Genomic DNA, 115,343 nt, shown 5'->3' with positions numbered 1-115,343 from the left:
CAGCGCGGCCACCACGGCCATCCCGCAGGAGCCGCCGACCAGCAGGCCCTCCTCGCGGGCGAGCCGGCGGGTCATCTGGAAGGAGTCCTTGTCGGAGACCGCGATGATCTCGTCGGCCACCGTGCGGTCGTAGGCGGTCGGCCAGAAGTCCTCACCGACGCCTTCGACCAGGTACGGGCGGCCGGTGCCGCCGGAGTAGACCGAGCCCTCCGGGTCGGCGCCGATGACCTGCACCGTGCCGCCCGAGGAGTCCTTCAGGAAACGGCCGGTGCCGGAGATGGTGCCGCCGGTGCCGACGCCCGCCACGAAGTGGGTGATCTTGCCGTCGGTCTGCTCCCAGAGCTCGGGACCGGTGGTGGCGTAGTGCGCGGCCGGGTTCTCCGGGTTGGAGTACTGGTCCGGCTTCCAGGCGTTCGGTGTCTCCTTCACCAGGCGGTCGGAGACGTTGTAGTACGAGTCCGGGTGCTCGGGGGCGACCGCGGTCGGGCAGACCACGACCTCGGCACCGTAGGCCCGCAGGGTGTTGATCTTGTCGGTGGAGACCTTGTCCGGGCAGACGAAGATGCAGCGGTAGCCCTTCTGCTGCGCCACAATGGCCAGGCCCACTCCAGTGTTACCCGAGGTCGGCTCGACGATGGTGCCGCCAGGCTTGAGGGCACCGGAAGCCTCGGCGGCCTCGATCATCCGCATCGCGATGCGGTCCTTGGCCGAGCCACCGGGGTTGAAGTACTCAACCTTGGCCAGCACCGTGGCGGTGATCCCTTCGGTGACCTTGTTGAGCTTCACCAGCGGGGTGTTGCCGACCAGGTCGATGATCGAATTTTGGTACCGCACGGGGGTCCTCCCGGTCTGTGGCTTTGCATGGCTTTTCAGAGGGTCATGCCTTCGGTAAGTCAAGCCTATGGCTCCGGATGGCCGATGCATCCCGATAGCGTGAAGGCGTCAACGGGTATGTGCAGAGAGAGACGGCACCCGCGCGGCGCGGGCGGCCGGACGGCTACGAAGGGGGTTGCCGGATGCCAGGGGCGCAGCATTCGAGGGCGCGGGTCGCCCGACGGATCGCCACGGCGGCGGCGTACGGCGGCGGCGGACTCGGCCTGCTGGGGGTGGGCCTCGCGGGGGTGCTGATCACCGAGAGCCGGCTGGCGATCCGCGCGGTCGGCATCCTGGAGGGCAATCCACCGCGCTCGGACGGCGTGTACGGGGAGGAGTTCGCCGATCCGGCGGCGGACCACGAGCCCCTGGTGCTGGCCTTCCTGGGCGACTCGACGGCGGCCGGGCTCGGCGTGCGGCGGACCCGCGAGACCCCGGGGGCGCTGCTCGCCGCAGGCCTGGCCTCGGTCGCCGAGCGGCGCGTGAGGCTCGTCAACGTCGCACTGTCCGGGGCTCGTTCGGACGATCTTGAGCGACAGGTGAAGCTCGCCCTGAAGGCCCGCCCCGAGGTCGCCGTGATCATGATCGGGGCCAACGACGTCACCCGGCACAGCCCGGCCGCCCAGTCGGTGCGCCAGCTCGGCGAGGCGGTCCGGGAGCTGCGGGCGATCGGCTGCGAGGTGGTGGTCGGCACCTGCCCAGATCTGGGGACCATCAAGCCGGTGCGGCCGCCGCTGCGCTGGGTGGCCCGCCGGGTCAGCCGGCAGCTGGCCGCCGCGCAGACCATCGCGACCGTGGAGGCCGGCGGCCGGACGGTCTCGCTGGGCTCGCTGCTCGGTCCTGAGTTCGCCGCGCGGCCGGAGATGTTCGCCTCCGACCGCTTCCACCCCTCCGCCCAGGGCTATGCCACGGCGGCGATGGCCATGCTGCCCTCGCTCTGCGCCGCGCTCGACCTCTGGCCGGAGGAGACCCGGGAGGCCGCGCCGACCCAGCGCGAGGCGGTGCTGCCGATGGCGATGGCGGCCGCCCGCGCCGCCGGGCAGTCCGGCACCGAGGTGGCCTCGGCCACGCCCGGTGGGACCGGGCGCTGGGCGCTGGTCAAGCACCGGCTGCGCCTCGCCCTGCCCTCGACCGAGAGCCCCGCCGAAGCCACTGCCAAAGCCGCTGCCGATCCCGCTCCTGAGCCCACTGCTGAGCCCGCGTCGGCGAACTCACACACGGCGCCGGATGACGCGCGGGCTACTTGGGAGTAACTTTCCTCTCCGTAGCAGCCGTACTCACCTCCAGGGAGCCGTCATGCCCGAAGCCGTTATCGTCAGCGCCGCCCGTTCGCCGATCGGCCGGGCCTTCAAGGGCTCGCTGAAGGACGTCCGCCCGGACGACCTGACCGCCCACATCATCGCCACCGCGCTCGCCAAGGTGCCGCAGCTCGACCCGCGCGACATCGACGACCTGATGCTGGGCTGCGGCCTGCCGGGCGGCGAGCAGGGCCACAACCTGGCCCGGATCATCGCCGTCCAGATGGGCTTCGACCACCTGCCGGGCTGCACGATCACCCGCTACTGCTCGTCCTCGCTGCAGACCACGCGGATGGCGCTGCACGCGATCAAGGCGGGCGAGGGCGACGTCTTCATCTCGGCCGGCGTCGAGACCGTGTCGCGCTCGATCAACGGCAGCTCGGACGGCCTGCCGGGCACCCAGAACCCGCTCTTCGCCGACGCGGTGGCCCGCACCGCCCAGCGTGCCGAGCAGGGCGGCGGGGAGTGGCACGACCCGCGCGCCGACGGTCTGATCCCGGACGCGTACATCGCGATGGGCCAGACCGCGGAGAACCTGGCCGCGCTCAAGGGCATCACCCGGGCCGACCAGGACGCATTCGGCGTGCGCTCGCAGAACCTGGCCGAGGCGGCCATCAAGTCCGGCTTCTGGGCCCGCGAGATCACCCCGGTCACCACCCCCGACGGCACGGTGGTCTCCACCGACGACGGCCCGCGCGCCGGCGTGACCCTGGAGGCCGTCTCGGGCCTCAAGCCGGTCTTCCGCCCGGACGGCACCGTCACCGCGGGCAACTGCTGCCCGCTGAACGACGGCGCGGCCGCCCTGGTGATCATGTCCGACACCAAGGCCCGCGAGCTGGGTATCACGCCGCTGGCCCGGGTGGTCTCCACCGGCGTCTCCGGCCTCTCCCCCGAGATCATGGGCTACGGCCCGGTCGAGGCCTCCCGCCAGGCGCTCAAGCGGGCCGGGCTGACCATCGACGACATCGACCTGGTCGAGATCAACGAGGCCTTCGCTGCCCAGGTCATCCCGTCCTACCGCGACCTGGGCATCGACCTGGACAAGCTGAACGTCAACGGCGGCGCGATCGCGGTCGGCCACCCCTTCGGCATGACCGGCGCGCGGCTCACCACCACGCTGATCAACTCGCTGCAGTGGCACGACAAGCAGTTCGGTCTGGAGACCATGTGCGTCGGCGGCGGCCAGGGCATGGCGATGGTCATCGAGCGACTGAGCTGAGCCGAACCGCGCTGAGCTGAGACGTAGCGGAGCCAGTTGAACACAGCGCGTCGAACTCCCGCCGTAGAGCCACCCGTTCGGCGTGACGCAGGGTAAATGAGGGCCGGATCACACCTCTTGGGCGATCCGGCCCTCATTTCGTCTCTCCGGGGCCCTTTTCTCGACGCCCCGAAGTCGGTCAACTGCGCAGCGTATAACGGTGTAGGCCTGAGATTTTTGGACAATGACCAACGTCACGGACATTTCGGACATCTTCCACTGCAGCCACAGCCCACCATGCGGCAGGGTGGAGACGTTCCCCTGTTCCACTCCGCGCAAGGAGTACGTTCCGTGAGCGCCGTGTACATCGCCCTGCTGCTGGTCCTGATCGCCGTGTCGTCAGCCGTTCTCCTCCATGTACGCGGCCTCTCCCGCCGGTTCGACGAACTCCGCGCCGCCGCCTCCACCGACGCGCCCGCGTCCGCCCCGGTGGACGAGGCGGCAATACGCCGCGCCGTCACCGACGCGCTGGCCGCCGACCGTGAGCGCGAGATCAACGAGGCGCGGGCGTTCTGGGCCGAGCAGGAGGCCCGCGCGGCCGAGGACGAGCCGCTGCTGGACACGCCGTTCACCGGCGCCGGCGGGGAGCCCGGCATCGGCCTGAGCGGCCTCGGCAGCCTGCACGGGCTCGGCCCGGCGGAGAGCTGGCCGGTCTTCTTCCCGCGGCCGATCGGCCCGCAGGACGCGGCGGACAGCGCCGGCACGATGGACCCGGAGTTCGGCGAGGCGCTGCGCTCGGCGCTGGAGGACCTGATCAACGACAGCGGCTCGCTGCCCTCCACCGGCCCTGGCGGCCTGGGCGGTCCCGGCGGCCACCCCTCGGCGGCGCCGACCGGCGGACTGCCGGGCGACGGCACCGGTGGCCCGGGCGGCACCGGCGGGACCGGCGAGGCGCGCGCCCGGCGTGAGGCCGACCTGCTGGCCACCGGTCTGGACGCAGGCCTGCTGGACGTGGACCCGGCCGTGGAGGCCGAACCGGTCGCCGCCCCCGACCCGCGCCGCCACCCCTCGCACCCCGACTTCGTGCCGAGCCAGACCCCGTCCCGCGAGTGGACCGACACCAAGCTGACCAGCCTGGCCGAGGACGGTGTCGCGCTCACCGACGTCCGCCCGGGCCCGCTGGGCACCCTGGACGTCTACGCCTTCGCCGACGGCACCACGCTCTGCGTGGCCCCCGGCGACCGCGAGGCGGCCTACCGGCTGATCGACGCGGTCCGCGCGGGCGAGGACGTCCGACTGCTGGGCGGCTCGCGCTTCTCCGGCTCGTACTCGCTGACCTTCTCCACCGACGAGGAGGCCGTCTACGTGCTGGCCGACCGCGTGGTGGCCAGCATCTGACGCCAGCTCAGCTGCACAACTCCCCGACGGCGCCCACCGCCGCGACCGCTCCCGCCAGGAGTCCGGCCGCGGTGGACCGGACGCCGTCCGTCGTCGGCACCACCGCGTCGGCCGGCCGGTCACCCAGCGCGGCGACCAGGTCGTGGCCGGCCACCGCGAGCTGATCGCCGACCGCGAAGGCGCCGGCGGACGGCAGCGGGCGCAGCGCGGCGTCCGCCCCCTCCTCCAGCAGCTGGGCGGCGGCGGCCAGTTCGCTGGCCAGCGCCAGCCCGGCGGCGGCCCGCGACGGGTGTCCGGGGACGGCGCCGAGCAGCTGGCTCTGCGGCATCGAGCGGAAACGATCCGCCAGGCGGTCGACGGCTTCCAGCAGGGTGGTGGCTTCGGGCATACCGCGAGGGTATCCAAAACGCCGAAGGGCCCCCGGAACGCTTCAGTCGTCGCCCCGCAGGATCGCGATCAGCCGCAGCATCTCCAGGTAGATCCAGACCAGCGACAGCGTGAGCCCAAACGCCGCCCGCCAGGACTCGCGCTGCGGGGCGCCGCCGCGGATCGCCTCCTCGATCGAGGCGAAGTCGAGCGACAGGAAGAACGCGCCGAGACCCACCCCCAGGACGCCGACCAGGATGCCCAGCGGGCCCGAGTTCAGCCCCAGCGAGGCGCCGAACAGCGAGGCCACCACGTTGACCAGCATCAGCAGCAGGAAGCCGACAGCCACCGCCAGGCCGATCCGGGTGTAGCGGGCGGTCACCTTGATCCGCCCCGAGCGGTAGGCGATCAGCATCCCGGCGAAGACCGCGGCGGTGCCGAGCACCGCCTGGATCGCGATGCCCGGCCAGACCGTGTTGAAGACCCGGGTGATCGCGCCGAGGAAGAAGCCCTCCAAGCCCGCGTAGAGCAGGATCAGCGGCGGGCTGACGCTCCGTTTGAAGCTGATCACCAGGCCGACCACGAAGGCCAGCAGGGCAGCCCCCGCAGCCACACCGTAGTTGGCGCTCGGCAGGGCGAACCACGCGACCGCGCCGGTGGCCACCAGCGTCAGCAGGGTCAGCCCGGTGCGGGCGACCACGTCGTCCATGGTCATCCGACCGGTCGCCAGCGGACCGGCCGCGGGGGCCCGGTAGAGCTCCTCCAACTGCTCAGCGCTGCCCGGCGACCTGCCGAAGTCCGCATAGCCGGTCTGCCGGCTGTCACGGGCCCCGCGGGTGAACGAACCGTCCCGCGAGAAGACCGGGTTGCTGCTCCTCATGACTCTTTCCTCCCAGGGCGGCACGTCACCACCACGGCCCAACAGTAATGTGTTGGCAAAGGAAAGCCCGTACGCCGCAGGGATGATCCGCCCGGGATGCCTTACGGAGTACCCAGCCTGCCGATGGTGGCGAGCATCCGAAAGCGGCTCAGCGACTGGCGCTCCGGGCAGCTGCCGGTCATCCGGTAGTCGGGGCCTGCGCAGACCTGTGGGAGAGTCAGAACACCAACTCGCCTATGAGGCGGCCCCCGTGGAGTGGCACAGCTACGGGCGCCGATCGCCGGAGGGATTGACCTGCCGTGCAGGTCAGGCGCCCTGCACGGCTAAGTGCCCGGAGCCGGACTCGAACCGGCACGGCCTCGCGGCCAAGCAGTTTTAAGCTGCCCGTGTCTGCGTTCCACCATCCGGGCGTGAACCGCTCCGCCCCTGTGCGGGCTACCCCTGAGCCTAGTCGTCCCGATCCCTCTTGCGCATGCTCCCAGGGCGGGAAGTTGTCATGTTTCCCTGACATCTGACGAACTGTCTGTCATTCGGCCAGCTCAACCGCGCTATCCAGCCATCGGACGGGCCGACCGTCAGAAGCGGGCACCGGGCGCTCGGCTGACGTCCACTCACAAGCAAGGGGCCCCGGGCCCGATGGGAGAACCATCGGGCCCGGGGCCCCTTTCCTGCACTGCTTGCTGTACTCCGCCCGGTCATACGGCCGGCTGAGCACCACGGAGGTCGTGGTCCGGCGACATTGCCGGGCGGAGAGCCTCCGACTCACACCCCGGCGATCGGCGCCGGGGTCAGTCGCGTTACTTGCTGGTGGCGAGCTCCTTGTCCGCGGCGGCGGAACCGGCGGCGGCAGCGGGCTTGGCCTCGACCGGCTTCGGGGCGGGGGCCGCAGCCTCCTGGAAGGCGCCGAACGGCTTCTCCATCTCCGACAGGCCGACGATCTCGCGCTTGAGGAACATCGCGAGCGTCCAGTCGGTGAAGACCCGGACCTTGCGGTTCATGGTCGGCACCCGGCTGCCGTGGTACAGGCGGTGGAACCACCAGGCCGGACGGCCCTTCAGCTTGTACTTGCCGAAGAGGATCGCCACACCCTTGTGCAGGCCCAGACCGGCCACCGCACCGAGGTTCTTGTGCTTGTACTCCTTCTGCGGGAAGCCCCGCATACCGGAGATCACGTTGTCGGCGAGCTGCACCGCCTGACGCACCGCGTGCTGCGCGTTCGGCGGGCACCAGGCGCCCTCGCCGACGGCGAGGTCCGGCACCTGGGCGTTGTCGCCGGCCGACCAGACGTTGTCGAAGCCCTGGACCTGGAGGGTCGGGGCGGTGTCGACGTGGCCACGCGGACCCAGCGGCAGACCGAAGTTCGACAGCACCGGGTTGGGCTTGACGCCGGCCGTCCACACGATGGTGGCGGCGTCGGCCTCGATGCCGTTCTTCAGCACGACGTGCTGGTCGACGCAGGAGTCCATCGAGGTCTCGATGTAGATCTCGATGTTGCGCTCTTCGAGCTTCTCCTTGGTCCACAGACCGAGGTCCGGGCCCATCTCCGGGAGGATCCGGTTGGCCGCCTCGACCAGGATGAACCGCATGTCATCCCGGCTGACGGTCTTGTAGATCTTCGCGGCGTCGCGCGCCATGTCCTCGACCTCGGCGATGGTCTCGACGCCGGCGAAGCCGCCGCCGATGACCACGAAGGTGAGGGCCTTGCGGCGGACGTCCTGGTCCGCCGTGGACTCGGCCTTGTCCAGCTGCGCCATGACGTGGTTGCGGAGGCTGATGGCCTCTTCCACGGTCTTCATGCCGATGCCGTGCTCCGCCAGACCCGGGATCGGGAAGGTGCGGGAGACCGAGCCGGTCGCGACGACGAGGTAGTCGAAGGGCAGCTCGTAGGAGTCGCCGGCCAGCGGCGCGATGGTGGCGACCTTGCGGGCGTGGTCCACGCCGGTCACGTGACCGGTGAGCACCTCCGCCTTCTTCAGGGCGCTGCGCAGCGGTGCGACGAGGTTGCGAGGCGCGACGTTGCCGCCGGCCGCCTCGGGAAGGAAGGGCAGGTACGTCATGTACGACCGCGGGTCGACGACCGTGACGGTCGCCTCCCCGTAGCGCATCTTCTTGAGGATGCGCATCGCGGCATACAGGCCGACGTAACCACCGCCGACAATAAGGATGCGAGGACGCTCCGTGGTGCTCATGTCGGAAAGTATCCAGCACCGTTCGCAGCACCCTGCGTGAGGCCCGTCACAGAACTCTGGACACCTCGTGCTACACTACGCGGCCCCGAATCCGGGCACCGCGCCGCACCCTCGGGCGGATCAAGGACCGGCTCGGACGTTTGGACGACGACGCCCCTGCTGATCAGCAACGATCCGGGTGGCAGCCGGGTTCCCGCGCGCCATTTCGATTCCATCGGCCAAGTCGGAGGTCGGCCTGGGATCCATCGCCTGCGCCCCGGCGGCGGCCTTCGGTCCCGCAATCCGGACGGACCGGACAGCCGACTGCGACAAAAGGCCGGTTCGCCATGTGAAGAAATTCACGAACTTTCTCGCGGCGGCTGTCGCGCCGACTGCCCGGACGGGGCTTCAAGGCGGCTTCGAGGCCACTTGGAGGCCGCTTCGAGGGGCCTGGCGAGGGCCCCTCGAAGCGGTCGGGCGAGGCACGGCGGGGGCCGGCTCAGCCGACGATGCTCCAGGCGATGCCGTCGAGGATGTCGTGCTCGCTGACGAGCACCTCGGCGGCGCCCGTCCGCTCCATGATCGAGAGCAGCACCAGCGAACCGGCCGCGATCACGTCCACCCGCCCCGGGTGCATCACCGGGATCGCCGCCCGCTCGGCGTGCGTGGAGCTGAGCAGCCGGCCGGTGACCTCGCGGACCTGCTGCAGGCTGATCCGCGCGTGGTGGACGGCCTCGGAGTCGTACGCGGGCAGCTCCAGCGCGATGGCGGCCACCGTGGTGACCGTCCCGGCCAGGCCGACCAGCGAGGCGGCCCCGGTCAGCGGAACCACCTCGGCGGCCTGCTCCAGCGCCGCCTTGATGTCGGCCTTGGCCGCCGAGATCTGACCGAGCGTCGGGATCTCGGACCCGGCGAAGTGCCGCTCGGTCAGCCGGACGCAGCCGATGTCCACCGAACGGGCGGCCTGCACGTGCTCCGTACCGAGCACGAACTCGGTCGAGCCGCCGCCGAGGTCGAAGACCAGGTACGGCGCGCCGACCGGTCCGCCGGCCAACTCCCGGGTGGCGCCGGTGAAGGAGAGCTCGGCCTCCCGGTCGCCGCTGACCACCTCGGGCATGACGCCGAGGATCTCGTGGACTCCCTGGGCGAACTCGTCGCTGTTCTCCGCGTCCCGCGAGGCGCTGGTGGCCACGAAGCGGGTCAGCTCCGGGCCGATGCCGTGCCCGGCGATGATCGCGGCGTACTCGCGGCAGGCCGCGAAGGTCCGCTCGAGCGCCTCGGGGGCGAGCCGGCCGGTGCGGTCGACGTCCTGGCCGAGCCGGACGATCAGCATCCGGCGGTCCAGGTCGGTGATCGCGCCGGTGGACGGGTCCAGCTCGGCGATCAGCAGGCGGATCGAGTTGGTGCCGCAGTCGATTGCGGCCACCTTGCTGGTCGTCACTTCTGCTCCTCCTGGCCGGCCTGCTGGGCCGCTCGCTGGGCTGCCCGCCTGGCGGCCCGCTCGGCCGCCTTCCGCTGCTTGGCGGCGATCACCGCGTCGGGGTCCTCGCCCTCGGTGCGCTCCCTGTGCAGCGCCTCGACTCCGGCCTCGATGGCCTCCTCGCTCACGCAACTGCCCTTGCGCCACCACTCCGGCAGCATCGCCAGCGCCTCGTCACCCAGCGGGTTGACGCCGGGCCCGGCGGCCAGCGAGTGGCCGACCAGCACGTGCAGGCACTTCACCCGGTCCGGCATCCCGCCGGCCGACGGGAAACCCTCCAGCACCTCGATGGCGTCCCGGCGGGCGATGTAGTCCTCGTGCGCCTTCTGGTACGCGGCGGCGAGCTCCGGATCGGTGGCCAGCCGGGCCGTCTGATCCTTCATCACGCCGTCCGCCTCCAGGGTGCCGATCAGCGAGGCGGCCTTGGGGCAGGTCAGGTAGTAGAGCGTCGGGAACGGGGTGCCGTCGGGCAGCCGCGGCGCGGTCTCGACGACGTCCGGGTTGCCGCAGGGGCAGCGGTGGCCGACGGCCCGGGTGCCGCGCGGGACGCGGCCGAGCTGGGCCGCGACGGCGGCGAGGTCGCGGTCGGCGACCGGCGGGGTGGGGTCAGAGGTCATGGGGGTGCAGTCTTCTCACGGAGCGGGGGCGGGAGCGGGGGCAGGGGCTGCGGCAGGGGCTGCTTCAGGGGGGCTGGTGTCGGCCGCGTCGACGGAGTCCCAGACCACGGAGTACCAGGGCTTGGCCGCCTTGGGCTGCGAGGATCCGGGCGCCGCGAGGGGCTTGCCACCGGGCGACAGGGCGGGGTCGGCGGAGACGAACGGCGTCTCGCCGGGGAGCGCGTAGTGCAGGCGCTCGCGGGCCTGTGCCTTCACGTACTCCGGATCCTGCCAGCGGGCCCGTTCCCTGGTCAGCGTGTCGACCTGCTGGCGGGCCTGCTCGGCCTTGACGCGCTGGTCGGCGATCTCGGAGCGCTGCGAGAGGAACTGACGGGTCGGGTAGGCGAGGATCGCCACCAGCGAGCAGAGCACCAGGACGAGGACGGTGGCCCGGCTGGTGAAGCGCGGCCGCACCGTCAGGCCCGGGAACTTCCAGCCTGCCATCTGTCTGGTACCCCTCCGGTCGGCCGTACTGGACGGGGCCGCGGTCCGGCGCGGTGCGCCGGTGCCCCGGCGTCCACCCTACGGGGTGGGCGGCGGGGCACCGGTCAGGCGGAGCGCAGGAGGGGTCAGCCCTCGTGGCGGAAGCGCGGGAAGGCCGCGCGGCCCGCGTACTCGGCGGCGTCGTCGAGGATCTCCTCGATGCGCAGCAGCTGGTTGTACTTGGCGGTGCGGTCGGTGCGGGCCGGCGCACCGGCCTTGATCTGGCCGCAGTTGGTGGCGACGGCGAGGTCGGCGATGGTGACGTCCTCGGTCTCGCCGGAGCGGTGCGACATCATGCAGCGGAAGCCGTTGCGCTGGGCCAGCTCGACGGCGTCCAGGGTCTCGGTCAGCGAACCGATCTGGTTCACCTTCACCAGCAGCGCGTTGGCGGTGCCGGTCTCGATGCCCTTGGCGAGGCGGACCGGGTTGGTGACGAACAGGTCGTCGCCGACCAGCTGGACCTTGTCGCCCAGCTCGTCCGTCATGGCCTTCCAGCCGTCCCAGTCCTGCTCGTCCAGCGGGTCCTCGATGGAGACCAGCGGGTACGAGGCGACCAGGTCGGCGTAGTACGCGATCAGCTCGGCCGAGGAGAGCGCCTTGCCCTCGAACTGGTAGGCGCCGTCCTTGTAGAACTCCGAGGCGGCGACGTCGAGCGCGAGCGCGACGTCCTTGCCCGGGGTGTAGCCGGCCTTCTTGATGGCCTCGACGATGAGGTCGAGCGCCTCGCGGTTGCTGTCCAGGTTCGGGGCGAAGCCGCCCTCGTCGCCCAGGCCGGTGGAGAGGCCGCGCTCCTTCAGCACGCCCTTGAGCGTGTGGTAGACCTCAGCGCCGCAGCGGACGGCCTCGGAGAAGGACTCCGCGCCGATCGGGGCGATCATGAACTCCTGGATGTCGACGTTGGAGTCCGCGTGCGACCCACCGTTGAGGATGTTCATCATCGGGACGGGCAGCACGTGCGCGTTCGGGCCGCCGAGGTAGCGGAACAGCGGCAGGTCGCTGGCCTCGGAGGCGGCGTGCGCGACGGCGAGCGAGACGCCGAGGATCGCGTTGGCGCCCAGCGAGGACTTGTCCGGGGTCGCGTCCAGGTCCAGCATCGCCTGGTCGATCAGGCGCTGCTCGGTCGCGTCGTAGCCGATCAGCTCCGGGCCGATCTGCTCGATGACGGCGAGGACGGCCTTCTCGACGCCCTTGCCGAAGTAGCGGCTCTTGTCACCGTCGCGCAGCTCCAGCGCCTCGAAGGCACCGGTGGAGGCTCCGGACGGAACGGCGGCACGGCCGGTGCTGCCGTCGTCGAGGCCGACCTCGACCTCGACCGTGGGGTTGCCACGAGAGTCGAGGATCTCGCGGGCTACGACGACATCAATGGACGGCACGAGGCATCTCCTATGCGGAAGCGGTCCTGCGGGAAACGGGTTCGTTACGACCTGAGCCTAGCCGCACCCCAGGTCCGGGCCACCCGGACCTGGGGTGCGTCTCAACACGTGGCGTCGTACTCACCGGTAGTTCACCGAGTGGTGCGTCAGCGTGCGGTGCGTCAGCGGAGGTGGAGCACCTCGCCCGGCAGGATCAGGTTCGGGTCCGCGCCGACGACCCCGTGGTTGCCCTGGTAGAGCGCCTGCCAGCCGCCGTCGACGTGCTGGGTCTGGGCGATCGTGGACAGCGTGTCGCCGGCCCGGACGGTGTACGGCTGACCGGAGTTGGCCGGGGCGGCGGGAGCGGTCGGCGACGCCGCAGCCGGGGCCGCGGTCCGGGTGCTCTGCTTCGACGTGGCCCCGGGCTTGGCGGCGGACTTCACGGCGTCGGAGCCGGCGGAGGTGTCGACCGCGGCGGGCGCGCCCCCGGAGGTCAGCCCGGCCTTGACCGAGCAGACCGGCCAGGCGCCGGGCCCCTGCGCGGCCAACACCCGCTCGGCGACCGAGATCTGCTGCGCCCGGGTGGCCTGGTTCGCCTGCCCGGCGTACTGGGTGCCGCCGTAGGCCGCCCAGGTCGAGGGGGTGAACTGCAGGCCTCCGTAGAAGCCGTTGCCGGTGTTGATGGACCAGTTGCCGGTGCTCTCGCAGTCGGCCACCTTGTCCCAGGTGGTCACCGGGGCGGCGTGCGCCCCGGTGGCGGTGAGCAGTGGGAGCGCCAGACCGGCACCGGCCACGCCGGCCACGGCGATGACCTTCTCGGTCTGGGTACGACGACGGTGACGGCCAGTTCCTGCAAACAGCATGAAGGTGTCCCTCTCCGCACGCCTGCGAGGTGAGCTGTCGGGTTCGGACCGGGAGGTGGCCCGGCCGCGCTGGGCGCGGCTTCACCCCGAGCCGTAGGGGAAACGGCAGAAAATCCTGGGTCCCCCGCCCCTGCCCAGGGGGTTGTGTCGGTGTCCCGAAGCGCGGCGGGCAGGATTTGGCGTTCCGCGCACGGGGTTCGCAACCGCGAACTCCAGGGAGAGTAGGCAGATAGCAACAACAATCACAAGCTCATATCGCGTACATCACACGAGAATTACGGATCGTCATGGATCGCCTACCAACGGAGGCGATATGTCGGAGTTGATGGACATTCATCCCGACCGTGGAGCAGCGTTTCGACACGCCGTCAGAGCTTTCCTGACGACTCCTCCGGAGTGAAGGTGACCGGGAGTTCCCGCAGGCCACGCATGATCAGGCCGCCGCGCCAGCGCAATTCCCCGGCGTCGGCGGAGAGCTGAAGGTCCGGCAATCGGGTGAGCAGCGTGGCGAGTGCCGCCTGCCCCTCCAACCGGGCCAGTGGGGCGCCGATGCAGTAGTGGATCCCGTGACCGAAACCGAGATGCGGATTGTCCGCGCGGGCCAGGTCCAGGGTGTTCTCGGCGGCGAACCTGGCCGGATCCCGGTCGGCCGCGGCCAGCACCACGAGCACCGGATCGCCGACCGGGATGTCCACCCCGCCGATCCGCAGCGGAGCCACCGCGAACCGCCAGGTGGCCAGCTCCACCGGACCGTCGTAGCGCAGCAGTTCCTCGACGGCGGTAGCCAGCAGCCCGCTCTCGCCGCGACTCAGCGACTCCTGCAGCAGGGCGCGCTGCTCGGGGTGGCGCAGCAGCGCGTACATGCCGTTGCCGATCAGGTTGACCGTGGTCTCAAAACCGGCGAAAAGGAGGATGAACGCCATCGCGGCGGCCTCGTTCTCGGTGAGGTGCTCGCCGTGGTCGCTGGCCCGGATCAGACCGGAGATCAGGTCGTCGCCCAGGTCCGCCCGCTTGCGGTGGATCAGCTCCGCCAGGTACGTGCGCATCCGCTTCACCGCGCGCGCCACGCCGCCGCGCGGGCCGCCGCCGTGGCGGATCATCATGCCCGCCCAGTCCCGGAAGTCGTCCTGGTCCTCGGGCGGCACGCCGAGCAGGTCGCAGATCGCGTAGATCGGCAGCGGGAAGGCGAACTCGTGGATCAGGTCGGCCGAACCGCGCTCGGCGAAGTCGGAGATCAGCCGGTCGGTCAGCTGCTGCACCCGCGGCTGGAACTCGGCCACCCGGCCCGGCGTGAAGGCCTTGGAGACCAGTCGGCGCAGCCGGGTGTGGTCCGGCGGGTCGATGTTCAGCAGATGCGTCATCAGGTCGGCGCTGCGCTCGCCGGGGATTCCCACCCGGCCGGTGCGGTGGGCCTGAGCGCTGTGGTGCGACGGGTTCTTGGAGAGCCGGCTGTCGGCCAGCGCCTGGCGCGCGTCGGCGTACCGGGTCACCAACCAGGCCTCCACTCCGCTCGGGAGCGTGGTGCGGTGCACCGGGGCGTGCTCCCGCAACCAGGCGTACGCGGGGTAGGGGTCGGTGGCGAACTCCCAGGTGAAGAGGTCGGGCCTGGGAGGCTGCTGAGGCATCGGGGAGGGCTGGTCCGGCATGTCCTGACCGTATCCGGTCCGTACCAGGCGTGAGTCTGGTCACCTGACGGGTAATCCCTGTTGCGGAGGGTCGCGACCGCCTACGATCCTCCGATACGCGGACGCCGTGCGGTGGCGTGCGCAGGGAGGAGCAGGCCATGCGAGTAGCCGGGGCAGTGGTGGTCATCGCGGTACTGGCCGGCGGCGACGGGACGGGTCCGGCGCGCCGGTTCACCGCCGCGGGCGCCGCCGGATTGCTGGTCGCCGACCCGCGCCCGGGGGTGGCCGAGGACCTCGCGACCGCCCTGGACCGTCCCGGCTGCCCGGTGATCGGCGTGAGCAGCGACATCCACCAGCCCAGCGACATCGCCGCGCTGGTGGACACCGCCGAGAAGCACCTCGGGGCGATCGACCTGTTCTGCGTGGCCGGCCCGGACGGCGAGCGGATCGTCGCGCTCGCCGAGCTGCCCGGCAAGCTGCACCGGCTGGCCGAACTGCTCGACCCGCTCAGCCAGGCGATCGGCGAGGTCGTCCCGCAGCAGCGCGGCGCGACGCACGCCGAGCAGCGCAGAGCCTCCTAGCCACCTGGGCCCTAGGGCCTGTCCGGCCCTAGCCGGCGTGACCCTCTGCCGCGCGGACGGCGTCGCGGTAGCCGCGGGCCGCCGCGCGCAGCGCCGCGTCCGGGTCCACCCCCGCGTCGTGCGCGCGCTGCACCACGGCCAGCAGCAGCCGGCCCGCGGAGGCCTCGTCCAGCTCGGCCGGCAGCGCGTACGGGGCGTCCGGTACGCCCTCGAAGCCCGCCCGCCGCACCCGCGAGACCAGCTTGGCCGCGTACGCCAGCGCCGGCAGCCCGGCCGGCACGCCGTCCAGGACGGAGTCCCGGTCGCCCTTCTCGGCGGCCTTCAGCGCCTCCCAGTTGGCCTCGACCTCTGCTGTCGTATCCGCCTCGCTGTCGCCGAAGACGTGCGGGTGGCGGTACATCAGCTTCTCCACGATGTCCCCCGCCACTTCGTCGATGGAGAACGGGTCCTCGGGGTGCTCCTCGGCGATCCGGGAGTGGAAGAAGACCTGCAGCAGCACGTCGCCGAGCTCCTCGCGCAGCGTCGGCCGGTCGCCCTCCTCGATCGCCTCGACCAGCTCGAAGGCCTCCTCGACCAGGTACTTCACCAGCGAGGCGTGGGTCTGCTCAGCGTCCCAGGGGCAGCCGCCGGGCGAGCGCAGCCGGTCCATCACCGACACCAGGTCGAGCAGCCGGGCACCGGGCAGGTCGTAGGAGCCGGGCAGCAGCTCGATCTCGGGGACGGCACCGGCCTGCTCCACCGCCAGCCGGGCCAGCGCGTCGGTCAGGCCCGGGTCGCCGTCCGGGCTGCCCAGCCAGAGCACTGGCGCACGCTCGACCAGCAGCCGGGCCAGCGCCGGGGCGGTGCCGCGCTCGACCAGCTGCACGACCACCCCCGCCTGCGCCAGTGCGGGCAGCTGCGGGTGCCCGGGGTCGCCGGCGAGCACCAGCGGCGCGCCGTGCAGCGCCTCCCAGGCCGGCCAGCTCAGCAGGCCGGGGGCGACGCGGTGGGTGGTGGTGAGCAGGGTCAGCTTCGAGATCTCCACAGCACCGAACCTACCGCCCCGCCGGGGTGCTCTCAGGCCGCGGTCGGGGGCTGCGGCAGCCAGGCGGCGCTCGGGGCGTCCAGCGACACCTGCTGGTCGTCCCAACTGCCGTAACGCGGGTTGACGGTCACCTTCAGGTCGGCGGCGGACTGGGCCAGCAGCTGCTGCACCGCCGCGTTGCCGGCGGCGGTGCCGACCTGCTGGCCGGAGAGCGCAGCCAGCTTCTGATAGCCGACCGACTCCCGGAAGAACGCGTCGATCTGGTCCGTCGGCACCGCCTGCTTCACCAGCAGCAGCTGGTCAAGCGTGGCCTCCCCGCCCACGTTCTGGGCCAGTTGCTGCCGGGCCTGGAGGACCTCGGTGTCGGAGACCGTCAGGTTGTGCGTCGCCAACGCGTGGGCCACCACCGGGATCCGCACCAGCTGGCCGACGGTGGCCTGCACCAGGTCGGCGGGCTCCTGGTAGCCGGCGGGCTCGGCGGCCGCCTCGTCGCGCACCTCGGCGACCCTGGCCTGCACGGTCGCGATGCTGATCCGCTCCGAGCCGACCACGGCCGCGGCACCCGGGTGCGCGACCCCGCCGCAGGCGCTCAGGGCCGCGGCGGCCAGCAGGGCGCCGACGGCGGGGACGGTACGACGCAGGACGGAGCTGGTGCGGATCACGCGGGGCCTCCCGGGCACGGAAACGGGGCTGCTGTGACGACTGGTCGCTCTGGGTGTCTCCTGACGGACCTGAGAATAGGGAGGCCGACGGCCGTTGCCCAGACCTTGAGCAGTACGGGTCACCCGGACGGACCACAGCGGCGGCGGATCAGCGCCCGGCGCGGTATGGACTCCCGGTCGCCGGGCGGTGGGGCGGCCAGCTGCCGGTGCGCGGGTCCAGCGGCTGCGGGCCGGTCCCGCGGTGGTGCTGCAACTGGTCCAGGTGCTGGCGCAGCCGGACCACGTCGGGGTGGTGCGGGCCGAGCCGGGGCTCGCGGTCGAAGAGCAGCGCCAGCAGCCACTGCCAGGCCCCCTCGGTGTCCCCGGCGCCGGCCAGCAGCACCCCGATCCGCTCGCGCAGGTCGAAGCAGCGGACCGGATCGGTGTCCTGGCCGGACTCCAGCCGGGCGGTGTGGGCGGCCAGCAGCGCCCGGTACTCGGCCAGCGCCTCCGGGGCGCGGCCCAGTTGCTCCAGGCAACCGGCCGCCTTGCGGCGGTGGTCCAGTGCCTGCGGGTCGCCCTCGGCGGCGGCCGCCGCGGCGAGCAGCTGGTACTCGGGCAGCGCCGAGCGGTACTGGCGCTCCTGGAGCAGGGTGCGGGCGTAGATGGTGCGCAGGGTGCGGACCAGCGGCGCCTGGTCGCCGTACTCGACCCGGGCACGCGGCAGCAGCCGGGCGGCGAGGTCGAGCACCTCGGCGTAGCGGTGCGCGGCGAGCAGGTCGGAGACCGCGCCGCAGGCCGCCGCGAGGTCACCGCCCGGCGCGCCGACCGGCCCGGCGGGCGGCGCCGGGGCCGGGTGCGCCGAGCCCGGGTGCACCGGCGGTGGCGCAGCGGGCGGGAGCGGCGGCGCGAAGCCGGGCAGCGGGGCGGGGAGCGCCGCCGGGGCGGGCAGCGGGTGGTGCGGGTGGCGCAGCGGCAGCGTCGGGTCGGGCAGCGGGCCGAAGCGGGCCGGCGCCGAGCCGCTCGGCGCGGGCAGCAGCGGCAGCAGGCGGCGGTGCACCTGCTGGGCGTCGGCGGGCCGGCCGGCCGGCGGCTTGGCCAGCAGGTCGAGCACCAGCGCCTCCAGCGCGGCCGGCACCTCGGGCCGCAACCGGCGCAGCGGCACCGGCGGTTCGTCCACCTGGCGGCGCAGCACGCCGAGCGCGGTGGGCGCCCGGAACGGCTCCTCGCCGGCCAGCATCTCGTGCAGCAGGCAGCCGAGCGCGTAGAGGTCGGTGCGCGGGTCGACGACGCCGGACAGCGCCTGCTCGGGCGCCATGTACGACGGGCTGCCGATCGGCACGCCGGTCAGCGTCAACCGGGTGTGGTCGCGGTCCAGGGCGGTGGCGATGCCGAGGTCGAGGAGGACCACCCGGCCGTCCTCACGGACCATCACATTGCTGGGCTTCAGATCGCGGTGGACCACCGGGACGGCGTGCACCGCCGAGAGCGCGGCGCAGATCTGCGCGGCCACCGCGACCGCCCAGTCGATCGGGAACGGGCTCTGCTCGGCGATCAGGTCGCCCAGGCCGATCCCGGGCACCCGCTGCATCACGAGGTAGAGCTCGCCTGCGTCCTCGCCCGCGTCGAACACGGTGACCAGGCCCGGGTGGTCGAGCGCGGCGGTGATCCGGCACTCGCGCAGGAAGCGGCTGCGCAGGCTGTCCTCCTGCGGGCCTGCGGAGTGCGAGCCGCCGCCGGGCCGGGAGTCGACCGGCAGCAGGTCGCCGCGCAGCAGCTTGACGGCGACCCGGCGGTCGAGCCGTTCGTCGTAGCCGGCCCAGACCTGGCCCATGCCGCCGTGCCCGATCTTCTCGGTCAGCCGGTAGCGCCCGTCGATCACGCGGGCCGCGGTCATCGGCCGCCGCCGCCCTCGGCCTGCCGGCGCAGCAGCTCGCCGAGCTGCTGGAGGTCGTCGGCGGGCGGCTCGCCCTGGTAGACCGGGTACGGCTGCTGAAAGGAGACGGCGGCGGGTCCGGGAACGGGTCCAGGGACGGGGACGGGTGGGCCGAAGGCGAACGGCGGCGGCGGGGCGGGCTGCCAGCGCGACCGACGGTGCATCAGCAGGAAGTGCGCGGGCGGGGTGAAGATCAGCACGATCATCGCGGCCATGCCCAGGCCGTTGGCCACCACATGCTTGCCGTCCGGGCCCGCGATCCCCGCGCAGACCACCATCAGCACAAAGAGCGCGCCGAAGAGCGCCGCGCCCGCCACGTCCGCCGGCCGCCTGCGGCGCACCGCCAGGGCCAGCGACGGGACGAAGCCGAGGAGCCCGATCGACAGCACCGGGAGCACGCAGCAGAGCACCTTGGCAGCGGTGCCGAACGGCCCCGTCCGCCGTGGTGGCCGGGGCGGCCCGAACTGGTCCGGGTAGTGGCCTGCCATGGCGGTGCGCTCCCGTGCGACAAGAAGTGGTCGGGCCGGTCCGGCGGTTGCCGCGGCCCGACCGCCACCGTACCGCCACCGGGCGGGGGTTCGGACGGGGGTTGCGACGAAAGCCGCCGGACCGTGACTGCGGCCCATCGCGGCTCGGCGCTGGTCAACGCGGCGTCAGTTCACCTTCGGCCAGGCCGTCGGTCAGCCCCTGGGCCAGTCGGCGGCCCAACTCGCCGGCCCGGCGCAGCTCCGCCTCGAAGGCGGCGACCTGTCGGAACGCCTCCCCCAGTGCCTGCTGGCGCTCGATCGGCAGGCGGGGCAGCTGCACCCGGCGGACGTCGAGCCGGGTGGTGGTGGAGGCGTGGCTGCTGGCCCGCCGGCTGCCGGCGCTGGAGCGCAGCCGGCCGGCCACGAACTCCGGGTCCAGCACGGCGGGATCGGGTCGCAGCAGGTGCAGCTGGCGGCCCAGTGCCGCGCCGTCCATCCGGTCGCCGGCCCGGACCACCACGGCCACCGCCGTGCCGAACGGGCCGGCGCCCAGCGCCGGGGTCAGCACGTCGCCGGGGCGGGCCAGGACGGCGTCGGCCGGGTCGCCGTACAGCACCTGGCCGGGCTGCTGACCGGACATCAGATCCTGCTCGGTCAGCACCGGTACGCCCGGCACACCGGCGCCGGCCGGCCGGGTGATCGGCCCCTGCCCGGAGGACTGCACCTCCAGCGCGCCCGCCCGGACCAGCTCGCCGATGGTGATCATCGGCGTGGCGGCGGGCTCGGCGGGCTCGGCGACCTGGGGCAGCGTCCGGTCCAGGCCGGCCAGCCCGGTGAGCACCTCGACCAGCCGACCGCGCAGGTGCTCCAGTGCGGCCGTGCCGCCGACCGGCGCGGCGGGCGGCAGGTGGCGGGCCGGGGAGAGGTCGGTCTCGTCGTCGAGCAGGTCGATGGCGTCGAGCACCCGGTGCACGCCGGGCCGGTCGGCCGGGGCCGGGCCGCCGTCGCGGGAGGCCTCGTCGAAGGCGCGCCAGGTGTCCAGCACGGTGCGGCGCAGCTCGGGCCAGCCGATCCGGTCGCGCCCGCCCGCCTGGCCGGACGCGGGCTGGGTGGCGGTGGCGTCCAGCAGCAGCAGGCGGCGCCGGGCGGCCTGGTCCTGCGGGTCGGGGCGGCGCAGCAGCCACAGGTGCAGCGGCACGCCGTACGGCGGCGCGGCGCCGGCCGGCAGCGCGATCACGGCGCGCAGCGCGCCGGAGCGCAGCAGCTCGGCGCGCAGCCGCCGGCCGGCCCGCCGGGAGGCCACCGTGGGCGGCAGCAGCAGGGCGGTCAGGCCGCCGGGGCGGGTGTGCGCCAGGCAGTGCAGCAGCCAGGCCAGTTCGGACTCCGCGCGGGGCGGCACCTGGTCGAAGAGCCAGCGCGAGTCGTAGCGCAACTCCTCGTGGCCCCAGTCGCGTTCGTTGTACGGGGGCTGGCAGAGCACCGCGTCGGCGAGCAGGCCGGGGTGGGCGTCGGCACGCAGGCTGTCGCCGGCGCCCAGCCGCAGCGGGAGCGGGCCGGGGGCGGTGGCCGGGCTGTGCAGGGCCAGTCGGAGCAGGGCCACCGCGGCGAGCACCTGGTCCAGCTCCTGCCCCCAGCGCAGGGTGGCGGCGGGCAGCGGGAGCAGCAGGGCGCCCAGGCCGCAGGCGGGGTCGAGGACGCTGCGCGGATCGCCGTGCAGGTGCGGTTCGGCGCTCACCAGGGCCGCCAGCAGGGCGGCGGCCTCGGGCGGGGTCGGGCTGACCTGGCGGGAGTTGGCCTCGGCGTAGCGGGTCAGCAGTTGTTCACAGGCGGCCACCGGGCCGTGCTCGGCGGCCAGTCGGGCGAGCAGCCGGGCCAGCTCCAGCTGGGTGCTGCCGTAGAGCGTCGGCAGTCGCAGCAGCTCGGCGCCGGGCGGGCCCAGCACGTCGGTCGACAGCTCGGCCAGCGCGCGGGGCAGCGCGAGCGCGAGCCGGGTGTCGGCCTCGCGCTCCAGGGCGGCCCAGCGCTCGGGCGCGCGGTGCAGCAGCAGCAGGAAGGCGGCGGCGGGCACCAGCAGCGCGGCCGGGTGGCCGGCCGGGTCGCGCAGCGCCTCCAGCTGCTGCCAGACCCTTTCCAGCAGTGGGAGTTCGGCGATCTTTCCCTGCTCGCGCAGCCAGTTCTCGACCCGGTCGAGCGGGAAGGTGGGGCTGGCCTCGGTGCCGCCGACCGGCTGCGGGAAGTCGGGGTGACGGCGGCGCCAGTTGCTGACCGCCGCCCGTCCGACTCCGGCAAGCCTGGCGATCTCGACGGCGGTCACCTCGGGGCTCTCCGGCATGGACGACTCCTCTGCGAACGGTCTGTGACCGCACAGCATAGCCGTGGACCTCACCATCAGGCGTTCACACGTGAACAGAGACGTTTCGCATTTTGCCGTTGACAGCGTTCACAGCTCCTGATGTGATGAACCCATCGCACCGGACGGCAGCAGTCGGCCCGGGAAGCGCCTGAGAGCAAGGGATTTCGCCATGCGCATCACCACCACCCGCCGCCGCACCTCCGCGACCCTGCTGGCCGGCGCCGTACTGATCGCCCTGGCCACCACGGCGTGCGGGCCGACCACCGGCGCCTCGGTCTCCACCCAGCCGAAGAAGTCGGCCGCGGCCGGCGCCCCGAGCAGCGCGAAGCCGGCCGGCGCCGCCAAGGCTCCGACCGTCGCGAAGGTGGGCGACACCATCGCCCTCAAGGGCACGGACAAGGGCGCCTCGGCCGACATCACCGTGGTCAAGGTGGTCGACAACGCCCAGAGCTCGGACGACTACAACAAGCCGGCCGACGGCAAGCGCTGGATCGCCGTCCAGCTGCGGATCAAGAACACCGGCACCGCCGCCTACAACGACGACCCGGAGAACGGCACCACCCTGCTGGACGACCAGAGCCAGTCCTACAACCCGACGGTTGCCGACATCACGGCCGGCCAGAGCTTCCCCACGCCGCTCGCCATCGCCCCCGGGGACAGCGCGCTGGGCTTCATCACCTTCGAGGTCCCCGTCGCCACCAAGCTCGTCAAGGCGCAGTTCGCCCTCGACAGCGGATTCGCCGACCAGAGCGGCCAGTGGCAGCTCTCCTGACCAGGTGGTCCCGGGGAAGCTCCGGGACCACCGATCAACAGCCGTGCTACTTCTTCGCCCCCGCCAGGTCCTCGAACATGGTGGAGAGGAACGTCCCGCACCAGGCCAGCAGTTCACGCCCGACCACCGGCTTGCCGCCGATCCGGGCGGTCGACGGACGGGGCACCAGCACCTGCTGGGTGGCACCCTTCACCTGGCTGCGCGGGTAGAGCCGGTTCAGGCGCAGCTGCTGCGACTCCCGCAGGTCGACCGGCCCGAAGCGGACGTTGGCACCCGCCAGGGTGATGTCCGCGACCCCGCACCGGCGGGCGAAGAGCCGTAGCGCCGCGACCATCAGCAGGTTCTCCACCGGGTCGGGCAACTTCCCGTAGCGGTCCGCCAGTTCGGCACGGACCTGCTCGATGTCCGACTCCGAGTTGACCGCCGCGATCGAGCGGTAGGCCTGCAGCCGCAGCCGCTCCCCCGGCGCGTAGTCGTGCGGCACGTGGGCGTCCACCGGGAGCTCGATCTTGACCTCCAGCGGCTCCTCCTCCGGCTCCCCGCCGCCGGACAGCGACTCCCGGAACTCGGCCACCGCCTCGCCGACCATCCGCATGTAGAGGTCGAAGCCGACGCCCGCGATGTGCCCGGACTGCTCGCCCCCCAGCAGGTTGCCCGCGCCGCGGATCTCCAGGTCCTTCATCGCCACGTACATGCCCGCACCCATCTCGGTGTGCTGCGCGATGGTGGCCAGCCGCTCGTGGGCGGTCTCGGTGAGCGGCTTCTCCGGCGGGTACAGCATGTAGGCGTACCCGCGCTCCCGGCCACGGCCCACCCGGCCCCGCAGCTGGTGCAGTTGGGAGAGGCCGAAGGTGTCACCGCGCTCGACGATGAGCGTGTTGGCGTTGGAGATGTCGATGCCCGACTCGACGATGGTGGTGGAGACCAGGACGTCGAACTCCTTCTCCCAGAAGTCGACCACCACCTTCTCCAGCAGGTTCTCGCCCATCTGCCCGTGCGCGGTGGCGATCCGGGCCTCGGGGACCAGCGCCTTGAGCCGGGCGGCCGCCCGGTCGATCGACTCGACCCGGTTGTGGATGTAGAACACCTGGCCCTCGCGCAGGAGTTCACGCCGGATCGCGGCCGAGATCTGCTTCTCGTCGTACGGGCCGACGAAGGTCAGCACCGGGTGCCGCTCCTCCGGCGGGGTGGTGATGGTGGACATCTCCCGGATGCCGGTGACCGCCATCTCCAGGGTGCGCGGGATCGGGGTCGCGGACATCGTCAGCACGTCCACATTGGCGCGCAGCTTCTTCAGCTGCTCCTTGTGCTCGACGCCGAAGCGCTGCTCCTCGTCGACGATGACCAGGCCCAGATCCTTGAACCTGGTCTCGGACGAGAACAGCCGGTGGGTGCCGATCACCACGTCCACCGAGCCGTCCCGCAGCCCCTCCAGGACGGCCTTCGCCTCGCTGTCGCTCTGGAACCGGGACAGCGCCTTCACCACCACGGGGAAGTTGGCGTACCGCTCGGCGAAGGTCGAGAAGTGCTGCTGCACCAGCAGCGTGGTGGGCACCAGCACGGCCACCTGCTTGCCGTCCTGCACCGCCTTGAAGGCCGCCCGGACCGCGATCTCGGTCTTGCCGTAGCCGACGTCACCGCAGATCAGCCGGTCCATCGGGACCGACTTCTCCATGTCGGACTTGACCTCGGCGATGGTGGTCAGCTGGTCGGGCGTCTCCGCGTACGGGAACGCGTCCTCCAGCTCGCGCTGCCACGGGGTGTCCGGGCCGAAGGTGTGCCCGGGGGCCGCCATCCGCGCCGAGTAGAGCTTGATCAGGTCGGCGGCGATCTCGCGGACCGCCTTCTTGGCGCGCTGCTTGGTCTTCGCCCAGTCCGCGCCGCCGAGCCGGTGCAGCGTCGGGGCCTCGCCGCCGACGTACTTGGTCACCTGGTCCAGCTGGTCGGTCGGCACGAACAGCCGGTCGCCGGGGTGCCCCTTCTTGGCGGGCGCGTACTCCAGCACCAGGTACTCGCGGGTCGCGCCCTGCACGGTGCGCTGCACCATCTCGACGTAGCGGCCCACGCCGTGCGCCTCGTGCACGACGAAGTCACCGGTCGCCAGCGCCAGCGGGTCGATCGCCTTGCGGCGGCGCGAGGGCATCCGGCGCATGTCCTTGGTGGAGGACCGCTGACCGGACAGGTCGGTCTCGGTGATCACCGTCAGCAGGTTCACCTCGTCGACGAACCCGTACTCGATCGAGCCGCAGGAGACGTAGACCACGTCCCGGGTGGGCGGCTCGGTCAGGTCGGTGGCCAGCCGGGCCGGGATGCCCTCGTTGCCGAGCATCTCGGCCAGCCGGGAGGCGGGCCCCTGGCCCTCCGTCACCATGACGACCCGCCAGTCGGCGGCCAGCCGCTCCTTGGCGTCGGCGATCGCCCGCGCGGTGTCGCCGCGGTAGGCCTCCACCGCGCGCATCCCCAGCGTCAGCGTGTTGGCGTCGAACTCCAGCACCGAGGTGACTTCGGAGTCGCTGGTGGCGAACGGGCTCACCGACCACCAGGGCAGTCCGATGCCCTGCGCGTGCTCGCGGATGTCGGCCAGCGACCAGAGCGAGGCGGCCGAGACGTCGATCTGCTCGACGTCGATCGGACGGTCTCCACCGGAGGCCGCCGCGACCCAGGAGGCGTGCAGGAACTCCTGGCTGGTCGCCACCAGGTCGGCGGCCCGGGTGCGGACCCGCTCGGGGTCGCAGACCACCGCGATGCTCCCCGAGGGCAGCACGTCGAGCAGCAGTTCCATGTCGTCCACCAGGACCGGTGCCAGCGACTCCATCCCCTCGACCGCGATGCCCTGCGCGATCTTGTCCAGGATCTCGGCCAACTCGGGGTGGGCCGCCGAGAGTTCGGCGGCGCGGGCCTTCACCTGGTCGGTCAGCAGCAGCTCCCGGCAGGGCGGCGCCCAGAGCCCGTGCTCGGCGATCTCCAGCGAGCGCTGGTCGGCCACCTTGAAGTAGCGGATCTCCTCGATCTCGTCGCCCCAGAACTCCACCCGCAGCGGGTGCTCCTCAGTCGGCGGGAAGACGTCCAGGATGCCGCCGCGGACGGCGAACTCGCCGCGCTTCTCGACCAGTTCGACCCGCGAGTAGGCGGCCGCGGCGAGCCGGCGGGCCACCGACTCCAGGTCGTGCGTCTCACCGTGCAGCAGCTGCACCGGCTCCAGCTCGGCCAGCCCCTTGACCTGCGGCTGCAGCACCGAGCGCACCGGCGCCACGATCACCTGGATCGGCCCGGCCGCCACATCTCCCCCAGACCCCTCGGGGGTCTGGGAGGTGCCCCCTTCCCTCGGGTGGACGATCCGGCGCAGCACCGCGAGCCGGCGGCCCACCGTGTCCGAGCGCGGCGAGAGCCGCTCGTGCGGCAGGGTCTCCCAGGCCGGGAACTCGGCGACGGCGTCCGGCGCCAGCAGCGAGCGCAGCGAGGCGGCCAGATCCTCGGCCTCCCGCCCGGTGGCGGTCACGGCCAGCACGGGCCGGCCGCGCTCGGCGCCGACCACCGCCAGCGAGCGGGCCAGCGCGGCGATGACGAACGGCCGGGCCGCGGGCGGCCCGACCAGGTCGAGGTGCGGACGGTGGCCGGTCGCCGCCGCCTCGATCGCCTCGGCGAGGGCGGCGTCCCGTGCGACGACATCGAGCAGTCCGGTCAGGCTCATGGAGTCTTCTTCGTCCCGTTGCTTCCAGGCGGAGCCCCCGGCACCGGTGGGTCGTGCAGCGGCCGGGCAGCATGATGGGCCCGGCACGCGGTGCGAGGGGCCGGGTCAAGGTCCCAGCGTACGCCGAGCGGGCGGGCCGCACGCGGCCAGCCACGGCCGCGCCCCCCACCAGGGACGGGAAGGGTGGCGTGCGGAAGATCGATCGTCAAGAAGTGGACATACTCCTGTCACTGCACGTCCATGGACGGCGCGCACCATGGTTCTTGTGCACGCCGCTCCAACCGTGGGGGATGGGTGTGGTGTGCCGAACGTGCTCCGATGGGGGTCGGAGCGCGAGGCCGGGCGACCCTGGGTGGGGGCGCCCGCCCAAGTGTCGGGAGTCGTGGCGCCCTTCCTGGAGGGCGCCACGAGTCCTGGCGTACTCAGAGCGACCGTGCCCGTTCCGGTCGAGCCCGCCCGAAATCCCGTCACGAGTAAGAACACCGGTGACGCCCGCTACGTGCGCGACTGCCGCCACCGGCTGACCGGGGCGGCAGTCGAGGTGCTGCAGTCACTTACGTGCGGCGGCGGCCGACCGTGTTGGGGAGGCTGTCCAGCTCGGTGCCGTCGTCGATGATCACGATCTTCGGGATGATCGCGGTCGCGTCCTCGGCGGCCGACGGGCGCGGGGCGTCCTGCGGCGGCGCGTCCTGCGGTGGGGCAGGCGGCGGGGTGGCCGGCCTGGGCGGCAGGTTCAGCAGAGCGGTCCGCGGATCGGCGGCGGTGGGCGGGGTCGGGGTCGCGGTGGCCGGACGGGCGTCCCGGACCGCCTGCGCAGCCGCCGCCTCCCGCAGCTCGACCGGAAGCCGCAGCACGGTGGTCGGCGCGTCCTGCGGCAGCACCAGCGCGGGCGCCGGGACGGGCGCCGGGACCGGGACCTCGCCGGTGTCCGCCTCCGAGGCGGCCACCACCGGCGGCGCCGCCTGCGCGGGCTGCAGGGGCTGGGGCTGGGGCTGCGCGGGCTGCTGGGGCTGCTGGCCCGGCTCGATCATCCCGACGGCCTTGCCGGTCAGCGAGGCCAGCGTGCCCTTGATGTGGTCCAGGTGGGTCTGCACCGTCTCCTGGCGCTTTTCGAACTCGACCCGCTCGCCGGCGAGCGTCGCGTTGACCTGTTCGGCCTCCCGGCGGGCCCGCTCGAGCAGCTGGTCGGCCTTGGCCTGGGCATCCGTGTCGGTCTGCTTGATCTGTCCCAGCACGGTCTCCCGGTGCTGCTCGGCCTCCCGCAGCCGGCGCTCGGCGGCCTCCGCGACCTCGGCGTCGGCGGCCGCGGCGGCCGACTCCTCGACGGCGAAGAGCTCGTCGGCCTCGCGGCGCATCTCGGCCAGCCGCACCTCGGCGCGCTCACCGGCCTCGGCGGCCTCCACCCGGGTCTTGGCGGCCTCGCCGGTGGCGGCGTCGCGCAGGGCGCGGGCCTCGCGGTTGGCCTCGCCGCGCAGCTTCTCGGCCTCGGCGCGGGTGCGCTCCTCGGTCCGGCGGGCGGCCAGGTCGGCCTCGGTGCGGGTGGTCTCGGCGTACTCCGCGGCGGCCTTGGTCAGCTCCTGCCCGGCGTCGTAGACACTGTCGCGGGTGTCCTCGGCGAAGCGCTCCGCCTTGTCGCGGATGGCCTGCGCCTCGTTCTCGGCCATCGCCATCAGGGCGAGCGCCTGCTCACTGAGCAGCGCGTAGTCGGGATCCGGCGCGTCGGCGGCGGCCTGCGCGACCTCGGCGAGCTGGGTCTCCAGCGCGCGGATGTGGGCGCCCAGCATGCTCAAACGCTGCCACGCCTCGTCGCGCTGCGCGGTCAGCGCATGCAGAGTGTGCTCGACCTGCTCGGGCGCGTACCCGCGCCGGGCAGCGGTGAAGCCGTACGACGGGACGGCGTCGCTCATGGGCTGTTTTTCCCCTCAGTGGCTGGGCGGCTGACTCGGGCGGTGCTGGTCCTCTTGACCTATTTTGCGCAGATCAGCCGGAAAGCCCAAGGAAGCGACACCGCCCGACGCCCCCGGCGGGACCGCGCCCTGCGGCGCGATCCCGCCGACATGGTGGCATCGGCTACAGCAGGCCGTCCCAGAACTGCTCCAGGAGGACCGCCCACCAGGTGTCGGGTGCCTGGAGGGCAGCCGGGTCGAGCGCGGCCAGCTCGGCCTGGAAGTCGGTGGTCCAACGCCCGGCCTGATCCGGGGTCAGTCCGTAGCGCAGCGGCCACATCCGACCGAGCAGGGCGAGCGACCGGACGAACTCCGGCACACCACTGTTGACGAAGCGGGGCTGCTCCCCGGTTCCGTCGAGATCCACCGCGACCACGGCGGCTGTGCCGTACTGCACACAGAGCTGGCGGCCGTAGTCGTTGCCGAGCACCAGATAGCCGCCGGCGTCCGGGCCGGCCGGCAGGCCGCGCTCGGCGGCCAGCTCGGCCAGCGTCGGAATCGGGCGGCCGTCCTGGGCGTGCGCCCAGAAGAACGGCCCGAAGCTGACCGGCAGGCCCGCCCAGACCAGGGTCTGCGCCACCACCTCCGGCACCCCCTGGCGGGAGACCGCGCGCTGCTCGTAGCGGAACACCGCCGGTCCGAAGAACTGCGCCAGCTCGGCCCCGAGCTGCTGCGGCGGGACGGCCGGACGCTGCGCCACCGCGCCCGGCGGCGGCAGCGGCGCCCGCACCGGCCGGGGGCGCTGCGGGCCGGCGGCCAGCTGGTGCAGCTCGTCCAGGTGGTTCAGCAGATGGGCCATGCCCGCCTGCCGCGCCGGGTGCTCACGACCGTAGGAGGCCGTGTGGGTGATCCGGACGTTCGGCCAGGAGGCCCGCACCAGGCGCGCGCAGTAGCCGCCCGGGACGTCGCAGCTCTCCAGCTCGGTGTGCAGCTCCAGGACCTGCTCGGGGGGCACGCCGAGCCGGCGCAGCTCCTGCAGGATCTTCCACTCCGGGTGCGGCGTGCCGGGCTCGCTGCGCTGCATCACCTTCTGCTCGGAGCCGTCCGGTGCGCGGTAGCTGAGCACCGCGAGGTAGCCGGGGCCGACGGTCGGCACGCCCGGCGGGACAGGCGCGCCCTGCGGCGGCAGGCCGGGGACGGGCGCGGCGGCGCCGGGCAGGCCGGGGGCCGCCGCGCCGGGCGGGACGGCCGAGGCGAGCTGGGTCGCCGCCTGCGCCACGCCGGGGTCGGCCGACGGGGTCGGGCGGGGGAGGACGGCCTTGCTGGTGGCGGCGTCGGCCAGGTCGGCAGCGCCCGGGCCGGGCGGAGCCACGGCCGGGGTGCCGCGCAGGCCGGCCGGCGGCGGGGGCGGCGGAGCGCTGCCGGCGCTGCGGCCCAGACCGACGCCGTGAGACGGACCGTCCTGGCCGCCGGGCGCGTGCAGCAGACCGCCCGGCGGCGGGGGCGGCGGGGCACTGCCGGCGCTGCGGCCCAGACCGACGCCGTGCGACGGACCGTCCTGGCCACCGGGCGCCAGCAGACCACCTGGCGGGGGCGGTGGCGGGGCGCTGCCCGCGCTGCGGCCCAGGCCCACCCCGGGGCCGGGCGTGGCCGGGGTCGCCGGGGCGCCTGCCAGGCCCTGCAGGCCGGGGACGCCGTCGGGGGAGGCCAGCATGGTCGGCGCGTAGTCCATCGACGGCGCGGGCGGTGCGGGCGGCGCGGGCGCGGGGGGCAGGTCTGCGGGCACGGCGAGCACGGTGGGCGCGGGCGCCGCCACGGGCGCAGGCGTAGGCACCGGCGCGGGCGCGGGCGCGGGCGCGGGCGCGGGCGGCGCGGCGTCGACGTAGTCGTAGCCCTCGGGGAGCGGCACCGCGGCGCCCTCCGGGAACACCGCGGGCGGCGTCTGCGCGGCCGGGGGCTCCGGCGGCGACCACGGCAGCGAGGACGGCGGCGCGAGCATGGTCGGCGCGTCCCCGGCCGGCCGGTCCGAGACCGGCGGCTCCGACAGGACGGCCGGTGCGGGCACCGGCACGGGCATGGGCGCGGCGACCGGGGCCAGGGCCGGAGCGGGGGCAGGCGCCGGAGCCGGAGCAGGCGCCTGCGGCGGCGGGCCCAGCCGGGCCGCCTCGGCGGCGATCGCCGCCTCCCCCGCCTCCTGCAGCCACTGCGGCGGGCTGAGCAGGAACGAGGTCGCCTCCACCGGCGCGGGCTTGGCCGCCGCGGCGGCCGGCGGCGGCCCGTACTCCAGCTGGTAGCCGCGGATCACGTCCTCGACCGCCAGCGCCGGCCAGAGCGTGCTCGCCCCGCTGTCCCGGGCGATCACCAGCCTGGCCGCGCCACCGTCCGAGGACGGCCCACCGGCCCGGTCCTCCGCCCAGCAGACGAACCCGAGCTCGAACTCCCGTACCCGTACCTCGCGCTGCTGGAACGGCGGCACGCCACCGTTGATCCAGTCCTCGGCGAGGTCCTGTGCCTGCGCGTACGTCACCATGCCCGGCCCGCCTCCACCGTTGTGCCGTCCTGTGTGCCCATTCCGCTGCCCATTCCGCTGCCCCTCACGCGCCGCTGCCGCCCGTCACGGCGCCGGCACCGGGACCGCGCGGGCGAACCCGCCGTCCACCATCAGCTCGGCCACCGTCTCCAGCTCCGGCGGGCTGCCGGCCAGCCGGAGCAGGAAGTCGTCGAAGGTGTCCCCGCACCGCAGCAGCAGCCGCTGCACCCGGTCCGCGGGCTCCTCGGGCGCGCCGGTGTCCCGGGCGTCGTCGTACAGGCAGAACCAGACCGAACCAAGCTCCGCGCCCCGCACCTTGAGCGCGACGATGCCGCCCTGCGCGTACGCGATGCCCAGGTAGTCCTTGGTCAGGTGGTCGCGCAGGCACTTGTTGGCGTAGACGAGGTCGTCGACCCCGTACTCCTCGCCGACCGTCAGGAACGGCTGGTCGAGCAGCAGTCCGAGCTCGGTGTCGAGCGCGACGCCGATCGGGCCGCGCCCGCCGGCCAGCTTGAGGAACGACCGGTACGGACCGGGCAGCCGGTAGCCCAGCCGCTCCTCGGCGCCCTGCAGCAGCTCCTCGCCGACGCTGAGCGGCTCGGCGCCCTCCTTGGAGAGCGAGAAGTGCACCGCCCGCCGCTCCTGCAGCGGGCGGGTGCCGCGGCGGCCGTGGTCGGCGCTGGAGCAGGCCAGTCCGCCGTGGTGCCGCAGCAGCGCCTTGACCTCGACGGGCACCAGCTCCATCCGGCGCCAGCCGGGCGCCGCACCGCCGACCGCGTGGTGCCAGGTCCAGCCGGGCGGGGTGGCGACCGGGGACTCCAGGTCGGCCCAGAGCTCGTGCCCCTGGCTGAACAGCGCGGCGTTGGCCGAGACGTAGTCGGTCAGCCGCAGCTCGTCCACGCCGAAGCCGGCGGGCGGGTCGGCGACCTCGGCCGCGGCCCGGGCGTAGGGGCCGAAGTCCGGGTGGCCCTGACCGTCCACCCGGACACCCGCCGGATACTTCGCCGCGCGCACCGGGTCGGGGAACTGCACCACCTGACCCGCGTAGGCCGCGTTGGGCGCGGCAGCGGCGCCGGGCCGACCTGTCGTCATCTGGGAGCCCCCTGGCTGAAACGGAATTGCCGGACACCAGGGTATGTGGTCGCGCACCCGCGCGGACCGGCGGATCCCCGGGCACCGAGAGCTAGCGGCACGGAAGCTTAAGTAACGATCCTGCAGGCGCAGTTGTGAACGTACTGTGCGCTCGGCGACCCCGTCCGGCACCCCCGGGTACCCCGATTCGTCAGTTGTCGGAGTCGTTTGGCAGGCTGACCCCGGACCAGGAAATGTCCCTTGGACGCGAACCCCGAGACCAAAGGAGCAGCACAGTGGCCGCACCCGTCTCCGCACCGCCGGCCGCCGCCCCGCTGCTGCGCCACCACCGGGACAGCCTGCTGCCCGCGGTGGCGGCCGCGCTCTCGCTGCGCGGCGGGGACGTGCAGACCCTGGCCGGCCGCAAGACCGACGAGCAGCCCGAGTTGCACCCGCTGATAGCCGAGTTCCACGCGCGGCTGCCGGTCGAGCAGCGCGAACGCTTCACCGGCCGCTGCCCGGAGGCCGTCCTGCTCTCCAAGTACCTGACGGCGCTGGACGCCGGCCGCTCCAAGCGCGCCGCCAAGAAGCCGCTCACCCTGCACGAGGCCCGCAAGGCGCTCAAGGGCGCCAAGCTGACGACCGTGCGAATCCGCGAGGAGGACGACCCGGCGCACGGGACGCACGCGCCGCCGTGCCGCTCCTGCGTCCCGCTGCTCGACCACCTCAGCGTGCAGAGCGTCACAGTCGCCCACACGTCCTGACCGCACACGTCCTGACCGCTGCTGCCGCACCCGTCCCGTCCACCGAGCCCGGAGTACGTCCTGAACCCGTCCGCCACCTCGGCTCCCACCCGCTCGCAGCCCCGGTTCTCCGCCGACGTCGCGGCCGCGCTCAAGCAGGCCGGCTGGCACCCCGGCCGCTGGGAGATCCGCCGAGCCGAGGAGTGGGCCGACCAGCTGCTCGCGCAGGGCTCGCCGACCGGCGTCCCGCACACGGTCTTCCCCGCGGCCGTGGAGGCCTGGGCCGAGTTCGGCGGGCTCTCCTTCGACCTGTCCGGCGCCGGCCGCCAGGTGGCCCGCACGCCGTTCCTGCTCGACCCGCTCTGCGGACTGCACCAGCCGCGCACCCTGGCCGACCTGGGCCGGGCGCTGGACAGCCGGGTCGCCCCGCTGGGCGAGGAGCTGTACGGACAGGCGCTGCTCGCCATCGACGAGGCGGGCCGGGTCTTCAGCCTGGACCACACCGGCGAGTGGTTCCTCGGCGCGGACCTCGACCAGGCGGTCAGCACGCTGGTGCTCGGCACCCTGCCCGAGCGGCTGCTGACCATCACCGACCTGCTCTGACCCACCGACCTGCTCTGACCGCCCGCCGGGCCGGTCGGCCTTAGACCGACCGGTCTTAGTTCAGCCGATCCACCCGGACCGCCAGCCTGGACGGCAGCATCGCCTCCACCCGGTAGCCGCCGTCCTGCTCGGGCCCGGCCAGGAAGCTGCCACCCAGCGCGAGGACCCGCTCGCGCATCCCCACCAGCCCGTTGCCGCCGCTGGGCAGCCGCACCTGCTCCGCCAGGACCGGGCAGTCGTTCAGCACCGCCACCCGCACGCCGTTGGGCAGATACGCCAGCAGCACCGAGACCCGCGCGCCGCCGGCATGCTTGTGCGCGTTGGTCAGCCCCTCCTGGACCACCCGGTACGCGGTCTGCTCGGCCTCCCCGCTGTACGGCTGCCGGGAGCCGCTGACGGTGAGCGAGACGGTCATCCCGGCGGCCTTGGACTGGTCGACCAGCCGGGGCAGCTCGGCCAGCACGGGCGGCACCTCGGCGGCCCGGTCCTCGTTCATCCGCAGCACCCCGAGGATCTCGCGCAGCTCGTTGAGCGCCTGCCGCCCGGTGTCGGCCATCAGCTTGGCGCTCTGCGCCGCCTTCTCCGGGTCCTTGGCGACGATCCGCTCCAGCGCTCCGGCGTGCACCACCATCAGGCTCACCCGGTGCGCCACCACGTCGTGCATCTCCCGGGCGATCCGGGTGCGCTCCTCGAGCCGGGCCCGCCGGGCGCGCTCGCGGGCCTGCTCGGCGAGCAGGCCGAGCTCGGCCTCCAGGCCGTGCGCCCGGTCCTTCAGCGACTCCACCAGCCGGCGCCGGGCGCCGATGTAGAGGCCGGTGACCACCGGCGGCACGGTGAGGCCCACCGACACCAGCACCGAGATCAGGACGGTGACCCAGGTCGGCGGCAGCACCTCGCCGGGTTGCGGGTCGGCGCTGAGGAAGAGGAAGAGCACCATCCCGAGCGTCTCCGCGAAGACCACCGAGGAGAGCGCCAGCACCCGCCGCCGCCGGGACGGCCAGGTCCAGGTGGACGCCAGGGTGTACAGCGAGACCATCAGCAGCACGACGCCGAAGAGCGCGGGCACCAGGATCATCGACACCAGCACCGGCGCGGCCGGCCAGCGCCGCCGCACCAGCAGGGTGGCCCCGCCCAGCGCGCCGATCACCGCTGCCGGCACCGCGAGGACCAGGCCCAGGTGCAGCCGGTCGCCGACGAAGCCGAAGCCGCCGACCGCGCACTCCAGCGCGGCCAGTGCGGCCAGGATTCCGTCCAGAAGCGCGCCTCGCCGCCGCTCCCACCACCACAAGCCGCGGGCCGACGCGCCCTCCCCAGGCGACATGCTCATAGCGCACAGCCTAAGCGAGCCGCCCGGCCCGCCCCACCGGGTTACCGGGTTACCGGGAGGTCTTCGACAGGCTCCCGGGCCCGGCTGTCCGCCATCCGGCCACTGCCACGGTCCAGACCACCGCTCGACCTATATTGGTCCGGTCGGACAGCGCGGTCCGTCGTTGCCGAACCCCACCTTCCCAGGGAGCCAGCCGTGACCGCTCAGGTCCCCACTTCGGCCGACCAGCCGAGTGCCGATCCGGCCGCCGACAATGCCGCCCTGCGCGCCGACATCCGCAGACTCGGCGACCTGCTCGGCGAGACGCTGGTCCGCCAGGAGGGGCAGGAGCTCCTCGACCTGGTCGAACAGGTCCGCCGGCTCACCCGCACGGACGGAGAGGCCGCCGCCCAGCTGCTCTCGGAGATCGACCTGGAGACCGCGGCCAAGCTGGTCCGCGCCTTCTCCACCTACTTCCACCTCGCCAACGTCACCGAGCAGGTGCACCGCGGCCGGGAGTTCGCCACCCGCCGGGCGCGCGAGGGCTCGCTGCTCGCGCAGACCGCCGACCAGCTGGCCGACGCGGACCCCAAGCACCTCGCGAACACCCTGGCCCACCTGGCCGTCCGCCCGGTCTTCACCGCGCACCCCACCGAGGCGGCCCGCCGCAGCGTGCTCAACAAGCTGCGCCGGATCGGCGAGCTGCTGGAGCGCATCCACCGCGAGCACGTGGCCTCCGGCCTCGCTGCCTCCGACCCGGTGCGGCACTCCTCGGCCAAGCGCTCCGCCGACCGCCGGCTTGCCGAGGTGATCGACCTGCTCTGGCAGACCGACGAGCTGCGGATCGCCCGTCCCGAGCCCACCGACGAGGCCCGCAACGCCGTCTACTACCTGGACGAGCTCTACCGCGAGGCCGTCCCCGAGGTGCTGGAGGAGCTGCACGAGGAGCTGGCCCGGGTCGGCCTGGCGCTGCCCGAGGGCGTCCGCCCGCTGACCTTCGGCAGCTGGATCGGCGGCGACCGGGACGGCAATCCCAACGTCACCCCGCAGGTCACCTGGGACGTCCTCAACCTGCAGCACGAGTACGGCATCAAGGACGCCCTGGACGCCGTCGACGACCTGCGCAACTCGCTCTCCACCTCGGTCCGCCTCGCCGGCGCCTCCGCCGAGCTGCTCGACTCGCTCGACGCCGACCTCGCGGCGCTCCCCGAGCTGAGCCCGCGCTACAAGCGGATGAACGCCGAGGAGCCCTACCGGCTCAAGGCCACCTGCGTCCGGCTCAAGCTGGAGAACACCCGCGAGCGGCTGGCCCACGGCACCCCGCACGTGCCCGGCCGCGACTACCTGGGCACCCGCGGGTTGATCTCCGACCTCAAGCTCATCCAGGAGTCGCTGCGCTGCCACCGCGGCGAGCTGATCGCCGACGGCCGGCTCGCCCGGGCGATCCGCACCGTCGAGGCGTTCGGCCTGCAGCTGGCCACCATGGACGTCCGCGAGCACGCCGAGGCGCACCACCACGCGCTCGGCCAGCTCTTCGACCGGCTCGGCGAGGAGGCCTGGCGCTACGCCGACATGCCGCGCGAGTACCGCCAGAAGCTGCTGGCCAAGGAACTGCGCTCGCGCCGCCCGCTGGCCCCCTCCCCCGCGCCGCTGGACGCCGCCGGCACCAAGACACTCGGCGTCTTCAACACCATCCGCGAGGGCTTCGAGCGGTTCGGCGACGAGATCGTCGAGAGCTACATCATCTCGATGTGCCAGGGCGCGGACGACATCTTCGCCGCCACCGTGCTGGCCCGCGAGGCGGGCCTGATCGACCTGCACGCCGGGATCGCCACCATCGGCATCGTGCCGCTGCTGGAGACCACCGACGAGCTGCAGCAGGCCGACCGGATCCTCGACGAGATGCTCTGCGACCCGTCCTACCGCCTGCTGGTCTCGCTGCGCGGGGACGTCCAGGAGGTCATGCTCGGCTACTCGGACTCCTCCAAGTTCGGCGGCATCACCACCTCGCAGTGGGAGATCCACCGCGCCCAGCGCCGGCTGCGCGACGTCGCCCACCGCTACGGCATCCGGCTGCGGCTCTTCCACGGCCGCGGCGGCACGGTCGGCCGCGGCGGCGGCCCCTCGCACGAGGCGATCCTCGCGCAGCCGTGGGGCACCCTGGAGGGCGAGATCAAGGTGACCGAGCAGGGCGAGGTGATCTCCGACAAGTACCTGCTGCCCTCGCTGGCCCGGGAGAACCTGGAGCTGACCCTCTCGGCCACGCTGGCCGCCTCCGCGCTGCACACCTCGCCGCGCCAGGCGCCCGAGGAGCTGGCCCGCTGGGACGCCGCGATGGACCAGGTCTCCGAGGCCGCGCACACCTCCTACCGGGCCCTGGTCGAGCAGGAGGACCTGCCGAAGTACTTCTTCGCGGCCACCCCGGTCGACCAGCTGGCCTCGCTGCACCTGGGCTCGCGCCCGTCCCGCCGCCCGGACTCCGGCGCGGGCCTGGACGGCCTGCGGGCCATCCCGTGGGTCTTCGGCTGGACCCAGTCGCGGCAGATCGTCCCCGGTTGGTACGGCGTCGGCTCCGGCCTGGCCGCCGCCCGTGAGGCGGGGCTCGGCGATGTGCTGGCCGAGATGCACGGCTCCTGGCACTTCTTCCAGAACTTCCTGTCCAATGTCGCGATGACGCTGGCCAAGACCGATCTGCGGATCGCCCGCCACTACGTCGAGACCCTGGTGCCGACCGAGTTGCGCTATGTCTTCGACCAGATCACGGCCGAGCACGACCTCACCCTCAAGGAGGTGCTCCGCCTCACCGGTGAGAGCGAACTCCTGGAGTCCAACGAGGTGTTGAAGCAGACCTTCACGGTCCGCGACGCCTACCTCGACCCGATCTCCTACCTCCAGGTGTCGCTGCTCAGGCGTCAGCGCGAGGACGTCGCCGCCGGTCTCCCGGAGGACCCACTGCGCGCCCGCGCCCTGCTGCTGACCGTCAACGGGATCGCCGCGGGCCTGCGCAACACCGGCTGACACAGCCGCAAAGACACAGTGGGGACGGCCCGTTCGGGCCGTCCCCACTGTGCGTCCTACTACTCCCTGCTACTCCGTGGGCTTGGCGCTGCGCCGGCGCTTGAGCCAGACCACGCCGCCGCCCCCGGCGACCACCAGGCCGCCGCCGACCGCGACCAGGCCCGCGTCACTGCCGACGCTGCCGATGAAGCTGCCGGCCAGCGCGGTGGCGGCGGGTCCCGCGGGCGAGGCCGAGGGCGACTCCTGCGGCGCGTCGGCCAGTTGGGCGTTGACATCGCTCGACGCCCGCAGCGACTGGTGTCGAGCGCCGCCGTGCCCGCCGCCGCCGTAGTTCGCGACCCGGGTGGTGCTGGCGGAGGCCGAGGGGCTCGGCAGCGCGGGGCAGCCGCTGGGGCGCGGCTCGGCGGGCGGCGGCGAGACGGGCGCGCCGGAGCGGGTCGCCGAAGCGGAGGCGGAGGCGGAGGCCGTCCCGGTCGGCGAGCCGCTCGGCGCCGGCGGGCAACTCGGGGAGGCCGAAGCGGAGGCGGACGGCGGCGCGGAGATCGGCGGCGAAGCCCCGGCGCCCGGCGCGCCGGACACCGGGTTGCTCGCGGCGGCGGAGGCCGGCGGCGCGGCGGCCGAGGCCGAGGGCGGGCCGGCCGGGCCGCTCTCCAGGAGGCTCACCAACGGCGCGGGATCGGCCTGCGCGAGCGGCGCACTCACCGTCAGCATCCCACCGACCGTCAGCAGGCCGCCCGCGACCGCCCATGCCGTACGCAACCGCAACTGCCCTGCGCCCACACGCGCCCCAATCTCCCAAAGTCCGGGTTGACCGTATCCGATCCGACCAGGCCCCCGGTCCCCGGAACGGGGGCTGCGGAGAAGAGTTGTACGACTGTTGCCCCACCCGTCACACGCGCCCCGGACGGTGCCGGTCGGTCTCAGGAGTTGTAGGTGCCCTGGGCGCGTTCCAGCCCCTCGGTCAGCAGTGCCTCGACCGCGTCGGCCGACCGGTCCACGAACCAGTCCAGCTCCTTGCGCTCGGCGGAGGAGAAGTCCTTGAGGACGAAGTCCGCGACCTCCATCCGCCCCGGCGGACGTCCCACCCCGCAGCGCACCCGGTAGTAGTCGGGGCCGAGCGACTTGGTGATCGACTTCAGCCCGTTGTGGCCGTTGTCGCCGCCGCCCAGCTTGAGCCGCAGCGCGGCGTAGTCGATGTCCAGCTCGTCGTGGACCGCCACGATCGCGGAGGTCGGCGCCTTGTAGAAGTCGCGCAGCGCGGTCACCGGTCCGCCGGAGAGGTTCATGAAGGTCATCGGCTTGGCCAGCACCACCCGCTGCCCGGCCAGCCGGCCCTCGGCGACCTGGGCGCGGCTCTTGTGCGCCTTGAACTTCGCGCCGATCCGCGTCGCCAGCAGGTCCACGACCATGAACCCGATGTTGTGCCGGTTGCGGGCGTAGCCCTCCCCCGGATTGCCCAGTCCGGCGATCAGCCAGGGCCCTGTGTACTCGTCGCTCATCCGCGTTCCTCCTCGTCAACCGACATCATCCCGGACGCGACGCTGCCCCGGCTCCCCACCGAAAGGGGGAGCCGGGGCAGCGCGCGAGGTCTTCAGGCGAAGACCCTGCGGGATCAGGCGTTGGCAGCGGCCTCGTCGGCGGCCTCGGCGTCCGCGTCGGCCTGCGAGGCCTGCGCACCGATGACCTGCAGCACGACGGTGTCGGCCTCGACGGCCAGCGTGGTGCCCTTGGGGAGCGTGATGTCGCCGGCCAGGATCGAGGCGCCGGCCTCCAGGCCCTGGACCGAGACGGTGACCGACTCGGGCAGGTGGGTGGCCTCGGCCTCGACCGGCAGGTTGTTCAGGACGTGCTCGAGCAGGTTGCCGCCCGGGGCCAGCTCGCCCTCGGTCAGCACCGGGATCTCGACGGTGACCTTCTCGCCGCGCTTCACCAGCAGCAGGTCGACGTGCTCGATCGAGCGCTTGATGGCCTCGCGCTGGACGGCCTTCGGCAGGACGAACTCGTCCTTGCCCTCGATCGGGACGACCAGCAGGGCGTTCGGGGTCTTGAGCGCCATCATCAGGGCGTGGCTCGGCAGGTTCAGGTGAACCGGAGCGTGGCCGTGACCGTAGACGACACCGGGAACGAAGCCGGCGCGGCGGGCGCGGCGAGCGGCACCCTTGCCGAACTCGTTGCGGGGCTCGGCGGCAAGGCGGATCTCGGACACGACTGCACTCCTCGGGACTGACGCGGGGGTGCAGGCGACACTCGTACGGTGGTCATACGAGGCCCGGAAAGCCAGAAGCCGCCGGGACCACACCCTCAAGAATGTTGGGGGGATCACTCGGCGGCGGACCACTCTGCCGACCACCGGAAATCCGGCCGCGGCAGCGCGTCGATCACGGATGCGGGCACCCCTACGGGCACACGGCTTCCCTCGCCGAGCAGTCTCACGAGTCTAACCGCACCCGCCGTCAACCGTGAAATCGGCCCCGCTCCACACCCCCGAACAGGGGGCGCGAAGGGGGGCCGATCTGACGACCGATCAGAGATCAGTGCACACCCTCGAAGAGGCTGGTCACCGAGCCCTCCTCGAAGACCTCGCGGATCGCGGCGGCGATCGACGGGGCGATGGAGAGCGTGGTGACCTTGTCGAGCTGGAGCTCGGCGGGGGTCGGCAGGGTGTTGGTGAAGACGAACTCGCTGACCCGGGAGTTCTTCAGGCGGTCCGCGGCGGGGCCCGAGAGCACGCCGTGGGTGGCGGCCACGATGACGTCCGCGGCGCCGTTCTCGAAGAGCGCGTCGGCGGCGGCGCAGATCGTGCCGGCCGTGTCGATCATGTCGTCGACCAGGACGCAGACCCGGCCCTTGACGTCACCGACCACCTCGGCGGACAGGATGGTGTTGGCCTGGCTCATGTCGCGGCGCTTGTGGATGATCGCCAGCGGGGCGTCCAGCCGGTCGCACCACTGGTCGGCCACCTTCACCCGACCGGCGTCCGGCGAGACGATGGTGAGCTTGCTGCGGTCGACCTTGCCGCCCACGTAGTCGCAGAGCAGCGGCAGCGCGAACAGGTGGTCCACCGGGCCGGAGAAGAAGCCCTGGATCTGCGCGGTGTGCAGGTCCACGGCCATGATCCGGTCGGCGCCCGCGGCGGCCAGCAGGTCGGCGATCAACCGGGCCGAGATGGGCTCGCGGCCGAGGTGCTTCTTGTCCTGCCGGGCGTAGCCGTAGAAGGGCAGGATCGCGGTGATGCTCCGGGCGGAGGCCCGCTTCAGAGCGTCGATCATGATCAACTGCTCCATGATCCACTGGTTGATGGGAGCCGTGTGGCTCTGCATCACGAAACAGTCCGCCCCGCGGGCGGAGTCCAGGAAGCGGACGTAGATCTCGCCGTTGGCGAAGTCCAGCGCCTTGGTCGGGACCAGATCGGTGCCCAGCGCCTCGGCCACCTCCCTCGCCAGCTCGGGGTGGGCACGGCCGGAGAAGAGCTTCAGTTTCTTCTCACCCGACGTCGTGATCCCGCTCACTGCACCGTCTCCTCGTATTTACTGCCGCACGGTCCCGGCGCGCCGCACCCGGGCGGCTGAGCCGCCCGGGCCGGTGGTCGACAGGATTGGGGGTACGCCTCGACACGGGCTACAGCCCCACGGCGCACGTATGTACTCCAGGTTACGCGCCCGCTCGGAAAGCGGGCCTCCCGGGACCGCTGCTCGGGTGCCCCGCCCGTCGGCTCAGGCCTCCGCAGCCCCATCGAGCGCATCGGCCGCGGCCTGCGCGGACGCGGTACCGGGGCGCTTGCGGGCCACGTACCCCTCGACATTGCGCTGCTGTGCGCGGCCCACGCCGAGTGCGCCGGGGGGCACGTCCTGGCTGATCACCGAGCCGCCGGCGGTGTAAGCGCCGTCACCCACGGTGACCGGTGCGATCAGCATGGTGTCGACGCCGATCCGGGTGTGCGCCCCGATGACCGTGCGGTTCTTGTTCACACCGTCCCAGTTGGCGGTGACCGAGGCGGCGCCGATGTTGGCACCCTCGCCGATCGTCGCGTCGCCCATGTACGACAGGTGCGGCACCTTGGCGCCCGCGCCGATCTGGGACTTCTTGATCTCCACGAAGGTACCGACCTTCGCCTTCACGCCGACCTGCACGCCGCCGCGCAGGTACGCGTACGGGCCGACGGTGGCACCCTCGGCGATCTCCGCGCGGTCCGCCGTGGTGTTCGTCACATGAGCGCCGGCGCCCACCGCGGTGTCGGTCAGCGTGCAGTTCGGGCCCACCTCGCAGCCCTCGCCCAGATGGGTGGCACCGTGCAGCTGGGTGTTCGGCAGCACCACCGCGTCCAGCTGGTAGGTCACCTCGACGTCGAACCAGGTGGTCGCCGGGTCCACCACGGTGACGCCCGCGCGCATCGCGCGCTCCACCAGGCGGGCGTTCAGCAGCCGGCGGGCCTCCGCCAGCTGGACCCGGTCGTTGATGCCCAGGATGTCCCGGTAGTCCTCGGCGACCACGGCACCGACCCGGTGGCCGGAGGTCCGCAGGATCTCCAGGGTGTCGGTGAGGTACTCCTCGCCCTGCGCGTTGTCGGTGCCGATCCGGCCGAGCGCCTCGGCCAGCAGCTTGCCCTCGAAGGCGTACACGCCCGAGTTGATCTCGGTGATCGCGCGCTGCGCCTCGGTGGCGTCCTTGTGCTCGACGATCGCGGTGACGCAGTCCAGCTCGGCGTCGCGCAGGATCCGGCCGTAGCCGGTCGGGTCGGGCACCCGCGCGGTCAGCACGGTGACCCCGTTGCCCTCCACGGCGTGCCGCTCGGCCAGCGCCCGCAGGGTCGCGCCGGTCAGCAGCGGGGTGTCCCCGCTGGTGACGATCACCGTGCCGTCCAGCGCGGCGCCGTCGGCGACCAGCGCCTCCAGCGCGGCGCGGGCGGCGTGCCCGGTGCCGTTCTGCTGCTGCTGCACCGCGGCCAGCACGCCCGGGTACGCCCCCTCCAGGTGGCCCTCCACCAGTTCCCGGCGGTGGCCGACCACGACCACCAGGCGCCGGGGCGTCAGCTCCTGGGCGGCGGTGACCACATGGCCCAGCAGGCTCCGGCCGCAGACCGGGTGCAGCACCTTCGGCAGCGCCTTCGACTTCATCCGGGAGCCCTCACCAGCGGCGAGCACGACAACGGCGGCGGGGGAGTTGACACTCACGCGGGAGGCTCCTTGGGGGTGGCCGAACGGCGGGGGAAGTCCGGTGCGCAGCTCCGCACGCCCGCACACGGACCAGTTCAGAGAATAACCGCGACGCACCTGGGAGATCGCTGGATGCCATCGGCCGCAGAGCGGTGCCGGGCAGCGGGCGGCGCGGGCGGCGGGACCGAATCGCCCGGACGGGCCCTGGCCGTGGAAGCCGGGACGCGGACGTCCCCGGCCCCCACGGAACACGCTCCGCCGGTTGGATTCGAACCAACACTGCAAGGCTTCAAAGGCCTGCGGGCTGCCGATTACCCCACGGCGGATAGCTGCTCAGACCATACCGGAGTCGCACCCCCACTGGGTATTGACTCCCCACCCCCGCACGGCACCCGGGACCGGTGAACAGGGCACACAGGGCCGGTGAACGCGACCGCGCCGCACTTCCCTTTCGGGTTGCGCAGTACCTACGATGCCGTAGGTTACGCAGTCGTAGGCTCCGCCCGCTCTGTCCAGTTTCCTCCCTCAAGGGACCCTTATGACCATGCAGGCCAGCGAAGCGCGTCCCGACGCCGCCGCCGTACCCGCCTCACAGATCTCCGCCACCCGCGGCGGTGAGAAGCAGGGTCCCGCCGAGCGGATCGCCCTCGGCATCTTCATCGCCGTACCGTTCCTGGCCCTGATCGCGGCCGTCCCGGTGGCCTGGGGCTGGGGGCTCGGCTGGACCGACCTCGCGATCGCCACGGTGATGTACTTCGTCGCCTGCCACGGCATCACCGTCGGCTACCACCGCTTCTTCACCCACCGCTCCTTCAAGGCCAACCGCGCCCTGAAGATCGCCGTCGCGGTGGCCGGCAGCCTGGCCATCGAGGGCCCGGTGGTGCGCTGGGTGGCCGACCACCGCAAGCACCACAAGTTCTCCGACAAGGAGGGCGACCCGCACTCGCCGTGGCGCTACGGCGAGACGCTGCCCGCCCTGCTCAAGGGCCTGTGGTGGGCGCACATGGGCTGGCTCTTCGACGAGGAGCAGACCCCGCAGCACATCTACGCCCCCGACCTGGTGAAGGACCCCGACATCCGGGCGGTCTCCCGGCTGTTCTGGCTCTGGACGACGATCTCGATGCTGCTGCCGCCGCTGGTCGGCGGTCTGGTCACGATGTCCTGGCAGGGCGCGCTGACCGCCTTCTTCTGGGGCTCGCTGGTGCGGGTCGCCCTGCTGCACCACGTCACCTGGTCGATCAACTCGATCTGCCACGCGGTGGGCGCACGGCCGTTCAAGTCCCGCGACCGCTCGGGCAACGTGTGGTGGCTGGCGGTGCTCTCCTGCGGCGAGTCCTGGCACAACCTGCACCACGCCGATCCGACCTCGGCGCGGCACGGCGTGCTCCGGGGCCAGATCGACTCCTCGGCCCGGCTGATCCGCTGGTTCGAGCAGGCCGGCTGGGCGCGCGACGTCCGTTGGCCCGACGCCGAGCGCATCGACGCCCGCCGCACCGCATGACCCGGCGACTACAGCATGATGGAGGGGTGAACGGGAGCAACGGAGACACCGCAGACGGCCATCGCCCGCCCCCACGTGCCGGGGCGGGTCCGACCGCTGGCCGCACCGGCTCCGCCACCCCGGCCCGCGGGCGCAGCGGCCGGGTCCGGATGACGGGCAAGCAGCGCCGGGAGCAGCTGCTGGACATCGGGCGCTCGGTCTTCGCCGAGCGCGGCTACGACGGCACCTCGGTGGAGGAGATCGCCGAGCGGGCCGGCGTCTCCAAGCCGGTGGTCTACGAGCACTTCGGCGGCAAGGAGGGCCTCTACGCGGTGGTGGTCGACCGCGAGATGCAGCTGCTGCTCGACATGGTCACCGGCGCGCTCACCGGCGGGCACTCCCGGGAGCTGCTGGAGCAGGCCGCCTTCGCGCTGATGGACTACATCGACACCTCGACCGACGGCTTCAAGATCCTGGTCCGCGACTCTCCGGTCGCCCAGTCCACCGGCACCTTCGCCTCGCTGATCAGCGACATCGCCACTCAGGTCGAGGACATCCTCGGCCTGGAGTTCAAGGCCCGCGGCTTCGACGCGCGGCTCGCGCCGATGTACTCGCAGATGCTGGTCGGCATGGTGGCGCTGACCGGTCAGTGGTGGCTCGAGGTGCGCAAGCCGCAGAAGTCCGAGGTGGCGGCCCACCTGGTGAACCTGGCCTGGCACGGCCTGGAGGGCATGGAGCGCCACCCCAAACTGGTCGGCGAGCGCAAGACCTGAACCGACCGATCAGCGGGTCGTTAGTCGGGTCGTCCGTTGGGTCGTTCGTCGGCGAGAGTTTTCTCGATGTCAAGAGGCTTCATATCGACAGAACCACCGATACACTGATCGACATGGAGGACGAGGTCGACCGCCTGGTCGCAGCATGGCGCCGAGAGCGCCCCGACCTCGACGTGCAACCACTCCAGGTGCTCAGCCGGGTCAGCCGGCTCGCCCGCCACCTGGACCGGGCCCGCCGCACCGCGTTCGCCGAGCACGGCCTGGAGCCCTGGGAGTTCGACGTCCTGACGGCGCTTCGGCGGGCCGGCGAGCCCTACCAGCTCTCCCCCGGGCAGCTGCTCACCCAGACCCTGGTCACCTCCGGCACGATGACCAACCGGATCGACCGGCTGGCGGGCAAGGACCTGGTCCTGCGGCTGCCCGACCCGGACGACCGGCGCGGCGTCCTGGTGCGCCTCACCGCGACCGGCCAGGAACGGGCCGACCAAGCGCTCGCCGGGCTGCTCGCGCACGAGCGGGAGCTGCTCGCCCAGCTCAGCGGCGGCCAGCAGGCCGAGCTCGCGGGGCTGCTGCGCCAGCTGGTCGCCCCGTTCGACAACATCCCCGGCTGAGCCCATTCCCGGCTGAGAACTCGTCTTTCTAGCCGATCTGCGGCTCCTGCGGGGTGGGCACGGCGCCCGCGTCGCCCGGGCCGATCCCGGCCCGGCGGGCCAGCGCGACGGCGGCCAGCGTGGAGTGCACCCCCAACTTGCCGAGCACGTTCTGCATATGGGTCCGCACGGTGTGCGGCGAGAGGTAGAGCCGCTCCGCCACCGCCTGCCGTCCCAGGCCCGCGACCATGCAGCGCAGCACCTGCTTCTCGCGCGGGGTGAGTGTCTCCACCAGCCGCTCGCTCTCCGTCCGATCGCGCCGCGCGGTGGTCAACTCCCGCACCACGCCGGTGAGCAGCGCCGGCGGCAGATGGGTCTCGCCGCGCAGCACGCCGCGCAGCACGGCCAGCAGGCGGGTCAGCGAGCTCTCCTTGGCCACCCACCCCGCCGCTCCCGCGTAGAGGGCCCGTACGGCCTGCCGGGGGTCGTCCTCGGCGGCCAGCACCACCGCGCGCAGCCCCGGGTAGGCGTGGCAGGCGCGGCCGAGCAGCGCGATGCCGTCCATCGGCTGCGGGTCGCCGGCGGTCCTGGCCGGGCGGGCGGGTTGCGGCCCGGCCGGCTGCGGGACCGCCGGCGTGCTCGCGGCCGGCGGCCGCTGCGGCGCCAGCACGCTGCCGGGCCGGCGCGGCGCCGGGACCACCCCGGAGCTGCGCCGCAGCACGGCCGGAGCGGGCTCGGCCTCGACGACCGGGCGGGGACGGCGCGGCGGGCCGACCGCCGGGCCGGCCGTGCCCAGGTCGGCGTCGACCAGCAGGACGTCGAAGGGCCGCCCCTCCGCGAGCGCGCGGTCCAGGGCGAGTTCGGCGGCTGAGGCGCTCCCGGCCGCACCGACCTCGATCTCCGACTCGGCGGAGAGCGCCGTGGCGAGCGCCTCGGCGAAGATCCGGTGATCGTCGACCACCAGGACGCGGATCCGGCCCATCTCGGTATCCCCCCTGCTCCGGCTCAGGCCCCCACCGTTACCCCGGTCAGCGTACGGGGGCGGCGGGCGGCGGTGCGGGAGTTTGCCGAAGTTGGACCCGGTGGCGCCGCGCTCCGCCGGGACGGTGATCAGCGCAGCCGGCGCGGCTCAGCGCAGTCGGCGCGACCCCGCGGAGGCCGTGGCGGTGAAGCTGACCGGCGCGTGGTAGCCGGCCGCAGCGAAGGCGGCCTCCACCGCGGTGGCCACCTGGACGGTCCGCTCCCGGGCGACCAGCGCGATGATCGAGCCGCCGAAGCCGCCACCGGTCATCCGCGCGCCCAGTGCCCCGGCATCGAGGGCCACCGCGACCGCGAGGTCGGTCTCGGGGCAGGAGACCCCGTAGTCGTCGCGCAGCGAGGCGTGGCCGGCGGTCAGGATCGGGCCGAGCGCGGCGAAGTCCGCCGCGTCCAGCAGCGCCACCGCCTGCAGCACCCGGGCGTTCTCGGTGACCACATGCCGTACCAGCGGGGCGAGTTCGGCCGGCAGCCGGTCCAGCGCGGCGGGCAGCGCGGCAGCCGTCAGCTCGCGCAGGGCGGGCAGCTCCAGCAGGGCGGCAGCCCGTTCGCAGCCGGCCCGCAGCGCGGCGTAGGCGCCGTCCCCGAGGTCGTGCTTGACCCGGGTGTCGATCACCAGCAGCTCCAGGCCGTGCGACGCCAGGTCGAACGGCACCTGGCGCTGCGCCAGGTCCCTGGTGTCCAGGAAGAGCGCGGCGCCCGCGGTGCAGGAGGACGAGGCCATCTGGTCCATCACGCCGCACGGGACGCCGACGAACTCGTTCTCCGCGTGCTGGGCGATCAGCGCCGAGCGCTGGCGCCCCAGTTCGAGGCCGTACAGATCGCGGTAGACCGCGGCCACCACGCACTCCAGCGCGGCCGAGGAGGAGAGGCCGCCGCCGGTGGGCACGTCGCTGTCGAAGTACAGGTCGGCGCCGCCGACCTGGTAGCCGTACTCGTTCAACGCCCAGACCACGCCCGCCGGGTAGGCCGCCCAGCCGGCCACCGCGCCGGGCTTGAGCTCGTCCACCACCAGGTCGGTGACCCGCCCGTCGCCCTGCGCGCTGTAGAGCCGCAGCCGACCGTCCGTACGGCGCGCGGCAGTTGCCCGCACCACCTGCGGGATGGCGATCGGCAGCACGAACCCGTCGTTGTAGTCGGTGTGCTCGCCGATCAGGTTGACCCGGCCGGGCGCCGCCCACTCCCCGGTCGGGGCGGCGCCGAAGACCTGCTCGAACTCGGTTGTCACGTGGTCCTCTTCACAGTCGGTTGGTCAGTCCTTCGTCGTCGCGAAGGCCCAGGCGTCCGCCACGATGGCGTCCAGGTCGGGGCGCTTGGGCGTCCAGCCCAGTGCGCGGTGGGCGCGCTCGGCGGAGGCGACCAGCACCGCCGGGTCCCCCGGGCGGCGCTCGGCGAAGACCACTGGGATCTCCCGGCCGGTCACCCGCTTGACCGACTCGATCACCTCGCGGACCGAGAAGCCGCTGCCGTTGCCCAGGTTGCAGATCAGGTGCTCGCCGGACTGCGCGGCGTCCAGCGCCAGCAGGTGGGCCTCGGCGAGGTCGGCGACGTGGATGTAGTCGCGGATGCAGGTGCCGTCGGGGGTCGGGTAGTCGTCCCCGAAGACCGAGATGTGCGGGCGCTGTCCGAGCGCGGCCTGGAAGACCAGCGGGATCAGGTGCGACTCGGGGTCGTGCCGCTCGCCGTAGACGCCGTAGGCGCCCGCGACGTTGAAGTAGCGCAGGCTGACCGCGGCCAGGCCGTGCGCGATCGCCTCACTGGTGATCAGGTGGTCGACGGCCAGCTTGGTGGCGCCGTAGGTGTTGGTGGGCGAGGTGCGCGCGGTCTCCGCGATCGGCACCGACTCCGGCTCGCCGTAGACGGCGGCGGTGGAGGAGAAGACCAGCTTGCGCACGCCGGCCTTGCGCATCGCGCTGATCAGCTCCAGCGAACCGGCCACGTTGTTGCGCCAGTACTTCTCCGGGTCGGCGACCGACTCACCGACCTGCGAGGAGGCGGCGAAGTGCAGCACCCCGTCGAAGGAGGAGTCCAGCACGTCCGCGGCGTCCTGGATCCGGCCGCGGACGAACTCCGCACCGGCCGGGACACCCTCACGGAAGCCCGTGCAGAGGTCGTCCAGCACGGTGACCTGGTGCCCGGCCTCCAGCAGGTGGGCGGCGACGACGCTGCCGACATAACCGGCTCCGCCGGTGACCAGGTACTTGCTCATGGTGCAACCTCCCGCAGGCGCTGCGCCGCCGCTTCGGGCGACACATCGTTGACGAACGCGTCCATGCCGGACTCGACGCCGGCCAGGAACTTCAGCTTGCCTACGGTACGACGGATCGAGAACAGCTCCAGATGCAGTGCCAGCTCCTCCCCACCCGGCCGGGGAGCCTGGTGCCAGGCCGCGATGTACGGGGTCGGCGGGGCCTGGTCGCCGAAGAGCCGGTCGAAGCGGCCCAGCAGATCCAGGTAGATCCGCGGGAACTCGGCGCGCTCGGCCTCGGTCAGCGCGGTCAGGTCGGCCACCCGGCGGTTGGGGTAGAGGTGCACCTCGTACGGCCAGCGGGCGGCGTACGGCACGAACGCCGTCCAGTACTCGCCGGCGGCCACCACCCGTACGGGGTCGACCGCCTCGGCGGCGAGCAGGTCCTCGAAGAGGTTGCGGCCGGTGTTCGCGCGGTGCTCGGCGGCGGTGGCCAGCATCTTGGTGGTGCGCGGGGTGACGAAGGGGAAGGCGTAGATCTGACCGTGCGGGTGAGCCAGCGTCACCCCGATCTCGATGCCGCGGTTCTCGAAGCAGAAGACCTGCTGGACGCCCGGGAGGGCCGACAACTCGGCCGTCCTGTCCGTCCAGGCGTCCAGCACCAGGCGGGCCTTGGCCTCGGTCAGGTTCTTGAACGAGGCGTCGTGGTCCGAGGTGTAGCAGACCACCTCGCAGCGGCCGACGCCCGGACGGCCCAGGTGCAGCGGCTCGTCCAGGCCCGGCACATGGGCGGCCGCGTCGGTGGCCAGCGACGGGAAGCGGTTCTCGAAGACCACCACGTCGTAGTCGGCGGCCGGGATCTCGCTGAGCCGGCCGTCCTGGGAGGGACAGAGCGGGCACTCGTCGGCAGGGGGGTGGTAGATCCGGCCCTGCCGGTGGGCCGCCACGGTGACCCAGTCACCGAGCACCGGGTCACGGCGGATCTCGGCAAGGCTCGTGGCCTGGCCCAGGGGACGCCGGTCCGGGGCATCCCGCAGGACGGCCTCGTCCCTGTCGTAGTAGATCAGCTCGCGACCGTCCGCCAGCTTGGTCGTGGTCTTCCGCACAGTCTCCGCCTCCGGTGAAACCGTCCGCCGTCCGCCGTTGCTGTTCGTCGGGGGCAGCTTCCGACATAATCGAACATTACTCACCAGCAGTCAACAGTTTGGCACGTTCATGGGCAGCAGAGTGGGCAGCAGAAAGGGCGGGTGCGCCCACGCACCCGCCCAGCTACTGGATTCCGCGCGCATTCCGCCCGCTGACGACCCCCTATTGGTCCCGGCCCAAACGGGCCAACAGGCCGGTCCGGGCCGCCACCGCGGCAGCCTCCAACCTGGTGCGCGCGCCCAGCTTCATCAGGACCCGCTGCACATGCGTGCGGGCCGTGCTGGCCGCGATCCCCATGCCGGTCGCGATCTCCTGGGTGTCCTGGCCGTCCGCGATCCGCGCCAGCACCTGCACCTCGCGGCGGGTCAGCACCGCCAGCAGGCGCAGGGCCTCGTCGTCGGGCTCGCGCACCGGGTGCAGCAGACCCTCGAAGGCGGCCTGCAGGACCTCGACCGCCACGGCCGCCTCACCCGCCCGTGCCCGGCTGATCGCGCGATCCACCACCTCGATGCGCTCGTCGCTGCGCACATAACCGGCCGCGCCGGCCGCGAGCGCGTTGGCCACCCCGCGCAGATCGTCCACCGGGCCGAGCACCACGACGGCGACCTCCGGACGCTCCTGGCGCAACCGGCGGATCGGCGTGAACACCCCCGGCGCACCCGGGCGGGCCACGCCGAGCAGGCAGACCTCCGGGCGCCGCTGCACCACCAGATCGGCCGCGGCGGCTGTCGGACTGCCCACCGCCAGCACCCGGTGGCCGCGCACCTGCAGAGCTGCGGCCAGCGCTTCCGCCAGCAACCGGTGGTCGTCGACCACCACGAGCCGCACGCCCACGGCGCCCTCCCCCGTACCCGGCGCGGCACTTCGCCGCGCACCGCGGACCGCGCGCCGCGTACCGGCCGTACGCCACAGCACTGTTGACGCACCATCACAGCGCATGAGTCCCCCGGCCCGCTACCTCTGCGGACGTCTCGGGGGCACAAACTCGGGGAACATCCCCGGAACAAACTCGGGAACAAAAAAGACCCTCGCCGTGATGGCGAGGGTCTTATCTGATGGAGCCCCCATGCGGAATCGAACCGCAGACCTTCTCCTTACCATGGAGACGCTCTACCGACTGAGCTATAGGGGCGAACCGGCCGAACGAGGAAGACATTACATGGTCATCGGCCCGATTGGGAAATCGATGTCCGCCGGTCGACGCACGCCCCCCGCCGGCGCGCGCTCCCCACGCTCCCCCGGGCGCTCCCTCGCGGCTTGCCTACCGCTCGGGCCCGGTCGGACCAGGCGCTCGGGCACCGCTCGGACCAGGAGCTACGCCGCTGAACCTCCGCTCGCCAGCGGGACGGAGGCGCGGCCGGCGTCCGGTACCCGATCCGCCGTCAGATCCCGCCCGCAGGTCTCCGGCAGCGCGCACAGGCAGGCCGCCGAGGCCACCCCGAGCCCCGCGAGGTACCACCCCACCGGCGTCGCCGTCCCGTACGTCGCGGTCAGCCTGGCCGCCAGCAGCGGCGCGGTGGCCCCGCCGACCACCCCGCCGAGGTTGTAGGTCAGCGCCGCCCCCGTGTACCGCACCCGGGTGGGGAAGAGCTCCGGCAGGAAAGCCCCCACCGGTCCGATCAGCACCCCGAGCAGCACCCCCGTGCCGGCCAGCGAGAACAGCATCAGCGTCGTGCGCAGGGTCTCCAGCAGCGGGAACACCGCCAGCGACCACCCGGCCCCCAGCACCGTCCCCGCCAGCACCGTTCGTCGGCGCCCCCAACGGTCCGACCCACCGGCGGCGAGCCAGACCGCCAGCGCCCCGGCCGGCGCCGCGAGCAGGTGCAGCGTGAGCATCAACGTCCGATCGACCCCCAACTGCCCGGTGGTGTAGGCGAGCGCATAGGTACTGCTGAGGTAGAAGAGCGCATAGCCGAACGACAGCGCCCCGCTGCCCAGCAGCACCACCCGCCAGTGATCGCGCAGCACCTCCAGCACCGGTACCGGCACCGGCCCCGCCGCGGTCACCGTCGCTGTCGACCGCGACTGGGCCTGCGACTGTGCCGCGCACTGCGCGAACACCGGCGTCTCGGCGATCTGCAGCCGCACGAAGAGCCCCACCCCCACCAGCAGCAGCGACCCCAGGAACGGAAGTCGCCACCCCCACGATGCGAACGCGCTCTCGCTGAGGCCCGCGGACAGCGCGAGGAAGACCGTGGTGGCCACCACCGACCCTGCGCTCGGCCCGAGTTGGAGCACCCCGGCATACCTCCCGCGCTTGCCCGCCGGTGCGTACTCCGCCAGCAGCAGCGCGGCACCGCCCCACTCGCCGCCCAACCCCAGCCCCTGGCAGAACCGCAGCACCACCAGCGCCACCGGTGCCCAGATCCCCCAGTGCGCATACCCCGGCAGCAGCCCGACCGCCGCCGTGGAGAGCCCCATCAGCAGCAGCGACACGACCAGCACGGCCTTGCGCCCCACCCGGTCCCCGAAATGCCCGAACAGCACCGCCCCCACCGGCCGCCCGACGAACGCCACCGCGTACACCGAGAGCGCCGCGAGCACGGACCCGGCCGGACCGAGCACCGGAAAGAACTCGCGCCCGAAGACCAGCGCCGCCGCCATCCCGTAGAGGAAGAAGTCGTAGAACTCGATCGCCGTCCCGACAAAGGCAGCCGCCGCCACCTTCCCCAGCCCGACCTGCCGCTCACCGCCCGACACCACGGGCGCCACGTCATTCGCCATACCCCGACCATGCCGCCCGCCCGCGCACCCCCATAGCCGCCACCCGGGTGACGGGGGCGCACACCGTTCGCACACGCCCCGGGGTCGCGCATCGCGCGCCGGAGCCGTCACTCAGCCCTGCGGCACACCCCGACGCGCGCGTCGGACCAGAAAGGCCGCACCCCCGAGCAGCACCCCCCCGGCAACCGCCCCGCCGACCAGCACCATCGACCCACCGGAGCCCGCGGACGCCCCACCCGAGCCAACCGGCGCCGCAGCCACCGGAGTCGAAGCCGCCGGACTCGAAGCCACCGGAGCCGGCGCGCCGCTACCGGCGGAGGACGACACCGGGGCGGCGGGCGAGGAACCGGGCGACGGCATGACGCCGACACCGGCCGCGACCAGCGGGTTCACATCAGCGGGCCCGGGGTCCCCGGGAGTGGTGATGGCGATCCGGGGCCGCACCGCGCCGTACCCGACGTTGTCGTTGCGCACCGCGTTGTCGCTGCCCCGCCCGGCGGTGTTGAGCAGCACCCGCAGCACCTGGTTACCCGTCCAACCGGGGTGGAGCGACCAGACCAGAGCCGCGGAAGCGGAGACCAGCGCGGTGGCATCCGACGTGCCGTGACTCTCGCAGTAGCCGGTGGCGCCGGTACAGGCGCTGTAGATGTCCATCCCGGGTGCGACCAGGGCCAGTTGAGGCCCGGTCTGGGACTCGGCGGTCCGGGTGCCGTTCTCGTCGGTCGCACCGACGGCGGCCACGCCGGGGGCGGCTGCGGGGTACATAATTGGATTTCCCTGCTGCGCGCTGTTCCCCGCACCTGCGACTACCAGGCTTCCCTTGCCGATCGCATGATCGACTGCGGACTTCAAGGCGTCGATATCGCTGCTTCCGATATCGACGGCACGGACCGCCAAGGAGATGTTGATAACCTGAGCCCCGTTGTCCGCCGCGTAAACGATGGCGTCGTCGACCTGCTTCAACGTGATAGCCCCGCTGGTTCCGTCACGTGAATCGACCCTTAGTGGAAGCACCTTCGCGCCAGGTGCCAGCCCGTAGGCCCCCTTGCCATTGAAGCTCTTTCCGGTTCCGGCAATCACGCTGGCCATCTCGGTCCCATGGCCGTCGGCGTCAGTCGTCGCACCCCCCGGGAGGCCACTGAAGTCCTTACCGGGAAGAACTTGTCCTGCCAGGTCCGGAAGGCCTGCGTCAGCACCGCTGTCGATAACCGCGACGGTAATTCCGGAGCCGGTGGTGGTATTCCACATATCCGAGGCGTGCATGGCGTCCAAATGCCATTCCGCGTCACGCGGATTATCAGCTGCCTCGGCAACAGGGGCAAGCCCAACGCTGAGTCCGACGACCACCGCTGCCAGCGCAGCGATGCGCCGCCCCCGCACGCCCGTGCCAGCTCGCCGCATCGCTCTCTCCTCAACAGTTGGGCTGACCGAGCGCCTTGCCCGGCCACTGGGATCAACCCAGCGGCCGGGCAGGCGATTCGATCGTTACTCAATCACGTTCGGGTTGCTCTCCGGAGTACCAGCGGTCCAGGTCTCCTCGTCCTCGACGAGATAAGCCGCCCGCCCGCGCCGGTCCTTACTCTTCTTGCCGCTACCGTGAGACCCGCCTGGCATATAGCCGCCGGGGCCCGCCGTCCGCTCCGCAGCTTCGGGGTCGACGCCGGCCCGGGTCCGCAACCCGGTACCGCCAGGCGTGAACTCACCGCCCGGTGCAGGACTGCTGCTCCCGCCGACCTCACCACCCTCGGTGGACGTCAGACCACGACCACGGCCAGGGCCACCGGTAGAGCCCCGGCCCCCCAAACCACCGGTACCACCGGGCATACGTCCACCCATACCGCCACCCATGCCCCCGCTCGCACCGCTACCAGCTGCCTCATCCGCGCCGAAGGCGTTGGCGCCGAGCTGGCTGCGACCCGACGGGGCGCTGGGACGGCTCAGGCCGCCGGAAATTCCCTCGTCACCCGCAATCGCACCACCGCCACCCCCGCTGCTGCCACCACCGATGGACCCGCCAGGCAAGCGGCCACCGCCATAGCCTCCGGAGCCGTAAGTTCCGCTGCTGCTACCGCCGATGCTGCCGCCACCACCGAGACCGGGGTAGCCGAATCCGACAGAGCCACCACCGGCAAAACCGGGCGCACCCGCCGTGGGTGCACCAGCCGTCGGACCACTGGGCGGCGGAAGCGTCGGCGTCGCCGGACCGCTGTCGATCCCGGTGCTAGGGGGCTGGACGGGCACCACCGGAGCAGGGCTGACCGGGCCAGGCGCCGGGTGGGTACTGATCGGTGGCGTCGGCACCGGACCCGGAGCTCCCCGGTAGATGCCCCCCGAGGGTGGTGGGGGCACCGATACCTCGCCGCCGTGGCCGGGAGGACTTGCAACGGTCTTGCGGCTGCCCGAGCTGGACCCTTGCCTCCCGGAGGAGCCGCCACCCCCCGGACCGCCGAACGAGACATCAGTAGATTGATCGACGGACTTCGGAGCGGGCGGCATGACCGCCAGCGGCGTCGGCGGGAACAACGGCGGCGTGGTCGCGCCGATCTGGCTCGTCGACAGGTCGTATGACTGCCCCAGGACGGTCATCTGATGGATGGCCTCCTGGTGCGCGCTGTTGATGCGCGTCTGCGCGGCCGAGGCGTCCAGGGCCGAGACCCAGGTGAAGTCGTTCAGCTTCATCTGGTCGTCCGGCAGGAAGGTGACGGGCTGCGCGTTGCGCTTGTTGACCGTCGCGATGTCAGCAGTCGGGAGCGGAGGAATCCCCCCTGCCCCCTGGACACCGGCCAGCGTCACCCCGGCGGTCTTGATGTTGCTGCCGGCCGTGCCCGCGTACTCGCTGAGCTGCAGGGTGGCCGAGGAGACCTGGGTCGCCCACCCCATGAAGGCGTCACTCGCCGGGCCCGACCACTCCAGGCGCCCTATGTGGCTGTGCAGATCGTTGCTGATCTGCTGCAGGGTGGTCGCCGCCGCGTTGAGCGCGTCACCTCGGGCGGTCATCTCGGCGGGCTTGGCGTTCTTCACCATCGCCAGGAGCTGCTCGTGGCTCATGGCTTCGAAGTTGGTGCAGCCTCCCCCGCTGCTGCTCTCGGGTTCCTGGGCCATCATGCACTCCCCGTGTCACGGTCCATAGCCTGGGCGTTCATCAGTAGGTCGAGTTCTGGGTCGGCCCGGGCGAAGGCGGACCATCACCCGTCCCCGTCACCGTCACCGGCGCGGTCGTCGTGGTGGTCGTGGCCGTCGTGGTCGAGCCGTCCGCCGTCGTCCCGGGCCCGCCGCCCGGCGCCGCCACGTAACCCAGCGGGCTGACCGGCGTGTTGTACTGCGCGTCGGTCTGGTTCCGGATCCGCCAGAGGGTCTCCTGCTGGCTCTCCTCCACGTTCTTGTAGCCGCTGGCGCTGACGCTGATCGCGATGCTCATGGCCTGGATCTGCGCGGCCAGTGTCTGCGACAGCGTCTCCAGGTTCGTGTGAACGACGGTGTACGCGTTCAGCAGTGCCGTCGACTCGCCAAAGCCGGTGCCGAGGTAGTCCGCCGTCAGCGCCTGTTGGGAGATCTTGGGCTGCGCCGCGTCGGACCCGTCCAGGGTCTGCAGCATCGCGTCGACCTTGCCCTTGAACACAGTCAGCGTCTCGACCTCGGCCTGCACCTGTGTGCCGCCGACCTCGTTCGTCAGAGCCGTGGCGTTCTTCGCGGCCTGAGCCTGGTACCAGGCCGCGGTTGCGACGGGACCGCCCCCGTCCGCAATCATCTCCAACACAGCAGTACACCTCCCCCGTGCACGGTCGGCTCTCGTCGCCGTGCGGTAACACGTCATCATCTGCGATGTCCCACGCATGTGCCGGGCTCGCCCCGAGCCTGGGCAGGAACCGTCGCGGGCAATCCTAGCGAGCCGGCCTGTCAGCACGGCAGCGGCCTTGGGACGCAAGCGCGTTATCGATACGCACCGGGCGGCCGCAGCAGGCGGGTCGGGGGAACCCGCGAGGCGGCGCGGCCACCGCGGTGCGCGCGTACCTCAACTCAGTGAGCGCGACCGGGCAGGCGCAGCTCAGGTACGCCGGCCGGCCGCACCCACCGGCCGACCGGACCGCACGACCCGTCCCGCAGCGCACTCGCCCAGGCCGCAACCGAGTTGGAGCAGCTCCTGGAGTAGGCCTCAGACCTCCTCGGCCAGCTCCATCCAGGCGAGCTCCAGCTCCTCCTTCTCCTCCTTGACCTTGCGCAGCTGGGCGTCCAGCTCCGCGACCTTGGAGAAGTCCGCCGCGTTCGCGGCGAGTTGGTCGTGCAGCTTGCGCTCCTGCTGGTCGATCTTGGTGATCTGCCGCTCGATCCGCTGGAGCTCCTTCTTCGCCGCCCGGGTGTCCCCGACCGGCTTGGAGGCCGCGGCCGGGACGGACGCCGGCACCGCGGCCGCGGCGATCCGCGCCCGCCGCTCCAGGTACTCGTCCACGCCGTTCGGCAGCATCCGCATCCGGCCGTCGCCGAGCAGCGCCTGCACGGTGTCGGTGGTCCGCTCGATGAAGAACCGGTCGTGGCTGATCACGATCATCGACCCGGGCCAGCCGTCGAGCAGGTCCTCCAGCTGGTTGAGGGTCTCGATGTCCAGGTCGTTGGTGGGCTCGTCGAGGAAGAGCACGTTGGGCTCGTCCATCAGCAGGCGCAGCAGCTGCAGGCGGCGGCGCTCACCACCGGAGAGGTCGCCAACCGGCGTCCACTGCTTCTCCTTGCTGAAACCGAACTGCTCGCAGAGCTGCCCGGCGCTCATCTCCCGGCCCTTGCCCAGGTCGACCCGGCTGCGGACCTGCTCGACGGCCTGCAGCACCCGCGTGGCGGGGTCGAGTTCGGCGATCTCCTGGGCCAGGTAGGCCAGCCGCACGGTCTTCCCGACCTTGATCACGCCACTGGCCGGCTGCACGTCGCCCTGCGAGTCGTACGCGGCCTGCATCGCCCGCAGCAGCGAGGTCTTGCCGGCGCCGTTGACGCCCAGCAGGCCGATCCGGTCGCCGGGGCCGAGGTTCCAGGTCAGCTGCTCCAGCAGGAGCTTGGGGCCGGCCTTGACGGTGACGTCCTCCAGCTCGAAGACCGTACGGCCGAGCCGGGCGTTGGCGAACTTCATCAGCTCGCTCTTGTCCCGCGGCTCGGGGACGTCGGCGATCAGCGCGTTGGCCGCCTCGATCCGGTAGCGCGGCTTGGCGGTCCGGGCGGGGGCGCCGCGGCGCAGCCAGGCGAGCTCCTTGCGGGCCAGGTTCTGCCGCTTGCTCTCCTCGGTCGCCTCGATCCGGGAGCGCTCGGCGCGCGCGAAGACGTAGTCGGAGTAGCCGCCCTCGTACTCGCGGACCTCGCCGCGCTGGACGTCCCACATCCGGGTGCAGACCTGGTCGAGGAACCACCGGTCGTGGGTGACGCAGACCAGCGCCGAGCGCCGGTTCTGCAGGTGCCGGGCCAGCCAGGCGATGCCCTCGACGTCGAGGTGGTTGGTGGGCTCGTCCAGGACGACCAGGTCGTGCTCGCCGAGCAGCAGCTTGGCCAGCGCGATCCGGCGGCGCTCGCCACCGGAGAGCGGGCCGATCACGGTGTCCAGGCCCTGCGGGAAGCCGGGCAGGTCCAGGCCGCCGAACAGGCCCTGGATGATGTCGCGGATCCGGGCGTCTCCCAGCCACTCGTGGTCGGCGCGGTCGGCGATCACCTCGTGCCGGATGGTGGCCTTGGGGTCGAGCGAGTCGTGCTGCGTGAGGACGGCGAGCTGCAGGCCGCCGGAGTGGGTGATCCGGCCCTTGTCGGGCTCCTCCAGCAGGGCGAGCATCCGGATCAGGGTGGTCTTGCCGTCGCCGTTGCGGCCGACGACGCCGATCCGGTCGCCCTCGCTGACGCCGAGGCTGACCCCGTCGAGAAGGGCTCGGGTGCCGTAGACCTTCGTCACGGATTCGATGGTGGCGAGGTTCACGGCCACGTGCTCTGCGCTCCTGGGATCGGGGGGCTGGACCTCCCAAGAGTAGTCGGCGCAGCCAAACGCCCCAGCCCGCAGGCATCACCCCGCGGGCAGGACCTCCGCGCCCGGCACCGGCCCGTAGGTGCTGTGCGCCGCCCGGCAGGTGCCCGAGGCGCGCAGGGCCGCGGCGACGGCATCGGCGGCGTCGGCGTCCTTGGCGAGGAAGGCGCAGGTCGGCCCGGAGCCGGAGACCAGTACGCCCAGCGCCCCGGCCTCGGCGCCGACGCGCAGGGTGGCCGCCAGCGCGGGGCGCAGCGAGAGCGCGGCGCCCTGCAGGTCATTGCCGAGCGCGGCGGCCAGGGCCACCGGGTCGCCGGCCGCGAGGGCGGCGAGCAGCGCGGGGTCGGCGTCCGGCGCGGGGACGTCGGTGTCGGCGGAGCCGGTCCCGGCCTCGTCCCGCAGCCGGTCGCACTCCTGGAAGACGGCGGGGGTGGAGAGGCCGCCGTCGGCCACCGCGAAGACCCAGTGGAAGGTCCCGGCGACCGGCACGGGCGTCAGCAGCTCGCCCCGGCCGCGGCCCAGCGCGACGCCGCCGAGCAGCGCGAACGGGACGTCCGAGCCGAGCTCGGCGGCCAGCGCGAGCAGCTCGGGCAGCGGGGTGCCCAGCTCCCACAGCGCGTCGCAGGCCACCAGCGCGGCGGCGCCGTCCGCGCTGCCGCCGGCCATGCCGCCGGCCACCGGGATCTGCTTGGCGATATGCAGCCGGACGTCTCCCTCGATGCCGTGGTGGGCGGCCAGCAGGCGGGCGGCCCGGGCGGCGAGGTTGCTGTCGTCCAGCGGGACGAGGTCCGCGTCCGGGCCGGTGCAGGTCAGCGTCACGCCGCTGCCGGGCTCGGCCGGCTCGGCGGTCACCAGGTCGCCCAGCGCGACGGCGAAGAAGACGTTGGCCAGCTCGTGGAAGCCGTCCGCGCGGCGCCCGCCGACGGCGAGCTGCACATTGACCTTGGCGGGGACCCGGACGGTGATCACAGCACGGGGCCCTTCGGCTTGTGCTCAGCGATGGCGGCGAACTGCTCGACCGTCAGCATCTCGCCGCGCAGCTTGTGGTCGATGCCGGCCTGCGCCAGCGCCTGCTCGGCGGCGGCGGGCGAGCCGGCCCAGCCCGCCAGCGCGGCGCGCAGCGTCTTGCGGCGCTGGGCGAAGGCGGCGTCGACGACCGCGAAGACCTCGCGGCGGGTGGCGGTGGTGGCCGGCGGCTCGCGGCGGATCAGCGAGACCAGGCCGGAGTCGACGTTGGGCGCGGGCCAGAAGACGTTGCGGCCGATCGCGCCGGAGCGCTTGACCTCCGCGTACCAGTTGGCCTTGACCGACGGCACGCCGTAGACCTTGTTGCCGGGCTTGGCGGCGAGCCGGTCGGCGACCTCGGACTGCACCATCACCAGGCTGCGCTCGATGCTGGGGAAGGTGGCCAGCATGTGCAGCAGCACCGGGACGGCGACGTTGTACGGCAGGTTGGCCACCAGCGCGGTCGGCGCGGGGCCGGGCAGCTCGGTGACGTCCATCGCGTCGCTCAGCACCAGGTCGAAGTCCTTGGCGCGGGCGGGCATCCGGGCGGCGATGGTGGTCGGCAGGTGCTGGGCGAGCAGCGGGTCGATCTCCACCGCCGTGACGTGCGCCGCCACCTCCAGCAGCGCCAGCGTGAGCGATCCGAGCCCCGGCCCGACCTCCACGACGGCGTCCTCGCCGGTCACCTCGGCGGCCCGCACGATGCGCCGCACCGTGTTCCCGTCGATGACGAAGTTCTGCCCGCGCTGCTTGGTCGGCCGGACCCCGAGAGCGGCGGCCAGCTCGCGGATGTCGGAGGCGCCGAGCAGAGCGGCGTCCCCGGCCGGAGGCTGGGAGGGGCGGTCGGAAGCGGGTGCGGGATCGGTGGTGCTCACCGGGTAAGGATACGGGCGCCGCGGCCGCTCGACGGCCGACGGCCGAAGGCCGAAGGCCCCGCCGGTCAGTAGCCGAAGGCGCGTGCGGTGTTGGCGGCGATGGCGGTGGCGAGTTCGTCCTCGGTCAGCGCCAGCGAGAGGGCCATCGCGCGCAGCGTGACCGGGATCAGGTAGGGCGCGTTGGGGCGGCCGCGGTAGGGGTGCGGGGTGAGGAAGGGCGCGTCGGTCTCGATCAGCACGCGGTCCAGCGGGGTGACGGCCAGCGCGTCGCGCAGCGGCTGGTTGGCCTTGAAGGTGACCGGGCCGGCGAAGGAGAGGTACCAGCCGTGCTCGGCGCAGACCTTGGCCATCTCGGCGTCGCCGGAGTAGCAGTGGAAGACGGTGCGCTCGGGGGCGCCCTCGGCCAGCAGCAGCGCGATGACGTCCTCGTGCGCGTCCCGGTCGTGGATCACCAGGGCCTTGCCGTGCCGCTTGGCGATCTCGATGTGGCGGCGGAAGGACTCCTTCTGGATCTCGACGCCCTCCGGGCCGGTGCGGAAGTAGTCCAGGCCGGTCTCGCCGACCGCCCGGACCTGCGGCAGCGCGGCCAGCCGGTCGATCTCGGCCAGCGCCTCGTCCAGCGCCGCCGAGCCGCCGGGGCTGCGGCGCTGCCCGGACCAGCCGTCGCCGTCGCCCAGCACGATCCGCGGCGCCTCGTTGGGGTGCAGCGCGACCGCGGCGTGCACCTGCTCGAACTCGGCCGCCAGCTCCGCCGCCCAGCGCGAGCCGGGCAGGTCGCAGCCGACCTGGACGACCGTGGTCACGCCCACCGAGGCCGCCTTGGCCAGGCTCTCGGCCGGGGTGCCGGACTGCATGTCCAGGTGGGTGTGCGAGTCGGCCACCGCCACCGCGAGCGGGGCGGGCAGCGGCGGCGGGGTGGAGCGGTCGTCGTCCTTGGGAGCCATGGTCACCGAGCCTAGCGCCACGCCCGGGCCGCCCCCGCGCCCGGAGGTGCGGAGACGGCCCGGAGCGGGATCAGTGCTTGGGGAGCCAGAACTGGTACCAGCGCAGGCGCACCGGGCGGGGGCGCCGCTCGGACTCGGTGACGAGCGGGGCGGCGGGCTCGCCGTGCGTGGCGAAGCCCGGGGCGTGGTGCACGGAGTGCTCGGCGGTGGCGACCCGGCCGGCCCGCATGATCCGCACGGTGTGACCGCCGCAGCCCGGGCAGCTGGGCTGGAGCAGCGGGGACGGCACCCGGACGCCGTTGGCGTGGTACTGGATCACCGTGTGCCCGTCGCGGGCCCGGTGGTGCTCGATGTCGTACGCCTGCTCCCAGCCGTACGCACAGCTCAGGCAGGCGAAGGAGTAGGCCTCCTGGACGGTGTCCACGCCCGGCCTGGGTCGCGCGGCCATCGAGGGCGGCGCGGCGGTCAGGCCGCCGGATCCAGGACGGGGGGCACGCTCGGGGTCCGTGGCCGACTTCAGGCCGGTCACCGGCGTGCCACCCAGAGGGCTACCGATTGTCTCGCTCATCGCGGTCTCCCAGCGCCCGCCGGACGTTCGTCCGGTGCGGGTCTTTCCATCCGATGGAATGCCCAGGCCGTCTGCGCCGATACCCGGCTTGCCGAGACTTGGCCCGGTGTTGGGGATTCCTGTACGAATGCCCCTCAAAACCGCAGCTCAGCAGGGGTTTATGGGGGCTTCGCTTTACCTTGTCGCAGGCGTTCACGGCGCGCGTCGAAAAGCGTCCTCACCGGCGTACGCGGGTGCGCCTTCGTTCCACCGTACGCGCGTCGGCGGCCGGTGGCACCCGCCACCGGCCGCCGTGTTCCGCTCGTTCAGCGGCTGGTCTTGGCCGCCACCACCGCGTCGAAGACGTCCCGCTTGGGCAGTCCGAGATCGGCCGCGACCGCCGCGATCGCCTCCTTGCGGCTCTCCCCCGCCTCCTCGCGGACGGCGACCCGGTGGGCCAGCTCCCCCGGGCCCAGGTCCGTGGGCGCGGCCGGCTGCGCGCCGGCCACCACCACGGTGATCTCGCCCCGCACGCCGTCGGCGGCCCACGCCGCGAGCTCGCCGAGCGGGCCGCGCTTGACCTCCTCGTACGTCTTGGTCAGCTCGCGGCAGACGGCCGCCGGGCGGTCGGCGCCGAAGGCCTCGGCCATCGCGGTGAGCGACTCGGCGATCCGGTGCGGGGCCTCGAAGAAGACCATGGTGCGCGGCTCGGCGGCCACCTCGGCGAGCTGCCGGGCGCGGTCGCCGGTCTTGCGCGGCAGGAAGCCCTCGAAGGTGAAGCGGTCCACCGGCAGCCCGGACAGGGCCAGCGCGGTGAGCACCGCGGACGGGCCGGGCACCGCGGTGACCTTGATGTCCGCGGCGACGGCGGCGGCCACCAGGCGGTATCCGGGGTCGGAGACCGAGGGCATGCCGGCGTCCGTCACCAGCAGCACCCGGGCGCCGCCGGTGAGCGCCTCGACCAGTTCGGGGGTGCGGCCGACCTCGTTGCCCTCGAAGTAGGAGAGCACCCGGCCGGTCGGGACCACCCCGAGGGCCTGGGTGAGCCGGCGCAGTCGTCGGGTGTCCTCCGCGGCGATCACGTCCGCCGAGGCGAGCTCGGCGATCAGTCGGGGCGGGGCGTCCGAGACGTCGCCGATGGGGGTTCCTGCCAACACCAGTACACCTGTCACCCGGACATCCTCGCAGGGCCGAGGAGAAAGGTGGCGAACCGGGCAGCTTGCCCGGGGCCTGGTCCCGTTTTCAGGCCCCGCCCCTACGATGTGCGGGTGAGTGGCGAGACGGCAACAGAGACAGCGGTGGTGCAGACCACCGCGGACCCGGCGACGCCCGGTATCCCGGCGCAGAGCGGTGCGGCGTCCCCGGCGGACTCAACGGCCCCAGCGGACGGACCGGCGCGCTCGCCGTGGCTCGGCAGACTGGCCGGCCTCGGCTACCGTGCCCCGGAGCCGGACGACTTCGCCACCCGGCTGGTGCCGCCGATGCCGGACGGCCCCGGGGTGACCCCGGACGTCGTCGCCCCCTCGCTGCTGCTGGCCCGGCTGGGCGTGCGGCTGCCGGCCGGGCTGTGGAGCTGGCTCTGCCGCTGGGCCGGCTGGCTGGGCCCGCTGGCGGTGGCACTCTTCGGCGGCGTGCTGCGCTTCACCAACCTGGGCAGCCCCAACGCGGTCATCTTCGACGAGACGTACTACGCCAAGGACGCCTACGCGCTCTGGCGGGGCGGCTACGAGACCAACTGGCCCGAAACCGCCAACTCCACCCTGCTGACGCCGCACAAGGCGATCCCGTACCAGAGCGACCCGTCCTTCATCGTCCACCCGCCGGTCGGGAAGTGGATCATAGGTGCGGGTGAGCAGCTCTTCGGGATGCATCCGTTCGGCTGGCGGTTCATGGTCGCCGTGCTCGGGACGCTGTCGATCCTGATGATCGCCCGGATCGGCCGCCGGCTGTTCCGCTCGACCCTGCTGGGCTGCGTGGCCGGGCTGCTGCTCTCGGTGGACGGCCTGCACTTCGTGATGAGCCGCACCTCGCTGCTCGACCTGATCGTCATGTTTTGGATCCTGGCCGGTTTCGGCTTCCTGCTGATCGATCGCGACCACACCAGGGCGAAGATCGCCCGGCTGCTCCCGGACGGCCCGGACGCCGCCCTTGCCCGCCGGATCCGCCTGGGCTGGCGGCCGTACCGGCTGGCCGCCGGGGTCTGCGTGGGCCTGGCCTGCTCCACCAAGTGGAGCGGGATGTACGTGGCCGCCTTCTTCGGCCTGCTGACCGTCCTGTGGGACGTCGGCGCCCGGCGGCTGGCCGGCGCCCGCACCCCGCACTGGGCGGCCATCCGGCGCGACGGGCTGCCGGCCTTCGCCTCGATCGTGCTGGCCTCGGCGGTCGTCTACATCTCCTCCTGGGCCGGCTGGCTGGCCAGCAGCGACGTGCCGGGCAAGGGCGGCTACGGCCGCGACTGGGCCGCGCACCGAGCCGGGCTCTCCACCGAGTTCGTCTCGCTGCCGGTGCTCGGCAAGGTCAGGATGCCGTTCCAGGTGGACATGACCTGGGTACCGGCCGCACTGCGCTCGCTCTGGCACTACCACGGCCAGATGTACGACTTCAATATCAACCTGCACAGCCCGCACATCTACCAGTCCAACCCGTGGAGCTGGCTGCTGCTGGGCCGCCCGGTCTCCTTCTACTACGAGTCACCCAAGCTGGGCATCAGCGGCTGCACCGCCAACCAGTGCGCCTCCGAGGTGCTGGCGATCGGCACCCCGATCCTCTGGTGGTCGGGCATCGTCGCCCTGCTGTACTGCCTCTACCGCTGGGCGCTGCGCCGCGACTGGCGGGCGGGCGCGGTGCTCTGCGGGCTGGGCGCCGGCTACCTGCCGTGGTTCGAGTACCAGCAGCGGACCATCTTCCTCTTCTACGCGGTCGCCTTCGTGCCGTTCCTGGTGCTGGCCGTGACCCTGATGATCGGGGCCATGATCGGGCCCGCCGGGGCGAGCCGCGAGCGGCGCCTGGTGGGCGGCGCGGTGGCCGGCGTGCTGGTGCTCGCGGTGATGTGGAACTTCCTCTACTTCTTCCCGCTCTACACCGGCCAGGTGATCCCGATCGACGACTGGCGCGCCCGGATGTGGTTCACCAGCTGGATCTGACCCCGCCGGCATCAAACCGCCCGCCTGTACCAGCTCTGTCACGAGTTCGCGCCCTTCCGTGAACGCACCGAACAGCGCGCTTAGGCTGTCTGGACATGTGATCGACCAGGACCCCAGGGGGAGCACCACCATGCGCAACGGCGCGAAGACCGCCATCGTCAGTTCGGTTCTGGTCGTGATGGTCGCGGCCGGCGGCTACGGGGCGTACACCCTGGTCGGCTCCGGCAGCAGCTCCGCCAAGACGCCCAAGGTCCGCACGGTGGTCGCCGAGGCGCCGTCCGCCGGCCTCGCGGCGACCGGCGCCACCAACTTCCTGGCCGCCTGGGCCAAGGGCGACCTGGCCGGCGCCTCCCAGCTGACCGACGATCCGCAGGACGCGCTGACCGCGCTGACCGCGTTCCAGACCAATGTGAAGCCGAGCGCGCTCACCCTGGTCGCAGGCGGCCCGGCCACGCCCGCCGCGTTCGCCTCGGCCACCGCCGCGCCGTCCTCCTCGGCCGCCCCGGCGCCGTCCACCGCCCCGAGCCCCAGTGCCGCCACCGCCTCGCCGGCCCCGGCCAACCAGGTGCTGCTGAGCTACCAGGCCAAGGACGAGTTCGCGGGCACCACCAACGTCTGGCAGTACACCGGCTACCTGGGCCTGGTGAAGATGAGCGACGGCACGGCCGCCGTGCACTGGGCGCCCACCGTGATCCACCCGCAGCTCGGCGCCGGCGGGACCCTCACCACCCAGCCCGTCTTCTCGCCCGCCGACCTCGGTGGTCGACCGCAACAACAAGTCGCTGGCGAGCTTCCCCTCGCTCTCCCAGATCCTGCTCAAGTACCAGCAGGGCGCGCCCAGCGGCGACCCGGCCGACGCGGGCAGCGCCGTGGTGATCACCGACAGCAGCGGCAAGAAGGCGGCCCAGCCGCTCTTCACCGTCACCGACCCCAAGCCCGGCAAGCCGCTGAAGCTGACCATCGACGCCACCCTGCAGGCCGCCGCCGAGCAGGCCGTCAAGGAGCAGTACGCCAAGGGCAACAAGCCCGCCGGCGCGGTGGCCATCGAGCCGAGCACCGGGAACATCCTGGCCGTCGCCAACGCGCCCGCGGGCGGCTTCAACACCGCCTTCCAGGGCCGCAACGCCCCCGGGTCGACGATGAAGGTGATCACCGCCACCGCCCTCCTCGAGGCCGGCATCGACCCGAACGCGACCATGCCCTGCCCGGCCACCATCGCCGCCGGCCAGACCATCAAGAACGACTTCGACGGCGACCACCTGGACTTCACCTTCGCCCACGACTTCGCGATCTCCTGCAACACCGCCTTCATCAAGCAGGCGACCGCGACCCTCAAGTCCGGCACGCTGGCCGCCACCGCGCAGGACGTCTTCGGCATCGGCCCGGCCTGGAAGACCGGCTTCCCGAGCGCCGACGGTTCGGTCCCGCCGGCCGGTCAGAGCCCGGCCGAGACGGCCGTGGAGTACATCGGCCAGGGCAATGTGGTGATGAACCCGCTGGCGATGGCCTCGGTCGCGGCGACCGTGCAGAACGGCACCTTCAAGCAGCCGATCCTGGTCGCCGGCCTGCCGCAGATCGCCGCCGCCCGTCAGCTCTCCCCGGACGTGCTGGCCAAGCTGCGCACCCTGATGAACGGCACCACCCAGGCGAGCCTGGACGGCACCGCGGCCAAGGCGATGGCCGGGCTGAGCGGCCAGATCGGCGCCAAGACCGGCACCGCCCAGGTCACCGGCAAGCCCGACAACAGCTGGTTCACCGCCTTCCGCGACAACCTGGCGGTCTCCGTCGAGGTGGTCGGCGGCGGCTTCGGCGCCGACGCGGCGGCCCCGGCCGCGGCCGAGGTGCTCAAGGTCGGCAACGCGGGCTGAGTCCGGGCAGACCGGCTTAGACCGCCCGGCACATGGTGGGTGGAGGAAGGAGCGGCGTCCGGGCCGAGTCTGGGCGGTGCCGACGAAGGAGCCACTGCGGAGCATTGGCGACTGAGGAGAAGCCGTCCAGGCGACAGCCCGGGCGTCGCGACGCCGCCCACCATGTGCCGGGCGGTCATAGGTCAGTGCTTGCCGTAGACCGCGGCGGTGTTGTCCTGGGCCGGGTGAGCGGTGCCGGCCGGGCCGGTGGCAAAGGCCCGCAGCAGGTTCTCGGTCACCTTCTGGGTGAGCGCCCCGGCCTTGGCGTCCATCGAGTGGTCGTCCCCCGAAGAGCCGTCGCCCGTCGCGTCCAGCGCCTCCACCCAGCGCATGGTGCCGCTGGCGAAGACCCCGGCGCCGCTGGGGGTGGTGTAGTACGCGCTGTCGCTGAAGCTCTTGCGGCCCTCGCAGACGACCGGGGAGTGCGCCAGGATCTCGATCGGCTTGGGCGTGGGCCAGCCGGTGTTCACCCGGTCGTACTCGACGCCGACCAGGTGCGGGAAGCTGTCGCCCGCCTGCACGTTGGTGCCGGCGAAGAGCCAGTGGCCGGGGTTGGTGACCACGTACGGCGCGTCCACCGGGTAGCCGTCGTAGATCACGCCCAGCAGCGAGCTCTCCGGGTCGGCGCCCGGGGCGACCCGGTAGTCGTTGGTCGGCGGGTGGCCGGCGGCGAAGCCCGGGTCATCCTTGTAGGAGGTCTTGTAGCAGACCACCGTACGGTTCGGCCCGATCGCCGAGGCCTCGTAGCGCACCCTACGGAAGCAGCAGTTGGCGCCCAGGATGGCGATGTTCGTCCCGGCGTCGCGGGCGGCGGTGACATTGGCGCGCTGCTCGGGCGACCAGTACTCGTCGTGGCCGAGCGACAGCACGGCGCGGGCGCCGCTGAGCAGGTTGGCGTCGGCGGCCACGTCGACGTTGGTGGTGTAGGCGAGCGGCAGGCCGAGCCGCTCGGCCAGCGCGATCAGCGGCGCCTCGTAGACCAGGAAGAGGCCGGCGCCGTCGTAGTCCTGGTACGGGCGGTCGAAGGAGACCACCAGCGAGCGGGTCGGGTAGCCGCCGCTCGGCCCGTTGTAGAGGTTGTAGCCGCCCCACAGGTTGTACGCCTGCCAGGTGCTGACGGCGTTGACCACCACGGTCTTGCCGGCCGTGCTCGCCGAGCGGACGGTCAGCGGCACATAGCGCTGGCCGGCGTTTCCGTCCGCGTCCAGCCGCAGCAGGTAGCTGCCCTCGGGCCAGCCGGTGGTGTCGACGTCGGTGGTCTTGGCCCAGCTGGTGGAGACCATCCGGGTCTTCTTGTCGACGGCCGCGGCAGGCTGCTTGGCGCCGGGCAGCGGGCCGGACTGCCAGACCAGGCGGGCCCGGGCCCCGCCGTACCAGCCCATCCGGTAGGCGGAGATCCTGAAGCCGGGAGCGGTGGTGGAGACGTGCAGCGCGACGCTGTCACCCGGCAGGACGCTGACCTTGTCGGCCCAGCCCTCGATCGCCCGGTCCGGTCCGGCGTTGGTGATCCGCCAGTCGGCGTTGCCGGGCTTGGCCGCCTCGCCCTGCGGGCCCGCCGTGGCCGACGCCGCCGGGGCCGCGCCGCCGCCCGGGGACTCCTTGCCGGCCGCCGCCGTCGAGGTGGTGCTGCCGCTCATACCGCAGGCCGCCAGACCGGCCGCCCCCGCGGCCGCCGCACCGGCCAGTCCGAGGAACCGGCGCCGCCCCGGTCGCCTGCTTCCGGGGGACTTGTGCTCGGCCATGCGGGGCTCCTTGTCGCCTCGGAATCAGGTCTGGCTCCTCAAAGTCTTAGCCCATCATCACTTATGAGGGGACGGCGACCCCGGCGTCCTCATCGGCGGCCGGCGCCGACGACCGCCGGCGACCGGTCCAGCTGCGGGCCGCCAGTCGGGGCCAGATGGCCAGCACGGCCGGCAGCGCGAGATACCCGAAACGCCCGGCCGGCGCGAGCATGAAGGCCACCGTCAGCCCGGCGGCCAGCAGATCGGCGGCGGCCACCGCCGAGGTCGGCGGCCGCAGAACCAGCCGCACCGCCACCGCCGCGCCGCCCAGCACCAGCAGGACGAGCGAGATGGTGTGCCCGACCGGGCCGAGGTCCGCCAGCACCTTGCCGGGCAGCGGGCTGCCCGCCGGGGTCTGAACGGCCGCCAGGCCGAGCGGGAACCGGACCACCTGATCCTTCAACTGCTGAGTCTGGGTCACCAGGAACGGCAGGATCACGGCCCCGGCGGCGAGCAGGCCGGTCAGCGCGGTGCGGGCGGCCGGCCGGCGCCCGTAGAGCCGCCAGACCAGCAGGACGGCGACCGGCAGGGCCGGCCAGGCCGTCCATTTGAGTGTGCAGGCCAGCGCCAGCACCAGGCCGGCCGCGATCGTCCGGTCCCGGGCGGCCAGCGCCATCGCCAGGCAGCAGACGCCGATCAGCGGCAGGTCCACCCCGCCGACCGCCAGGGTCAGCGCGATCAGCGGCGAGCCGGTGAGCACCCCCAGCGGCAGCAGCGGCGAGTACGTGCGCGCCGGTCTGAGCAGCCGCCAGCTGACAACCAGGCACCCCAGGAAGGTGAGCGCGAACCAGATCCGCGCGTCCCCCAGCACCATCGTGACCGGGTTGCCCGAGCCGAGCAGCGCCCGGGGCATGCCGAAGAGCGCCATGGCGGGCAGGTACGGGTTGAAGTCGGTGACCCGCTCCGGCTGGGCGAGGTACGGGCTGCCGGTGTGCAGCAGCAGCTGCGCCGAGCGCTCGACCACCATCACCTCGGACTGGTGGCGCCCCTGCGCGGCCAGCACGCCCAGCGGCAGCAGCACAGCGCCGACCAGCGCGATCCCGGCCGCCACCCGGCCCGCGAAGCGGGTCGGCAGCGTACAGACGGCCAGGCCCGCCAGCAGATAGGCGGGGGCCGCGACGGCGCCCCAGAGCTTCTGGTTGGGCAGGTTGGAGACCAGCGGGAAGGCAGCCGCCCAACCCGCCGCGATCAGACAGCCGATCAGATGAACGGCGCGCCGGTCGACCACGGTGGCCAGTCTGGCACCGATCCGCTCGACCCGCGGCGTCCGCGAGGCGTCGGACGGGCCGTGGTCCGGGCCGGTGAGGTCCCGCTGCCGCGGGATCTCCCGCAGCACGTCCCGGTCCGCACCGGTCAGTTGCCGCTGACCGATCGGGTGCGCACCACCCGGATGCCGGACGGCCCGGCCGGGGTGCGGCTGGGCACTGTGTCGACGACCGAAGCGGCCACGACGGCGGGGCGCTCCAGAGGTACGGGTGGTCACCATGGGGGAAGGTTATGGCCGGTGGGCACTCCCTGTCCTCACACCGCAGGGGCTAGCCAAGAGCGGTTGCCACCAGGTAGGGCGATCGGCCGTGGTGGCAACCGTCAGTGATCTTGGAGCACGGCCTGCATCACGGATTTGGCGATCGGCGCGGCCAGGCCCCCGCCGGTGACGTCCGTGGCGTTACTGTCCGCAATCACCACGGCCACCGCTACCGGCGCAACGGCACCGGATCCCGAGGGCTTGGCCCAGGAGATGAACCACGCGTACGGAGTACCGGAATTGCCCACTCCGTGCTGGGCCGTTCCGGTCTTGCCGCCCACCGTGGCGCCGCCGATCCGGGCGTTCCTGCCGGTGCCGTTCTGCACCACATCGACCATCAGCTGCTGGAGCTGACCGGCCACCGCCGGGCTGACCGCCTGCTTGTAGGTGCTGGGGTGCATGACCTGGACCGAGCTGCCGTCGGACTTGGTCAGCTTGTCCACAAGCTGTGGATACATCACCGTGCCGTTGTTGGCGACGCCCGCCGCCACCATCGCCATCACCAGCGGGGTGGCCGCGGTGTCGTACTGGCCGATCGAGGAGAGCGCGACCTGCGACTGGTCCATCGAGGTGTCGAAGTTGCTGCGGGCGGCCCGGACCGGGATGTCGAGTTTCGGGTCGTTGAAGCCGAAGTTCTCCGCCATCGAGACCATCTTGTCCAGGCCCGTCCGGGCGCCCAGATAGCCCAGCACGCTGTTGCAGGAGAGCACCATCGAGGTGTCCAGCGAGAGGTTCGGCTGGTCGCACGAGCTGGTGTCGTTGACCAGCGGGGTGGTGGTGCCCGGCAGGACGTACGGGGACGGCGCGCCGGTGGGCGCGTTGATGTCGCTGACCGTGCCGTTCGCCAGCGCGGCGGCGGCGGTGACCACCTTGAAGGTCGAGCCCGGCGGGTAGGTCTGCCGCAGCGCCCGGTTGAGCATCGGCTGGTCGCCGTCCGCCTGCAGCGCGTTCCAGGCGTTCTGGTCGCTGCTGGAAGAGCCCGCGAAGCTCCCCGGATCGTACGAGGGGGTGCTGGCCAGCGCGAGGATCCGGCCGGTGCTCGGCTCGATCGCGGCCACCGCGCCCTTCTGGTTGCCCAGGCCCTGCATCGCGGCCTGCTGGGCGGCCTGGCTGATGGTGGTGTAGACGTCGCCGCCGGGGTTCTGCTTGCGCGAGATCTCGTCCCAGAGCGCCCAGCCGGCCAGGCGGTTGTCGGTGCCGGAGAGCAGGCTGTCCTCGGTGCCCTCCAGCTGGGTGTTTCCGTAGATCTGCGAGGAGTAGCCGGTGACGGCGGCGTACAGCGAGCCGTCGGGGTAGGTCCGCTTGTAGTCGTAGCGGCCGCCGGTGGGCGCGGAGCCGGTGACCGGGGTGGCGCCGACCAGGATGTTGCCGCGCGGCTGGGAGTAACGCGCGATCGCCTGCCGCTGGTTGGCCGCGTTGTCGTCGTAGGCCTTGGCCTGGAAGACCTGGATCCGAGTGGCCTGGACGGCCAGCGCGATGATCAGCAGCAGGCAGAAGAGACCGGCCCGGCGGCCGGTGACCGAAATTCCGTGGCGGCGCTGGAGCTTGTTGGACCGGGCCATCAGGCCTCCTCGGTGGGCAGCGGACGTCGGGCGAGATCGCTCATCCGGACCAGCAGGGCGATGATGATCCAGTTGGTGACCACCGAGGAGCCGCCCTGCGCGATGAACGGCAGCGTCAGACCGGTCAGCGGGATCAGGTCGAGCACTCCGCCTGCCACCACGAAGACCTGAATCGCGATCAGTGCGGCCAGCCCGATCGCCAGCAGTCGGCCGAACGGGTCACGCAGCGCGATCCCGGTGCTGATCCCCCGGGAGACCAGCAGGGCGTACAGCAGGAGGAGGGCGAGCAGGCCGACCAGCCCGAGCTCCTCGCCGATGGTGGCGAGGATGAAGTCGGACTTGGCGGCGAAGCCGATCAGCAGCGAGTGGCCGAGCCCGAGACCGGCGCCGAGCAACCCGCCCGCGCCGAAGGCGAACAGCGACTGGGCGATCTGGTTGGCACCCTGGCCCGCGGCGATGCTGCCCAGCGGGTTGAGCCAGTCCACCACCCGGCTGTGCACATGCGGCTCCAGCCAGCCGACCGTGACGGCACCCACCGCGGCGAGCAGCAGGCCGAGGGTGATCCAGCCGCTGCGGGCGGTGGCCACGTACAGCATCACGACCATCAGACCGAAGAAGAGCAGCGAGGTGCCGAGGTCGGTCTCCAGGAAGAGCACGCCGACGAAGGCGGCCCAGACCAGCAGCACCGGGCCGATCACCCGCAGCCGCGGCAGCTCCCAGCGCCAGATCCGCCGACCCGTCAGCGCGAGCGTCTCGCGGTGCACGGCGAGGTAGGCGGCAAAGAAGACCGCCAGCAGGATCTTGGCGAACTCGCCCGGCTGCAGCGAGAACGGGCCGATGGTGATCCAGATCCGCGAGCCGTAGATCGGCGGGAAGAAGATCGGCAGGATCAGCAGCACCAGCGCGACCAGGGCGCCGATGTAGGCGTAGCGCTGCAGGATCCGGTGGTCGCGCAGGACCACGATCACCGCCAGGCAGAGCAGCACTCCCAGGGCCGACCAGAGCAGTTGGTTGGGGGCCACCTGGCTTTCCGGGGTGGACCGGTCGAGCCGGTAGATGACGACCAGTCCGATGCCGTTCAGCAGCAGCGCGATGGGTAGCAGCAGCGGGTCCGCGTACCGGGCCTTCCAGCGGATCACCCCGTGCGCTGCCAGCGCGAGGCCGCCGAGCGCCGCCCCGTACAGGGCCGCGTCCGACGGCGCCCGGCCGTCGATGTTGACGCCCACCTCGACGTAGCCGAAGACCACGATGGCGACCGCGGCCAGCGCCAGCAGCAGTTCGACGTTGCGTCCGGACCTGACCGCGACAGCCGGCGCCGGACGCGGCGAGTCCGCCGTGGCAGAGGGAGTGGCCATGGGCGGTGGGCCGTTCTGTCGGGTTACAGGTCTCCGGGCTGCGGATTATTGTACCCGAATGTCCTATTTATACTGACTTTAGGTCACCGACCTTGCCCCACAGGCGTCAACGGACTCCGGCTCAGCCGCCCTGAGCGGCCTTGATCGCCTCGCGCAGGTGCTCGTCGGCCTCGCGGGAGAGCGAGGTCTGCAGGATCTCCCCGCCGTAACCGGCCAGCGCCGGGACGACCTTGTCGGCAGTGGCCGAGCGCACCAGCAGGAAGACCGCGGCGCTGCCCGGCTGGAGCTTCTCGGCGATCTGGCGCATGAAGTTGTCGTCGACGCCGATGTCGGTGGCAGCCCCCACCGCCGCACCGGTGGCGCCGCCGATCGCCGCCCCGAGGAACGGCATGAAGAAGAGCAGCCCGATGACCCCGCCCCAGAGCGCCCCGGAGGCCGCGGCCAGGCCGGTGGTACTGCCGGCCTGGTGCAGCTTGATCTTGCCGTCGTCGCGGCGTTCCACGACGACGACGTCCTCCAGGTCCATCAACTTCTGCTTCTGCAGCGCGATCGCCTCGTCACGCACCTGCTGGGCGGTGGAGAGGTTCGGGTAGGAGATCGCGAACAGGTTGCTCATCTGCGGGGTCCTTTCGGCTCAACGAGCTGACGGGACCACCGTAGTGAGGATCCGCCATTTATCGGCTCTCATCCCGGTGTGTCCGGTTTTGCCGCAGCCGCCGCCCCTGAGCGGTCAGTTGCAGACGGCGCTCGGCCAGCGGTTCTCCAGCAGGGTGCCGAGCATGTCGTGCAGCAGCTCGCGACGGCCCTCCGGGAGCCGGGCGAAGAAGAGCCGCTCGGCCTCGCTGGCGACCACCTCGGCCTCGGCCATCGCCCGGCGGCCCACCTCGGTCAGGCCCAGGATGTAGCGGCGGCGGTCGGCCGGATTGCGGCGCCGCTCGACCTGGCCGGCCTGCTCCAGCTCGTCGATCAGCGCCACCATCGTGGTGGGGTCCAGGCTGACGACCCGGCTGAGGTCCTGCTGCGAGAGCTCGGCCCCGCCGGCCAGCGTGGCCAGCACCATAAAGGTCCGCAAGCGGAAGCCCTGGGCGGCCAGCGCCTGGTCGACCTCCTCCTGGATCAGCAGGCCGGCCTTGTGCAGCAGCACGCCGGTGTGGCCCGCCAGCGGGAAGTCCGGGCGCGGGGTCCCCGACGCCGGCTCCGCCGGGTCGGCTGCGGCAGAGGTGGCGGCGGGTGCGCCGCCGGTGGCGCTCTCGACGGTTGCCAGGCTCTTGCGGCCCATCGGGGGTCTCCCATCCATCGGGAGTCCGGGGATCCTGGCCGGTACTGCCGCTGTCCCGTGAACTCTTCAAAAATCTATCATCGGCGTTTTCAACGCTGAAGGGAACAATCACCGGGCCGACGCGGTCCGCCCGGCCCGGTGACCGCGCTCCGGACGTCAGTGCCCGCCGCCCTCCGCACCGGCCAGCGCACTCTCGTGCAGGTCGCGGGTGCGGATGAACAGGAAGCCGACCACCGCGCCGACCGCCGCCACCGCGCCGCCGGCCACCAGCACGTCCGACAGCCCGTGCACAAAGGCCTCCCGCGCCGCACTGCGGACGGCGCCGGACAGGGCGCTCGGCACCGTCGTGGCCAGCTGGTTCCCGGCGCCGGCCGCGACGGCCTTGCCGGCCTGCCGTGCCTGCGCCCCGAGCTGCGCACCGGCGGGCGAGGTCGCGAAGGCGTCCGCCACCCGGTGCTGGAAGAGCGCGCCGAAGCCGGCGATGCCGACCGCGATGCCCACCTGCTGGAAGGTCTCGCCGATCCCGGCCGCCATCCCCGCCTTGGCCGGTTCGGCCACCCCGATGGCCAGCGAGCTGCGGGGCGGGTTGAACATGCCCATCCCCAGACCGGTCACCAGCATGCTCGGCAGCATCGCCGTCCAGGAGCTGCTCGGGTGGACCAGGGTGATCAGGAAGAGCCCGCCGGCTATCAGCCCGGTGCCGATGCCGACCAGCAGCCGCTGCGGGACCTTCACGGTGAGGCTGCCGGTGACCGCTGCCGCGACGAAGAGGGTCAGCGTCAGCGGCAGGAAGCGCACGCCGGTGGCGAGCGGCGAGAAGCCCAGGACGTTCTGCATATAGGAGACCTGCAGGAAGATCGCGGACATCCCCGCCGCGTTGGCGAGCAGGGTGGTCACCGAGATGCCGATGAAGGTGACGTTGCGGAAGAGCCCGAGGTCGAGCATGGCCGCCTCGCCCAGCCGCCGCTCGATCAGCGCGAAGAGCACCAGCAGAACGGCCGCGCCGACGAACATCCCGACGATCGGCGCGCTCGCCCAGCCCTGGTTCTCACCACGCAGGAAGCCGAGGACAAGCAGGGTCAGCGCCGCCGAGAAGACGACCAGGCCCGCCCAGTCCACCCGGTGGGCCGACGGGTCGCGGGACTCGCTGATCCGCAGGGCGCCGAGCACCATCGCGGCGATGCCGATCGGGACGTTCACCAGGAAGATCCAGCGCCAGCCGATCCCGTCGGTGAGCGCCCCGCCGATCAGCGGTCCGAAGGCGATGGCCAGGCCGGAGACCCCGCCGAAGACGCCGAACGCCATCGCCCGGTCCTTGCCCCGGAACTCCTGGCCGATCAGCGCCGGGCCGACCGCGAAGAGGACCGCCGCGCCGACGCCCTGCACACCGCGCGCCACATTGAGGGCGACGATGCCCTGCGCCGCGCCGCAGGCCAGCGAGGCCGCGGTGAAGATCGCGAAGCCCACACCGTAGACGCGCTTGCGGCCGAGCCGGTCGGCCAGCGAGCCGCCGGTGAGCAGGAAGGCGGCCAGGGTCAGCGCATAGGCGTCCAGCACCCACTGCAGTGCGGAGAAGTCGGCGCCCAGCGAGGTCCGCAGGTCGGGCAGCGCGACGTTCACCACGGTGAGGTCGAGCATCAGCATGAAGGTGGCGATCGAGACGATGCCGAGCGTCCACCAGCGGCCGCCCGAGGCGGCCCGGCCCGCCGGGGCGGCAGGCGTCAGGGAGTCGGCGGGTGGATCGGTGGCGACCTGGGCGGTTGACATGACAGAGCCCCTCAGACGATCGGATGGTTGACGATCGCGAAATAAATCGTCGAATTTTCGATTATCTAGGACGCTAGTGATCCCCCCATCGGCTGTCAAGGCACGCCCGGGATGCGGACCCGATGGCCCCCGCCGACCCGACACGTCCTGCGTTCCGCTCGTCACTGGCGCCTGCCGCGGTGCTCTTCGGCTATCAACGAAATGAGCACTAATCAGGACAAAGCGGAAATGGAGGCCCCCGTGCCCCGTGCCACACTCACCGCTCTCACCCCGCTCACGGCGGATCGGCTCGCCCGCGCCCTGGACGGCTCCGGGCTGGTCGCGGAGATCGAGGCCTACCTCGCCTCGCTCCCCGCACCGGCCCGGATCGCGCCCCCGTACATCTGCCCGCTCGGCAGCACCCTGCAGCTCTGGAACGCCGGCCACCCCGCACCGCGCACCACCCTGCTCGACCGGATCATCCGCCGCCCCGCCCGCCCGGTCCCGGTCAGCGCCGCTGACCACCTCCGGCTAGCCTCGCGCTACCTGAGCACCGCCGGCTGGCTGCAGGGCGCGATGTGGGACGCCGGCGGCCGGGTCTGCCTCCTCGGCGCCCAGGCCGCCGTCCTCGCGCACGGCTACGGCACCGCCGACACCGTGCTGACCGCCCGCGCCCAGGTGATGGAGGTCCTGCACGCCACCGGCCGCCCCACTCACTCCCCCGACGAGTACAACGACCGCCCCACCACCCGCCAGGCGGACATCCACCACCTGCTCACCCAGGCCGCCACCCGCGCCCACACCCTCGGCCTCTGACAACCCGTCAGCACGCCGCACCACCCGCACAAACGACAGAGGCCCGACCGGTTTTCACCGATCGGGCCTCTGTGTTGGGTGGAGCTGAGGGGATTCGAACCCCTGACCCCCTCGATGCGAACGAGGTGCGCTACCGGACTGCGCCACAGCCCCAACGAGATGAAACTCTAGCACCTTCTGGAGGGGGGTTGTGACCACCCCCGATCGGCGCCGACGGTGCTGACCGGGGGCGATGGGGGCGGGCGGTCACTCGTTGGCGGCGCGGGGGCGGGGAGCGTAGTCGTCGTCGGACCGGGCCGACCGCGGCTCGGCGCTGGGGGCCGACTCCTCGTACTGGTCGAAGAGCGGGGTGCGGCGGGCCTCGGCCGGGCGGCCGGAGCTCCAGGTGCCGGGGGCGGTCAGGTCGAGTCCGCGGGTGACCCGGGGGGCGACCGGCGCCGTGACGTACGTCGGCAGCGGGACGGGCACGGGCTCCCAGGAGTCCGGACCGGCCGCGGCGCGCTCCCGCAGGCCGTCGACCCACTCCTCGTGGTCGGTGGCCTCCACCAGGGCCTGCTGGGAGGGCGGAGCGCCGAGCGAGGACGAGGAGGACGCCTCCGGCGCCGAGGCCACCCGCAGATGCGAGCGCCCCTCGGTGGCCGGCACGGGCAACGCGTCGGCCGACCGGAGCGCCGACCGGGCCTGCTCGCGCTCGCGCAGCCGCTGGGCCGCCTGGGCCGCGCGGGAGCGGTCGAGCTTCACCTCGTAGCGCTGGCGCTCCAGGCGGCGCAGATGGCCGATGTAGAGGGTGAGCAGGAGCGCCGGCAGCCCCGGTACCCACAGGAAGTCGAAGCCCGCGACGGCGGCGACGACCGCGCCCACCGCGAAGGCCAGGAAGAGCACCGTGACCATCCGCCGGCGCCGGGCCAGCAGCTGCGCGCGCCGGTCCCCGCGGGGGGAAGGCGGGGCGGCCGGCGTCGCCGGGGCCGACGCCTCGGGGACGCCGCCGCGGGACGGGTCGTCAGAGTGCGCCGCGTCACCGACCACTGTCGCCACGGGGGGCGACTCGGGGTCCGACGCGTCGTCAGGGGAGGGGTTGTCGATCAGGGCCCGGGACGCCCGCCGCTCCATCGCCGACCGCCCGGCAAGCAGGCGGATGGCGGTGCTGAAGCGTTCGGTCGGGCGCGCTTCGTTGAGCTCGTCCTGCCTGCGGAGCCACATGGGCACCAGATAGGCAGCCCAGGCCCCTACGATGACCGCGTAGATGAGGCCGCTACTGCTCACGTTTCACACCGTACGGGCGTAGGGGAAGGCCGGGCAGCAATTTGGCGCGGCGTGTCGCATGATCAAGCTGATTCTCTGACTATTTTGCCGGTATTTGTGACCGCTTGCCGGGGCAGCGATGCCATATTGATATGAAATTCGAACACTTATTCAATTATCCAGCCAGCGGGCCGGATTGAAGGCCCGCCAGCGGCTCAGCAGCCCCTCGGGGATCTCCTCCACCGTGAGCGCGTAGACCAGGTGATCGCGCCAGTCCCCGTCGATGTGGAGATAGCGCGGACGCACTCCCTCGGAACGGAACCCGAGCTTTTCCACCACCCGGCGGCTGGGCCGGTTCTCCGGGCGGATGCAGACCTCGATCCGGTGCAGGCCGAGCGACTGGAAGCAGTGGTCGGCGGCGAGCGCGACGGCGGTCGGCATGATGCCGCGCCCGGCCACTCCTTCGTCGATCCAGTAACCGATATTGGCCGAGCACATCGAGCCCCAGGTGATTCCACCGACCGTCAACTGGCCTACCAGCTCGCCGCGGTGCTCCACCACGAACGGCAGCATCCGACCGGCCGAGGCCTCTGCGCGCAGATAGCGGACCATTTGACGGTAGGTCGGGCGCAGTCCGGTGTCGCGGCCGTGCGGGGCGGGCGGCACGGTGGCCTCCCAGCGGCGCAGCCAGTCGCGATTGCGCCGGCTCGCCTCCTGCCAGGGCTTCTGGTCCCGGTACCGGATCGGGCGCAGCACGACCTCGCCGTCCCGGAGCTCGACGGGCCAGCCGGCGCTCAGCGGGTTCTCCGGTCGTCAACGGGCGCGTCAACGGGCGCGTCAGCGGGCGGGCGCGGGTGGTCCCCGCCGGCGAGCTGGTCGACGGCGTGCGCGAGCAGCGGCTCCAGCACGGCCAGACCGTCCTTGACGCCGCCCGTGGAGCCCGGCAGGTTGACGATCAGGGTCCGCCCGGCGAGCCCGGACAGGCCTCGGGAGAGCGCCGAGGTCGGCACCTTCTCCCGCCCGTAGGCCCGGATCGCCTCGGCGATGCCGGGGACCTGACGCTTGATCACCCGGGCCGTCATCTCCGGCGTGAGGTCCATCGGCGAGATGCCGGTGCCGCCGGTGGTCAGCACCACGTCGTACCCGGCGGCCACCGCCTCGCGCAGCGCCGCCTCGACCTGCTCGCCGTCCGGGACCAGCCGCGGTCCGTCCACGGCGAAGCCCATCCGCTTCAGCCCGGCCACCAGCAGCGGGCCGCCCTTGTCCTCGTACACGCCGGCCGAGGCGCGGTTGGAGACGGTCACCGCGAGCGCCCTCATGCCTGGCCCCGCGACCAGTCGCCGCTCTTGCCGCCGGTCTTGGTCAGCACCCGGACGTCCTCGATGGCGGCGCCCTTGTCGACGGCCTTGACCATGTCGATGACGGTCAGCCCGGCCACCGCGACGGCCGTCAGGGCCTCCATCTCGACGCCGGTGCGGTCGGCGGTGCGCACCGTCGCGGTGATCTCGACGGCCTCGTCGGTGACCGACAGGTCGACCGTCACCCCGGAGATCGCGATCGGGTGGCAGAGCGGGATCAGCTCGGGCGTCTTCTTGGCACCCATGATTCCGGCGATCCGGGCCACCGCGAGGGCGTCGCCCTTGGGCATGCCCTCGCCGCGCAGCAACTCGACCACCCGGGGGGCGACCCGGACCCGGCCGGCCGCCACGGCGGTGCGGACCGTGGTGGCCTTCTCGGAGACGTCGACCATGCGGGCGGCGCCGGTTTCGTCGACATGCGTGAGGCGGTCGCCAGGGGGTGTGGTCACGTCAGTACTCCAGCAGAACGGGGTGAATACCGCGCTACCGTACCGCCCCGGGCCCGCCGGTCCGCTCTCCGTCCGCCAGCGGAGCACTCGCGCCCGGTCGGCGGGCGGCGGCTGTCAGTCCGTCAGCAGGACGACGTCGACCGTCGTACCGGCTGCCACGGCCACCTCGTCCTCGGGGACGATGATCAGGCAGTTGGCCCGCGCCAGGGCTCCCACCAGGTGCGATCCCTCGCCGCCGACCGGCTGGACGGTGCCGTCGGCGGGCGTGTACCAGCCGCGCAGGAACTGCCGGCGGCCGGCCGGCGAGCGCAGCGCGGCCCCGCAGAGCGCCTGCACGATCGGGCGGTGCACGTCCGGGGCGCCCAGCATGGTGCGGATCACCGGGCGGACGAAGAGCTCGAAGGAGATGTAGGAGCTGACCGGGTTGCCGGGCAGCGCCAGCAGCGGGATGCCCGCGCCGATCCGCCCGAAGCCCTGCGGCTTGCCGGGCTGCATCCGCAGCCGCCGGAAGTCGACGCTGCCGTGGGTGGCGAAGGCCTCCTTGACCACGTCGTACGCGCCGACGCTGACCCCGCCACTGGTGACGATCAGGTCGGCGCGGCCGAGCTGGTCCTCCAGCACGGCGCGCAGCACGGCCGGGTCGTCCGGCACGCCGCCGACCCGGTAGGCGATCGCGCCGGCCTCCTGGGCGGCGGCGGTCAGCATGAAGCTGTTGGAGTCCGAGATCTGCCCGGGGCCGATCGGCTCGCCGGGCTGCACCAGCTCACTGCCGGTGGAGAGGACCACCACGCGCGGACGCGGACGGACCAGCACCTTGCCCCGGCCGATCGCGGCCAGCAGGCCGAGCTGGGTCGGGCCGAGCCGGGTGCCGGACTCGAGCACCCGCTCGCCGGCCTTGATGTCGCTGCCGCGCCGGCGGATGTGCGCGCCCGCCGCGACCTCGCGCAGCACCCGCACCTCCTCGTCGGCCACCGGCGCGGTCATGCTCATCGCGGCCAGGCCCGAGCCGGTGCCGCCGTCGGTCCACTCGACCGGGGCGATCGCCTCGGCGCCGGGCGGCACGGGAGCGCCGGTCATGATCCGCGCGGCCTGGCCGGGGCCGACCTTCGGCAGCTCGCCTGCGCCCGCCGCGATCTCGCCGATCACCGTGAGCACCGAGGGGTAGGTGTCGTCCGCGCCGGCGGTGTCGGCGGTGCGCACGGCGTAGCCGTCCATCGAGCTGTTGTCGAAGGGAGGCAGGTCACCGGTGGCGACCACGTCCTCGTCGAGCCGGCAGCCCTGGGCGTCCAGCAGCTGCAGCTCGATCGCGGGCAGCGGGGCGACGGCGGCCAGCACGTCGGCGAGGTGCTCGTCGACCGTCCACAGCCGGTGGCCCGGAGCCTCGGCCCCGCAGGCGTCTGTGTTCTCCGTAGACCTGGTCATCGCCACCGTCGCCTTCCGATCGTCAGCCCTGCATCTCCGTGCCCACGAAGTCCCTGAGGAAGCTGCGGAACTCCGGGCCCAGGTCTTCACGCTCGCACGCCAGCCGGACAATAGCGCGCAAGTAGTCCGCGCGGTCACCGGTGTCATAACGGCGGCCCTTGAAGAGCACGCCGTGCACCTGGCCGCCCTCCTCCGGGCCCAGCATGGACAGCGTGCGCAGGGCGTCGGTGAGCTGGATCTCGCCGCCGCGACCGGGCTCGGTCTTCTTCAGCACGTCGAAGACGGCCGGGTCCAGCACATAGCGGCCGATCACGGCGTAGTTGGACGGGGCGTCCGCGGCGTCGGGCTTCTCGACCAGGTCGGTGACGTGGAAGACGTCGCTGCCGAAGCCGTTGGGCTCGACCGCCGCGCAGCCGTAGAGGTGGATCTGGCTGGGCTCGACCTCCATCAGGGCCACCACCGAGCCGCCGAGCTCCTGCTGCACCTCGATCATGCGGGAGAGCAGCGGGTCGCGCGGGTCGATCAGGTCGTCGCCCAGCAGGACGGCGAACGGCTGGCCCGCCACGTGCTGCTCGGCGACCTGCACCGCGTGACCCAGGCCCTTGGGGTCGCCCTGGCGGACGTAGTGCATGTTGGCCAGCGAGACCGACTCGCGCACCCGGCGGAGCTTGTCCTCCTCGCCCTTGCGGGAGAGCAGCTCCTCCAGCTCGTAGGCGCGGTCGAAGTGGTCCTCGAGAGCGCGCTTGTTGCGGCCCGTCACCATCAGTATGTCGGAGAGGCCGGCCGCCGAGGCCTCCTCGACGACGTACTGGATCGCCGGCTTGTCGACGACCGGGAGCATCTCCTTCGGCGTCGCCTTCGTCGCGGGGAGAAAGCGGGTGCCGAGGCCGGCCGCAGGCACCACGGCCTTGGTGACCGGCATGCGGTTCTTCGTCGTCGTCATGCGTTGACCTTACTAAGGCAGATGACCGCCCTGACTGCGGGCGAGGTTAACCACCTATGAACGAACCTCGTCGGCCACAGCCACGACAGCGACTTTACGGGCAGCGCGACCGGTCAGGCTTGCTGGTCCAGAACCGGCACAAGCCGACAGATTACCGTGCACACCCTGCGGAATCTGCCGCTTGGCGGACGCCAGCGCCCGGTCCGCGGCCCGCAGCAGCGGGGCGGTGTGCGCGCCGTCGGCGGGCAGTACCGCGATGCCCGCGGCGGCGGTCAGCCCATTGCCCTGCCGGACCGTGCGGGCGGGCTCCCACAGCTCGGGCGTCCGGTCCAGCAGCTGGTGCCGGCGGACCGACCAGCAGAGCCGCTCGGCGACCTTGACGGCGCCGGCCGCCGCGGTGTCCGGCAGCACCACCAGGAACTCCGTACCGCCGTACCGGCCCAGGGTGTCCGAGCGGCGGATCTCCACGCTGAGCCGCTGGGCCAGCTCACGCAGCATCACATCGCCACGGCTGCGTCCGTGTTCGGCGTTGACCGCGTCGAAGCCGGTGATCTCCAGCAGGACCACGGCCAGCGAGCCCGGTCCGCTGCCGGCGGCCGGCGGCCGGGCGCAGCGCTCGATCTCACGCTCCAGGGTGATCTGGAGGTGGCGGTAGTTCCACACGCCGGTCAGCGGATCGCGCGCCGCCAGCAGCTCCAACTCCTCGCAGCGGCTCTGCAGTGCGGCCAGCCGCTCGCGCAGCCCGGACTCGCGGCCCTCGCCGGCCCCCGCCGAGCGGCGCAGCCGCAGGCCGAGCAGACCGGCCGCACCGGCCAGCGGGGCACTGAGCAGGGCCAGCGACTGCACCAGGAGGGGGGTGGGCATCGGGTCGCCTTCCGGTTCTCGTACGGGCGCGGGGACGAGGGAGGATCGTGACGACGGCTGCGGACAGCAAGGAGCAGGACTTGTACGACGATCCCCTCTACAACGACAAGGCAGGCCTGAGGTCACGGCTTCTGGCGGACCGCCGCGCGCTTTCCCCCGAATGGCGGGAGGGCGTGGCGGCCGAGCTGGCCGAGCAGGCCCTGGCGCTGCTGCCCGCGGACGGGTCGGCGGCGTCCGGGTCGGCGGCGTCCGGGCCGGTGGCGGCGTACGTCTCGGTCGGCGCGGAGCCCGGCACCCGGCCGCTGCTCGACCTGCTGCACGCGCGCGGGATCCCGGTGCTGCTGCCCGTCCTGCTGCCCGACAACGACCTCGACTGGGCCGCCTACCGGGGCGCCGAGCACCTCGTCCCGGCCGGCCGCGGGCTGCTGGAGCCGGACGGGCCGCGGCTGGGGCCGGCGGCGGTCTGCACGGCCTCGCTGGTGCTGCTGCCCGGGCTCGCCGTGGACCGCCGCGGGCTGCGGCTCGGCCGCGGCGGCGGGAGTTACGACCGGGTGCTGGCCCGGCTGGCCCGGGCCGGGGCTCGGCCGCTGCTGGCCACCCTGCTCTACGACGCCGAGCTGCTGGAGCACGTCCCGGCCGAGCCGCACGACCAACCGGTGCACGCCGCCGTCACGCCGACGGGGGTGCACCGGTTCGGGTCGTAGGCGCTACGGCGTCAGGGTCAGCCGGTTCTTGGTGGCCTTGTCCACCGCGTCCGCGGAGTACGCCCAGGGCAGCAGCTTGCCCTGGGCCCACAGGGCGGTCTGGTCGTTGTAGTTGGCCTGGAACGCGTGGCCGGACTCACCGCCCACGTTGATCCAGCGCGAGGCGTTGAAGTCGCTCAGGTCGACCACCATCCGCATCGACGGGATCCAGTCGACCTGGTACCCGGCCGCCGCCGTCCAGCCGGAGGCGTTGACCGCCGCCGAACCGCCGCCGAGCTGGTACGGACCGCGGTTGAGCAGTCGGTGCACGATGCCCGAGGCCCACGACGAGTTGTCGATGCCGAGCGTCTGCTCCTTGAGGTTCAGCGGGTGCAGCCGGCCCCAGCTCCAGGTGGAGATGTCCTTGCCCAGCTGGGCGGTGAGGTCCTGGCGGGCGTCCTTCATCGCCTCCTTGAGCAGGTTGTCCAGGCCGTGCTGCGGCAGGTGGTTGGAGTCGATGTAGTCCCACCAGGTGCTGTTGGGGTTGGCGAGCTGCTGGCGGACCACCTCCATCCAGCGGTCGCCGCCGTCCGGCTGGGCCTGGCTCGGGTCGCGCGTGCCGCACTGGGTGACGATCTTGGTCTCGCCGCCGACCGAGTTGGAGGGCTGGTTGGCGTCCACCTTCTGCTGGACCAGCAGGCAGTCGCCCTGGGCCCGCACGCTGGCCGGGAACTTCTGGCCGAAGGCCAGGATCAGCAGCTGGCGCCAGACGCCGTTGTAGTAGGCGGCGGCGGCCGAGTCGGCGTCCTGGTTGTAGTTCCAGTCCTTCAGCAGGTCCTGCGCCTGGCGCACGTACGGGTCGCTGATCTGCTCCTTCAGCAGCAGCGGCACCAGGGTCTTGGCCATCACGCTGGTGTTGTCCGACTGGATGGACTGCATGTCGTCGGGGGAGATCCGGCCGCCGTTCTGCAGCCGGGCCTGGATCTGGTCGCTTATCTCCTTGGCCCGGGTGCCGTACTCCCAGTCCTGGGTGATCAGGTACTTGTACGTCGGGTCGACGACCGCCTGGTTGGCGGTGACGATGTAGCCGGACGACGGGTTGTAGACGTAGGGCAGCGACTTGAAGTCGATGTAGCCCTTCCACGCGTACGACGAGTCCCAGCCGGGGGCCGGGTAGGTGCCGTCGCCGCGGCCGCGGATCGGGATCACGCCGGGGGCCTGGTAGCCGATGTTGTTCTTGGTGTCGGCGTAGATCAGGTTCTGCGCGGGGACGGCGAAGTCCTTCGCGGCCGCCCGGAAGTCGTTCCAGTTGGCAGCCCGGTCCAGCTCGAAGACCGAGTCCATGGTCTTGCCGGGGGTGAGCGCGGTCCACTTCAGCGCGACGCCGTAGCCGCTGGTCCCGCGGTCCGGTGCGGCGTTGCCGACCGGCGCGTAGGTGCCGACGTTCTGTTCCTCGGTGCTCTGGTCCGAGATCAGCGGGCCGTTGTTGGTGGTGCGGACGGTGATCACGTGGTCGGGGCCGCCGGCGACCTTGATGGTCTCCTGGCGCGTGGTGAAGTTCACGTTGTTGCCGTCGTAGAGGTAGGTGTTCGGGCCGGTGACCTTCTCCAGGTAGAGGTCGGCGACGTCGGCACCCATGTTGGTGAAGCCCCAGGAGATGTTCTGGTTGTGGCCGATCACCACGCCCGGCATCCCCGCGAAGGTGAAACCGGTGGTGTCGTACTGGCAGTTGCTGCTGACCACCCGGCAGTGCAGGCCCATCTGGTACCAGACGGACGGCATCCCGGGGCCGAGGTGCGGGTCGTTGGCCATCAGCGGCTCACCGGTGGTGGTGTGGTCGCCCGACACCACCCAGGAGTTGGAGCCGATGCCCGAGCCCTGCGGACCCAGCATCTGCGGCAGCGAGCTGACCTGGCCGGACAGGCCCTGCAGCAGGGCGTTGGTCGCGGCGGCGGCCTGGGTGGTGCTCGCGGACTGGCCGACGGCCGAGGCCGGCGGCTTGTACGTGCCGTCCGAGCCCACCGTGCCGGTCTGCACGATCGTGCCGTTCCGGTCGTACGGGTAGGCCGGGTAGAGCTGGGCGACCTGGTCCGGGGTGAAGTTCTGCGACAGCAGTGAGCGGTCGATCTGGTCCTGGAGGTTGCCGGAGAGGTTCCAGGCCATCGCCTTGAGCCAGGCCACCGAGTCGACCGGGGTCCACGGCTGCGGCTTGTAGCTGCCGTTCACCGTGCCCAGCAGCGTGTACTCGAGCGAGGCGCTGGCGCCGCCGGGGTGCTGGGCGAGCCAGGCGTTCACGCCGTCCGAGTAGGCCTGCAGGTACTGCTTGGTGTCGGGCGACAGCTGGGTGTCGTACTCCTGCTGGGCGACGTCGTGCCAGCCCATGGTGCGCAGGAAGCTGTCGGTCTGGACCTGGCTCGACCCGAACATCTCGGAGAGCCGGCCGGAGGTGATGTGGCGCCGGACGTCCATCTCCCAGAACCGGTCCTGGGCCTGGACATAGCCCTGGGCCTTGAACAGGTCCTCGGAGGTGTCGGCGTAGATCTGCGGGATGCCGTTGGCGTCGCGCTTCACATCCACCGGGGCGCTCAGGCCGGCAACCTTGATGCTCCCGCTGAGCTGGGGGAACGAGGCGCGCACAGTGTTCACCGCGTACCAGCCGCCGGTGGCGGTGCCGGCCACCAGCAGTACGGCCAGCACGAGCACGATCAGACGAGCGCGCCGGAACTTCTTCGAGCGGGGCATCTGGGTCCTAGCGACAGGGAGCAGGGCGACGTCACATTCAGCTGGGCGGCCGTGACCGGTCACCACATTAGGACGACTCAGGTGGCGCGGGTGCACCGGGGACGCCCACGGTGGAACCACTGGGACCCTATCGGCAGCTTCTGAGGACTCAGCGCGGGCTCCCCTAAAACTAGGTAATCAAAAGAATAGGTAAAATGTTAGACTGAGTAACGACACCTCAGCTGACGTGCCGGCGGCCCATCGGGTCGCGGCGACGCCCCATCGGGTCGGGTCGACGCTGTGAGGCGTCCCGAGATCGCCCTGTTGATCCTCCTGAGCCGCCTGCCGGCGTTCCGTGCCCGCGACCCCGAGGTGTCCCTAAGTTGACCGTCGACCATCTGAACAAGCTCCTCCTTGAGTTCTCCGTGATCCTCATGGTCGCGGTGGTCGCGGTGCGCATCTCGACCCGTTCAGGGCTGCCCAGCCTGCTGCTCTACCTGGGCATCGGGGTGGTGATCGGCCAGAACGGCCTGGGTGTCACCTTCAACAACGCCCAGCTGACGCAGGTCATCGGCTATGCGGCGCTGGTGGTGATCCTGGCCGAGGGCGGCCTGAAGACCAGCTGGCGGGAGATCAAACCCGTGATGCCGGCCGCCACCGTGCTGGCCACCCTCGGGGTGGGGATCAGCGTCTTCGTGACCGCCGCGGGCGCCCACTGGCTGGTCGGCTTCGACTGGCGGATGTCGCTGCTGCTGGGCGCCATCGTCTCGTCGACGGACGCCGCCGCGGTCTTCTCGGTGCTGCGGATGGTGCCGCTGCCGTCGCGGCTGACCGGCCTGCTGGAGGCCGAGTCCGGCTTCAACGACGCCCCCGTGGTGATCCTGGTGGTCGCCTTCGCCACCACCGGGCCGTTCGACGCCTGGTACGTCCTGATCGGCACGATCATCGCCGAGCTGGCGATCGGCACGGCCGTGGGCCTGGCCGTCGGCAAGCTGGGGGCGTACGGGCTGCGGCACGTCGCGCTGCCGTCCTCCGGCCTCTACCCGATCGCGGTGCTGGCGCTGACCGTGCTCGCCTACGCCGCCGGCGCGCTGCTGCACGGCTCCGGATTCCTCGCCGTCTACATCTGCGCGGTGCTGCTCGGCAACGCCAAGCTGCCGCACGGCCCGGCCGTGCGGGGCTTCGCCGACGGGCTGGCCTGGATCGGGCAGATCGGCATGTTCGTGCTGCTCGGGCTGCTCTGCAACCCCGACACCATGGGATCGGCGATCGGGCCGGCGCTGGCGATCGGCGTGGTGCTGGTCTTCGTGGCCCGGCCGCTCTCGGTGGTGCTCACCCTCACACCGTTCAAGCTGCCATGGCGCGAACAGGCGCTGCTCAGCTGGGCGGGGCTGCGCGGCGCGGTGCCGATCGTGCTGGCCACCATCCCGCTGGTGGCGCGAGTGCCGCACGCGGCGGACGTCTTCAACATCGTCTTCATCCTGGTGGTGGTCTTCACCCTGCTGCAGGGCCCCACGCTGCCGTGGCTGGCCAAGCTGCTGAAGATCTCCGAGGGCGCGATGGGCCAGGACATCGGGATCGAGTCGGCGCCGCTGGAGCATCTGCACGGGCAGCTGCTGTCGGTGTCGCTCTCCGCGACCTCGCGGATCTCCGGCGTCGAGGTCAGCGAGCTGCGGCTGCCGGCCGGGGCCGCCGTCACGCTGGTGGTCCGCGACGGCAGCAGCTTCGTGCCGGACCGGACGACCGTGCTGCGGGCCAATGACGAGCTGCTGGTGGTCACCACGCAGGCGGCGAGCGAGGCGACCGAGCGGCGGCTGCGCGCGGTGGACGAGGGCGGCAAGCTGGCGGGCTGGCTCGGCGGGCGGTAGCGGGCGCTAGCGGGGGGGCGGGGGCGGGGGCGCTCGATAACGATCGGATTGCGGATTTTGGGGGACGTTCACCTTCGGTTGGCAGGCCCGCTGGGGAGCGAGGCCCTACAATGGAGGAAAGAACGTATCTACAGACATCCGCAATATCTGCCTGAAGCAGAGTTGGCGCGACCGCTCGGCGGCCGCGGTCCGCAGCACTTTCTGGCCTCCCGCTTCCACGACTCGGCCAGCCGGACCCGGTATCAACCCCGGTCGACGCGCGAGAGGACGACTCTCGGCGCCGTCGGGGCTCTCCCATTACCCGGCCGCGCTACCAGGCAGCAGGAAGGACCGACCGTGGCGGCCCGCCGAACGGTCGAAAACCCCGCAGTACCCACCCGCGTCGGGTATCTCACGCTGCTCCGCACCCCGGGCGCGTGGACGTTTCTGGCCCCCGCCTTCGCGGCGCGCCTGCCCTTCGCCATGCTGAGCCTGGGCATCGTGCTCCTGGTCTTCGACACCCAGGGCTCCTACGGCATCGCCGGCTCGGTCGCGGCGGTCTCCGCCGTGGCCCAGGCCCTGGTCGGACCGCAGTCCGGCCGACTGGCCGACCGCTTCGGGCAGGCCGCCGTCCTGGTGCCGAGCGTGCTGGTGCACGCGGTCTCGGTCGGCGCGCTGATCGCGCTGGCGCTGGGGCACGCACCGGTCTGGACGCTCTTCCTGGCCGCCGCCCCCGCCGGGGCCACCGTGCCGCAGATCGGCGCGATGGTCCGGGCCCGTTGGGTGGCCAGGCTGTCGGACCAGCCCCCGGCCCACCTGAACACCGCGTTCGCCTTCGAGTCGGTCACCGACGAGTTCACCTTCGTGGTCGGCCCGGTGCTCGCCACCGCCATCGCCACCGGCATCGCGCCGGCGGCCGGGCTGGTCGCCGAGGCCGCGCTCACCCTGGTCGGCGGACTGGCCTTCGCCGCGCAGCGCCGCACGGCGCCCGCACGGCACCCGCGGGTGCCCGGCGCCCAGCGGGTGTCCGCGCTGGCCTCCCCCGGCGTCCGGCTGCTGGCCGGCTCGTTCCTGGGCGTCGGCACCGTCTTCGGGGCCATGCAGGTCTCGGTGACGGCCTTCGCCCAGGCCGAGGGCCAGGCCGGGGTCAGCGGCACGGTGTACGGGATCTTCGCCGGCGGCTCGATGCTGGCCGGCGTGCTGTACGGGATGGTCGCCTGGCGGCGCTCGGCGCGACAGCGGATGCTCGGCAGCTACACGCTGCTGGTGCTGGGCTGCTCGACGCTCTGGGCGATGCCGAACCTGACCTCGCTGGCGCTGGCCGGCCTGGTCTGCGGCCTGGCCATCGCGCCCACCCTGATCACCGGGTACACGCTGGTCGAAACGCTGGTCGCGGACGGCGCCAAGACGGAGGCCTTCACCTGGCTGACCGGCGCCATCGGTCTTGGACTGGCGATCGGCTCGACGGTCGCCGGGCAGCTGATCGACGCCAACGGGCCCTGGGCCGGCTTCCTGGTCCCGGTCGCGGGCGCGGGGCTCGGGCTGGTGGCGCTGGTCACTTTGCGGCGGCTGCTGGTCGCTCCGGGGGCGCGCACCCGTACCGTTGCGATGAGCGCGGCCGGCGCCCAGCGTCTCGCCGGGGTGGCCGAGCACTGAAACCGGCGCCGAGTCGGCGCCGAGCTCTGAGAATGCCATCTGAGGGTGGGCTGGTGACGGCGCCGCCGGGGCCGACCACGGCGGCGCTGGACTGATGCGCCGGAATGCCGCATCATGGACCGTCGTTAGCACTCATCAGGCGAGAGTGCCAGGAGGAAGACAAGTGCCCACGTACCAGTACCAGTGCACCGAGTGCGGCAACGGCCTTGAGGCGGTGCAGAAGTTCACCGACGAGGCCCTGACCGTATGCCCGCAATGCGAGGGTCGGCTGCGCAAGGTCTTCTCCGCCGTGGGCGTGGTCTTCAAGGGCTCCGGCTTCTACCGGACCGACAGCCGCTCGTCCTCCAGCAGCTCCGTGACCTCGGGTGCGGCCGGCGGCGCGAAGACGGGCGGGGACTCGTCGTCGAGCTCCGGCGGCTCGGCTGCGCCGGCTTCGGCCGGTGCGTCGTCGTCCGGGTCCTCGTCGAGCTCTTCCAGCTCGTCCGGCTCGTCCAGCTCGGGCGGTACCGCTTCGGCGAGCTGACTGACCGGTCCTGCTTCAGGCCCCTTGCATCCCCGGACGGGGGCGCGCGGGGCCTTTTGCCGTTCCCGTGCTCCTCTGCTGCTTGTCGCTTGCTGCCTGGCGCCTGGCGCCTGGGTCGCGGTTAGGCCAGGTGGGTGCGCTCGTTGTCCACAACCCCACGGTTATCCACAGGAAATCGGCGGGGTATGTGCGGCGCCCGATTCTCCGCGCAAGCTGATCCGGCAAGCAGTTCTCCCCGTTCGCAGAGGCGGTGCCGGAGCTCATGACCACCAGGACGCTGACCCCAGATCCCGCTTGCTCCCCCGCCGTGCCCAGCGCGTCCTGCGCGGGTGCTCGTCATGCGCACCCGCCGGCGCCGAGGTCGGCGTCGGCGGTCCCGCCCCGGAGCCGGGTCCCGGAGTTCCGGCCGATCCGTCGCGGCAGCGGCGGCAGGTATCGCGTTCGGCAGGCCATGCGGCACCGACCCGGGGTGCTGGTCACCGGGCTGCTCGCGGCCGCCACCGTGGTCGCCGTAGGGCCGCTGAGACCCGGCCTGCCCGCACCGGCCGCCCCGACGAGCGCGCAGACGAGCACGCAGACGGTGGCCGGTCCGGTGAGCTCTCCGCGCTGCGCGTCCGGGCGCTGAGCTCGTCTCCGTCTCCGTCCCCATCTCCATCACCACAGAAGCGGACAATTCACCCGTAACCGATCAGGCGTTCTGTCGTTCAGGGGGCGTGCAAGGCTTCAAGGATTTCATTCTCCGCGGCAATGTCATCGATCTCGCGGTCGCCGTCGTCATCGGCGCCGCCTTCACCAACATCGTCAACGCCTTCGTCAAGGGCATCATCAACCCCCTGGTCGGCGCCTTCGGCGCCAAGGACCTTGACTCCTACAGCTCCTGCCTGAAGGGGCCGTGCGTCGTGAACTCCAGCGGCGTGGCCACCTCGGGGATCCCGATTCTGTGGGGGTCCGTGCTGAGCGCGATCCTGCAGTTCGTGATCACCGCGGCGGTGGTCTACTTCTGCCTCGTTCTCCCCGCGGCCAAGTTCATGGCCAAGCGCAGGAGCCCCGATGAGGTCGCGGCCGAGGCTGACGCCAAGGAGGTCGTGCTGCTGACGGAGATCCGGGACGCCCTCGTCCGTCGCGCCTGACCGGTCCCCACCCGTCCGTCCCCCTGCCTCCTGCCCCCTGCCCGCTGTCCCCGGACACAGAACAAGCCTGGGCCCAACCCGGCCCAGGCCCCATCCGCCGATCCCAGCGCGCTGACTCAGCCTCCGTGGTGCGGCGGTCGCTGGCTCAGATACCAGTCGAGTCCGCGTCCTGCGCCGTCCTCGCCCCAGCCGGCGTCGGTGTCGTCACCGGTCTGTCGACTGAGCGGGTCGCTGAACACGAGCTTGGCCGCCTTGGCCGCCTTCGCCGCAGCGGCAGCCTGCTCGGCCTCCGGCGTCCCGGCCGCCGCCTGCGCGTCCTGCCTCTTGTCCTGTCCAGCCATCGCCCTGCCTCCGGTTTTCGGTCACTCCCTCCACCCTAGGCCCTGCCCACCGGCCCGCCTTGGGGCCCGACAAGCCTTCAACGACCCCAGAAGGGGCCGGGCAACGGCCCGACCCCTCTGCGACAACATCGCCAACGACCCTCCAACGACCCCCGGTCGCTGGTGCCCGCCTGCGGTCAGCCCAGTTCGGCCTTCAGGAAGTTCGCCCCGTTGTAGCTCCCCCAACCGGTCACCTTGTCGTAGCCGGTGCCCGCGCTGTACGCCCCGTTGCTGCCGGACTTCACGTCGTGGAAGGCCGACGTGTAGCTGCTGGAGGAGGCCAGGTTGTAGATGGTGCTGTTCGCGAACCCGAAGGAGGGCTTGCCCTTGGCCTTGGCCTCACTGTTGTAGACCGCCGCGAAGGCCGCCCAGTTGGGCGCCGCCGCGCTGGTCCCACCGAACTCCTGCCAGGAGCCCCCGGTGTAGATCGCCCAGCCGCTGCTGGGGTCCGCGTCGGCCGCCACATCCGGCACCGAGCGATTCGCCCCGCTGTTCACCTTGCTCTGGAAGCTCGGCGTAGCGAAGAAGGAGGAAACCCCGCCGCCGCTTCCGGACCAGGCGGTCTCCTTGCTCCAGGCTCCGGCAGAGGTGGTGCTCAGGGTGGTCCCGCCGGTACCCGTCGTGTACGGGTCCGAGGCCGGGAAGTCGACCGAGGTTCCGCCGTTGCCGGCATCGTCGGAGCCGCTGTCACCGGAGGCCGCGAAGACCGACTGGCCCTGGGCTGCCGCCTCCTTGAGGTCGGCGTCCACCGCGACGCGGTTGGACGGGGTCTCGCCCGCCTCGTACGTTCCCCAGCTGATCGAGATCACCGGGACGTTGTCGCTGACGAGCTTCGCGTAGATCGCGGTCTCGCCGGCGTCACTGTTCGGGGCCTCGTAGACCTTGATCGTCGACCCGGGCGCCAGGGCCTGCACGACCTCGATGTCCAGCTCGACCTCGTCCTGCCCGGACAGGTCGGTGGTGCCGCCGCCCGCCGGGACCACCGTCGGGGTGGACGGCTTGAGGGAGAAGCCCTTGTCGTACGCGTTGATGTTGGACTGCTGGAAGCCCGAGAACTCCAGCAGGCCGACCGTCGAGCCGGTGCCGTTGTAGCCGGCGCTGATCGTGGAGGTGAGGTTGTAGGCCGAGCGCGCCTTGGTGGGGCTGATCCCCGCGGGCGCCTTGGAGGACGCCGCCGGGGTGGCCGCCTTGGTGCTGAAGTGGGTGTACTTCGCGTAGGTATTGAGGCCGGCGACGTCGGTCACCAGGGAGGCGATCTCGGCGGGCAGGACGGGCGCCGTGGCGTTGGCGAAGTAACTGTGGCCGTCCTGGCTGTCACGGTAGTTCGCCAGGCTGGTGCCGAAGGCCTTCTGGACCTGGGCAGCCGTGCCGGTGGCCTCGATCGTGAGCCGGTTCGCGCTGACCTGGCCGACCTGCAGGCCCTGGGAGGCGAGGTACCCGGAGACCTTGGCGACGGCCTCGGGGGTGGCGCCGAACCGGTCGGTGAACTGGTCAACCGTCAGGTAGTGCTTGTACTGCGCCGAGTGCGGGTCCGTCGCCTGGGCGAGAAAGGCGTCCAGGCCTGCCGTGTTGCGCTGGGCAAGGCTGACGGCGACGGATATCTGCTGTCCGGCATCGACAGCACCGGTCCGGACCGAGTGGTTCACTGCGGCCACCACGTCACCCCGCAGGGCGGGGAGCTGCTGAGCCGCAGGCTGCGCGGCGAAGGCCGGCGAGACCGTGAGCGCGAGGATCGGCAGAGGTGCGGCAAGGAGGCCGATGATCGGCCTGATGCGGGACTTCACTGATGTCCTCCTGGGACGGAACGATCGGCGGCGAGGCACCGGTCGGCTCGATTCAGCCGGGTTCGGCGCTCTGGACCGGGAGTGGATGGCTCCACGCTAGATTTGTCGATCCACCGTCAAAAGAGGGGTATCCCCTGCTGTTCATGTGTCACGTCGGTGTCCGGGGATGTCCCCCTGTCACCCCTGTGCTGCCAGAGCCCGAGCCAGCCCCGCCCGGGATCGCACGCCGAGCTTGCGGTAGACCCGGGACAGCGTCCCCTCCACCGTCTTGACGCTCACGTAAAGGGCGGCCGCCACCTCGCGGTTGGTCGCGCCGTCCGCGGCCAGGCCGGCCACCCGGTGCTCACTTGCCGTCAGCCGGGCGCCGTCCGCGCCCGGACCTGCCCCGCTGTGCTCCAGCCGCTCCAACTCCCGCTCGACCCGCCCCAGCAGCGGAAAGGCCTGCTGCTCCAGGCAGATCTCGCGCGCCTGGACCAGCGCGGCGCGCGCCACCGCGCGGTGGCGCGCGCGTCGTTCGACCGATCCCAGCGCCATCAGGGTCCAGGCGGCCTCCAGCGGCAGCCGAGCCCCCCGCAACCGGTCGGCGGCTCCCCGGAGCAGGAAGACCGCCTGCAAGGTGTTCCCGAGCCCCGCCTGTGCCAGCCCCTCCGCCCGGTCCACCGCCGCCCGGGCACGGCCACTGAACCCCTCCCCCCAGCCCCGTTCCAGCACCCGCGCCTCCGCGAGCGCCCTGGTCGCCTCCCCGTACTCCCCGAGCGCCACCAGGCTCTCCGCCAGGAGCGCCAGGCGCCGCGCGGAGTCGGGATCGGCCATGCCCAGCCGGTCGGCCAGCCGTCGAGCCTCCTGCAGGGCCTCCGCTCCGGCCGCGACCGCGGCAGCGTTCCCCGCCAGCAGGTGTGCCGCTCCCACCACGCCGAGCGCGCGGACCTGGTGCACCCGGTCCCCGTCTGCCGCCGAGGCGATCACCGCGTACGCGGCCAGCTCACCGGCCCGCAGGCCGCTCCCACCCGCCAACTCGGCCAGCGCCCAGGCGTGCAGCACAGGGCCTGCCCCAACTGCGGCCGGTGCCACCGTCGATGCCGCCTCCATGCCGTCCGCAATCCCCGCGTCGCGCCAGGTCACGGTTGCGACGCTCCCCGCGATCGCCCTGGCGGTGGCCTCGGGCTGCGCGCCGAGCTCCGCGAGCAGATCCCCGAGCCGGGCGGCCGAGGCCATCGCGGCCACGCCGTCACCAGCTGTCGCCTCCACCCTGATCCGCAGGATCAGCGACTCCGCGAGGTCGGTCAGCCCGATGCCGTCGCCGGCTCCCCGGGTGAGCGAGGCCAGGCGCGTCAGTGCGGCGCTCGTGCGGTCGGCGTCGAGGTCGGCGGCCGCCTGCCTGCGCTGCAGCTCCCAGCGGACCGGGTGCCGCCCCCACCCGCGCACCGCAGCGCCCGCAGTGAGCCCGGCGGCAAGAGTGCGCCGGGCGCCGCCGAGTTCTCCGCGGAGCGCCTGAACCGTCGAGAGCACTCCGAGGGCCGCTGCCTGACCGGCGGCATCCCCCACCGAACCCGCCAAGTCGACGGCCGCCGCTGCCTCCTCCCCGGCTTGGGCGATCCGACCGGCGGACAGCGCCCGCTCCGCGGACCGGCGGCGCAGCACTGCGTCGTCCTCGGCGCGGCCGCCCGACCAACCGCTGTCCGACCAGACGCCGTCCGGGCCGGGCGGTCGCCGTCCGGCCGTTGCGGGGGCGGGGGCGGGGGCGATGGCGGTGGCGGTGGCGGTGGCGGTGGCGATCAACTCATCGGCGGTGCCCAGTTCCTGTCCGGATGATCGGATCAGCAGCGCACCGGCCCGGGTTCGCGCGGAGAGGGCCTGCGATGGAGTCGTGACTTCCAGCAGCTCGGCGGCCAGAGCGCGCGCCTCCTGCCACCGTCCGGCGTCGTAGGCGTACTGCGCGGCCATGAGCAGCCGGTCCGCGCGGATCTCGCCGCTGCCCAGGTCGCTCGGGTCAACGGGGTCGGCGGGGTCGGCGGGGTCAACAGGCTCAACGACGCCGACTCCCTGCGAGGTTGCGAGGACGGGGGTGTGGCGGGCTGCCAGGTGGGCCAGCCGGTAGGCCTCGACGACGGCGCCCGAACGCCGCGCCCGGGCAGCGGCGTCCGCCAGCGCCGCCGCCGTGGTCTCCTCGGGCTCGCCCGGGTGGGACAGCGCGCGCAGGCGCGCCCGTTCGCCCGGATCGGCCGCCACCGCGGCGAGCGACCGGCGCGCCGCCGTCAGTTCGGCCGGCGCCGCTTGCGCCAGGAGGACCACCGGGACCAGCGGATCCGCGAAGCCCACGCGCCCCACCTGACGCCCGGCCTGCTGCCCGGCCTCGCCCGGACCAACGAGCGCGACCAGACCGGAGCACAGAGCCGAGGCAAGGAGCAGCAAGGGATCCTGTCCGCCGAGGGCTTCCCGCAACTCAGCCACGGTCGGCCGGGAGGCGGCCGCCGCCAGCAGCAGCGCCTTGCGCTCTGCGCCCGACAGCCCCGGCAACCGATCGAGGACGAGTTCGCGCAGCCGCCACGGCACCGGTCCCGTACCGTCCGCGCCGAGCCGGAAGCCCGCCCTGGCCAGGTCGAGGGCGTACCCGGGGTTGCCGGCCGCGACCTGCTGGACGTCGCGCAGCACGTCGGCCGGCAGCGGCCCGCCGCAGTCCCGGACGAGCAACTCGGCCACCGCCGCGGGCCTCAGCGGCGGCAGGACGAGTTCGACCGTGTCGGCCGGGCACACCTCCCGCAACCGCAGCCGCGGCCGCCCATCCTCCTGACCGACCCCGGTCGCCCCCGCCGGCTCGGCCTGCTCCGCCCACTCGGTCCACCCGGTCCGCTCGGTCGCCAGAAGTCGGACACCGAGCCGCCGCCGCCCGGTCCTGCGCAGGACGAAGCGCAGTACCTCGGCGCTCGGACCGTCGAGCCACTGGAGCCCGTCGAGCACCACCAGCAGCCCCGCCGCCGCCTCCGCCGCCAGTACCCGCAGCACCTGCAGCACCCCGACCCGCAGAGCCAGCCGGTCCACACCCGACCCCGGACTCCGCCCGCGCAGCAGGGCGTCGCCCAGCGCGGCACGCTGCCCCTGCGGCAGGCCGTCGAGCAGCGCGTCGAGGCGTTGCTCGGGCAACTCCGCGAAGAGGTCGACGAGTCCGACGTACGGAAGCACCCGCTCCTCGCCCGACGGCGCGCAGCGCAGCACCACGGCTCCGCCCGCCGCCGCCTCGGCAGCGAGGACCGCCGACAGCGCGCTCCGCCCGATCCCCGCCGGACCGCGGAGCAGCACCGAGCCCGCGCTCTGCAGCGCCTCCCGCGCGCCGAGCAACTCCGGACCCCGCCCCACCAGGAGCGCACGCTCCCGCCGGTCAGCCTCAGCCTCCGCGTCCGCGCGCATCTCTCGGGCCACCCCTCCCCCGGGACCTCGCACCACCAGGCAAACGCCATGCCCCTGCCAAAGTGGTTCGGCAACGGAATGCCCATCTCAGCTCCGCCCTGGCGACCCGTCAAGAAGTGCGGCCAAGATGGGGCGTCCACGAAACAGAGAGTTCACGTCGGCTTGACGCAGGTTGACGCGCAGTCACAGCGTCCGGGCAACCACCCCTCGCCGGGACGGCAGCGACCCCGGCACGGGCTCCCGCTGAGCGGGGCCGTACCGGGGTCGAGGGGCGGGAGGACCGGGAGGGTCAGGCCGCTTCGAAGCCCGCGTGGTCGGCGATCTTCTTCAGCTCCGCCAGCGCGTGCTTCTCGATCTGGCGGATCCGTTCCCGCGTCAGCCCGTGCTGCTTGCCGACCTCCGTGAGGGTGCGCTCACGGCCGTCCTCCATGCCGTAGCGGGAGCGGATGATCGAGGCGGTCCGGTCGTCGAGGCGGCCGATCAGGTCGTCCAGCTCCTCGCGGCGGAGCATCACCATCACGGCGTCCTCCGGCGAGACGGCGCCGGTGTCCTCGACCAGGTCGCCGAACTGGGTCTCGCCCTCGTCGTCGACCGCCATGTTGAGGCTGACCGGGTCGCGGGCCCAGTCGAGCACGTCCTTCACCCGGGCCTCGGTGGTGTCCAACTCGGCCGCGACCTCCGAGGGGTCGGCCTCGCGGCCCAGCTCCTTGGACTTCTCACGCTGGACCCGACGGATTCGGCCAAGCTCCTCCACCAGGTGGACGGGCAGCCGGATCGTGCGGGACTGGTCGGCGATCGAGCGGGTGATCGCCTGCCGGATCCACCACGTCGCGTACGTGGAGAACTTGAACCCCTTCGCGTAGTCGAACTTCTCGACCGCGCGGACCAGGCCGGCGTTGCCCTCCTGGATCAGGTCGAGCAGCGGCAGCCCACTGCGCGGGTAGCGGCGGGCGACCGCCACCACCAGGCGCAGGTTGGAGCGGATGAAGACGTCCTTCGCCCGCTCCGCGTCGGCGGCTATCGCCTCCAACTCCTCGCGGGTGACCCCGTCGGGCAGCGCCACCGGAGGCTGGGCGGCCTCGCCCGGCGCCGCGATGCCGTCGGCGGCGTCCAGCAGGTGCTGGGCGTAGACGCCGGCCTCGATGCGCAGCGACAGCTCGACCTCCTCGGCGGCGTCGAGCAGGGGGGTCCTGGCGATTTCGTCGAGGTACATGCCGACCAGGTCGCGGTCGGCCTCAAAGTTGGTCGGGCGGGCCGTACGAGTCCGGTCGGCCCTGTCGCGAACGACGGCACGGGTGGCCATTCTTGCTCCCTCGCTGGTGATGCCGGGTCTGCTCTGGCGACGACACGTCTCCTTCTAGTACGGGCCCCGGGGCGCTCGCACGTAACAATCCAACGTGCAGAAACCGGACAAGATTCCCAAGTTGCTCAGATTCTTCGACGGATGCAGTATCCTGCCGGTTTTCACTCCCGACTTGAACGCTCTGCGACCAACCGTGCACTCGTGGTGCTCGTGGTGCTGCTCATCCGCACGCGCGGTGCGGGCCGGTCCGCCGTGACAGGGGCAACGCCCGAGAGGTCCGAATTGATCCCGGGCGCCCGCCCGCAAACGATGCCGAATCGCGATGCGCCGCCGGTCGGTTCGACACGCCTCGCTGGGAAGGTGTCAGGCATGCACCTGACCAGCGCCGCCCCACCCGACCTCCGCTCGCCGCACGCGCGACTGCCGCGCTACGCGGCAGTCGCGAGCGGTGCGGCCGTGCTGTTCGGGCTCCTGCTGCTGCTCGTCCACCAGGGCTGGGGCCCACTGGCCCGACTGGACAGCGGCTGGACCGACGCACTGCACGACTTCGCCCTGCGGCACACCGCGTGGACCGCCGCCCTGCAGACCCTGACCGCCCTCGGCGGCCCGGCCGCGATGCGCACACTGCTGGGCCTCGCGGCCGGCTGGCTCTGGCTGATCGGCGCCCGGACGCTGGCCTGCTGGACGGCGGCCCAGGCACTGCTCGGCTGGGCCACCGAATGGGCGGCCCAGACCGCCGTCGACCGGGCCCGCCCCTACTTCCCCGACGCGGTCGCGCACGCCGCCGGCCCGTCGTTCCCGTCCGGCCACGCGATGACCGCGGCCATCGCCTCGGGCACCCTGGCCGCCCTGGTCTGGCCGCAGGCGGCCCGGGCCGGCCGGATCGCGGCCTGCTCGCTGGCCGCGCTGACCACAGCGGCCGTCGGCTTCACCCGGATCGCCCTCGGGGTGCACTGGCCCAGCGACGTGCTCGGCGGCTGGCTGCTCGCCGCCGCCGTGCTCGGCGCCAGCACCGCGGCCGTCGAACTGTGCCGGCCCGGCGCCCTCTCCCGTGATGTTCGCCGGGTGAACTGGCGAACCAGGCCGCGCGTGCAGAGCGTCCTAGCCTCTGCGGTGCCGTTCCCGGAGCTGCCGCGCCAGGGGGAGTTCGACATGCGGGGCCTTGACGACTCGTGAGATAGCTCACACGGGTGGTTCGGCGGCTCCGAGGAGGAAAGTGGACAGTGCCGCATGAGCTATCCCAGTCCACCGCCAGCTGGGACAAAAGCGCCTCAATCGGACCGAAATCCTGCAGATCATTGCACTCCGCGACCGATTGGAGTGGTCCTTTTCCGGCTGGTTTCCGCGCTGGAGATCTCTGCCACATGGCACAGGACTCCCCACCCGGTGCCCCGGTAGGGCAGACTGCTCCGGTTGGGCATCGCCATGCCCAGTTCGAGGGAACCGAGCACGACAGCACGGCGCCGGCCGGTCGTCCGGAACTCGCGCCAGCGCGTCAGCTCCGTACACCGACCACCCGTCCTGCCCAAGCTGCGGCAGCCCCGCAGCAGCACCTGCCCAGGCACCGAGCGACGGGGGTCCGATGACCACGCACACGGCGGGTGAACCGTACGGTTCACCCGGGCCGCCTGAGTCGTACGGTTCTTTCGGGCCACCCGACCCCTTCGCGGGCCAGTACGCGTACGGGGATCCGCCCACGATGGCGCTGCGGCCGATCCCGGCGCAGGGCTCCTTCGGTCCCGTCGACCCCTCGTATGCGCAACCCGTCGAGCACCCCCAGCCCACCGAGCAGTTCCCCGCGCAACGCAAGGCGGAGCCCGAGCCGCAGCCGGCGGCGGCCGAGACGACCTCGGACGGCCGTAACGGCTTGATCATGGCGCTGGGCACGATGGGCTCGCGCGCACTGGGCTTCGTCCGCAGCGCGATGATCGTCGCCGCACTGACCACCGGCCCGCTGGGCGACTCGTTCAATGTCGCCAACTCGCTGCCGAACATCGTCTACACGATGCTGATCGGCGGCGTGCTGGCCTCCGTCTTCGTCCCCGAACTGGTGCACGCCGCGCAGACCCACAAGGACGGCGGCGTCGCCTACACCGACCGGCTGCTCACGATCTGCACCGTCGCGCTGGTCATCCTGACGGTGGGGGCCTGGCTCTTCGCACCGCAGATCGTCGACCTCTACTCCGACTACAGCGGCGCGCAACGCGATCTGACCATCGCCTTCGCCCGCTGCTGCCTGCCGCAGATCTTCTTCTACGGACTGTTCACCCTGCTCGGACAGGTGCTGACCTCGCGCAACAAGTTCGGCGCGATGATGTGGACCCCGATCCTGAACAACGTGGTGGCCATCGCGGTCTTCGGCCTCTACATGGCCATCGCCTCGGGGGCGCGCACCGTCGGCCACATGACCACCGGGCAGGTCCTGCTGCTCGGCTGGGGCAGCACGCTGGGCGTGGTGGTGCAGACCGTGGGCCTGCTGCCCTCGCTGCGGGCCGTGCGCTTCCGCTGGCACCCCCGCTTCGACTGGCGCGGCTCGGGCCTGACCAAGCCGCTGCGCGCGGCCACCTGGGCGCTGCTGCTGGTCGTCGCCACCCAGCTGGCCTACGCGGTGATCTCCCGGCTGAGCACCAGCGCCGGTACCCAGGCCGCCCACGCCGGCCTCAAGGCGGGCCTGGGCAACATCGCCTACAGCAACGCCTACCTGCTCTTCGTGGTCCCGCAGGGCGTCATCACGATCTCCCTGGTCACCGCCGTGCTCCCGCGGATGTCCCGGGCCGCCAGCAAGGGCAAGCTGCAGGAGATCGGCGCCGACCTGGCGCAGGTGCTGAAGTCCTCGGCCGGCATGATCATGGCGGCCACCCTGCTGTTCATCGCCCTGGCACCGCAGATCGCCGCGATCGCCTTCGAGCACGGCGTGGTCGGAGCGGACAGCGCCTGGGTCATCGCGCAGCTGCTGATGGTCTTCGCGATCGGCCTGCCCGCCTTCTGCGCCCAGTACGCACTGGCCCGCGGCTTCTACGCGATGGGCGACGCCCGCACACCGTTCTGGCTGACCGTGGTGAGCTCCGGCACCAACGCCGGCCTCTCCTGCCTCGCCTACTGGACGCTGTCGCCGCGCTGGATCGTGATCGGCATGGCCGGCGCGCAGACCGTCGCCTGCGTGGTGAACGTGGTGATCACCGGCCGGGCGCTGAGCCGGCGGCTGCGCACGGTGCCCGTCCCGACCGCGGCGCCGGACCAGACGATGATGCTCCGCTCCCCCTTCATCGCACCGCCGCGCAGCGGACTGGACGGGCGCCGGGTCTTCGGCCTGCACCTGGGCCTGCTGCTGGCCGGCCTGCCGGGTGCCGTCATCGGGCACTGGCTGGCCGACCAGCTCAGCGCCGCGCTGGGCGGCGGCCTGATCGGCAACATGCTGGGACTCGGCGTGGGCTCGGTGGCCGTGCTGGCCTCGCTCTTCCTGCTGGCCCGCGTCTTCGGCGCCGGCGCAGCGGTCGCCCCCCTCGCCCGCAAGCTGCGGATCCCCTACCCCGAGCCTGCGGCCGTGGGCGGAAAGCACCGGCGCTGAGCAGGCTTCGGCCGATAAGCTCAACAGACATGACCTCTCCCCACACAGCAGCCCTGCCCGACGCCCCGCTGCGGATCGCCGCCGCCCAGGCCGCCACCGTCCCGGGCGACGTGGGGGCCAACGCCGAGCGGGCCGCCGAGCTGATCCGCGAGGCCGGCGCGGCGGGGGTGCGGCTGGTGGTCTTCGCGGAGAAGTTCCTCACCGGCTACGACCCGGAGCTGATCGGCTCGGACCCGGCCCGCTACGCCGTCAGCACCGACGATCCGCGCCTCGCCCCGATCGCCGCCGCCTGCCGGGAGACCGGCACCATGGCCGTACTGGGCGCGGCCACCCGCGCCGCGCAGCAGCTGTTCATCTCGGCCCTGGTCTTCGCGTCCACCGGCGAGGTGGTGGCCCGCTACGACAAGCAGCACCAGTACGGCATCGAGCCGACGGTCTTCGCCGCGGGCGCGGCCGGCTGCACGCTGGAGCTGGACGGCTGGCGGCTCGGCCTCGGCGTCTGCTACGACTCCGGCTTCCCCGAGCACGCCCGGGCGGCGGCGCTGGACGGCTGCCACGCCTACCTGGTGGGCGCGCTGTTCTTCACCGGCGGCGGCTTCGAGCAGAGCCGGATCTGGTTCCCGGCCCGGGCCATGGACAACACCTGCTTCGCCCTGCTGGCCAACCACACCGGCCCCAGCGGCGCACGGGAGGGGGCCGGCGGCAGCGCGATCTGGCGTCCGGACGGGCGGCCGCTCATCGAGGCCGGGCCGACCGAGAGCGGGCTGGTGATCGGCGATCTCGACCCGGCGCTGCTGCGGCAGATCCGGCAGGACCTGCCGATGCTGAGCGACATCGCCGAGCGGGACGCCGCGGTGGCGGCGGGCCCGCGGGTCCGGCTCACCCTGGCATAGGGCCTGTCCGGCCGATCTTGTCGGATCAGCGCGCGGCGTTGGGCGCCCGGCTGGTCGTGCGCCCGAGTCGTCCTCGTACTGGACGTACTTGGGCGATTCGGGCGTGCGTCCGAGGGGGCACCCCCGGCCGGAGGTTGGGGGAGGGATGCCCGGCGTCGCGCGCCCGGCAAGATCGGCCGGACAGGCCCTAGGAGGCGGGTCAGGCCGGGCCGCAGAGCAGGGCCGCCCGCAGGTCCAGCCGGTCGTCCAGGCGGCCCAGGTCGCGGTGGGTCAGCTCCTCGATCCGGCGGATCCGGTAGTGCACGGTGTTCACATGGACGTGCAGCGACTCGGCTGTCCTGGCCCACGAGCAGTCGTGGTCCAGGAAGCTGACCAGGGTGGCCAGGAGCGCGCCGCCGCTGGTCCGGTCGTGCTCGGCCAGCGGGTCGAGCAGTCGGCGGCGGAAGGCGGCGGCGACCTCGACGGGGATGCCGCGGACCAGGGCGGCCAGCGAGTCCAGCTCGCTGCTGGCCCCCACCGAGCAGTCCTTGGGTCCGGCACAGGCGGCGGCCTCCAGGGCGTAGCCGGCCTGCCGCAACCCGGCCGCCAGTTCCGCCCGCGGCCCACCGACGCCCGGGCCGACACCGGCCCGCAGCAGATGGCGGTCCGGCAACCGGGCCTGCAGGCGCGGCCAGACCTCCCGCAGCCGGGCGGTCAGCTCGTCCGGCCGCTCGCAGACCACGGCGGCGACGGCTCGGCCCGCGTCGTCCGCGCCGACCGCGAAGGGGTCGGCGGTGGCCGCGCGCAGCGCCTCGGCGAGGGCGTCCGCGGCCCACGGCGCGTCCACGCCGTCGATCCGGGCGACCAGCGGCACCAGCGTCGCACCCGGGGGCAGGCCGCAGGCGGCGAGGGCCTCGGCGAGGTCGGCGGGGTGCGCGGCGGCGGCACCGGCCAGCAGTGCCGCCAGCCGTCCGGCCGCCCGGCGGCTCTCGGCCGCCTCGGCCCGGGTGCGGGTCCACAGCGTGGCGAGCAGGTCCGCCAGCCCGTGCAGCACGGTGGCCGAACCGACCGCGGTGTCGGCGTGCGGGTAGAGGTACCAGCCGTCGAACGGGCTCTCGCCGTCCGCTCCGATCGCCAGCGCGGCCGTCCCCGGCGCCGGGCCACTCGACCCGTCGCCGCCGGCCGCCGGCAGCGCCCGCCGGACGGCCTCCGGGTCCGGGGCCGCCGCACCCGGGGAGGTGGCGATGGTGCGGCCCGAGGCGGAGACCAGCGAGCAGGGCCCGCAGCCCAGCCGGGAGACCGCCCGCCCGAGCACCACATCCGCCGCCGCTCCCGCGTACATCAGCTCGACCAGCTCGCGGCGGGCCGTCTCCGGGACTGCCGCGGCGCCGTCCGAGCGGGCCTGCAGGTCGCCCCAGAGCCGCAGGTAGATCCGGTCGGTGACCGCGCGGAAGCTGGTCCCGGCCGGGACCGAGAGCAGCGGGATCCCGTGCACCCGGCAGGCGTCCACCAGTCCGGTCGGCACCTCGCCGTGGGTCCCCTCGCCGGCCAGCAGCGCGGCCACCCCGGCGCTGCGCAGCGAGGTGGCGAAGCGCAGCGCGAGCGCGGCCGCCGAGGGGTGGTCGGGCTGCCACCAGACCAGCCCGGAGAGCACCAGCTCGCCGGGCTGCAGGTAGCGGGCCGGATCCTGGAGGTCGGTGGACGTGACGCCGGTGACCTGCCGGGCGAGCAGCTCGGGCGGGCCCCAGGCCAGCCCCAGCCGCAGATCCTCCACCCGCAGGAGATCCTCGACGATCATCTACCGCTCCTCGTGCCGAGCGCCGGACTCGGCGCCGCACCCGGCCGGCCCTCTTATCAGCCAGGGATTCAGGTGCATCTGCATAGTAGGTGCCAGGGCAAAGGGGGAAATACCCTCTTTGTTGATCATCCAGACGTCGTCCGCGGGGCGGCGCCCGGCACTGGCACAGCCTCCGAACGGCCCACCCGGCCGAGGCCCCGTCAGGACAGTCCGCCAGCGGCCCCCCAGGCTGGAGCCCATGGACGCACCGCAGCGCACCCGGCCGCCGCACCACAGCCCGTGGAGCTGGCTGCTGGTCCCAGGCGCGCTCGCGCTGCTGATCACGGCGTACTTCACCCTGCCGCTGGACGTCTTCGGCCCCAGCCACCCGCTGCTGAGCTGGCTCACCTTCGCACTGATCATCACCATCCAGGGCGCCCTGCTGCTGCTCCAGGTCGTCCGGGTGATGACGGGCTCCCCGAAAGGCCGGCCGGCGGTGTCGATCGCCCTGCTGATCTGCCTGTCGCTGGTCGTCTTCGCCACCACCTACCTGGCACTGGCCAAGCGGCCCGGCGAGTTCGACCACCTGAACACCCGGGTGGACTCGCTGTACTTCACCCTCGTCACCCTGGCGACGGTGGGCTACGGCGACATCACCGCCTCCGGCCAGACCAGCCGCGTGATGGTGATGATCCAGATCTTCTACAACTTCGTCTTCCTGACCGCCGGCGCGAGCGCCTTCAGCCGCCAACTCCGCAGCCAGGTCGCCACCCGCGCCCAGGAGCGCGCCCGCAACACCCCGCCCGACGACCCACCCTCCGGCAGGTAAGGGACTGACCGCCCGCCAGGAACTGACCGGCCCTCAGCACTCCTTGGACCGCGGCACGAAAAAGTGGGACGCACCCAGTGCGCCCCACCTGTCCGTATCTCCCTGTGCCCCAGGCAGGATTCGAACCTGCGACACCAGCTTTAGGAGAGCTGTGCTCTATCCCCTGAGCTACTGGGGCGGGGCCGAGTGCCTGGGCTGCCGGCTGCGGTCCCTCGGCTCGCGGGATGACCCGGGGCCCAGAGAGCAGCGCCCGCCCGGACGCTCGATCCACAGAGTACCGGATCGAGGGCAGGGCGGGCGCTGAGGTTTGCCGGGTCCAGACCGACCGGTCTTAGACCGACCAGCAATTGGTGGCCGGCGTCGCGACGCCCGGGCTGTCGCCTGGACGGCTTCTCCTCAGTCTCCCTCCTTGCCCGGCAACGGGCAGGAGGGGCCCTCAGCTCCGCAGTGGCTCCCTCGTCGGCACCGCCCAGACTCGGCCCGGACGCCGCTCCTTCCTCCACCCCCCAATTGCCGGGCGGTCTTAGTTCTCGGACGGCCTGGCGTCCGCGTCGGTGGAGGCGTCGGGCGGGCAGGCGTAGGAGCGCAGGTAGTCGGCGGTGGGGCTGCCGACTCCGGTGACGGCGTTGTAGCCCTCGACGGCCACCAGGGAGGAGTCCATGCCCAGCGATCGGAGCGACGTCACGGTGCCCGCGGCGGCGTCCACGCTGTTGGCGAAGTCGACGCGCACCTCGGCGAGTTCGGTGCCCGGGCCGAAGGGGTGGTCGGTCACCTGGTGGTAGGCGCCGGTGCCGTAGCGGGCGTAGATCGCGGGGTTGGCGAAGCCGAGCGGGGAGCCCTTGGCCTGCTGGGCGAGGGCCTGGAGGCCGGCGAGCGCCGGGCAGGCCAGGCTGGTGCCGCCGATCCGGTACTCGCTGTACTTGACCGAGCCGTCCGGGAACGCCTGGGTCTGGCCGACCAGGAAGCCGGTGTTGGGGTCGGCGACGGCGGCGATGTCGGGCACCACGCGGTTGCGGCCGCCCGTTGGCGGTGACCAGGTCCTCGGGCACGATGCCGCGCTGGTAGCCCGGCTGCTTGAAGCGGGCGCTGGTGCCGCCGCCCGAGCCGCCGGTGAAGGCGCCCGGGAAGTCGGTCCAGCTCTTGCCGTCGGCGGAGAGCAGCGCCTTCCTGGTCCCCCAGCCGGTCTCGAAGCGGTACTTGTCGGCCTGGTCCAGGCCGAGCGCCGTGCCGCCGACCGCGGTCACCCAGGGCAGCGAGGCCGGCATGTCGCTCTGCTTGGTGCCGGTGTTGGCGACCTCGTCGCCGTCGTCACCGCTGGAGAAGTAGAAGCCGATGCCCTCGACCGCGCCGCGCTGGAAGACGTCGGTGTAGACGCGGTCGAGCGCGGGGTCGCTGGCGTTCTCCGGCTCGCCCCAGGAGTTGGAGACGATGTCGGCGAGATGGCGGTCGACCACCCGGTCCAGGGCGTCGAGCAGGTCGGGGTCGTTGCAGGAGGAGGCGCCGACATAGCTGATATCGGCCTCGGGGGCCATCGCGTGCAGGGCCTCCACGTCGAGGGTCTGCTCGCCGTACCAGCCGGAGGCGCCGCAGCCGTCCGGGGTCTGGTCCGACTTTTCCGCGGTGTCGGTCCAGACGGCCGGGTCGTAGCGCAGCAGTTGGTCCTTGGCGTACGGGGCGTCGCCGTGCGCCGCGGCGTAGCGGGTCACGTCGTCGCCGAGGGTCGGCGAGTCGTAGGCGTCGACCACCGCCACCGTGGCGCCGCGGCCGGTCAGGCCGCTCTCGGTGGCGCCGTAGGCGGACCGGAGCTGGGTGCCGGTGTAGCCCTGGATCACGTACGGCTGGGTGGCGCCGTAGGCCGCAGGGGTGCCGGTCGCGGGGTTCGAGCCGTAGAAGGTGGAGAACGGGCCGGAGTTCACGAAGGCGTTGGCAGGCCCGGGCAGGGTGTCGGAGGGGTGGGCCCGGCCGGAGGAGGTCCGGTGCGCGGCTCCGTGCCCGGGGTGGACCTGGCTGGGCGCAGTGCTCAGACCGCTGACGCTGAGCACGTCGGCGGCCAGGTCCGCCGGGACGGTGACGTCCGAGGCCGGCGCGCGGTACGTCCGGCCGCCCTTGCTGTAGGTGCGCAGTTCGGTGCCGAAGGCGCGCTGCGCGGTGTCGACGTCACCTTGGACGGTCAGATAGTGGTCACTCGCGGCGGTGACCCGCAGACCGGCCGAGGTCAGCCAGTCCCGTACCCGGCTCTGCTGGGCGTCGTCGGAGGAGAAACGATCCGCCAGCTGCCGAGCCGTCAGATAGTGCCCGTAGGAGGACGACGCGGGGTCGGACACCTCCTTGGCGAGGGCTGTCAGGCCGGCCAGGTCCCGGCCGGCCAGGTAGACCCGGGCGGTGACGGCCGCCGAGCCGGCGGCGGCGCCCTGGTCGGCGGACGGCTGGGCCCAGGCCGGCCTGGTGCCCTGCACCACGGCCCGGCCCTGGCGCGGGGCGGGGGTGGCGGCCCGGGCCGCGGTGCCGGCGGCGACAGCGGCGAGCAGCGGCAGCGCGGCTGCCAGCAGCACACCTCCGCGCCTGAATGATCGGGGGAAGTGCATGCGGAGCCCTTTCGGATCGAGCCGCTTGGTATATCGGGGTACGCGGAGTTGCCCCGGACGATATTTCCGGGGCGGATGAGTCGATCATTCATTTGACGTGTCCCCACGAACTTCACTCGCGTGCAGGAGGTGGCCCGGGGCCCCGCACACGCTTATCCGTTGTTGATCGCCGCTGGTTAGCGTCGCCGTATGAACAACGCGATCAAGCCCCCGCCCGAGTGGTGCCAAGGCACTGACCTGGACAATTTCGTCATCCTGCTGCGCGGTCTCAAGGACTCACTGGCAGCGGACCTGCACGACCCACGCAACCCCGGGGGCGCCGGGGATCCCGTGGAGCAGCTGTCCCGTTGACGCGATCTTGGCGCCGGATCCCCTGAACGAGTGAGCGAGCCATGGCGGCCTTCGCGATTCACTACTATCTGCCAAGCGGTAGTCAGCCGACAGCCTGCGTGCTGAACGCCGTCTCCAGGTCGTTACCATCGGCATTGGTGTTCACTCCGGCCGGGGTCCAGCGGGTCCATGGTCTGACGGTGCCGCCGCCGGTGTGCAAGGTCCGGCGGTGGAGAGACAGAGATGCGATGCCGTGTCCGAGGCGGACGCGGTACAACCCGAAAGGCTCGTACGTGACTGCGCCCCAGGAGCACTCCTTCGCCGATCTCGGCAAGGTGCTGGTCATCATCCCGACCTACAACGAGGCCGAGAACGTCGAACGGATCGTCTCCCGGGTCCGGGCTGCCGTTCCCGAGGTGCATGTCCTCGTCGCCGATGACAACAGCCCCGACGGCACCGGCGAGATCGCCGACAAGATCGCCGAGCAGGACGGCAACGTCCACGTCATGCACCGCATGGGCAAGGAGGGCCTGGGCGCCGCCTACCTGGCCGGCTTCGCCTGGGGCATCGAGCACGGCTACGACGTGCTGGTCGAGATGGACGCCGACGGCTCGCACCAGCCCGAGGAGCTCTACCGCCTGCTGACCGCCCTGCGCGGCGCGGACCTGGTGCTGGGCTCGCGCTGGGTGGCCGGCGGCAAGGTCGTGAACTGGCCGAAGTCCCGCCTGCTGATCTCGCGCGGCGGCTCGCTCTACTCGCGCCTGATGCTGGGCGTGCCGATCAAGGACGTCACCGGCGGCTACCGCGCCTTCCGCAAGGAGACCCTGCAGGGCCTCGGCATGGATCAGGTCGCCTCGGCGGGCTACTGCTTCCAGGTCGACCTGGCCTGGCGCACGGTCAAGGCCGGCTTCAAGGTGGCCGAGGTGCCGATCACCTTCGTGGAGCGCGAGCACGGCGTTTCCAAGATGAGCCGCAACATCCTGGTCGAGGCGCTCTGGCGGGTGACCGCCTGGGGCGTCACCGATCGGGTGAACAAGCTGACGGGCCAGCACAAGAAGTAGCGCGCACTGCCGGAAGGGGTCCGTACGTTCGGGTACGGACCCCTTCGACGTCTGTTGCTGGTACCGGCCGGATCAGAGCGGGCGGGTCAGAGCAGGCGGGTCAGAGCAGGCGGGTCAGCCGGGACATGATCGACGGCGGTGCCAGGTCGTGCTGCAGCAGCACCGGCACCTGGACCTGGGCGCTGCCCTCGCCTGCGGTGATCGTGCCGACCTGGGTGCCGGCCTGTGCGCTGTGGCCCAGGCTTCCGGGGCCCTGGGAGAGCGTCAGGGTAGCGGTGACGCCGGTCCAGCCGGCGACGGTGACGTCCTTGCCGGCCACTACGGGGGCCTTGCCGCCGAGGCCGTCGTCGACGTAGCCGACCACGTCGCCCTGCCGGGCCAGCACCTGGCCGCCCAGCGCGTCCTGACCAGCGGTGATGATCTTCGCGCTGACGGTCTGGGCAGCCTTGAGGATGTTGTCGGTGGCGGTCGGGGGCTGGCCGAGGGTCACCCCGAGGATGGTCTGCCGGGTGCCGTCGACATCCTTGACGGCCGCCCACATCAGGCAGCTGCCGGCGGGGGTGCTGGAGCCGGTCTTGGTGCCGATGATCCCGTTCTTCGGGCTGAGCAGGGCGTTGGTGTTGTAGATCCGGGTGCCGCCGATGGTGGCGTCCGGCTCGGCGACGATCTGCCGGAAGATGTCACTCTGGATGACCTGCTCGGCCAGCTTGAGCTGGTCCTTGGCGGTGCTCTTGGTGTTGTTGTTGTAGCCGGCGGCATCCGCGTAGGTGGTGCTGGTCATGCCGAAGGCGGTGGCCTGGTCGTTCATCTTCTTGACGAACGCGTCCTCGGACCCCGCGTCCCAACGGGCCAGCAGACGGGCGATGTTGTTGGCGGAGGGCAGCATCAGCATCTCCAGCGCCTCGTACTCGCTGATCTGCTGACCCTCGGTCACCTTGGCGGTGGACTGGTCGGAGTCACCGGACTCCTGCGCGGCGGCCTGGTCGACGGTGATCGCCGGGCCGCTCTCGCCCTTGCGGAGCGGGTGGTCCTTGAGGATCAGGTAGGCGTTCATCACCTTGGTGACGCTGGCGATCGGCACCGGCGTGTCCGGGCCGGAGCTGCCCAGGCTGCCCAGGCCGACCACCTCGGCGGCGGCCTGGCCCTTGGCCGGCCACGGCAGGGCGAGCGGGTCGCCGGTGAAGGTGAAGGAGCCGGCGGTGGTCATCCTGGTCTGCGGGCCGGGCAGCGGGCGCAACAGCTGAGCGGTCACCACGGCGCCGAGGACCACGGCGGCGAAGACCGTCCAGATGGTGATCCGCTTGAGCGCGCGGCGCAGCCGGGAGACCGGGCGGCCGCTGAGGCCGGCGAGCACCTCCAGGGCCTCGGAGGTGGTCTCCGGGCCGGGGGCGGGGGCGGGGGCAGGCGTGGGCGTGGGGGCGACTGCGGGGGTGGGGGTGGGCTCGGGAGCGGTGACGGCTGCCACGGCGACCAGGACCAACTCGGGCTCAAGCTCGGGCTCGGGCTCGGGCTCGGGATCGACGGGTTCCGCGGGAGCGTCGGCCTCGGGCTCGTGCTCGGCTTGCGCCTCTTCCGCCGGGGTCTCGTCATCGGCGTCCCGCATGGCGAGACGCGGGTCCAGTGCCGCCGCGTCGCTCTCCTCGACCTGGCCCTTTGCCTCCACGGGCTCGGCCGACTCGGTCGGAATCCGCAGGACCGTCGTCTTGCTGTCCACATCCCGGACGCGCAGCTGGACTGTCGAGCCGCCCACATCCTGGCTGCCGCTCCGCTCACCGTCCGCCGCCGTCGCACCCTCCGCCGGCAGCTCCCGCTCCCCGTCGTTGCGGACCTTGTCCGGGGCCTCGCCCACGTATCCCGACCTCCTCGTGTGCTCAGCGGTGCGCGGGCCACCCGGCTTCCGGGGGCCCGCGCACCGCTCCTCTAGCTCAACAGTCTCCGTCACCGGCGGACGATCGGCGCGGTCCACACCCCGTCCGACCGGCGGTTATTCCGGGCACTCGGCCCATCCCCGGCAACGACGCGGACCCGTCGGCCACCGGTTCCCCGTGCGGCGCGGGTCTCCGATCAGTTCCCGCCCCAAGGTCACGATTCGGAGGCGTACTCGACAAGGCCGTGTGAGAGGCGTCACTCTGTCATTCATCCACGCGGGGAGGCTTGGATGGGCAAGAGCCGCAGAACAATTCCCGAGGAACTCTTGTTGCTCGCACTGGACCCGACCACGGGTACCACGGCGCAGCCGCAGACCCTCGACCTCGGACTCGCCGGGGCACAGCTCGTCGAGCTGTCCCTGGCCGGCCGGATAGTCCCGGACGGAGACCGGATCGCCGTGGTGATGCCACGACCGACCGGCGACCCCACCCTGGACCACGCCCTGGAGCTGCTGCGCCGTCGCGGCAGCCCGGTACGTGCCGCGCACTGGATCGGCGGGCCCCGCCTGGGGCTCCGGCAGACCTACCTGGCGCACCTGGAACGGTGCGGCATGGTGGCGGCCGTGCCGGGCCAGGTATGCGGGGTCCTGCCGACGACGCGCTACCAGGCGTCGGACGACTGTACGAACGCTGCCATCAAGCAGCGTCTCGACACAGCCATCCGCACTGGCGTCCCACCGGACCCCAGGACGGCCGCACTGGCCGCACTGGCCCATGCGGTGGGGCTCGGAAAGCATCTGTATCCCGGTAACGAAGGCAGGTCCTCGCGGTCACGGCTGCGTGACCTGATCCGCTACGACCCGCTCGGCGGGATGGTCGCGCACGCCGTCATGGATGTGCAGAACGGCCTTCCGGCTCAGCAGGGCCGTGGCGGACCGGTGGCGGCCGGCACCAGCGGTCGGGCGCCCGCCCCCAGGAACGGCGCGGAGCCCGTCGACCGCGGCCGGCCGGCGGGAACCCACAGCCCGCTCGGCCGGGTCGGCGTCCGCTGACGTCCGTCCTGTCGCTGCGCCGTCGTGACGCTCCGCCGTCGTGACGTACAGCCGTCCTGACGGGCCGTCGAACTGACGGCCCACCGGACCGACGGCCCGCCGAGCACCCGCTCGGCAGCCCACGCCACCGGGCTGCCGGGCTCCGCCAGGGGGGAGCGCGCCACCGGCGCGCGTCCCACCGGGCGGCGCCGGACCGCCGGTTCACTCCGGTCACCGAAGACGGACCTCCGGACCTCTCGGGGCGGTCGCACGCGGCACATGCCGGGTGCGACCGCCCCTCCGTCGTGTTCGGTACCCGCCGTCGTGTTCGGCACCCGCCGTCGCGATCGAGGGCCCTTAGCACGACAGGGGCCTCTCGCGCAGCGGTGACGTGATTCCCCGGCGGTGATGTGATCCAAGGTGGCATGCTGCTCAGAACCAGGGGGTTGGGTACGAACACCGAAGAAGTCCGAAGCAGCACACCAGAAGTCCCGCCGGAGGTCGATGTGTCCGCCAGCATCAATCCCACCGTCCGCCGCAGGAGGTTGGGCGCCGAGCTGCGCCGTCTGCGCGAGCAAAAGGGAATGACCGCCGAAGAGGTGGCGCAGCGGTTGATGGTCTCGCAGTCGAAGATCAGCCGACTGGAGAACGGCCGCCGCAGCATCAGCCCGCGCGACGTCCGCGACCTCTGCGACGTGTACAACGTCGATGAGCCGCGGATGCGCAACAGCCTGATGGAGATGGCCAAGGAGTCGCGCCAGCGCGGCTGGTGGCACGAGTTCGGGGACATCCCGTACAGCGTCTACATCGGCCTTGAGGCAGAGGCCTCGTCCATCCGGAGTTACGAATCCTCGTTCATTCCCGGCCTGTTGCAGACCCGGGAGTACGCCGAGGCCGTCGTCATGGGCACCCAGCCGGACACCGACGCGGGCTCGATCCGCCGCCGGGTGGAGGTCCGGCTCAAGCGCCAGGACCGGATCTCCGGCGACGACCGGATCGAGAACTTCTGGGCCGTCATAGACGAAGCCGCGCTGGCCCGGGAGGTCGGCGGCGGCGCGGTGATGGGCGACCAGATGCGCCGGCTGCTGGAGTTGGGCGAGCAGCCGAACATCACCCTGCAGGTGATCCCGTTCGTCCGCGGGGCACACCCGGGGATGACCGGGACATTCTCCCTGATGGAGTTCCCGGAGTCTGCCGATTCCACAGTCGTCTACTTCGAAGGGGTGACGAGCGACCTCTACTTGGAGAAGGACGTGGACGTGCGCCGCTATACCGGACTCTATGACCACTTGAGGGCCGCAGCGCTCAGCGTCGCGGAGACCCGGTCATTGATCACCGACTATGCGGAGGCGTACCAGAAATGAGCATCAAGACCCTGACCGTCAACCCGGCTTGGCGCAAGAGCACGCACAGCGGCGGCAACGGCGCCTGCGTGGAGGTCGCGGTCCCGGAGTCGGCCGTGGTGGCTGTGCGCGACTCCAAGGACCCCGAGGGTCCGCAGTTGCGCTTCTCACCCGACGCCTGGGCCGCGTTCGCGACCGCCGCCGGCACCGGGGTCTTCGGTACCGTCTGATCAGCCCGTCCCGATCGCTCTGATCCGCCGTGGTGGGTGCACCCCACCACGGCCGTCAGCGCGGGTGGTTCAGAGCAGGCGCTTCAGAGCGGGTAGCGCTCGCGCCAGGCGTCGCCGGAGCTGTCCGGACCGTGCAGCTGCGGACCGTGGACGAGTTCGAGCACCAGGTCGTCGGCGAGCTGCAGCAGCGTCCCGCGACCCTCCAACTCGGCCACCCACTCGGCCGGTAGCGCGGTCTCCCCGTGCAGCGCTCCCAGCAGGCTCCCGCAGACCGTCCCGGTGGAGTCGCTGTCACCCGAGTGGTTCACCGCCAGCAGCAGCCCGGACCGGACGTCCTCGGCCACCAGCGCGCAGTACACCCCGATCGCCAGCGCCTCCTCGGCCACCCAGCCCTCCCCCAGCGCCGCCACCCGCTCCACGGACGGCGGCCCCGACCGGACGGCGTCCAGTGCCCCGCGCAGCGCCGCCGTGGTCTCCTCGTGCCCGGTCCGCTCGGCGAGCTGCGCCAGGGCGAGTTGGACGCCCTCCTCCAGCGTGCCGCCGCGCAGCACGGTGTGCACGATCACCGCGAGCGAGCCGGCGGAGAGGTAGCCGGTGGGGTGGCCATGCGTCAGGACCGAGCATTCCAGTGCGAGTTGGAAGACCAGCCCGGGCTCCCAGCCGAGCAGCAGGCCGAACGGCGCCGCGCGCATCACGGTGCCGCAGCCCTTGGAGTGCGGGTTCTTGGGAGCGTCCAGGGTGCCAAGACGCTCGGCGTCCGGTCCCGAGAGGCCGGACAGGCACGCCGAGCCGGGCGCGCGCTGGGCGTAGAGCCACTCCTCGCGGCCCAGCCAGCCGAGGTCCGGGCGGCGTTCGTCCGGCCCCCAGTCGTGCTGGGTGGCCGCCCAGCGCAGGTAGGCGCGGTGGACGTCGCTGGGCGGGTGCCAGGCGCCGGTGTCGCGCCGGACGTGGGCGCGGATCAGGCCGTCCACCGTGAACAGGACCATCTGCGTGTCATCGGTGACCGCGCCGCGCAGCCCGTACGCGGGGACGTAGCCCGTGACGCCCTGCGGGCCGTGCGCGGCCCGGATCTTCTCGATCGAGTCGAACTCGATGCCCGCGCCCAGCGCGTCACCGATCGCCCCGCCGAGCAGGCAGCCGCGCACCCGGCTGCGGTAGTCCTGCTGCTGGGCACGGGACCACAGGGGCATCTCTGGTGAGCCTTTCGCTGGGCGGTGGGAGGCGGCGGTGGGAGGCGCACGCGCGGAGCCGTTCGAGCGCCCCCGCACTGTATTCGACGGCCGTGACGAGATGGCGGGATCCCCGGAACATCGGCCA

Annotated in this window: 92 protein-coding genes, 5 tRNA genes, 1 pseudogene and 1 riboswitch (1 of these 99 cut by a window edge); of the genes and pseudogenes, 29 read left to right on the top strand and 69 right to left on the bottom strand. The window is 72.5% G+C overall.

Features of this window, described 5'->3' with window-relative positions:
* A protein-coding gene (locus P3T34_RS23755) for a cystathionine beta-synthase (protein WP_280668063.1) crosses the window boundary here: on the bottom strand, window positions 1-834 show its 5' portion. Its footprint begins 567 nt before the window's first position; 834 of the gene's 1,401 nt are visible here — the first part of the coding sequence; it begins with the start codon at window positions 832-834; the stop codon falls past the left edge of the window.
* 182 nt (window positions 835-1,016) lie between these two features.
* Here P3T34_RS23755 and P3T34_RS23750 point away from each other — a divergent pair, with 182 nt between their 5' ends.
* From P3T34_RS23750 to P3T34_RS23740, 3 genes are all read left to right on the top strand, one after another.
* Window positions 1,017-2,126 (top strand): SGNH/GDSL hydrolase family protein, encoded by a 1,110-nt coding sequence (locus tag P3T34_RS23750; protein ID WP_280668062.1) that lies wholly within the window; start codon window positions 1,017-1,019, stop codon window positions 2,124-2,126.
* Between the two features lie 43 nt (window positions 2,127-2,169).
* Window positions 2,170-3,390, top strand: a complete 1,221-nt coding sequence (locus P3T34_RS23745; RefSeq protein ID WP_280668061.1) for an acetyl-CoA C-acetyltransferase — start codon at window positions 2,170-2,172, stop codon at window positions 3,388-3,390.
* Between the two features lie 330 nt (window positions 3,391-3,720).
* Window positions 3,721-4,767: a hypothetical protein gene (locus P3T34_RS23740; RefSeq protein WP_280668060.1), complete on the top strand. Its 1,047-nt coding sequence runs from the start codon at window positions 3,721-3,723 to the stop codon at window positions 4,765-4,767.
* A gap of 7 nt (window positions 4,768-4,774) precedes the next feature.
* On the opposite strand, the gene P3T34_RS23735 is transcribed toward P3T34_RS23740, so the two are convergent.
* The 10 genes from P3T34_RS23735 to P3T34_RS23690 form a co-directional block, all read right to left on the bottom strand.
* The gene (locus P3T34_RS23735) at window positions 4,775-5,155 is read right to left on the bottom strand and encodes a hypothetical protein (RefSeq protein WP_280668059.1); all 381 of its coding nucleotides are present in this window, start codon (window positions 5,153-5,155) and stop codon (window positions 4,775-4,777) included.
* Between the two features lie 42 nt (window positions 5,156-5,197).
* Window positions 5,198-6,013, bottom strand: a complete 816-nt coding sequence (locus P3T34_RS23730; RefSeq protein WP_280668058.1) for a Bax inhibitor-1/YccA family protein — start codon at window positions 6,011-6,013, stop codon at window positions 5,198-5,200.
* Window positions 6,014-6,341: 328 nt separating this feature from the next.
* Window positions 6,342-6,423, bottom strand: a tRNA-Leu gene (locus P3T34_RS23725).
* Between the two features lie 387 nt (window positions 6,424-6,810).
* Window positions 6,811-8,202, bottom strand: coding sequence for an NAD(P)/FAD-dependent oxidoreductase (locus P3T34_RS23720; RefSeq protein ID WP_280668057.1), 1,392 nt, complete (start codon window positions 8,200-8,202; stop codon window positions 6,811-6,813).
* A gap of 478 nt (window positions 8,203-8,680) precedes the next feature.
* Window positions 8,681-9,622 carry a Ppx/GppA phosphatase family protein gene (locus tag P3T34_RS23715; protein WP_280668056.1) on the bottom strand — a complete coding sequence of 314 codons (942 nt, stop codon included), beginning with the start codon at window positions 9,620-9,622 and terminating at the stop codon, window positions 8,681-8,683.
* Window positions 9,619-10,278, bottom strand: coding sequence for a DUF501 domain-containing protein (locus P3T34_RS23710; RefSeq protein WP_280668055.1), 660 nt, complete (start codon window positions 10,276-10,278; stop codon window positions 9,619-9,621). Before P3T34_RS23710 ends, P3T34_RS23715 begins: the two co-directional genes overlap by 4 nt.
* Window positions 10,279-10,293: 15 nt before the next feature.
* Entirely contained in the window at window positions 10,294-10,761 is a 468-nt protein-coding gene (locus P3T34_RS23705) for a septum formation initiator family protein (protein ID WP_280668054.1), read from the bottom strand.
* A 125-nt stretch (window positions 10,762-10,886) separates the two neighbouring features.
* Window positions 10,887-12,173 (bottom strand): phosphopyruvate hydratase, encoded by a 1,287-nt coding sequence (eno, locus tag P3T34_RS23700; RefSeq protein ID WP_280668053.1) that lies wholly within the window; start codon window positions 12,171-12,173, stop codon window positions 10,887-10,889.
* Between the two features lie 161 nt (window positions 12,174-12,334).
* On the bottom strand, window positions 12,335-13,015 hold the full coding sequence (locus P3T34_RS23695) for a transglycosylase family protein (RefSeq protein WP_280668052.1): 681 nt from the start codon (window positions 13,013-13,015) through the stop codon (window positions 12,335-12,337).
* A gap of 5 nt (window positions 13,016-13,020) precedes the next feature.
* A riboswitch (cyclic di-AMP (ydaO/yuaA leader) is annotated at window positions 13,021-13,175 on the bottom strand.
* Window positions 13,176-13,383: 208 nt separating this feature from the next.
* The gene (locus P3T34_RS23690) at window positions 13,384-14,661 is read right to left on the bottom strand and encodes a cytochrome P450 (RefSeq protein WP_280668051.1); all 1,278 of its coding nucleotides are present in this window, start codon (window positions 14,659-14,661) and stop codon (window positions 13,384-13,386) included.
* Window positions 14,662-14,798: 137 nt separating this feature from the next.
* Here P3T34_RS23690 and P3T34_RS23685 point away from each other — a divergent pair, with 137 nt between their 5' ends.
* Window positions 14,799-15,221, top strand: a complete 423-nt coding sequence (locus P3T34_RS23685) for a hypothetical protein (RefSeq protein WP_280668050.1) — start codon at window positions 14,799-14,801, stop codon at window positions 15,219-15,221.
* Between the two features lie 28 nt (window positions 15,222-15,249).
* Here the strand turns inward: P3T34_RS23685 and P3T34_RS23680 are convergent, their stop codons facing one another.
* The 5 genes from P3T34_RS23680 to P3T34_RS23660 all read right to left on the bottom strand — a co-directional run bounded on the left by P3T34_RS23680 (window position 15,250) and on the right by P3T34_RS23660 (window position 21,621).
* Window positions 15,250-16,245, bottom strand: a complete 996-nt coding sequence (locus P3T34_RS23680; RefSeq protein WP_280668049.1) for a MazG family protein — start codon at window positions 16,243-16,245, stop codon at window positions 15,250-15,252.
* Between the two features lie 32 nt (window positions 16,246-16,277).
* Window positions 16,278-16,907 (bottom strand): hypothetical protein, encoded by a 630-nt coding sequence (locus P3T34_RS23675; protein WP_280668048.1) that lies wholly within the window; start codon window positions 16,905-16,907, stop codon window positions 16,278-16,280.
* A 148-nt stretch (window positions 16,908-17,055) separates the two neighbouring features.
* Window positions 17,056-18,783 carry a serine/threonine-protein kinase gene (locus tag P3T34_RS23670; RefSeq protein WP_280668047.1) on the bottom strand — a complete coding sequence of 576 codons (1,728 nt, stop codon included), beginning with the start codon at window positions 18,781-18,783 and terminating at the stop codon, window positions 17,056-17,058.
* On the bottom strand, window positions 18,780-19,310 hold the full coding sequence (locus tag P3T34_RS23665) for a hypothetical protein (RefSeq protein WP_280668046.1): 531 nt from the start codon (window positions 19,308-19,310) through the stop codon (window positions 18,780-18,782). The genes P3T34_RS23670 and P3T34_RS23665 overlap by 4 nt, the downstream gene beginning before the upstream one ends.
* A 154-nt stretch (window positions 19,311-19,464) precedes the next feature.
* Window positions 19,465-21,621, bottom strand: coding sequence for an N-6 DNA methylase (locus tag P3T34_RS23660; RefSeq protein ID WP_280668045.1), 2,157 nt, complete (start codon window positions 21,619-21,621; stop codon window positions 19,465-19,467).
* Between the two features lie 190 nt (window positions 21,622-21,811).
* On the opposite strand from P3T34_RS23660, the gene P3T34_RS23655 reads away from it, so the two are divergent.
* The gene (locus P3T34_RS23655; protein ID WP_280668044.1) at window positions 21,812-22,414 is read left to right on the top strand and encodes a DUF4352 domain-containing protein; all 603 of its coding nucleotides are present in this window, start codon (window positions 21,812-21,814) and stop codon (window positions 22,412-22,414) included.
* Between the two features lie 46 nt (window positions 22,415-22,460).
* Here P3T34_RS23655 and mfd read toward each other — a convergent pair whose 3' ends face one another.
* The 4 genes from mfd to P3T34_RS23635 form a co-directional block, all read right to left on the bottom strand.
* Window positions 22,461-26,105, bottom strand: a complete 3,645-nt coding sequence (gene mfd / locus P3T34_RS23650; RefSeq protein WP_280668043.1) for a transcription-repair coupling factor — start codon at window positions 26,103-26,105, stop codon at window positions 22,461-22,463.
* Between the two features lie 554 nt (window positions 26,106-26,659).
* A complete protein-coding gene (locus P3T34_RS23645) occupies window positions 26,660-28,012 on the bottom strand; it encodes a hypothetical protein (protein ID WP_280668042.1) in 1,353 nt (450 codons plus the stop codon).
* 163 nt (window positions 28,013-28,175) lie between these two features.
* Window positions 28,176-30,521, bottom strand: a complete 2,346-nt coding sequence (locus P3T34_RS23640; protein WP_280668041.1) for an SUKH-4 family immunity protein — start codon at window positions 30,519-30,521, stop codon at window positions 28,176-28,178.
* Window positions 30,522-30,605: 84 nt separating this feature from the next.
* Window positions 30,606-31,613 (bottom strand): SMI1/KNR4 family protein, encoded by a 1,008-nt coding sequence (locus tag P3T34_RS23635; protein ID WP_280668040.1) that lies wholly within the window; start codon window positions 31,611-31,613, stop codon window positions 30,606-30,608.
* 275 nt (window positions 31,614-31,888) lie between these two features.
* Here P3T34_RS23635 and P3T34_RS23630 point away from each other — a divergent pair, with 275 nt between their 5' ends.
* Both P3T34_RS23630 and P3T34_RS23625 read left to right on the top strand, forming a co-directional pair.
* Window positions 31,889-32,356, top strand: coding sequence for a YwqJ-related putative deaminase (locus P3T34_RS23630; protein WP_280668039.1), 468 nt, complete (start codon window positions 31,889-31,891; stop codon window positions 32,354-32,356).
* A gap of 60 nt (window positions 32,357-32,416) precedes the next feature.
* A complete protein-coding gene (locus tag P3T34_RS23625; protein ID WP_280672326.1) occupies window positions 32,417-32,938 on the top strand; it encodes an SUKH-3 domain-containing protein in 522 nt (173 codons plus the stop codon).
* Between the two features lie 55 nt (window positions 32,939-32,993).
* Here the strand turns inward: P3T34_RS23625 and P3T34_RS23620 are convergent, their stop codons facing one another.
* Window positions 32,994-34,265, bottom strand: coding sequence for a histidine kinase (locus P3T34_RS23620; RefSeq protein WP_280668038.1), 1,272 nt, complete (start codon window positions 34,263-34,265; stop codon window positions 32,994-32,996).
* Between the two features lie 195 nt (window positions 34,266-34,460).
* Between P3T34_RS23620 and ppc the strand changes: the two genes are divergently transcribed.
* The gene (ppc, locus tag P3T34_RS23615; protein ID WP_280668037.1) at window positions 34,461-37,262 is read left to right on the top strand and encodes a phosphoenolpyruvate carboxylase; all 2,802 of its coding nucleotides are present in this window, start codon (window positions 34,461-34,463) and stop codon (window positions 37,260-37,262) included.
* Window positions 37,263-37,331: 69 nt separating this feature from the next.
* On the opposite strand, the gene P3T34_RS23610 is transcribed toward ppc, so the two are convergent.
* The 6 genes from P3T34_RS23610 to P3T34_RS23585 all read right to left on the bottom strand — a co-directional run bounded on the left by P3T34_RS23610 (window position 37,332) and on the right by P3T34_RS23585 (window position 42,741).
* Entirely contained in the window at window positions 37,332-38,021 is a 690-nt protein-coding gene (locus P3T34_RS23610; RefSeq protein ID WP_280668036.1) for a hypothetical protein, read from the bottom strand.
* Window positions 38,022-38,182: 161 nt separating this feature from the next.
* A complete protein-coding gene (pth, locus tag P3T34_RS23605; protein ID WP_280668035.1) occupies window positions 38,183-38,761 on the bottom strand; it encodes an aminoacyl-tRNA hydrolase in 579 nt (192 codons plus the stop codon).
* 113 nt (window positions 38,762-38,874) lie between these two features.
* Window positions 38,875-39,468, bottom strand: coding sequence for a 50S ribosomal protein L25/general stress protein Ctc (locus P3T34_RS23600; protein WP_280668034.1), 594 nt, complete (start codon window positions 39,466-39,468; stop codon window positions 38,875-38,877).
* Between the two features lie 325 nt (window positions 39,469-39,793).
* Window positions 39,794-40,771, bottom strand: coding sequence for a ribose-phosphate diphosphokinase (locus P3T34_RS23595; RefSeq protein WP_280668033.1), 978 nt, complete (start codon window positions 40,769-40,771; stop codon window positions 39,794-39,796).
* 204 nt (window positions 40,772-40,975) lie between these two features.
* Window positions 40,976-42,433, bottom strand: coding sequence for a bifunctional UDP-N-acetylglucosamine diphosphorylase/glucosamine-1-phosphate N-acetyltransferase GlmU (gene glmU, locus P3T34_RS23590; RefSeq protein WP_280668032.1), 1,458 nt, complete (start codon window positions 42,431-42,433; stop codon window positions 40,976-40,978).
* Window positions 42,434-42,668: 235 nt separating this feature from the next.
* Window positions 42,669-42,741: transfer RNA gene (locus P3T34_RS23585), tRNA-Gln, on the bottom strand.
* 212 nt (window positions 42,742-42,953) lie between these two features.
* On the opposite strand from P3T34_RS23585, the gene P3T34_RS23580 reads away from it, so the two are divergent.
* From P3T34_RS23580 to P3T34_RS23570, 3 genes are all read left to right on the top strand, one after another.
* Window positions 42,954-43,916 carry a fatty acid desaturase gene (locus tag P3T34_RS23580; RefSeq protein ID WP_280668031.1) on the top strand — a complete coding sequence of 321 codons (963 nt, stop codon included), beginning with the start codon at window positions 42,954-42,956 and terminating at the stop codon, window positions 43,914-43,916.
* A 26-nt stretch (window positions 43,917-43,942) separates the two neighbouring features.
* Window positions 43,943-44,668 (top strand): TetR/AcrR family transcriptional regulator, encoded by a 726-nt coding sequence (locus tag P3T34_RS23575; RefSeq protein ID WP_280668030.1) that lies wholly within the window; start codon window positions 43,943-43,945, stop codon window positions 44,666-44,668.
* A 113-nt stretch (window positions 44,669-44,781) separates the two neighbouring features.
* Window positions 44,782-45,279: a MarR family transcriptional regulator gene (locus P3T34_RS23570; RefSeq protein WP_280668029.1), complete on the top strand. Its 498-nt coding sequence runs from the start codon at window positions 44,782-44,784 to the stop codon at window positions 45,277-45,279.
* A gap of 28 nt (window positions 45,280-45,307) precedes the next feature.
* Here P3T34_RS23570 and P3T34_RS23565 read toward each other — a convergent pair whose 3' ends face one another.
* From P3T34_RS23565 to rsmI, 16 genes are all read right to left on the bottom strand, one after another.
* On the bottom strand, window positions 45,308-46,240 hold the full coding sequence (locus P3T34_RS23565) for a response regulator transcription factor (protein ID WP_280668028.1): 933 nt from the start codon (window positions 46,238-46,240) through the stop codon (window positions 45,308-45,310).
* 147 nt (window positions 46,241-46,387) lie between these two features.
* Window positions 46,388-47,521 carry a galactokinase gene (galK, locus tag P3T34_RS23560; RefSeq protein WP_280668027.1) on the bottom strand — a complete coding sequence of 378 codons (1,134 nt, stop codon included), beginning with the start codon at window positions 47,519-47,521 and terminating at the stop codon, window positions 46,388-46,390.
* 24 nt (window positions 47,522-47,545) lie between these two features.
* Window positions 47,546-48,502 carry a UDP-glucose 4-epimerase GalE gene (galE, locus tag P3T34_RS23555; RefSeq protein WP_280668026.1) on the bottom strand — a complete coding sequence of 319 codons (957 nt, stop codon included), beginning with the start codon at window positions 48,500-48,502 and terminating at the stop codon, window positions 47,546-47,548.
* Window positions 48,499-49,587 carry a galactose-1-phosphate uridylyltransferase gene (gene galT, locus P3T34_RS23550; protein ID WP_280668025.1) on the bottom strand — a complete coding sequence of 363 codons (1,089 nt, stop codon included), beginning with the start codon at window positions 49,585-49,587 and terminating at the stop codon, window positions 48,499-48,501. The genes galE and galT overlap by 4 nt, the downstream gene beginning before the upstream one ends.
* Before the next feature lie 202 nt (window positions 49,588-49,789).
* Window positions 49,790-50,461, bottom strand: coding sequence for a response regulator transcription factor (locus tag P3T34_RS23545; protein ID WP_280668024.1), 672 nt, complete (start codon window positions 50,459-50,461; stop codon window positions 49,790-49,792).
* A gap of 222 nt (window positions 50,462-50,683) precedes the next feature.
* A tRNA-Thr gene (locus tag P3T34_RS23540) sits at window positions 50,684-50,759 on the bottom strand.
* A gap of 182 nt (window positions 50,760-50,941) precedes the next feature.
* Window positions 50,942-52,351, bottom strand: coding sequence for an MFS transporter (locus P3T34_RS23535; RefSeq protein ID WP_280668023.1), 1,410 nt, complete (start codon window positions 52,349-52,351; stop codon window positions 50,942-50,944).
* Between the two features lie 111 nt (window positions 52,352-52,462).
* Window positions 52,463-53,752, bottom strand: a complete 1,290-nt coding sequence (locus tag P3T34_RS23530; protein WP_280668022.1) for a S8 family serine peptidase — start codon at window positions 53,750-53,752, stop codon at window positions 52,463-52,465.
* 84 nt (window positions 53,753-53,836) lie between these two features.
* On the bottom strand, window positions 53,837-55,453 hold the full coding sequence (locus P3T34_RS23525) for a WXG100 family type VII secretion target (RefSeq protein WP_280668021.1): 1,617 nt from the start codon (window positions 55,451-55,453) through the stop codon (window positions 53,837-53,839).
* 40 nt (window positions 55,454-55,493) lie between these two features.
* Window positions 55,494-56,108, bottom strand: coding sequence for a hypothetical protein (locus tag P3T34_RS23520; protein ID WP_280668020.1), 615 nt, complete (start codon window positions 56,106-56,108; stop codon window positions 55,494-55,496).
* Between the two features lie 396 nt (window positions 56,109-56,504).
* Window positions 56,505-58,298 (bottom strand): ABC-F family ATP-binding cassette domain-containing protein, encoded by a 1,794-nt coding sequence (locus tag P3T34_RS23515; RefSeq protein WP_280668019.1) that lies wholly within the window; start codon window positions 58,296-58,298, stop codon window positions 56,505-56,507.
* Window positions 58,299-58,376: 78 nt separating this feature from the next.
* Complete coding sequence (locus tag P3T34_RS23510; protein ID WP_280668018.1) at window positions 58,377-59,306, bottom strand: 4-(cytidine 5'-diphospho)-2-C-methyl-D-erythritol kinase; 930 nt, start codon at window positions 59,304-59,306, stop codon at window positions 58,377-58,379.
* A complete protein-coding gene (rsmA, locus tag P3T34_RS23505) occupies window positions 59,303-60,151 on the bottom strand; it encodes a 16S rRNA (adenine(1518)-N(6)/adenine(1519)-N(6))-dimethyltransferase RsmA (protein WP_280672324.1) in 849 nt (282 codons plus the stop codon). Before rsmA ends, P3T34_RS23510 begins: the two co-directional genes overlap by 4 nt.
* Before the next feature lie 131 nt (window positions 60,152-60,282).
* Window positions 60,283-61,161: a TatD family hydrolase gene (locus P3T34_RS23500; protein WP_280668017.1), complete on the bottom strand. Its 879-nt coding sequence runs from the start codon at window positions 61,159-61,161 to the stop codon at window positions 60,283-60,285.
* A gap of 70 nt (window positions 61,162-61,231) precedes the next feature.
* Entirely contained in the window at window positions 61,232-61,729 is a 498-nt protein-coding gene (locus P3T34_RS23495; protein WP_280668016.1) for a hypothetical protein, read from the bottom strand.
* Window positions 61,730-62,034: 305 nt separating this feature from the next.
* Window positions 62,035-62,880: a 16S rRNA (cytidine(1402)-2'-O)-methyltransferase gene (gene rsmI / locus P3T34_RS23490; protein WP_280668015.1), complete on the bottom strand. Its 846-nt coding sequence runs from the start codon at window positions 62,878-62,880 to the stop codon at window positions 62,035-62,037.
* A gap of 96 nt (window positions 62,881-62,976) precedes the next feature.
* Between rsmI and P3T34_RS23485 the strand changes: the two genes are divergently transcribed.
* Window positions 62,977-64,851, top strand: a complete 1,875-nt coding sequence (locus P3T34_RS23485; RefSeq protein ID WP_280668014.1) for a phospholipid carrier-dependent glycosyltransferase — start codon at window positions 62,977-62,979, stop codon at window positions 64,849-64,851.
* A gap of 195 nt (window positions 64,852-65,046) precedes the next feature.
* Here P3T34_RS23485 and P3T34_RS23480 read toward each other — a convergent pair whose 3' ends face one another.
* Window positions 65,047-65,412 (bottom strand): hypothetical protein, encoded by a 366-nt coding sequence (locus P3T34_RS23480; protein ID WP_280668013.1) that lies wholly within the window; start codon window positions 65,410-65,412, stop codon window positions 65,047-65,049.
* A 197-nt stretch (window positions 65,413-65,609) separates the two neighbouring features.
* On the opposite strand from P3T34_RS23480, the gene P3T34_RS23475 reads away from it, so the two are divergent.
* Window positions 65,610-66,719, top strand: a complete 1,110-nt coding sequence (locus P3T34_RS23475; RefSeq protein WP_280668012.1) for a penicillin-binding transpeptidase domain-containing protein — start codon at window positions 65,610-65,612, stop codon at window positions 66,717-66,719.
* Window positions 66,720-66,901: 182 nt separating this feature from the next.
* Here P3T34_RS23475 and P3T34_RS23470 read toward each other — a convergent pair whose 3' ends face one another.
* The 7 genes from P3T34_RS23470 to P3T34_RS23440 form a co-directional block, all read right to left on the bottom strand.
* On the bottom strand, window positions 66,902-68,500 hold the full coding sequence (locus P3T34_RS23470) for a N,N-dimethylformamidase beta subunit family domain-containing protein (RefSeq protein WP_280668011.1): 1,599 nt from the start codon (window positions 68,498-68,500) through the stop codon (window positions 66,902-66,904).
* Between the two features lie 61 nt (window positions 68,501-68,561).
* Complete coding sequence (locus P3T34_RS23465; RefSeq protein WP_280668010.1) at window positions 68,562-70,025, bottom strand: glycosyltransferase 87 family protein; 1,464 nt, start codon at window positions 70,023-70,025, stop codon at window positions 68,562-68,564.
* A 101-nt stretch (window positions 70,026-70,126) separates the two neighbouring features.
* A complete protein-coding gene (locus P3T34_RS23460; RefSeq protein ID WP_280668009.1) occupies window positions 70,127-71,626 on the bottom strand; it encodes a penicillin-binding transpeptidase domain-containing protein in 1,500 nt (499 codons plus the stop codon).
* Window positions 71,626-72,981 carry an FtsW/RodA/SpoVE family cell cycle protein gene (locus tag P3T34_RS23455; protein ID WP_280668008.1) on the bottom strand — a complete coding sequence of 452 codons (1,356 nt, stop codon included), beginning with the start codon at window positions 72,979-72,981 and terminating at the stop codon, window positions 71,626-71,628. Before P3T34_RS23455 ends, P3T34_RS23460 begins: the two co-directional genes overlap by 1 nt.
* A gap of 121 nt (window positions 72,982-73,102) precedes the next feature.
* Entirely contained in the window at window positions 73,103-73,597 is a 495-nt protein-coding gene (locus P3T34_RS23450) for a DUF1269 domain-containing protein (RefSeq protein ID WP_280668007.1), read from the bottom strand.
* Window positions 73,598-73,711: 114 nt separating this feature from the next.
* Window positions 73,712-74,260: a MarR family winged helix-turn-helix transcriptional regulator gene (locus tag P3T34_RS23445; protein WP_280668006.1), complete on the bottom strand. Its 549-nt coding sequence runs from the start codon at window positions 74,258-74,260 to the stop codon at window positions 73,712-73,714.
* Window positions 74,261-74,416: 156 nt separating this feature from the next.
* Entirely contained in the window at window positions 74,417-76,027 is a 1,611-nt protein-coding gene (locus P3T34_RS23440; RefSeq protein ID WP_280668005.1) for an MFS transporter, read from the bottom strand.
* 240 nt (window positions 76,028-76,267) lie between these two features.
* Between P3T34_RS23440 and P3T34_RS23435 the strand changes: the two genes are divergently transcribed.
* The gene (locus tag P3T34_RS23435; protein WP_280668004.1) at window positions 76,268-76,822 is read left to right on the top strand and encodes a hypothetical protein; all 555 of its coding nucleotides are present in this window, start codon (window positions 76,268-76,270) and stop codon (window positions 76,820-76,822) included.
* Between the two features lie 79 nt (window positions 76,823-76,901).
* Here the strand turns inward: P3T34_RS23435 and P3T34_RS23430 are convergent.
* The 8 genes from P3T34_RS23430 to P3T34_RS23395 all read right to left on the bottom strand — a co-directional run bounded on the left by P3T34_RS23430 (window position 76,902) and on the right by P3T34_RS23395 (window position 83,100).
* Window positions 76,902-76,975, bottom strand: a tRNA-Ala gene (locus tag P3T34_RS23430).
* 93 nt (window positions 76,976-77,068) lie between these two features.
* Window positions 77,069-78,085 (bottom strand): hypothetical protein, encoded by a 1,017-nt coding sequence (locus tag P3T34_RS23425; RefSeq protein WP_280668003.1) that lies wholly within the window; start codon window positions 78,083-78,085, stop codon window positions 77,069-77,071.
* A gap of 150 nt (window positions 78,086-78,235) precedes the next feature.
* On the bottom strand, window positions 78,236-78,862 hold the full coding sequence (locus P3T34_RS23420; RefSeq protein WP_280672322.1) for a GNAT family protein: 627 nt from the start codon (window positions 78,860-78,862) through the stop codon (window positions 78,236-78,238).
* Window positions 78,859-79,383, bottom strand: coding sequence for a MogA/MoaB family molybdenum cofactor biosynthesis protein (locus P3T34_RS23415; protein ID WP_280668002.1), 525 nt, complete (start codon window positions 79,381-79,383; stop codon window positions 78,859-78,861). The genes P3T34_RS23420 and P3T34_RS23415 overlap by 4 nt, the downstream gene beginning before the upstream one ends.
* Window positions 79,380-79,871, bottom strand: coding sequence for a cyclic pyranopterin monophosphate synthase MoaC (gene moaC, locus P3T34_RS23410; protein WP_280668001.1), 492 nt, complete (start codon window positions 79,869-79,871; stop codon window positions 79,380-79,382). Before moaC ends, P3T34_RS23415 begins: the two co-directional genes overlap by 4 nt.
* A 114-nt stretch (window positions 79,872-79,985) precedes the next feature.
* Window positions 79,986-81,293, bottom strand: a complete 1,308-nt coding sequence (gene glp / locus P3T34_RS23405; RefSeq protein WP_280668000.1) for a gephyrin-like molybdotransferase Glp — start codon at window positions 81,291-81,293, stop codon at window positions 79,986-79,988.
* 22 nt (window positions 81,294-81,315) lie between these two features.
* Window positions 81,316-82,236, bottom strand: a complete 921-nt coding sequence (gene galU / locus P3T34_RS23400; protein WP_280667999.1) for a UTP--glucose-1-phosphate uridylyltransferase GalU — start codon at window positions 82,234-82,236, stop codon at window positions 81,316-81,318.
* A gap of 54 nt (window positions 82,237-82,290) precedes the next feature.
* Window positions 82,291-83,100, bottom strand: coding sequence for a GGDEF domain-containing protein (locus P3T34_RS23395; RefSeq protein WP_280667998.1), 810 nt, complete (start codon window positions 83,098-83,100; stop codon window positions 82,291-82,293).
* Window positions 83,101-83,147: 47 nt separating this feature from the next.
* Here P3T34_RS23395 and P3T34_RS23390 point away from each other — a divergent pair, with 47 nt between their 5' ends.
* The gene (locus P3T34_RS23390; protein ID WP_280667997.1) at window positions 83,148-83,804 is read left to right on the top strand and encodes a 5-formyltetrahydrofolate cyclo-ligase; all 657 of its coding nucleotides are present in this window, start codon (window positions 83,148-83,150) and stop codon (window positions 83,802-83,804) included.
* 3 nt (window positions 83,805-83,807) lie between these two features.
* Here P3T34_RS23390 and P3T34_RS23385 read toward each other — a convergent pair whose 3' ends face one another.
* Complete coding sequence (locus P3T34_RS23385; protein ID WP_280667996.1) at window positions 83,808-86,525, bottom strand: penicillin acylase family protein; 2,718 nt, start codon at window positions 86,523-86,525, stop codon at window positions 83,808-83,810.
* 413 nt (window positions 86,526-86,938) lie between these two features.
* On the opposite strand from P3T34_RS23385, the gene P3T34_RS23380 reads away from it, so the two are divergent.
* The 5 genes from P3T34_RS23380 (at window position 86,939) to mscL (ending at window position 91,660) form a co-directional block, all read left to right on the top strand.
* Complete coding sequence (locus P3T34_RS23380) at window positions 86,939-88,372, top strand: potassium/proton antiporter (protein ID WP_280672320.1); 1,434 nt, start codon at window positions 86,939-86,941, stop codon at window positions 88,370-88,372.
* A gap of 336 nt (window positions 88,373-88,708) precedes the next feature.
* Window positions 88,709-90,007 (top strand): MFS transporter, encoded by a 1,299-nt coding sequence (locus tag P3T34_RS23375; RefSeq protein WP_280667995.1) that lies wholly within the window; start codon window positions 88,709-88,711, stop codon window positions 90,005-90,007.
* 163 nt (window positions 90,008-90,170) lie between these two features.
* Window positions 90,171-90,530 carry an FmdB family zinc ribbon protein gene (locus P3T34_RS23370; protein ID WP_280667994.1) on the top strand — a complete coding sequence of 120 codons (360 nt, stop codon included), beginning with the start codon at window positions 90,171-90,173 and terminating at the stop codon, window positions 90,528-90,530.
* Between the two features lie 451 nt (window positions 90,531-90,981).
* The gene (locus P3T34_RS23365) at window positions 90,982-91,155 is read left to right on the top strand and encodes a hypothetical protein (RefSeq protein WP_280667993.1); all 174 of its coding nucleotides are present in this window, start codon (window positions 90,982-90,984) and stop codon (window positions 91,153-91,155) included.
* An 88-nt stretch (window positions 91,156-91,243) separates the two neighbouring features.
* Window positions 91,244-91,660: a large conductance mechanosensitive channel protein MscL gene (mscL, locus tag P3T34_RS23360; RefSeq protein WP_280667992.1), complete on the top strand. Its 417-nt coding sequence runs from the start codon at window positions 91,244-91,246 to the stop codon at window positions 91,658-91,660.
* A gap of 116 nt (window positions 91,661-91,776) precedes the next feature.
* Here the strand turns inward: mscL and P3T34_RS23355 are convergent, their stop codons facing one another.
* The 4 genes from P3T34_RS23355 to P3T34_RS23340 all read right to left on the bottom strand — a co-directional run bounded on the left by P3T34_RS23355 (window position 91,777) and on the right by P3T34_RS23340 (window position 98,532).
* Entirely contained in the window at window positions 91,777-92,001 is a 225-nt protein-coding gene (locus tag P3T34_RS23355) for a hypothetical protein (protein WP_280667991.1), read from the bottom strand.
* Window positions 92,002-92,177: 176 nt separating this feature from the next.
* Entirely contained in the window at window positions 92,178-93,824 is a 1,647-nt protein-coding gene (locus P3T34_RS23350) for a S53 family peptidase (RefSeq protein WP_280667990.1), read from the bottom strand.
* Between the two features lie 177 nt (window positions 93,825-94,001).
* Window positions 94,002-97,229 (bottom strand): LuxR family transcriptional regulator, encoded by a 3,228-nt coding sequence (locus tag P3T34_RS23345; RefSeq protein WP_280667989.1) that lies wholly within the window; start codon window positions 97,227-97,229, stop codon window positions 94,002-94,004.
* A gap of 289 nt (window positions 97,230-97,518) precedes the next feature.
* Entirely contained in the window at window positions 97,519-98,532 is a 1,014-nt protein-coding gene (locus P3T34_RS23340) for a sigma-70 family RNA polymerase sigma factor (protein ID WP_280667988.1), read from the bottom strand.
* A 369-nt stretch (window positions 98,533-98,901) separates the two neighbouring features.
* Here P3T34_RS23340 and P3T34_RS23335 point away from each other — a divergent pair, with 369 nt between their 5' ends.
* From P3T34_RS23335 to P3T34_RS23325, 3 genes are all read left to right on the top strand, one after another.
* Window positions 98,902-99,708, top strand: a complete 807-nt coding sequence (locus P3T34_RS23335; protein WP_280667987.1) for a phosphatase PAP2 family protein — start codon at window positions 98,902-98,904, stop codon at window positions 99,706-99,708.
* A gap of 406 nt (window positions 99,709-100,114) precedes the next feature.
* Complete coding sequence (gene murJ / locus P3T34_RS23330; RefSeq protein WP_280667986.1) at window positions 100,115-102,100, top strand: murein biosynthesis integral membrane protein MurJ; 1,986 nt, start codon at window positions 100,115-100,117, stop codon at window positions 102,098-102,100.
* 29 nt (window positions 102,101-102,129) lie between these two features.
* Window positions 102,130-102,993, top strand: coding sequence for a carbon-nitrogen hydrolase family protein (locus P3T34_RS23325; RefSeq protein ID WP_280667985.1), 864 nt, complete (start codon window positions 102,130-102,132; stop codon window positions 102,991-102,993).
* Between the two features lie 199 nt (window positions 102,994-103,192).
* Here the strand turns inward: P3T34_RS23325 and P3T34_RS23320 are convergent, their stop codons facing one another.
* Entirely contained in the window at window positions 103,193-104,770 is a 1,578-nt protein-coding gene (locus P3T34_RS23320) for a PucR family transcriptional regulator (protein WP_280667984.1), read from the bottom strand.
* A gap of 238 nt (window positions 104,771-105,008) precedes the next feature.
* On the opposite strand from P3T34_RS23320, the gene P3T34_RS23315 reads away from it, so the two are divergent.
* Window positions 105,009-105,578: a potassium channel family protein gene (locus tag P3T34_RS23315; protein WP_280667983.1), complete on the top strand. Its 570-nt coding sequence runs from the start codon at window positions 105,009-105,011 to the stop codon at window positions 105,576-105,578.
* Window positions 105,579-105,683: 105 nt separating this feature from the next.
* Here P3T34_RS23315 and P3T34_RS23310 read toward each other — a convergent pair.
* Window positions 105,684-105,756: transfer RNA gene (locus P3T34_RS23310), tRNA-Arg, on the bottom strand.
* A 345-nt stretch (window positions 105,757-106,101) separates the two neighbouring features.
* Window positions 106,102-108,163 (bottom strand): annotated as a pseudogene (locus P3T34_RS23305) (S53 family peptidase).
* Window positions 108,164-108,352: 189 nt separating this feature from the next.
* Between P3T34_RS23305 and P3T34_RS23300 the strand changes: the two are divergent.
* Entirely contained in the window at window positions 108,353-108,514 is a 162-nt protein-coding gene (locus P3T34_RS23300; RefSeq protein ID WP_280667982.1) for a hypothetical protein, read from the top strand.
* A gap of 272 nt (window positions 108,515-108,786) precedes the next feature.
* Complete coding sequence (locus P3T34_RS23295; protein WP_280667981.1) at window positions 108,787-109,554, top strand: polyprenol monophosphomannose synthase; 768 nt, start codon at window positions 108,787-108,789, stop codon at window positions 109,552-109,554.
* A 100-nt stretch (window positions 109,555-109,654) separates the two neighbouring features.
* Here P3T34_RS23295 and P3T34_RS23290 read toward each other — a convergent pair whose 3' ends face one another.
* Window positions 109,655-111,403 (bottom strand): D-alanyl-D-alanine carboxypeptidase, encoded by a 1,749-nt coding sequence (locus P3T34_RS23290; protein ID WP_280667980.1) that lies wholly within the window; start codon window positions 111,401-111,403, stop codon window positions 109,655-109,657.
* A gap of 309 nt (window positions 111,404-111,712) precedes the next feature.
* Between P3T34_RS23290 and P3T34_RS23285 the strand changes: the two genes are divergently transcribed.
* From P3T34_RS23285 to P3T34_RS23275, 3 genes are all read left to right on the top strand, one after another.
* Window positions 111,713-112,474 carry a GPP34 family phosphoprotein gene (locus P3T34_RS23285; RefSeq protein ID WP_280667979.1) on the top strand — a complete coding sequence of 254 codons (762 nt, stop codon included), beginning with the start codon at window positions 111,713-111,715 and terminating at the stop codon, window positions 112,472-112,474.
* A 485-nt stretch (window positions 112,475-112,959) separates the two neighbouring features.
* Entirely contained in the window at window positions 112,960-113,817 is an 858-nt protein-coding gene (locus P3T34_RS23280; protein WP_280667978.1) for a helix-turn-helix transcriptional regulator, read from the top strand.
* Complete coding sequence (locus tag P3T34_RS23275) at window positions 113,814-114,026, top strand: DUF397 domain-containing protein (protein WP_280667977.1); 213 nt, start codon at window positions 113,814-113,816, stop codon at window positions 114,024-114,026. Before P3T34_RS23280 ends, P3T34_RS23275 begins: the two co-directional genes overlap by 4 nt.
* 83 nt (window positions 114,027-114,109) lie before the next feature.
* Here the strand turns inward: P3T34_RS23275 and P3T34_RS23270 are convergent, their stop codons facing one another.
* Window positions 114,110-115,216: an ADP-ribosylglycohydrolase family protein gene (locus P3T34_RS23270; protein ID WP_280667976.1), complete on the bottom strand. Its 1,107-nt coding sequence runs from the start codon at window positions 115,214-115,216 to the stop codon at window positions 114,110-114,112.
* Window positions 115,217-115,343 lie beyond the last annotated feature (127 nt).

Origin of the sequence: Kitasatospora sp. MAP12-44 (assembly GCF_029892095.1) — a bacterium.
Lineage (GTDB): Bacteria > Actinomycetota > Actinomycetes > Streptomycetales > Streptomycetaceae > Kitasatospora.
Note: the sequence above shows the minus strand (reverse complement) of the source record. Positions and strands in the feature narration are given on the sequence as shown.

What these genes read in the sequence shown, in the direction of transcription:
- P3T34_RS23750 (WP_280668062.1), top strand. Translation starts at nt 1,017, where the DNA reads ATGCCAGGGGCGCAGCATTCGAGGGCGCGGGTCGCCCGACGGATCGCC.
- P3T34_RS23745 (WP_280668061.1), top strand. Translation starts at nt 2,170, where the DNA reads ATGCCCGAAGCCGTTATCGTCAGCGCCGCCCGTTCGCCGATCGGCCGG.
- P3T34_RS23735 (WP_280668059.1), bottom strand. Translation starts at nt 5,155, where the DNA reads ATGCCCGAAGCCACCACCCTGCTGGAAGCCGTCGACCGCCTGGCGGAT.
- P3T34_RS23730 (WP_280668058.1), bottom strand. Translation starts at nt 6,013, where the DNA reads ATGAGGAGCAGCAACCCGGTCTTCTCGCGGGACGGTTCGTTCACCCGC.
- P3T34_RS23720 (WP_280668057.1), bottom strand. Translation starts at nt 8,202, where the DNA reads ATGAGCACCACGGAGCGTCCTCGCATCCTTATTGTCGGCGGTGGTTAC.
- P3T34_RS23710 (WP_280668055.1), bottom strand. Translation starts at nt 10,278, where the DNA reads ATGACCTCTGACCCCACCCCGCCGGTCGCCGACCGCGACCTCGCCGCC.
- P3T34_RS23705 (WP_280668054.1), bottom strand. Translation starts at nt 10,761, where the DNA reads ATGGCAGGCTGGAAGTTCCCGGGCCTGACGGTGCGGCCGCGCTTCACC.
- P3T34_RS23695 (WP_280668052.1), bottom strand. Translation starts at nt 13,015, where the DNA reads ATGCTGTTTGCAGGAACTGGCCGTCACCGTCGTCGTACCCAGACCGAG.
- P3T34_RS23690 (WP_280668051.1), bottom strand. Translation starts at nt 14,661, where the DNA reads ATGCCGGACCAGCCCTCCCCGATGCCTCAGCAGCCTCCCAGGCCCGAC.
- P3T34_RS23685 (WP_280668050.1), top strand. Translation starts at nt 14,799, where the DNA reads ATGCGAGTAGCCGGGGCAGTGGTGGTCATCGCGGTACTGGCCGGCGGC.
- P3T34_RS23670 (WP_280668047.1), bottom strand. Translation starts at nt 18,783, where the DNA reads ATGACCGCGGCCCGCGTGATCGACGGGCGCTACCGGCTGACCGAGAAG.
- P3T34_RS23665 (WP_280668046.1), bottom strand. Translation starts at nt 19,310, where the DNA reads ATGGCAGGCCACTACCCGGACCAGTTCGGGCCGCCCCGGCCACCACGG.
- P3T34_RS23660 (WP_280668045.1), bottom strand. Translation starts at nt 21,621, where the DNA reads ATGCCGGAGAGCCCCGAGGTGACCGCCGTCGAGATCGCCAGGCTTGCC.
- P3T34_RS23655 (WP_280668044.1), top strand. Translation starts at nt 21,812, where the DNA reads ATGCGCATCACCACCACCCGCCGCCGCACCTCCGCGACCCTGCTGGCC.
- mfd (WP_280668043.1), bottom strand. Translation starts at nt 26,105, where the DNA reads ATGAGCCTGACCGGACTGCTCGATGTCGTCGCACGGGACGCCGCCCTC.
- P3T34_RS23645 (WP_280668042.1), bottom strand. Translation starts at nt 28,012, where the DNA reads ATGAGCGACGCCGTCCCGTCGTACGGCTTCACCGCTGCCCGGCGCGGG.
- P3T34_RS23640 (WP_280668041.1), bottom strand. Translation starts at nt 30,521, where the DNA reads ATGGTGACGTACGCGCAGGCACAGGACCTCGCCGAGGACTGGATCAAC.
- P3T34_RS23635 (WP_280668040.1), bottom strand. Translation starts at nt 31,613, where the DNA reads ATGACGACAGGTCGGCCCGGCGCCGCTGCCGCGCCCAACGCGGCCTAC.
- P3T34_RS23620 (WP_280668038.1), bottom strand. Translation starts at nt 34,265, where the DNA reads ATGAGCATGTCGCCTGGGGAGGGCGCGTCGGCCCGCGGCTTGTGGTGG.
- pth (WP_280668035.1), bottom strand. Translation starts at nt 38,761, where the DNA reads ATGAGCGACGAGTACACAGGGCCCTGGCTGATCGCCGGACTGGGCAAT.
- P3T34_RS23580 (WP_280668031.1), top strand. Translation starts at nt 42,954, where the DNA reads ATGACCATGCAGGCCAGCGAAGCGCGTCCCGACGCCGCCGCCGTACCC.
- P3T34_RS23570 (WP_280668029.1), top strand. Translation starts at nt 44,782, where the DNA reads ATGGAGGACGAGGTCGACCGCCTGGTCGCAGCATGGCGCCGAGAGCGC.
- P3T34_RS23565 (WP_280668028.1), bottom strand. Translation starts at nt 46,240, where the DNA reads ATGGGCCGGATCCGCGTCCTGGTGGTCGACGATCACCGGATCTTCGCC.
- galE (WP_280668026.1), bottom strand. Translation starts at nt 48,502, where the DNA reads ATGAGCAAGTACCTGGTCACCGGCGGAGCCGGTTATGTCGGCAGCGTC.
- P3T34_RS23535 (WP_280668023.1), bottom strand. Translation starts at nt 52,351, where the DNA reads ATGGCGAATGACGTGGCGCCCGTGGTGTCGGGCGGTGAGCGGCAGGTC.
- P3T34_RS23530 (WP_280668022.1), bottom strand. Translation starts at nt 53,752, where the DNA reads ATGCGGCGAGCTGGCACGGGCGTGCGGGGGCGGCGCATCGCTGCGCTG.
- P3T34_RS23525 (WP_280668021.1), bottom strand. Translation starts at nt 55,453, where the DNA reads ATGGCCCAGGAACCCGAGAGCAGCAGCGGGGGAGGCTGCACCAACTTC.
- P3T34_RS23500 (WP_280668017.1), bottom strand. Translation starts at nt 61,161, where the DNA reads ATGGCTCCCAAGGACGACGACCGCTCCACCCCGCCGCCGCTGCCCGCC.
- P3T34_RS23495 (WP_280668016.1), bottom strand. Translation starts at nt 61,729, where the DNA reads ATGAGCGAGACAATCGGTAGCCCTCTGGGTGGCACGCCGGTGACCGGC.
- P3T34_RS23470 (WP_280668011.1), bottom strand. Translation starts at nt 68,500, where the DNA reads ATGGCCGAGCACAAGTCCCCCGGAAGCAGGCGACCGGGGCGGCGCCGG.
- P3T34_RS23465 (WP_280668010.1), bottom strand. Translation starts at nt 70,025, where the DNA reads ATGGTGACCACCCGTACCTCTGGAGCGCCCCGCCGTCGTGGCCGCTTC.
- P3T34_RS23460 (WP_280668009.1), bottom strand. Translation starts at nt 71,626, where the DNA reads ATGGCCCGGTCCAACAAGCTCCAGCGCCGCCACGGAATTTCGGTCACC.
- P3T34_RS23455 (WP_280668008.1), bottom strand. Translation starts at nt 72,981, where the DNA reads ATGGCCACTCCCTCTGCCACGGCGGACTCGCCGCGTCCGGCGCCGGCT.
- P3T34_RS23450 (WP_280668007.1), bottom strand. Translation starts at nt 73,597, where the DNA reads ATGAGCAACCTGTTCGCGATCTCCTACCCGAACCTCTCCACCGCCCAG.
- P3T34_RS23445 (WP_280668006.1), bottom strand. Translation starts at nt 74,260, where the DNA reads ATGGGCCGCAAGAGCCTGGCAACCGTCGAGAGCGCCACCGGCGGCGCA.
- P3T34_RS23440 (WP_280668005.1), bottom strand. Translation starts at nt 76,027, where the DNA reads ATGTCAACCGCCCAGGTCGCCACCGATCCACCCGCCGACTCCCTGACG.
- P3T34_RS23415 (WP_280668002.1), bottom strand. Translation starts at nt 79,383, where the DNA reads ATGAGGGCGCTCGCGGTGACCGTCTCCAACCGCGCCTCGGCCGGCGTG.
- glp (WP_280668000.1), bottom strand. Translation starts at nt 81,293, where the DNA reads ATGACCAGGTCTACGGAGAACACAGACGCCTGCGGGGCCGAGGCTCCG.
- galU (WP_280667999.1), bottom strand. Translation starts at nt 82,236, where the DNA reads ATGACGACGACGAAGAACCGCATGCCGGTCACCAAGGCCGTGGTGCCT.
- P3T34_RS23395 (WP_280667998.1), bottom strand. Translation starts at nt 83,100, where the DNA reads ATGCCCACCCCCCTCCTGGTGCAGTCGCTGGCCCTGCTCAGTGCCCCG.
- P3T34_RS23385 (WP_280667996.1), bottom strand. Translation starts at nt 86,525, where the DNA reads ATGCCCCGCTCGAAGAAGTTCCGGCGCGCTCGTCTGATCGTGCTCGTG.
- P3T34_RS23380 (WP_280672320.1), top strand. Translation starts at nt 86,939, where the DNA reads ATGGTCGCGGTGGTCGCGGTGCGCATCTCGACCCGTTCAGGGCTGCCC.
- P3T34_RS23365 (WP_280667993.1), top strand. Translation starts at nt 90,982, where the DNA reads ATGCGGCACCGACCCGGGGTGCTGGTCACCGGGCTGCTCGCGGCCGCC.
- P3T34_RS23355 (WP_280667991.1), bottom strand. Translation starts at nt 92,001, where the DNA reads ATGGCTGGACAGGACAAGAGGCAGGACGCGCAGGCGGCGGCCGGGACG.
- P3T34_RS23345 (WP_280667989.1), bottom strand. Translation starts at nt 97,229, where the DNA reads ATGCGCGCGGACGCGGAGGCTGAGGCTGACCGGCGGGAGCGTGCGCTC.
- P3T34_RS23340 (WP_280667988.1), bottom strand. Translation starts at nt 98,532, where the DNA reads ATGGCCACCCGTGCCGTCGTTCGCGACAGGGCCGACCGGACTCGTACG.
- P3T34_RS23335 (WP_280667987.1), top strand. Translation starts at nt 98,902, where the DNA reads ATGCACCTGACCAGCGCCGCCCCACCCGACCTCCGCTCGCCGCACGCG.
- murJ (WP_280667986.1), top strand. Translation starts at nt 100,115, where the DNA reads ATGACCACGCACACGGCGGGTGAACCGTACGGTTCACCCGGGCCGCCT.
- P3T34_RS23325 (WP_280667985.1), top strand. Translation starts at nt 102,130, where the DNA reads ATGACCTCTCCCCACACAGCAGCCCTGCCCGACGCCCCGCTGCGGATC.
- P3T34_RS23320 (WP_280667984.1), bottom strand. Translation starts at nt 104,770, where the DNA reads ATGATCGTCGAGGATCTCCTGCGGGTGGAGGATCTGCGGCTGGGGCTG.
- P3T34_RS23315 (WP_280667983.1), top strand. Translation starts at nt 105,009, where the DNA reads ATGGACGCACCGCAGCGCACCCGGCCGCCGCACCACAGCCCGTGGAGC.
- P3T34_RS23300 (WP_280667982.1), top strand. Translation starts at nt 108,353, where the DNA reads ATGAACAACGCGATCAAGCCCCCGCCCGAGTGGTGCCAAGGCACTGAC.
- P3T34_RS23285 (WP_280667979.1), top strand. Translation starts at nt 111,713, where the DNA reads ATGGGCAAGAGCCGCAGAACAATTCCCGAGGAACTCTTGTTGCTCGCA.
- P3T34_RS23275 (WP_280667977.1), top strand. Translation starts at nt 113,814, where the DNA reads ATGAGCATCAAGACCCTGACCGTCAACCCGGCTTGGCGCAAGAGCACG.
- P3T34_RS23270 (WP_280667976.1), bottom strand. Translation starts at nt 115,216, where the DNA reads ATGCCCCTGTGGTCCCGTGCCCAGCAGCAGGACTACCGCAGCCGGGTG.